This is a genomic window from Arthrobacter sp. D2-10 (genome assembly GCF_054161285.1).
The window spans coordinates 168,737-282,051 of the sequence record NZ_CP096431.1 but is presented as its reverse complement, the minus strand read 5'-3'; the positions used below and the strand labels follow the sequence as shown (position 1 = coordinate 282,051).

The 113,315-nt window shown below is 63.8% G+C and carries 111 protein-coding genes (2 of these 111 running past the window's edge); 48 read left to right on the top strand and 63 right to left on the bottom strand.

Annotated features, from left to right (window positions below):
* The 6 genes from M1D74_RS01460 to M1D74_RS01435 all read right to left on the bottom strand — a co-directional run.
* Positions 1-723: the 5' portion of an FAD-binding protein gene (locus M1D74_RS01460; RefSeq protein ID WP_458116241.1), read on the bottom strand. 537 nt of this gene lie to the left of the window's left edge; only the first 723 of its 1,260 coding nucleotides appear in the window; the start codon lies at positions 721-723; the stop codon falls past the left edge of the window.
* An 89-nt stretch (positions 724-812) separates the two neighbouring features.
* Entirely contained in the window at positions 813-2,051 is a 1,239-nt protein-coding gene (gene mmsB, locus M1D74_RS01455; RefSeq protein WP_458116240.1) for a multiple monosaccharide ABC transporter permease, read from the bottom strand.
* 4 nt (positions 2,052-2,055) lie between these two features.
* Positions 2,056-3,585, bottom strand: a complete 1,530-nt coding sequence (gene mmsA, locus M1D74_RS01450) for a multiple monosaccharide ABC transporter ATP-binding protein (RefSeq protein ID WP_458116239.1) — start codon at positions 3,583-3,585, stop codon at positions 2,056-2,058.
* 77 nt (positions 3,586-3,662) lie between these two features.
* Positions 3,663-4,781, bottom strand: coding sequence for a multiple monosaccharide ABC transporter substrate-binding protein (gene chvE / locus M1D74_RS01445; RefSeq protein ID WP_309124517.1), 1,119 nt, complete (start codon positions 4,779-4,781; stop codon positions 3,663-3,665).
* Between the two features lie 167 nt (positions 4,782-4,948).
* Entirely contained in the window at positions 4,949-6,463 is a 1,515-nt protein-coding gene (araA, locus tag M1D74_RS01440; RefSeq protein ID WP_309071554.1) for an L-arabinose isomerase, read from the bottom strand.
* Positions 6,460-7,191, bottom strand: coding sequence for an L-ribulose-5-phosphate 4-epimerase (locus M1D74_RS01435; RefSeq protein ID WP_309071555.1), 732 nt, complete (start codon positions 7,189-7,191; stop codon positions 6,460-6,462). The genes araA and M1D74_RS01435 overlap by 4 nt, the downstream gene beginning before the upstream one ends.
* 287 nt (positions 7,192-7,478) lie before the next feature.
* Here M1D74_RS01435 and M1D74_RS01430 point away from each other — a divergent pair, with 287 nt between their 5' ends.
* Positions 7,479-9,104, top strand: a complete 1,626-nt coding sequence (locus M1D74_RS01430) for a xylulokinase (RefSeq protein WP_458116238.1) — start codon at positions 7,479-7,481, stop codon at positions 9,102-9,104.
* 37 nt (positions 9,105-9,141) lie between these two features.
* Here the strand turns inward: M1D74_RS01430 and M1D74_RS01425 are convergent, their stop codons facing one another.
* Both M1D74_RS01425 and M1D74_RS01420 read right to left on the bottom strand, forming a co-directional pair.
* Positions 9,142-10,197, bottom strand: a complete 1,056-nt coding sequence (locus M1D74_RS01425) for a LacI family DNA-binding transcriptional regulator (RefSeq protein ID WP_309071557.1) — start codon at positions 10,195-10,197, stop codon at positions 9,142-9,144.
* Between the two features lie 665 nt (positions 10,198-10,862).
* Positions 10,863-11,522: a cyclodeaminase/cyclohydrolase family protein gene (locus tag M1D74_RS01420; protein ID WP_458116237.1), complete on the bottom strand. Its 660-nt coding sequence runs from the start codon at positions 11,520-11,522 to the stop codon at positions 10,863-10,865.
* Between the two features lie 75 nt (positions 11,523-11,597).
* Here M1D74_RS01420 and M1D74_RS01415 point away from each other — a divergent pair, with 75 nt between their 5' ends.
* Complete coding sequence (locus M1D74_RS01415) at positions 11,598-11,996, top strand: hypothetical protein (protein ID WP_458116236.1); 399 nt, start codon at positions 11,598-11,600, stop codon at positions 11,994-11,996.
* Positions 11,997-12,026: 30 nt separating this feature from the next.
* On the top strand, positions 12,027-12,383 hold the full coding sequence (locus M1D74_RS01410; protein WP_309071560.1) for a VOC family protein: 357 nt from the start codon (positions 12,027-12,029) through the stop codon (positions 12,381-12,383).
* A 42-nt stretch (positions 12,384-12,425) separates the two neighbouring features.
* On the opposite strand, the gene M1D74_RS01405 is transcribed toward M1D74_RS01410, so the two are convergent.
* The 6 genes from M1D74_RS01405 to M1D74_RS01380 all read right to left on the bottom strand — a co-directional run bounded on the left by M1D74_RS01405 (position 12,426) and on the right by M1D74_RS01380 (position 19,529).
* A complete protein-coding gene (locus tag M1D74_RS01405) occupies positions 12,426-13,382 on the bottom strand; it encodes an AEC family transporter (RefSeq protein ID WP_309071561.1) in 957 nt (318 codons plus the stop codon).
* A 69-nt stretch (positions 13,383-13,451) separates the two neighbouring features.
* Positions 13,452-14,780, bottom strand: coding sequence for an enolase C-terminal domain-like protein (locus tag M1D74_RS01400; protein WP_309071562.1), 1,329 nt, complete (start codon positions 14,778-14,780; stop codon positions 13,452-13,454).
* A complete protein-coding gene (locus tag M1D74_RS01395) occupies positions 14,777-16,426 on the bottom strand; it encodes an aldehyde dehydrogenase (NADP(+)) (protein ID WP_458116235.1) in 1,650 nt (549 codons plus the stop codon). The genes M1D74_RS01400 and M1D74_RS01395 overlap by 4 nt, the downstream gene beginning before the upstream one ends.
* Before the next feature lie 34 nt (positions 16,427-16,460).
* On the bottom strand, positions 16,461-17,408 hold the full coding sequence (gene kdgD / locus M1D74_RS01390) for a 5-dehydro-4-deoxyglucarate dehydratase (protein WP_309071564.1): 948 nt from the start codon (positions 17,406-17,408) through the stop codon (positions 16,461-16,463).
* A gap of 141 nt (positions 17,409-17,549) precedes the next feature.
* A complete protein-coding gene (locus M1D74_RS01385; protein WP_309071565.1) occupies positions 17,550-18,434 on the bottom strand; it encodes a LysR family transcriptional regulator in 885 nt (294 codons plus the stop codon).
* Between the two features lie 111 nt (positions 18,435-18,545).
* Entirely contained in the window at positions 18,546-19,529 is a 984-nt protein-coding gene (locus tag M1D74_RS01380) for a 2-hydroxyacid dehydrogenase (RefSeq protein WP_309071566.1), read from the bottom strand.
* Between the two features lie 255 nt (positions 19,530-19,784).
* On the opposite strand from M1D74_RS01380, the gene M1D74_RS01375 reads away from it, so the two are divergent.
* Genes M1D74_RS01375 through M1D74_RS01350 form a run of 6 tightly spaced genes read left to right on the top strand, consistent with a single transcriptional unit; the run spans position 19,785 to position 26,269 of the window.
* On the top strand, positions 19,785-21,380 hold the full coding sequence (locus tag M1D74_RS01375; RefSeq protein WP_309071567.1) for an ABC transporter substrate-binding protein: 1,596 nt from the start codon (positions 19,785-19,787) through the stop codon (positions 21,378-21,380).
* 35 nt (positions 21,381-21,415) lie between these two features.
* Entirely contained in the window at positions 21,416-22,414 is a 999-nt protein-coding gene (locus tag M1D74_RS01370; RefSeq protein ID WP_458116234.1) for an ABC transporter permease, read from the top strand.
* A gap of 9 nt (positions 22,415-22,423) precedes the next feature.
* A complete protein-coding gene (locus M1D74_RS01365; protein ID WP_458116233.1) occupies positions 22,424-23,410 on the top strand; it encodes an ABC transporter permease in 987 nt (328 codons plus the stop codon).
* A gap of 2 nt (positions 23,411-23,412) precedes the next feature.
* Positions 23,413-24,456, top strand: a complete 1,044-nt coding sequence (locus M1D74_RS01360; RefSeq protein ID WP_458116232.1) for an ABC transporter ATP-binding protein — start codon at positions 23,413-23,415, stop codon at positions 24,454-24,456.
* Positions 24,453-25,550, top strand: coding sequence for an ABC transporter ATP-binding protein (locus M1D74_RS01355; protein ID WP_309124257.1), 1,098 nt, complete (start codon positions 24,453-24,455; stop codon positions 25,548-25,550). Before M1D74_RS01360 ends, M1D74_RS01355 begins: the two co-directional genes overlap by 4 nt.
* Entirely contained in the window at positions 25,547-26,269 is a 723-nt protein-coding gene (locus M1D74_RS01350) for a sulfite exporter TauE/SafE family protein (RefSeq protein ID WP_458116231.1), read from the top strand. Before M1D74_RS01355 ends, M1D74_RS01350 begins: the two co-directional genes overlap by 4 nt.
* 7 nt (positions 26,270-26,276) lie before the next feature.
* On the opposite strand, the gene M1D74_RS01345 is transcribed toward M1D74_RS01350, so the two are convergent.
* Both M1D74_RS01345 and M1D74_RS01340 read right to left on the bottom strand, forming a co-directional pair.
* The gene (locus M1D74_RS01345) at positions 26,277-27,296 is read right to left on the bottom strand and encodes a 2-hydroxyacid dehydrogenase (protein WP_458116230.1); all 1,020 of its coding nucleotides are present in this window, start codon (positions 27,294-27,296) and stop codon (positions 26,277-26,279) included.
* Positions 27,290-28,606, bottom strand: coding sequence for an enolase C-terminal domain-like protein (locus M1D74_RS01340; protein WP_309124254.1), 1,317 nt, complete (start codon positions 28,604-28,606; stop codon positions 27,290-27,292). Before M1D74_RS01340 ends, M1D74_RS01345 begins: the two co-directional genes overlap by 7 nt.
* Positions 28,607-28,707: 101 nt before the next feature.
* Between M1D74_RS01340 and M1D74_RS01335 the strand changes: the two genes are divergently transcribed.
* The 5 genes from M1D74_RS01335 to M1D74_RS01315 all read left to right on the top strand — a co-directional run bounded on the left by M1D74_RS01335 (position 28,708) and on the right by M1D74_RS01315 (position 33,381).
* Complete coding sequence (locus M1D74_RS01335) at positions 28,708-29,628, top strand: LysR family transcriptional regulator (RefSeq protein ID WP_458116229.1); 921 nt, start codon at positions 28,708-28,710, stop codon at positions 29,626-29,628.
* A 186-nt stretch (positions 29,629-29,814) separates the two neighbouring features.
* On the top strand, positions 29,815-30,819 hold the full coding sequence (locus M1D74_RS01330; protein ID WP_309070729.1) for a tripartite tricarboxylate transporter substrate binding protein: 1,005 nt from the start codon (positions 29,815-29,817) through the stop codon (positions 30,817-30,819).
* Positions 30,820-30,866: 47 nt separating this feature from the next.
* A complete protein-coding gene (locus M1D74_RS01325; protein ID WP_458116228.1) occupies positions 30,867-31,427 on the top strand; it encodes a tripartite tricarboxylate transporter TctB family protein in 561 nt (186 codons plus the stop codon).
* 26 nt (positions 31,428-31,453) lie between these two features.
* Positions 31,454-32,971: a tripartite tricarboxylate transporter permease gene (locus M1D74_RS01320; protein ID WP_458116227.1), complete on the top strand. Its 1,518-nt coding sequence runs from the start codon at positions 31,454-31,456 to the stop codon at positions 32,969-32,971.
* Positions 32,972-32,979: 8 nt separating this feature from the next.
* Positions 32,980-33,381, top strand: coding sequence for a universal stress protein (locus M1D74_RS01315; protein ID WP_309070726.1), 402 nt, complete (start codon positions 32,980-32,982; stop codon positions 33,379-33,381).
* 2 nt (positions 33,382-33,383) lie between these two features.
* On the opposite strand, the gene M1D74_RS01310 is transcribed toward M1D74_RS01315, so the two are convergent.
* The 4 genes from M1D74_RS01310 to M1D74_RS01295 form a co-directional block, all read right to left on the bottom strand.
* Positions 33,384-33,647, bottom strand: a complete 264-nt coding sequence (locus M1D74_RS01310) for a glutaredoxin family protein (RefSeq protein WP_309070725.1) — start codon at positions 33,645-33,647, stop codon at positions 33,384-33,386.
* A gap of 9 nt (positions 33,648-33,656) precedes the next feature.
* Positions 33,657-34,376, bottom strand: a complete 720-nt coding sequence (locus M1D74_RS01305; RefSeq protein ID WP_309070724.1) for a FadR/GntR family transcriptional regulator — start codon at positions 34,374-34,376, stop codon at positions 33,657-33,659.
* Between the two features lie 49 nt (positions 34,377-34,425).
* Positions 34,426-35,559 carry an L-talarate/galactarate dehydratase gene (locus M1D74_RS01300; RefSeq protein ID WP_458116226.1) on the bottom strand — a complete coding sequence of 378 codons (1,134 nt, stop codon included), beginning with the start codon at positions 35,557-35,559 and terminating at the stop codon, positions 34,426-34,428.
* A 64-nt stretch (positions 35,560-35,623) separates the two neighbouring features.
* A complete protein-coding gene (locus M1D74_RS01295) occupies positions 35,624-36,430 on the bottom strand; it encodes a carbon-nitrogen hydrolase family protein (RefSeq protein WP_458116225.1) in 807 nt (268 codons plus the stop codon).
* Positions 36,431-36,494: 64 nt separating this feature from the next.
* On the opposite strand from M1D74_RS01295, the gene M1D74_RS01290 reads away from it, so the two are divergent.
* Positions 36,495-36,995, top strand: coding sequence for a DUF427 domain-containing protein (locus M1D74_RS01290; RefSeq protein ID WP_458116224.1), 501 nt, complete (start codon positions 36,495-36,497; stop codon positions 36,993-36,995).
* A 3-nt stretch (positions 36,996-36,998) separates the two neighbouring features.
* Here M1D74_RS01290 and M1D74_RS01285 read toward each other — a convergent pair whose 3' ends face one another.
* The gene (locus tag M1D74_RS01285) at positions 36,999-38,120 is read right to left on the bottom strand and encodes an alanine racemase (RefSeq protein WP_458116223.1); all 1,122 of its coding nucleotides are present in this window, start codon (positions 38,118-38,120) and stop codon (positions 36,999-37,001) included.
* A 100-nt stretch (positions 38,121-38,220) separates the two neighbouring features.
* Between M1D74_RS01285 and M1D74_RS01280 the strand changes: the two genes are divergently transcribed.
* On the top strand, positions 38,221-38,958 hold the full coding sequence (locus M1D74_RS01280; protein WP_309070719.1) for a SurA N-terminal domain-containing protein: 738 nt from the start codon (positions 38,221-38,223) through the stop codon (positions 38,956-38,958).
* Between the two features lie 67 nt (positions 38,959-39,025).
* Here the strand turns inward: M1D74_RS01280 and M1D74_RS01275 are convergent, their stop codons facing one another.
* Together M1D74_RS01275 and M1D74_RS01270 are read right to left on the bottom strand one after the other, a co-directional pair.
* Positions 39,026-40,315 (bottom strand): adenylosuccinate synthase, encoded by a 1,290-nt coding sequence (locus M1D74_RS01275; protein WP_309124009.1) that lies wholly within the window; start codon positions 40,313-40,315, stop codon positions 39,026-39,028.
* Positions 40,316-40,525: 210 nt separating this feature from the next.
* Complete coding sequence (locus M1D74_RS01270) at positions 40,526-41,095, bottom strand: hypothetical protein (RefSeq protein ID WP_309070717.1); 570 nt, start codon at positions 41,093-41,095, stop codon at positions 40,526-40,528.
* Positions 41,096-41,294: 199 nt separating this feature from the next.
* On the opposite strand from M1D74_RS01270, the gene M1D74_RS01265 reads away from it, so the two are divergent.
* The gene (locus M1D74_RS01265; RefSeq protein WP_458116222.1) at positions 41,295-42,146 is read left to right on the top strand and encodes a DUF72 domain-containing protein; all 852 of its coding nucleotides are present in this window, start codon (positions 41,295-41,297) and stop codon (positions 42,144-42,146) included.
* On the opposite strand, the gene M1D74_RS01260 is transcribed toward M1D74_RS01265, so the two are convergent.
* Positions 42,106-43,011, bottom strand: a complete 906-nt coding sequence (locus tag M1D74_RS01260) for an RNA polymerase sigma-70 factor (protein ID WP_458116221.1) — start codon at positions 43,009-43,011, stop codon at positions 42,106-42,108. The genes M1D74_RS01265 and M1D74_RS01260 overlap by 41 nt on opposite strands.
* Before the next feature lie 4 nt (positions 43,012-43,015).
* Positions 43,016-44,134 carry an NAD(P)/FAD-dependent oxidoreductase gene (locus M1D74_RS01255; RefSeq protein WP_458117214.1) on the bottom strand — a complete coding sequence of 373 codons (1,119 nt, stop codon included), beginning with the start codon at positions 44,132-44,134 and terminating at the stop codon, positions 43,016-43,018.
* A gap of 353 nt (positions 44,135-44,487) precedes the next feature.
* Here M1D74_RS01255 and M1D74_RS01250 point away from each other — a divergent pair, with 353 nt between their 5' ends.
* The 3 genes from M1D74_RS01250 (at position 44,488) to M1D74_RS01240 (ending at position 47,513) form a co-directional block, all read left to right on the top strand.
* Positions 44,488-45,726 carry a calcineurin-like phosphoesterase C-terminal domain-containing protein gene (locus M1D74_RS01250; protein ID WP_458116220.1) on the top strand — a complete coding sequence of 413 codons (1,239 nt, stop codon included), beginning with the start codon at positions 44,488-44,490 and terminating at the stop codon, positions 45,724-45,726.
* A 130-nt stretch (positions 45,727-45,856) separates the two neighbouring features.
* Positions 45,857-46,969, top strand: coding sequence for a spore photoproduct lyase family protein (locus M1D74_RS01245; RefSeq protein ID WP_458116219.1), 1,113 nt, complete (start codon positions 45,857-45,859; stop codon positions 46,967-46,969).
* Between the two features lie 70 nt (positions 46,970-47,039).
* Complete coding sequence (locus tag M1D74_RS01240) at positions 47,040-47,513, top strand: cupin domain-containing protein (protein ID WP_458116218.1); 474 nt, start codon at positions 47,040-47,042, stop codon at positions 47,511-47,513.
* A gap of 78 nt (positions 47,514-47,591) precedes the next feature.
* On the opposite strand, the gene M1D74_RS01235 is transcribed toward M1D74_RS01240, so the two are convergent.
* The 3 genes from M1D74_RS01235 to M1D74_RS01225 all read right to left on the bottom strand — a co-directional run bounded on the left by M1D74_RS01235 (position 47,592) and on the right by M1D74_RS01225 (position 51,671).
* Positions 47,592-48,743 (bottom strand): mannitol-1-phosphate 5-dehydrogenase, encoded by a 1,152-nt coding sequence (locus tag M1D74_RS01235; RefSeq protein ID WP_458116217.1) that lies wholly within the window; start codon positions 48,741-48,743, stop codon positions 47,592-47,594.
* Positions 48,743-50,830: a PTS mannitol transporter subunit IICBA gene (locus M1D74_RS01230; protein ID WP_458116216.1), complete on the bottom strand. Its 2,088-nt coding sequence runs from the start codon at positions 50,828-50,830 to the stop codon at positions 48,743-48,745. The genes M1D74_RS01235 and M1D74_RS01230 overlap by 1 nt, the downstream gene beginning before the upstream one ends.
* Before the next feature lie 115 nt (positions 50,831-50,945).
* A complete protein-coding gene (locus M1D74_RS01225; protein ID WP_309124003.1) occupies positions 50,946-51,671 on the bottom strand; it encodes a TetR/AcrR family transcriptional regulator in 726 nt (241 codons plus the stop codon).
* A gap of 111 nt (positions 51,672-51,782) precedes the next feature.
* Between M1D74_RS01225 and ptsP the strand changes: the two genes are divergently transcribed.
* Positions 51,783-53,468, top strand: a complete 1,686-nt coding sequence (ptsP, locus tag M1D74_RS01220) for a phosphoenolpyruvate--protein phosphotransferase (protein WP_458116215.1) — start codon at positions 51,783-51,785, stop codon at positions 53,466-53,468.
* Between the two features lie 70 nt (positions 53,469-53,538).
* A complete protein-coding gene (locus M1D74_RS01215) occupies positions 53,539-53,751 on the top strand; it encodes a hypothetical protein (protein WP_458116214.1) in 213 nt (70 codons plus the stop codon).
* Here M1D74_RS01215 and M1D74_RS01210 read toward each other — a convergent pair.
* Entirely contained in the window at positions 53,723-54,508 is a 786-nt protein-coding gene (locus M1D74_RS01210; RefSeq protein ID WP_458116213.1) for an amino acid-binding protein, read from the bottom strand. The two genes, M1D74_RS01215 and M1D74_RS01210, sit on opposite strands and share 29 nt — an antisense overlap.
* Before the next feature lie 191 nt (positions 54,509-54,699).
* Here M1D74_RS01210 and M1D74_RS01205 point away from each other — a divergent pair, with 191 nt between their 5' ends.
* Positions 54,700-55,356, top strand: a complete 657-nt coding sequence (locus M1D74_RS01205) for a hypothetical protein (RefSeq protein WP_458116212.1) — start codon at positions 54,700-54,702, stop codon at positions 55,354-55,356.
* A gap of 7 nt (positions 55,357-55,363) precedes the next feature.
* On the opposite strand, the gene M1D74_RS01200 is transcribed toward M1D74_RS01205, so the two are convergent.
* The 5 genes from M1D74_RS01200 to M1D74_RS01180 all read right to left on the bottom strand — a co-directional run bounded on the left by M1D74_RS01200 (position 55,364) and on the right by M1D74_RS01180 (position 59,422).
* On the bottom strand, positions 55,364-56,752 hold the full coding sequence (locus M1D74_RS01200; protein WP_458116211.1) for an MFS transporter: 1,389 nt from the start codon (positions 56,750-56,752) through the stop codon (positions 55,364-55,366).
* Between the two features lie 147 nt (positions 56,753-56,899).
* On the bottom strand, positions 56,900-57,322 hold the full coding sequence (locus M1D74_RS01195; protein ID WP_309070704.1) for a DUF3151 domain-containing protein: 423 nt from the start codon (positions 57,320-57,322) through the stop codon (positions 56,900-56,902).
* Positions 57,322-58,341, bottom strand: a complete 1,020-nt coding sequence (fbaA, locus tag M1D74_RS01190; RefSeq protein ID WP_309070703.1) for a class II fructose-bisphosphate aldolase — start codon at positions 58,339-58,341, stop codon at positions 57,322-57,324. Before fbaA ends, M1D74_RS01195 begins: the two co-directional genes overlap by 1 nt.
* 98 nt (positions 58,342-58,439) lie before the next feature.
* The gene (gene sigK / locus M1D74_RS01185; RefSeq protein ID WP_309070702.1) at positions 58,440-59,039 is read right to left on the bottom strand and encodes an ECF RNA polymerase sigma factor SigK; all 600 of its coding nucleotides are present in this window, start codon (positions 59,037-59,039) and stop codon (positions 58,440-58,442) included.
* Positions 59,036-59,422: a hypothetical protein gene (locus tag M1D74_RS01180; protein ID WP_309124000.1), complete on the bottom strand. Its 387-nt coding sequence runs from the start codon at positions 59,420-59,422 to the stop codon at positions 59,036-59,038. The genes sigK and M1D74_RS01180 overlap by 4 nt, the downstream gene beginning before the upstream one ends.
* Before the next feature lie 122 nt (positions 59,423-59,544).
* Here M1D74_RS01180 and M1D74_RS01175 point away from each other — a divergent pair, with 122 nt between their 5' ends.
* Entirely contained in the window at positions 59,545-60,054 is a 510-nt protein-coding gene (locus tag M1D74_RS01175) for a MarR family winged helix-turn-helix transcriptional regulator (RefSeq protein ID WP_458116210.1), read from the top strand.
* Here M1D74_RS01175 and M1D74_RS01170 read toward each other — a convergent pair.
* Positions 60,051-60,698 (bottom strand): TrmH family RNA methyltransferase, encoded by a 648-nt coding sequence (locus M1D74_RS01170; protein WP_309070699.1) that lies wholly within the window; start codon positions 60,696-60,698, stop codon positions 60,051-60,053. The two genes, M1D74_RS01175 and M1D74_RS01170, sit on opposite strands and share 4 nt — an antisense overlap.
* 67 nt (positions 60,699-60,765) lie before the next feature.
* On the opposite strand from M1D74_RS01170, the gene M1D74_RS01165 reads away from it, so the two are divergent.
* Both M1D74_RS01165 and M1D74_RS01160 read left to right on the top strand, forming a co-directional pair.
* Entirely contained in the window at positions 60,766-61,557 is a 792-nt protein-coding gene (locus tag M1D74_RS01165) for an HAD-IIA family hydrolase (protein WP_309070698.1), read from the top strand.
* Entirely contained in the window at positions 61,557-62,279 is a 723-nt protein-coding gene (locus M1D74_RS01160; protein WP_458116209.1) for a tyrosine-protein phosphatase, read from the top strand. The genes M1D74_RS01165 and M1D74_RS01160 overlap by 1 nt, the downstream gene beginning before the upstream one ends.
* On the opposite strand, the gene M1D74_RS01155 is transcribed toward M1D74_RS01160, so the two are convergent.
* From M1D74_RS01155 to M1D74_RS01135, 5 genes are all read right to left on the bottom strand, one after another.
* Positions 62,276-62,920, bottom strand: coding sequence for a UdgX family uracil-DNA binding protein (locus M1D74_RS01155; RefSeq protein ID WP_458116208.1), 645 nt, complete (start codon positions 62,918-62,920; stop codon positions 62,276-62,278). The genes M1D74_RS01160 and M1D74_RS01155 overlap by 4 nt on opposite strands.
* Positions 62,921-62,994: 74 nt before the next feature.
* Positions 62,995-63,990 (bottom strand): thioesterase domain-containing protein, encoded by a 996-nt coding sequence (locus tag M1D74_RS01150; RefSeq protein WP_458116207.1) that lies wholly within the window; start codon positions 63,988-63,990, stop codon positions 62,995-62,997.
* On the bottom strand, positions 63,990-64,553 hold the full coding sequence (pyrE, locus tag M1D74_RS01145) for an orotate phosphoribosyltransferase (protein ID WP_309070694.1): 564 nt from the start codon (positions 64,551-64,553) through the stop codon (positions 63,990-63,992). The genes M1D74_RS01150 and pyrE overlap by 1 nt, the downstream gene beginning before the upstream one ends.
* A 158-nt stretch (positions 64,554-64,711) precedes the next feature.
* Positions 64,712-65,653 carry a sugar phosphate isomerase/epimerase family protein gene (locus M1D74_RS01140; RefSeq protein WP_458116206.1) on the bottom strand — a complete coding sequence of 314 codons (942 nt, stop codon included), beginning with the start codon at positions 65,651-65,653 and terminating at the stop codon, positions 64,712-64,714.
* A 450-nt stretch (positions 65,654-66,103) separates the two neighbouring features.
* Positions 66,104-67,312, bottom strand: coding sequence for an ROK family protein (locus tag M1D74_RS01135; RefSeq protein ID WP_458116205.1), 1,209 nt, complete (start codon positions 67,310-67,312; stop codon positions 66,104-66,106).
* 384 nt (positions 67,313-67,696) lie between these two features.
* Here M1D74_RS01135 and M1D74_RS01130 point away from each other — a divergent pair, with 384 nt between their 5' ends.
* The 8 genes from M1D74_RS01130 to M1D74_RS01095 all read left to right on the top strand — a co-directional run bounded on the left by M1D74_RS01130 (position 67,697) and on the right by M1D74_RS01095 (position 78,263).
* A complete protein-coding gene (locus tag M1D74_RS01130; RefSeq protein WP_458116204.1) occupies positions 67,697-68,650 on the top strand; it encodes a sugar phosphate isomerase/epimerase family protein in 954 nt (317 codons plus the stop codon).
* A gap of 77 nt (positions 68,651-68,727) precedes the next feature.
* Positions 68,728-69,978: an inositol-3-phosphate synthase gene (locus M1D74_RS01125; RefSeq protein WP_458116203.1), complete on the top strand. Its 1,251-nt coding sequence runs from the start codon at positions 68,728-68,730 to the stop codon at positions 69,976-69,978.
* Positions 69,975-70,868 (top strand): SCO3242 family prenyltransferase, encoded by an 894-nt coding sequence (locus M1D74_RS01120; RefSeq protein WP_309124366.1) that lies wholly within the window; start codon positions 69,975-69,977, stop codon positions 70,866-70,868. The genes M1D74_RS01125 and M1D74_RS01120 overlap by 4 nt, the downstream gene beginning before the upstream one ends.
* Positions 70,865-72,367, top strand: a complete 1,503-nt coding sequence (locus tag M1D74_RS01115; RefSeq protein ID WP_458116202.1) for an EboA domain-containing protein — start codon at positions 70,865-70,867, stop codon at positions 72,365-72,367. The genes M1D74_RS01120 and M1D74_RS01115 overlap by 4 nt, the downstream gene beginning before the upstream one ends.
* 12 nt (positions 72,368-72,379) lie before the next feature.
* Entirely contained in the window at positions 72,380-73,258 is an 879-nt protein-coding gene (locus M1D74_RS01110) for a TatD family hydrolase (RefSeq protein ID WP_309072156.1), read from the top strand.
* A complete protein-coding gene (gene eboE, locus M1D74_RS01105; protein WP_458116201.1) occupies positions 73,258-74,382 on the top strand; it encodes a metabolite traffic protein EboE in 1,125 nt (374 codons plus the stop codon). Before M1D74_RS01110 ends, eboE begins: the two co-directional genes overlap by 1 nt.
* 54 nt (positions 74,383-74,436) lie before the next feature.
* The gene (locus tag M1D74_RS01100; RefSeq protein ID WP_458116200.1) at positions 74,437-75,837 is read left to right on the top strand and encodes an alkaline phosphatase family protein; all 1,401 of its coding nucleotides are present in this window, start codon (positions 74,437-74,439) and stop codon (positions 75,835-75,837) included.
* A 293-nt stretch (positions 75,838-76,130) separates the two neighbouring features.
* Entirely contained in the window at positions 76,131-78,263 is a 2,133-nt protein-coding gene (locus M1D74_RS01095) for a PQQ-dependent sugar dehydrogenase (protein ID WP_458116199.1), read from the top strand.
* 114 nt (positions 78,264-78,377) lie between these two features.
* Here the strand turns inward: M1D74_RS01095 and M1D74_RS01090 are convergent, their stop codons facing one another.
* The 4 genes from M1D74_RS01090 to M1D74_RS01075 all read right to left on the bottom strand — a co-directional run bounded on the left by M1D74_RS01090 (position 78,378) and on the right by M1D74_RS01075 (position 83,588).
* Positions 78,378-79,649 carry an ROK family transcriptional regulator gene (locus M1D74_RS01090; RefSeq protein ID WP_458116198.1) on the bottom strand — a complete coding sequence of 424 codons (1,272 nt, stop codon included), beginning with the start codon at positions 79,647-79,649 and terminating at the stop codon, positions 78,378-78,380.
* Positions 79,650-79,843: 194 nt separating this feature from the next.
* Positions 79,844-80,926, bottom strand: coding sequence for a polyprenyl synthetase family protein (locus M1D74_RS01085; protein ID WP_458116197.1), 1,083 nt, complete (start codon positions 80,924-80,926; stop codon positions 79,844-79,846).
* A gap of 71 nt (positions 80,927-80,997) precedes the next feature.
* On the bottom strand, positions 80,998-82,071 hold the full coding sequence (locus M1D74_RS01080; protein ID WP_375164835.1) for an ABC transporter permease: 1,074 nt from the start codon (positions 82,069-82,071) through the stop codon (positions 80,998-81,000).
* Positions 82,068-83,588 (bottom strand): sugar ABC transporter ATP-binding protein, encoded by a 1,521-nt coding sequence (locus M1D74_RS01075; RefSeq protein WP_458116196.1) that lies wholly within the window; start codon positions 83,586-83,588, stop codon positions 82,068-82,070. Before M1D74_RS01075 ends, M1D74_RS01080 begins: the two co-directional genes overlap by 4 nt.
* Before the next feature lie 152 nt (positions 83,589-83,740).
* Between M1D74_RS01075 and M1D74_RS01070 the strand changes: the two genes are divergently transcribed.
* From M1D74_RS01070 to M1D74_RS01035, 8 genes are all read left to right on the top strand, one after another.
* Positions 83,741-84,784, top strand: coding sequence for a substrate-binding domain-containing protein (locus M1D74_RS01070; protein ID WP_458116195.1), 1,044 nt, complete (start codon positions 83,741-83,743; stop codon positions 84,782-84,784).
* Positions 84,785-84,874: 90 nt separating this feature from the next.
* Positions 84,875-86,047, top strand: coding sequence for a Gfo/Idh/MocA family protein (locus tag M1D74_RS01065; RefSeq protein ID WP_309071372.1), 1,173 nt, complete (start codon positions 84,875-84,877; stop codon positions 86,045-86,047).
* A gap of 45 nt (positions 86,048-86,092) precedes the next feature.
* The gene (locus tag M1D74_RS01060; protein WP_458116194.1) at positions 86,093-86,848 is read left to right on the top strand and encodes a sugar phosphate isomerase/epimerase family protein; all 756 of its coding nucleotides are present in this window, start codon (positions 86,093-86,095) and stop codon (positions 86,846-86,848) included.
* Positions 86,845-87,948 (top strand): Gfo/Idh/MocA family protein, encoded by a 1,104-nt coding sequence (locus M1D74_RS01055; protein WP_458116193.1) that lies wholly within the window; start codon positions 86,845-86,847, stop codon positions 87,946-87,948. The genes M1D74_RS01060 and M1D74_RS01055 overlap by 4 nt, the downstream gene beginning before the upstream one ends.
* 38 nt (positions 87,949-87,986) lie before the next feature.
* Positions 87,987-88,985: a sugar phosphate isomerase/epimerase family protein gene (locus tag M1D74_RS01050; RefSeq protein WP_309071369.1), complete on the top strand. Its 999-nt coding sequence runs from the start codon at positions 87,987-87,989 to the stop codon at positions 88,983-88,985.
* 82 nt (positions 88,986-89,067) lie between these two features.
* Positions 89,068-89,898 carry an ammonia-dependent NAD(+) synthetase gene (nadE, locus tag M1D74_RS01045; RefSeq protein WP_458116192.1) on the top strand — a complete coding sequence of 277 codons (831 nt, stop codon included), beginning with the start codon at positions 89,068-89,070 and terminating at the stop codon, positions 89,896-89,898.
* 87 nt (positions 89,899-89,985) lie between these two features.
* Positions 89,986-90,786 carry an exodeoxyribonuclease III gene (locus M1D74_RS01040; RefSeq protein WP_309124080.1) on the top strand — a complete coding sequence of 267 codons (801 nt, stop codon included), beginning with the start codon at positions 89,986-89,988 and terminating at the stop codon, positions 90,784-90,786.
* Positions 90,787-90,789: 3 nt separating this feature from the next.
* Entirely contained in the window at positions 90,790-91,638 is an 849-nt protein-coding gene (locus M1D74_RS01035) for a hypothetical protein (RefSeq protein WP_309071366.1), read from the top strand.
* 88 nt (positions 91,639-91,726) lie between these two features.
* On the opposite strand, the gene M1D74_RS01030 is transcribed toward M1D74_RS01035, so the two are convergent.
* From M1D74_RS01030 to M1D74_RS01005, 6 genes are all read right to left on the bottom strand, one after another.
* Positions 91,727-92,455, bottom strand: coding sequence for an alanine--tRNA ligase-related protein (locus tag M1D74_RS01030; protein WP_458116191.1), 729 nt, complete (start codon positions 92,453-92,455; stop codon positions 91,727-91,729).
* A gap of 27 nt (positions 92,456-92,482) precedes the next feature.
* Positions 92,483-93,493, bottom strand: coding sequence for a LacI family DNA-binding transcriptional regulator (locus M1D74_RS01025; protein ID WP_458116190.1), 1,011 nt, complete (start codon positions 93,491-93,493; stop codon positions 92,483-92,485).
* 66 nt (positions 93,494-93,559) lie between these two features.
* On the bottom strand, positions 93,560-93,757 hold the full coding sequence (locus M1D74_RS01020; protein WP_309071363.1) for a hypothetical protein: 198 nt from the start codon (positions 93,755-93,757) through the stop codon (positions 93,560-93,562).
* Positions 93,758-93,767: 10 nt separating this feature from the next.
* Positions 93,768-94,667: a carbohydrate ABC transporter permease gene (locus M1D74_RS01015; protein WP_309071362.1), complete on the bottom strand. Its 900-nt coding sequence runs from the start codon at positions 94,665-94,667 to the stop codon at positions 93,768-93,770.
* On the bottom strand, positions 94,664-95,701 hold the full coding sequence (locus M1D74_RS01010) for a carbohydrate ABC transporter permease (protein ID WP_458116189.1): 1,038 nt from the start codon (positions 95,699-95,701) through the stop codon (positions 94,664-94,666). The genes M1D74_RS01015 and M1D74_RS01010 overlap by 4 nt, the downstream gene beginning before the upstream one ends.
* Before the next feature lie 93 nt (positions 95,702-95,794).
* Positions 95,795-97,072 (bottom strand): ABC transporter substrate-binding protein, encoded by a 1,278-nt coding sequence (locus M1D74_RS01005; RefSeq protein WP_458116188.1) that lies wholly within the window; start codon positions 97,070-97,072, stop codon positions 95,795-95,797.
* 136 nt (positions 97,073-97,208) lie between these two features.
* Between M1D74_RS01005 and M1D74_RS01000 the strand changes: the two genes are divergently transcribed.
* Complete coding sequence (locus M1D74_RS01000; RefSeq protein WP_375164834.1) at positions 97,209-98,912, top strand: glycoside hydrolase family 13 protein; 1,704 nt, start codon at positions 97,209-97,211, stop codon at positions 98,910-98,912.
* Positions 98,913-99,059: 147 nt separating this feature from the next.
* The gene (locus M1D74_RS00995; RefSeq protein ID WP_458116187.1) at positions 99,060-99,749 is read left to right on the top strand and encodes a FadR/GntR family transcriptional regulator; all 690 of its coding nucleotides are present in this window, start codon (positions 99,060-99,062) and stop codon (positions 99,747-99,749) included.
* Here M1D74_RS00995 and M1D74_RS00990 read toward each other — a convergent pair.
* The 3 genes from M1D74_RS00990 to M1D74_RS00980 are packed head-to-tail and all read right to left on the bottom strand — an operon-like array spanning position 99,724 to position 102,882.
* The gene (locus M1D74_RS00990; RefSeq protein ID WP_458116186.1) at positions 99,724-100,578 is read right to left on the bottom strand and encodes an amidohydrolase family protein; all 855 of its coding nucleotides are present in this window, start codon (positions 100,576-100,578) and stop codon (positions 99,724-99,726) included. The genes M1D74_RS00995 and M1D74_RS00990 overlap by 26 nt on opposite strands.
* Positions 100,578-101,549, bottom strand: coding sequence for an aldo/keto reductase (locus M1D74_RS00985; RefSeq protein WP_458116185.1), 972 nt, complete (start codon positions 101,547-101,549; stop codon positions 100,578-100,580). Before M1D74_RS00985 ends, M1D74_RS00990 begins: the two co-directional genes overlap by 1 nt.
* Before the next feature lie 13 nt (positions 101,550-101,562).
* Positions 101,563-102,882 (bottom strand): L-fuconate dehydratase, encoded by a 1,320-nt coding sequence (locus M1D74_RS00980; protein WP_458116184.1) that lies wholly within the window; start codon positions 102,880-102,882, stop codon positions 101,563-101,565.
* Positions 102,883-103,044: 162 nt separating this feature from the next.
* On the opposite strand from M1D74_RS00980, the gene M1D74_RS00975 reads away from it, so the two are divergent.
* A complete protein-coding gene (locus M1D74_RS00975) occupies positions 103,045-103,902 on the top strand; it encodes a fumarylacetoacetate hydrolase family protein (protein ID WP_458116183.1) in 858 nt (285 codons plus the stop codon).
* Positions 103,899-104,690 (top strand): SDR family NAD(P)-dependent oxidoreductase, encoded by a 792-nt coding sequence (locus M1D74_RS00970; protein ID WP_458116182.1) that lies wholly within the window; start codon positions 103,899-103,901, stop codon positions 104,688-104,690. Before M1D74_RS00975 ends, M1D74_RS00970 begins: the two co-directional genes overlap by 4 nt.
* Here M1D74_RS00970 and M1D74_RS00965 read toward each other — a convergent pair.
* The 6 genes from M1D74_RS00965 to M1D74_RS00940 form a co-directional block, all read right to left on the bottom strand.
* Entirely contained in the window at positions 104,687-105,295 is a 609-nt protein-coding gene (locus M1D74_RS00965; protein ID WP_458116181.1) for a hypothetical protein, read from the bottom strand. The genes M1D74_RS00970 and M1D74_RS00965 overlap by 4 nt on opposite strands.
* The gene (locus M1D74_RS00960) at positions 105,292-105,879 is read right to left on the bottom strand and encodes a DUF6286 domain-containing protein (protein ID WP_458116180.1); all 588 of its coding nucleotides are present in this window, start codon (positions 105,877-105,879) and stop codon (positions 105,292-105,294) included. The genes M1D74_RS00965 and M1D74_RS00960 overlap by 4 nt, the downstream gene beginning before the upstream one ends.
* Positions 105,876-106,256, bottom strand: coding sequence for a hypothetical protein (locus M1D74_RS00955; RefSeq protein ID WP_375164447.1), 381 nt, complete (start codon positions 106,254-106,256; stop codon positions 105,876-105,878). The genes M1D74_RS00960 and M1D74_RS00955 overlap by 4 nt, the downstream gene beginning before the upstream one ends.
* Complete coding sequence (locus M1D74_RS00950; RefSeq protein ID WP_277359790.1) at positions 106,247-106,438, bottom strand: DUF2273 domain-containing protein; 192 nt, start codon at positions 106,436-106,438, stop codon at positions 106,247-106,249. The genes M1D74_RS00955 and M1D74_RS00950 overlap by 10 nt, the downstream gene beginning before the upstream one ends.
* A gap of 9 nt (positions 106,439-106,447) precedes the next feature.
* Positions 106,448-106,891, bottom strand: a complete 444-nt coding sequence (locus M1D74_RS00945) for an Asp23/Gls24 family envelope stress response protein (protein ID WP_309072303.1) — start codon at positions 106,889-106,891, stop codon at positions 106,448-106,450.
* Positions 106,892-106,958: 67 nt separating this feature from the next.
* A complete protein-coding gene (locus M1D74_RS00940; RefSeq protein WP_309072304.1) occupies positions 106,959-107,438 on the bottom strand; it encodes a hypothetical protein in 480 nt (159 codons plus the stop codon).
* 279 nt (positions 107,439-107,717) lie between these two features.
* On the opposite strand from M1D74_RS00940, the gene M1D74_RS00935 reads away from it, so the two are divergent.
* Entirely contained in the window at positions 107,718-108,953 is a 1,236-nt protein-coding gene (locus tag M1D74_RS00935; RefSeq protein WP_458116179.1) for a sensor histidine kinase, read from the top strand.
* Here M1D74_RS00935 and M1D74_RS00930 read toward each other — a convergent pair.
* The 4 genes from M1D74_RS00930 to M1D74_RS00915 all read right to left on the bottom strand — a co-directional run bounded on the left by M1D74_RS00930 (position 108,948) and on the right by M1D74_RS00915 (position 113,033).
* Positions 108,948-110,393 (bottom strand): glycosyltransferase, encoded by a 1,446-nt coding sequence (locus M1D74_RS00930; RefSeq protein ID WP_458116178.1) that lies wholly within the window; start codon positions 110,391-110,393, stop codon positions 108,948-108,950. The two genes, M1D74_RS00935 and M1D74_RS00930, sit on opposite strands and share 6 nt — an antisense overlap.
* 8 nt (positions 110,394-110,401) lie before the next feature.
* Positions 110,402-111,373 (bottom strand): HEAT repeat domain-containing protein, encoded by a 972-nt coding sequence (locus M1D74_RS00925; RefSeq protein WP_309124461.1) that lies wholly within the window; start codon positions 111,371-111,373, stop codon positions 110,402-110,404.
* Positions 111,374-111,379: 6 nt separating this feature from the next.
* Entirely contained in the window at positions 111,380-111,748 is a 369-nt protein-coding gene (locus M1D74_RS00920) for a response regulator transcription factor (RefSeq protein WP_309072308.1), read from the bottom strand.
* Positions 111,749-111,989: 241 nt separating this feature from the next.
* Entirely contained in the window at positions 111,990-113,033 is a 1,044-nt protein-coding gene (locus M1D74_RS00915) for a phosphatase PAP2 family protein (RefSeq protein WP_458116177.1), read from the bottom strand.
* A 245-nt stretch (positions 113,034-113,278) separates the two neighbouring features.
* Between M1D74_RS00915 and M1D74_RS00910 the strand changes: the two genes are divergently transcribed.
* Positions 113,279-113,315: the start of a hypothetical protein gene (locus M1D74_RS00910; RefSeq protein ID WP_458116176.1), read on the top strand. The gene runs 299 nt beyond the window's last position; only the first 37 of its 336 coding nucleotides appear in the window; its start codon is at positions 113,279-113,281; its stop codon lies off the right edge, out of view.

Here is a 113,315-nt window from a genome sequence, read left to right as displayed (position 1 = left end):
TGCACCGAACAGGGTCTCCCCCAGCGGCGCATCACGGTCAGGGCGCCGCTTCACCCACACCGAGTCGGCGACGTCAGGATCCCGCCACGTGGTAAAGACGCTGACGCTGTAAGCGGCGCCCGTCACGCCGTCGAAATCATGGAGCAGATTCTCAAGCGGCAAACGCTCGTAGACCGTCTGCTCCACCTCGAATGCCGGTTCGATCTCCAGCTCCACGCTCGTGACGATTCCCAGGGCACCCAGATTGATGACGGTACCGGCGAAGTCCGGATCACCCGCTGCAAAGCGCACCAGCTCCCCGCCTCCGCTCACCAGTTCCAGTCCGACGACGGCGGCAGCCAGGCTGCGGTTCCGGTTGCCGGAACCATGGGTCCCTGTGGCAACCGCTCCACCTACCGAGATATGCGGCAGCGAGGCGAGGTTCGCCAGCGCGAAACCTTCCTTCTCCAGCTCCCCCGCCAGCTCGCCGTATCGGATGCCGGCTCCGACGGTCACGGTGGAGCGTTCACGGTTGATGCTGACCGGACCGGTCAGGGCTGCCGTCGACAGGAGCTCCGACGTGCCGTCCGCAATGTCATTGAAGGAATGCCGCGATCCCAGCGCCCGGATGGACGGTGAAGCCGCAACGAGCCGCCGGACCTCATCAACCGTGGACGGGTGGTGCACGGTGGAAGCGCCATAGGCGAGATTTCCCGCCCAGTTGGTGCCGACGTCGTTCGCCATGTGCCTGCTCCTGATTTCGTTGAAATTGCAGGACACGCCCCTTACAGCTGGGTATAAGGGGCGTGTCCTGTGAACTGGTTGGGACGGAGCTACTTCAGCGCGTTGGATGCTTTGCGCTTGTTGAAGACGTCGAAGGCGACGGCGAGCAGGAGCACCATTCCCTTGATGAACTGCTGGTAGTCGGTGCCGACACCCATCAGGGACATACCGTTGTTCAGCACGCCCATGATCAGGCCACCGGTGATGGCCCCGACGACGGTGCCGACTCCACCGGTAACCGCAGCACCGCCGATGAACGCTGCCGCGATGGCGTCGAGTTCGAACAGGTTGCCTGCACCAGGCCCGGCCGAGTTCAGGCGTCCGGTGAAGACCAGTCCGGCGAGGGCCGCGAGCACACCCATGTTCACGAAGAGCATGAAGTCGATGCGCTTGGTGTTCACGCCTGAGAGCTGGGCTGCCTGCAGGTTACCGCCGCGGGCGTAAATGTGGCGGCCGAAGACGGCCCGGTTCATCACCAGGCTGTAGACCACCACGAGGATGCCCAGCAGAACCAGGACGATCGGGGTACCGCTGCGCGAGCTGGCAAGCAGGTAGGTCAGGCCCAGAATGACGATGACGCCGAAGGCCAGCTTGGTCATGAACCAGCCGAAAGGCTCTGTTTCAAGGTTGAGCTTGGCGCGGGTTTGCCGTCCGCGGAGCTGGCTGATGACCAACAGTGCAGCGGCGATGATCCCGAGGCCCACCGTGGTCCAGTCCAGGATGTTGGTCTCGGCCGGGAACAGACCCGGGAAGAGGAAGCCTCCGCCGAGCTGGCGGTACTCCGTGGGGAAGCCGCTGATGCGCTGGTTCTCAAGCGTGATCTGGGTCAGACCACGGAAGATGAGCATGCCGGCGAGCGTCACGATGAACGCCGGTATACCGACGTACGCCACCCAGAAGCCCTGCCAGGCACCGACGAGACCGCCGATCAGCAGGGACACGAGAATGGCTGCCCACCACGGAAAACTCCAGTCCTGGATCATCACACCGGACATCGCGCCGACGAAAGCCGCAACCGATCCGACAGACAGGTCGATATGCCCAGCGATAATGATCATCACCATACCGATGGCCAGGAGCAGGATGTAGCTGTTCTGCACGATGATGTTCGAGACGTTGTCCGGCTGCAGCAGTGCACCCCGGGTGAGGACCTGGAACAGTCCCACGATGACCAACAGTGCTACGAAGATACCGATCTGCCGCAGCCTGCTGGTGAAGAAAGCGAACCCGCCCGCGACGGTCGGAGGCGGCGCCTTCGTCAGTTCGGCGTCCTTGACGGTGGTTGCCATGGAATTAGTCCTTTTCCTTGGTCATGTGTTGCATGAGGTATTCGGGGGTAGCGTCGGCGATGGGAACCTCCGCAGTAATGACGCCTTCGGCGAGCGTGTAGATGCGGTCGCAGATGCCGAGCAGTTCGGGAAGCTCGGAGGAGATCACGATGATTGCCTTACCCTCGGCGGCGAGCCGGTTGATGATCGTGTAGATCTCGTACTTGGCTCCGACATCGATTCCGCGGGTGGGCTCGTCGAGGATGAGAACGTCCGGGTCGGCGAACATCCACTTCGAGAGCACAACCTTCTGCTGGTTGCCTCCGGAAAGTTTGCCCGTCACCGCAGCCACCGAGGGGGCCTTAATGTTCATCGACTTGCGGTAGTCGTTTGCCACGATCGTTTCGCGGGACCCATCGACCCAGCCCCGGGTGGCCAGCTTGTTCAGTGCCGCCCCGGAGATGTTCCGCTTGATGTCATCCAGCAGGTTCAGGCCGTAGCGTTTCCGGTCCTCGGTCGCATAGGCGATGCCATGCTTGATGGCATCCCCCACCGTCTTGGCCTGGATCTGCTTGCCGTTCTTGTACAGCGAGCCGCTGATGTTCGAGCCGTAACTCTGGCCGAAGACGCTCATGGCCAGCTCGGTACGCCCGGCCCCCATGAGGCCGGCGATACCCACGATCTCACCGGCACGTACCGACAGGTGTGCCTTGTCGATCACCACGCGGGAGTGCTCCTGCGGATGGTGGACGGTCCAGTCCTCGACGCGGAAGATCTCGTCGCCGATGGAGGGGGTGCGTTCGGGATAGCGGTGTTCCATGTCGCGGCCCACCATGCCCTTGATGATGCGTTCCTCGGTCACCGACCCGTCGTGCAAACTCAGGGTTTCAATAGTGCGGCCATCGCGGATGATGGTCACGGAATCGGCGATCGCCCGGATCTCGTTGAGCTTGTGGCTGATGATGATGCAGGAGATCCCCTGTTGGCGGAGGTCGCTCACCAGACCCAGCAGGTGCGCCGAATCCTCATCGTTTAGGGCCGCCGTCGGCTCATCGAGGATGAGCAGCTTGACGTCCTTGGAGAGAGCCTTGGCGATCTCCACGAGCTGCTGCTTGCCGACACCGATTTCCCCGGCCCGGACTGTCGGATTGAGGTTCAGTCCGACCCGGCGCAGCAGCTGCGCGCCCATGGTGTTGGTTTCATTCCAGTGCACCAGCCCGTTCTTCGCGCGCTCGTTGCCGAGGAAAATGTTCTCGGCAACGGACAGGAAAGGCGAGAGCGCCAGCTCCTGGTGGATGATCACCACGCCGTGCTGCTCGCTGTCCTTAATGTCCTTGAACTCGACGGTCTTGCCCTCGAGGACAATGTCGCCGTCATAAGTGCCGTGGGGGTACACGCCGGAGAGTACTTTCATCAGCGTGGACTTACCCGCGCCGTTCTCTCCGCAGATTGCGTGGACTTCACCACGGGCCACTTCGAGACTGACTTCCTGAAGCGCCTTGACGCCAGGGAATGTCTTGGTGATGCCGCGCATCTCGAGGATATGTTCTGCCATGATGCTTCCTTACATCGTGCGGGAAACTGCTGTGGCCGGCGGCGGAGGCCACCGGCCACAGCATCGGAGGGAAGGTCCTACTGGACTTCTTCGGCGGTGTAGTAGCCGCTGTCGATGAGGACTTCCTCGTAGTTGTCCACGGTCACGATCTGCGACTCGAGCAGGAAGGAAGGCACAATCTTCTCGCCGTTGTCATAGGTCTCGGTGTCGTTGACCTCAGGCTCTTCACCCTTCATGAGTGCGTCAACCATCGTGACTGCCCGCTCACCGAGTTCGCGAACGTCCTTGAAGATGGTCGAGTACTGCTCACCGGCCACGATGGACTGTACAGAACCAACCTCGGCGTCCTGGCCGGTGACCACGGGAAGGTCATCCGCCGAGTACCCGCCGGAAGTCAGCGCCGAGATGATGCCGATGGAGAGGCCGTCGTACGGAGACAGCACGCCCTCGAGGGTCTCTCCGCCGCCGACGGTCAGGAGGTCTTCCATGCGGTCCTGGGCGGTGTCGGGGAGCCAGCGGAGGATTGCTGCCTGCTCGAAGTCCGTCTGGCCGCTCGGTACGCGCAGGACGCCGCTGTCCAGGTAAGGCTGCAGCGTCTCCATTGCGCCGTCCCAGAAGAACGTGGCGTTGTTGTCGTCGGGGCTACCCGCGAACAGCTCGACGTCGAACGGGCCTTCCTCGCCGGTTTCCTCACCGTTCTCGTCCAGCACGCCGAGGCCGATCAGCAGCGAGGTTGCCTGCTGCACGCCCACCTCGAAGTTGTCGAAGGTGGTGTAGTAGTCGACAGTTTCCGAGCCGTTGATGAGACGGTCGTACGCGATGACCGGGATGTCCTGGCTTTCGGCGGTATCCAGCACGCTGGTCAGCGTGGTTCCGTCGATGGAAGCGATCACGAGCGCCTTGGCGCCGCCGTTGATCATGTTCTCGATCTGCGACACCTGGGTGGGAATGTCGTCGTTGGCGAACTGCAGGTCGACCTCGTAGCCCAGTTCCTCGAGCTTGGTCTTGATGTTCTCGCCGTCGGCGATCCAGCGTTCAGACTGCTGGGTCGGCATGGCAACGCCGATCCGTGCACCCTCGTTGGATCCTTCCTCGGCGGCTTCGCCACCACCGCCGCGGCTGCCGCCGCCGCAGGCCGAGAGGGATAGCGCCAAGGCACTGGCCGCAGCCACTCCCATAAGCATGTTCTTCTTCATGTTGTTCCTTCCCTTGCCGGGCACCGGTGCCCGGAAGATCCTTGCATCCACGGGGACGGACGGTCCCCGCAGTACTGAATGGCTATGTGAGCGGTCACAGCTAGCGCAACAATAGGCCGTCACGGCTGCGCTGGGAATGACCGATCACGATCGTTATCCTGCTGTTACTAGAGCTTCTGAGCCAGGCGGTAGTACGCAGCGTTCCACCGCAGCTCGCGCTGGAACTCACGCAGCGTCGTCGTGCTGTCGATGCGCAGCAGTTCAGTGCCGGCGATTTCTGCGAAGTCCTCGAAGACATCGAGCCCGACGGCAGTGCTCATCACGGTGTGATGAGCAGCTCCCGCGCTCAGCCATGCCGCCGCGGATGTTGCCAGATCCGGCTGGGGCTTCCAGACGGCACGGGCCACCGGCAGGTTCGGCAGGGGCGCATCGGGCAGGACAACCTCGACGGCGTTGGCCGTGAGACGGAAGCGGTCGCGCATGTCGGACATAGCGACGACGACGGCGTCCCCGGGGTCGGTGTCGAACACCAGCCGTACGGGGTCTTCCTTGCCGCCGATCCCCAGAGGGTGAACCTCAAGGGTGGGCTTCGAGGTGGTCAGGGTGGGACAGATCTCCAGCATGTGGGCGCCGAGGATCTTCTCCTCCCCAGGCACTAGATGGTAGGTGTAATCCTCCATCAACGATGCGCCGCCGGGAAGACCCGCGCCCATCACCTTGGCCGCGCGGACCAGCACCGCAGTCTTCCAGTCACCCTCTGCACCGAAGCCGTAACCGGCGGCCATGAGGCGCTGGACCGCGAGTCCCGGGAGCTGGCGCAGGCCGCCGAGGTCTTCGAACGTCGTCGTGAAGGCTCCGAACGAGCCGCCCTCGAGGAACGACTTCAGCGCCAGTTCCTGCCGCGCCCCGTACCGGAGGGATTCGTGACGGTCGCCTCCGCGCCGGAGTTCGGGCACGACGTCGTAGGCCGCCTCATACTCCTCCACCAACGCGTCGATGTCGGAGTCCTGCTGCGCCTCGACGACGTCGACCAGCTCATTGACGCCCCACGTGTTGATGGAGGTCCCGAAGCGCAGTTCCGCCTCAGTCTTGTCGCCCTCGGTGACGGCGACGTTGCGCATGTTGTCACCGAAACGGGCGACCTTGAGCTCGTGCACGGCAGCCCAGCCCGCCGCAGCACGGGACCAGGTAGCGATCTGCGCGGTCACGGCCGGGTTGGAGACGTGTCCGACGACGGTCTTCCGCGCCACGGAGAGCCGTGTCTGGATGTAACCGAACTCGCGGTCGCCGTGGGCGGCCTGGTTCAGGTTCATAAAGTCGAAATCGATGTCGGCCCAGGGCAGTTCGACGTTGATCTGCGTGTGCAGGTGCAGCAGGGGCTTGCGCAGGGTGTCGAGCCCGGCGATCCACATCTTGGCGGGGCTGAAGGTGTGCATCCACGCAATGACGCCGATGGTGTTGTCACTGGCGTTCGCCTCAAGCGCCATCCGCCGGATGGACCCCGAGTCTTTCAGCGTAGGCTTCCACACGACCTTGACCGGGACATCGGAGTCCTCGATCATTTTCACGATCTGCTGCGACTGATCCGCGACCTGGCGGAGTGTCTCGTCGCCGTAGAGGTCCTGGCTGCCGGTCAGGAACCAGATCTCGTATTCATCAAGGGAGGTCTTCAGGGTAGTCACAGTGCGGCTCCGGTTCCTGCGGGCGTCGACTGCCCGTAAACGTTCTGATAGCGGTCAAAAAGGGATTCGATGTGGCGCTGTTCGATGGGCAACGGGTCTCCCAACTGGCGGGAGATGTGAATGGTCCGGGCGACATCCTCGAGCATCACGGCTGCCTTGACGGCGTCACGGGCATCCTTGCCGATGGTGAACGGTCCGTGGTTCTGCATCAGGACCGCCCGGGAGCGGTGGCCGGTGAGAGTCTCGACGATTCCCCGGCCGATCGAGTCATCTCCGATGATCGCGAAGGGTCCCACCGGGATTTCACCGCCGAACTCATCGGCCATGGCCGTGATGACGCATGGGATGGACTCGCCGCGGGCGGCCCACGCGGTGGCATAGGTGGAGTGGGTGTGCACCACTCCGCCTACCCGCGGCATGTTGCGGTAGACGTAGGCATGCGCTGCGGTGTCGCTGGAGGGTGACCGCTCGGAGCCCGGCGATCCCGCGATGACGTTGCCTTCAAGATCGCAGAGGATCTGATTCTCCGGTGTCAGCTCGTCGTAGTCGACGCCGCTGGGCTTGATGACAAAGAGGTCCATTCCCGGCACGCGCCCGGAGACATTGCCACCGGTCCACACAACGAGGTTGTACCGGACCAGTTCGGCGTGCAGCTTGGCCACATCCCGCCGAACGGCGTTGATGGCGTCCAGTTCACGATCAGTGAAGGACTCAGTGGTGCTAGTCATGCGTTAGACCATCGCTTTCGGGTAGGCGGTCCGGTGGAGTTCCTGGGGTACCGCTTCGCGTCTTTGTCGCCACGACGGAAGCTGCCAACCTTCCCAGCACCCTGCATTGGGAACTACCCGATGTGACCGTTCACACTATATGCTGGACCCAGCGTTTGGTGTCAAGCAACCCAGGATCAGACAGTCGGTACCGTTGCGGTTGGTCCTGAACCGATAGGCCCCCACCCAGTTGGTTTCCTGCAGGCATGCGTCTGAGCATGCGTGTTCAATCGAAGGAGATTCTGTTCATGACTGACCCCAAGGACGTAATTGCCGCGGGCCGTGCCTGCCTCGGAATCGAGCTCGGATCGACACGCATCAAGGCGTGCCTGGTCGGCGAGGATCCTTCGACTGTTCTGGCTGTAGGCAGCCACGACTGGGAAAACAAGCTGGTCGACCGCCTCTGGACCTACTCCCTGGAAGACGTGTGGACGGGTATCCAGGCGGCCTACGCGGACCTGCTCGCCGACGTCGAAGGCCGTTACGGCACACGGCTGGAGAACCTGGGCGCCATCGGCGTCTCGGCAATGATGCACGGCTATCTGGCCTTCGACGATGCGGACAAACTCCTCGTCCCCTTCCGCACCTGGCGCAACACCAACACCGGACCGGCCGCAGCCGAACTCACCAAACTCTTCGGGGTCAACATTCCCCTGCGGTGGTCTATTGCACACCTGCATCAGGCAGTGCTGGACGGTGAACCGCACGTGTCGCAGATTCGCTCCATCACGACTCTCGCCGGCTATGTGCACCGCGAGTTGACCGGGCGGAAGGTTCTTGGCGTGGGCGATGCCTCCGGAATGTTCCCCATCGACTCCCGCACCAACAACTACGACGCCGAACTGCTGGCGCGCTATGACAGCCTGGCACCCCAAACAGCCCCCGGTCTGACCCTTTCCGAACTCCTTCCCGACGTACTGGTGGCAGGACAGCCTGCAGGCGAGCTCACAGCTGAAGGAGCCGCACTTCTGGACCCCACGGGCACCCTCCAGCCCGGAGCGCTGCTCTGCCCGCCGGAGGGTGACGCCGGTACCGGAATGGTGGCAACCTGCTCGGTTGCTCCCCGCACCGGGAACGTCAGCGCCGGCACAAGCATCTTCGCGATGGTGGTACTCGAACGTCCACTCCAGCAGGTGCACCACGAACTGGATCTGGTAACAACTCCTTCCGGCGATCCGGTGGCCATGGTGCACTGCAACAACGGTGCCAGCGAGCTCGCCGCATGGGTGGGACTCTTCTCCCGCTTCGCGGCGGCTTCCGGTGCGGTGTCCGCGTCCGGGGCTGCCCTGGAGCCGGATAATGTCTTCAACACACTCTTCCGTGAAGCGCTCGACGGCGCTCCAAACGCCGGCGGCCTGCTCGCCTACAATCACCTCGCCGGGGAGCCGATTGCTGAACTCTCTGAGGGCCGGCCGTTGTTCCTACGCACCCCTGACAGCGATTTCACCCTTGGCAATTTCATGCGTGCCCAGCTCTATGGAGTCTTCGGCACCCTCGCCCTGGGCATGCGCGTCCTGGCGGGCGAAGGCGTCGAGCTGGATCAGATGTTTGCACACGGAGGCATGTTCCGCACGGCAGGCGTGGCGCAGCGCTTCCTCTCCGGCGCTCTCGCCGCACCCGTCTCCGTCGCGGCGACCGCGTCCGAAGGCGGACCCTGGGGCATCGCGGTACTGGCTTCGTACGCCTCGGCCAACGCCGCCGGCAACGAGCTCGACCTGGACGCCTACCTGCGCAAGCACGTATTCGGCAGCGCGGAATTCGAAACAACTGAGCCTGACCCGGCCGACGTCGACGGCTTCGCCACCTACCTCGACCGCTACCACCGAGGCCTCCAGGTCGAACGCGCCGCAATCAGCGCCCTGCCCGTGGAATGAACGCGGACCAGCATCACGGTGGCCGTCGTGAGGCGTTCTACCTGGGTGCGGCCGCTGACCTGCGGACGATGAGTTCGGGCACCACCGTCCGGGAGGGATCCTGGACCGGAACCCCTAACTGGGTGAGCAGGTGCGCGACGCAGCGTCGTCCCAGCTCGGCGAAATCCTGGCGGACGGTGGTGAGGGGCGGCGCATAGTGCGCTGCATCGGGCACGTCATCGAATCCAACCACGCTCACATCCTCCGGGACGCGGAAACCGCTGTCACGGCAGGCGTGGATGAGCCCGAGCGCCATCTGGTCGTTGGAGGAGAAGACGGCTGTCGGCGGGTTCTTGGCGAGGAGGTCCTCACCGATCCGGAAGCCGCTGTCTGACGTCCAGTCCCCCGCGACGATCCGCGATGCATCGAGGCCCCAGTTCGCCATCTCAATACGGAATCCGCGGATTCTTTCCTTTGATTCGACCCAGCCTTCAGGGCCCGCGATGTGAGCGACCCTGCGGTGCCCGAGTTCCAGCAGGTGCCGGGTGGCAAGCCGCGCCCCGGCCACCTGGTCCACGGAAAGCCCGTGGTCGTCGGCGGGCGAGGTCGAATGCACGGTCACCATCGGTAGCCGGACCGGCAGGTGAGCCAGCTGACGCAGCGTGGCCTCCTGCGGCGCGAGGACGATCAGCCCTTCGACCGCATGATCGACCAGGCGCTCCAAGGCCTCCTTGAAGGCGTTCTCGTTGAGAGAGGTCAGCGTCGCGGTATCGATGAGGTAACCAGCACTGGCAGCGGCGGACTCGATCGCCGCCTGGGTTGACGCCGGACCGAAGTAGGCACCGTTCGTCACCAGCACACCGATCATGCCGGAACGGCTGGTCACCAGCGAGCGGGCGGCCCGGTTGGGCCGGAACTGCAGAGCCTCCATGGCGTCCAGCACACGCTGCCGGGTACCCTCCCGCAGACTGGGATGCCCGTTGATGACGCGGGAAACCGTCTGATGAGAGACACCCGCTGCCTTCGCGACGTCCCGAATGTTCGCCGAGCGGGCGCGCACGGCGGGCTTCGGGTGTGGAGATGACGACGGCGTCGACTCCTTGTTAACGGTCACACCGGAAACGGTACTGGATGAGTCAAGTGAACCGCACCTGAGTGCCGGTATATGAAGAAAAGCGCCTACTCTGCCGATTCAATGAAATGCGGAATGGTGCACTGCCGGAAAGAAAAGACGCTCTCATGCGCTGCCCAGTCATAAAAGGAGGCACATTTCCTAAATTCGTCCGAAAATGAACATAGGGAAGCACTATCAATTAAGAGGGTCCCATCTCCGGGCAGCAGTTTCCGGATTACCCGGGTGGCCGGATTATGGCTGAGGCCAGAATCCGGCCCGACCGCCGGCAGGGACGCCCAACATGTCCGTGTCAGGCGCTCCCACGCCGACCTCTGAGAGGAACCGGGCGAGCAGGGACAGCGCTGGGTCCGGACATGTTCGGCTTCCGGTCACCGCTGGTTCTTGCGGAGCTTCACGAACAGCAGCTCGCTGGACTCAGCCTTCGCCTTCTTCTGGGCTCTTTTCTCAAGGACGGTCTTTCCTTGCTTTTTCGCACCTGCGCTCCTGGGAGACTTACCTGACACGTCGATGACCGCCTTTCCTCTTCGATACCCAGACCATACCGACTTTATGTATTTAATCCAGTCCTGGGCGGAATCACGCTCTTGTTCCCGAATTATCGGGTAATTGCAGAAAGATAGAAATGGGTTATGCCCGAGGATTGCTTACAGCGAGTCCGTGGGCGCAGCCCGGTCATCGACTGCGGCCATGGACTTGTCGATTCGCTCAATGGCCGAATCGAGCCTCGCGACGGTGTCCCAGAGGCCGGTGTGCTGGTCTCGGACTTCCTCCAGCGTGAGACCGGACGACCGCAGGGTCGCCAGGTCGAAACTGACGTTCGTGCGGGCTCCGGTCACGGCTGCGCGAAGGGCGCCGAAAGCTACGACGACGTCGGCGATCAAGGCGCGGTTGCCCTCATTGGCGAGCCAGACCAGGTCGTCGATGGCGGTGATGGCACGATCACCGAGCCTCGCCGAGGACCGCGCTGCACCGAGTGACGCCTCGCGAATCGCCCGGTCACGTTCATCCCCAGGATCCAGCCGGAACGCCGCCCCGAAGGCGCGGGAGGCGGCGGCGTCGTCGTCGGCCAGTTGCAGAGCCCGCTGCCTGAGGTCCTGGGCGCGGGTGCGCAACTCCGTGAGGTGGTGCTCCTGATCGGTCTCGGCGTCGGTGTAGCCGGCCACCATGGACGTCAGCGAGGCGGCGATCGCGAGCATCACGCCCGCGCCTGCCCCACCGCCGGGTGAGCCGATGGATTCCGCGAGGGCACGGGTCCATTCCTCGACGGTGGACTTCTGCGTTGTGATCTCATCCGAATCAGCCATGGAGCAAGTCTGTCCTACGCGCGCGTGTCCGGGAAACGCTGGTTCACTGTCGGAGCCGGGTTCTATGCTGGCGCCATGCTCACGCAGAACCCGAGAATCGTTGCTTCGTGGGTGGCGGGGACCGCCATCCGCCACGCCACCCATAGACCGTTCGACCTCACTGCAGCAGTGGAGGAAGTGAAACGTATCGAGGGCGTCACCCCTGCGATTCTCGCGGAGGTCGCAGGCTTCTACCTGGGGTCCATTGAGGGCAAGCCCAGCAGCAGTTGGTCACACCCCCTGGCAGCCCAAATCTGTTTTGAGGCCGGAGCCGACCTCGCCCTCGTACCTGGAGCGATCGAGCGTGCGCGGGCACGGTCAAAGGTCGGCTGGTCCGGGATCACGCTGCCGGATGAGTCGGTGAGGCGCGGTGCAGAGTCAGCGCCTCCCCCGTCAACGCCGGCAGGAAGAAAAAGCTCCGGATCCGGACGCTAATTGTCCGCAACGGGTCGTACGGTGTGGAGCATGGCTATTGCACGGTTTCCCACCACTGTCATCGATTGTCCCGATCCCATCGCCCTCGCACGGTTCTATGGAGCCCTCCTCGACTGGAAGGTGAAGGAGGAGCCCGACTGGGTAGAAATCCAGGCGGAGTACGGCCAGTGCATCTGCTTCCAGAAGGTGGAGGACTACTCTCCGCCGGAATGGCCCGGGCAGCGCTCACCGCAGCAGATGCATCTGGACGTGATCGTCGACGATCTCGACACCGGCGAGGCCGCTGTGCTCGAACTGGGTGCAACCAGGCACGAGCACCAGCCCGGCACAACCTTCCGGGTGTTTCTCGATCCGGCAGGGCATCCGTTCTGCCTCTGTTCGGGCTGACCCTTCGAAAGCCCGTATCCCCCTCTGGCGGCCGGCGTCGGCTCAACCCAGCAGTAACGCCACCAGAAGGGATGCGGGCAGGGCCAGCAGCGAACTCACCAGAATAATGTCGCGAACCAGCGTCACCTTCAGGCCGAACTGGGCAGAGAACAAAAACACGTTCTGCGCTGTAGGCAGGGCCGCCATGGCCACCACACCGAGCAGCGCGGTCCCCTCGATCCGGAAGAGGTAGTAGGCAACCAACCAGGCGATCACCGGCATCAGTGCCAGCTTCACCACACTGCCCAGCACGACGTCGGCGCGCACGCTCCGCTGCGCCAGCGGCTTCTGCCCGCGAAGGCTCATCCCGAAGACCACGAGCAGCAACGGGATGGATGCCTGGCCGAGCATTTCCAGGGGTGTCCAGATGATGGGCGGCAACGTCAGTGAGGTGGCCGCGAACAACGCTCCTGCAGCAGTACCGGTGGTCACCGGATTAGCTACCGATCGCAGCACGGTCCGTCCCAGCGTCGGTGTCACCCCGTCGGGACCGGGGGCCGTCGTCGTACTCTTTCTGCCGCACCAGGCGAAGATGGTGAGAAAAACCGGGGCGATGACCAGCAGTTGCGCCAGCAGCACTGAAACCACCGGGGCTGAGCTACCCACCGCGTAGAGCGCGATCGGGATGCCGATGTTGCCTGCGTTGACGTAACAGGACGCCATGGCGCCGACTGCAGTCTGTGCGGCCTGTCGCTTAAGCGCGAACCGGCTCAGCAACGCATAGATCGCGCTGGTTATGGCGGCCACAACCAGCGCGATCGGCGTATAGACGCTGAGCACTTCGCTGAGTTCAGTCTCGGCAAGCAGGATGAACATCAGCGCCGGGTTGGTGATGTAGTAGATCACCGGGGTGAGTCCCTGCTGCATCGCGGCAGTCCGGGTAGGGAGGAGGATCGAGGCGACAATACCGACGCCGATCAGCAACAGCACAATGCCGAAGCCGAAAAGAACCCCCTCCACATACCCTCCTGACGCTACGAACTCACAACAATCCCCCTATTCGGGAGGACGAGGCCTTCAACGGATCCTCTAACGGACCAGGCAAGGCCGCTTCGGATCGAAGGTCCACTCCGGAATGAGGTACTGCATCGACGTAGCGTCGTCGCGCGCGCCCAGACCGTACTCAAGGTAGAGCGCGTGCGCCTCGTCGAGGCGGGTACGGTCCAACTCGATGCCGAGGCCCGGAGCGTCCGGGACGCGGATCTCCCCGTTCCGGATCTGCAACGGATCCTTGGTGAGCCCCTGGCCGTCCTGCCAGATCCAGTGCGTGTCCAGTGCCGTGATCTCGCCCGGAGCTGCCGCACCCACGTGGGTGAACATTGCCAACGAGATGTCAAAGTGGTTGTTCGAGTGAGATCCCCAGGTGAGGCCGAACTCGTGGCACAGCTGCGCGACGCGAACCGAACCCGCCATGGTCCAGAAATGCGGGTCGGCCAGCGGGATATCGACGGCGTTGGTGCGCACCGCATGGGCCATCTCGCGCCAGTCCGTTGCAATCATGTTCGTTGCCGTCTGCAGCCCGGTGGCACGACGGAACTCGGCGACCACCTCGCGGCCGGAGAACTTGCCCTCCGCACCGCAGGGGTCCTCAGCGTAGGCAACAACACCCTGCATCCGCTTCCCGAGCCGGATGGCGTCCTCAAGCAGCCAACCGCCGTTCGGGTCGAGGGTGATGCGGGCTTCCGGGAAACGCTCCTTGAGCGCTGTGACTGCGTCCACCTCGAGGTCGCCGGCCTGGACGCCGCCCTTGAGCTTGAAGTCGGAAAACCCGTAGCGCGCCTGCGCAGCCTCGGCGAGACGAACCACAGCCTCAGGGGTCATGGCCTCCTCACGGCGGACGCGCTCCCAGTCGTCGGAGCCTTCCGGTTCCCGCAGGTATGGAAGGTCCGTCAGGTCCGGGTTGCCCACATAGAACAGGTAGCCCAGCATCGGCACGGCCATGCGCTGCTGCCCGTCACCGAGCAGCTCGGCCACAGGAACACCGAGGAACTGGCCGTGCAGGTCCAGCAGTGCCGACTCGATCGCGGTGACGGCGTGCACTGTGGTCCGCAGGTCGAAGGTCTGCAACCCGCGACCACCGGCGTCGCGGTCGGCGAACCGTGCCGCGACCTCACGCAGGAGGCTGCGGAACTGAGCCACCGGCTTACCCACGAGAAACTGGCCGGCTTCGTCGATGGTGGAGCGGATGGCCTCGCCGCCGGGCACCTCGCCCAGACCGGTACGTCCGTCGGAATCAGTGAGGATCGCGATATTACGGGTGAAGAAGGGACCGTGCGCTCCTGAAAGATTCAGCAGCATCGAGTCGTGGCCGGCGACCGGGACAACTTCGACGCCGGCGACAGTCGGCTGTGTGGTCACGCGTCCTCCCCCGTCGCTTTCACGGTGCCCTCTGCTTCACTGCCCGCTGTCGCCAGTTCGATGGCGCCGTCGATCCGGCGGTTAAGGTTCCAGGGATTCGCCTCCTGCAGAGGAGCAGGCAGCAGCGCATCCGGGATGTTCTGGTAGGCGACAGGGCGCAGGAAGCGCTCGATTGCCAGCGTGCCGACCGAGGTAGTCCGGGTGTCGGAGGTTGCGGGGAAGGGACCGCCGTGAACCATTGCGTGACCAACCTCGACGCCGGTGGGCCACCCGTTCACGAGAATACGGCCCACCTTCCGCTCCAGCACAGGAAGGACGCCGGCTGCGGTTTCGTGATCAGCCTCAGTGAGGTGCAGTGTGGCCGTCAGCTGGCCCTCCAAGCGCTTGGCCGCAGCCACGAGCTCTTCCGTGGAGGAATAACGCACTACGAGCGACGCGGCACCGAAGATCTCCTCGTGCAGCACGGGGTTGTTCAGGAAGGTCTCCGCCTGGGTACCGAACACAGCCGGCGCGGGAGCGTTCTCGGTGCTGCCCTTTGTGCCCTGTGCAACCAGCTCGACGCCCTCCTGGGAGCCGAGAGCCTCCACACCGGCGTTCCAGGAATCGGCGATTCCGCGGGTCAGCATGGTCTGTCCTGCGGAGGGCGCCAGCGCGGAATTCACTGCGGCGAGGAAGCTGTCACCGGCGTCGCCCGTCGGCACGAAGACCAGGCCGGGCGAGGTGCACAGCTGGCCGCTGGAACCCGTCACGGATGCGATGTAAGCCTTCGCCAGTCCATCGAGGTCGGATGACCGGAGCGCACCTTCGAAGAAGATGACCGGGTTGATCGAGCTCATTTCCGCGTAAACGGGAATGGGCTCGGGACGGGCTGCGGCGGTGGCCATGAGCGCCGTTCCTGCTCCCCGGGATCCAGTGAAACCAACAGCCTTGATGGCCGGGTCGGCGACCAGAGCCTGACCGATGCTCGAACCGGGACCGTAGATCAACGAGAACACGCCCGGGTGAAGTCCGGCGTCCTGCACGGCCTCGGTGATTGCACGACCGACGATCTCGCTGGTTCCGGGGTGCGCGTTGTGGGCTTTGAAGACGACGGGGCAGCCCGCGGCCAGGGCCGAAGCAGTGTCACCGCCGGCGGTGGAGAAGGCAAGCGGGAAGTTGCTCGCACCGAAAACGCCGACGGGGCCGAGGGGGACCTTGCGCTGACGGATGTCGGCACGCGGCATCGGAGTGCGTTCGGGGATCGCCGGATCGATGCGAACACCACGGTGATCGCCCTGACGAACCACTGCAGCGAAGAGGCGCAGCTGGCCGGTGGTACGGGCGAGCTCCCCGCGCAGGCGGGGCTCGGGCAACCCGGTCTCAAGCATCGCGCGGTCGACGATCTCGTCACCGGCAGCTTCGATCCGCTGGGCAATCCCGTCGAGGAAGGCTCCGTGCGTTTCCGGGTCGAGGGTACGGAAGGAATCGAAGGCTTCCTCGGCGGCGGCTGTGGCGGCCTTGAGCTGGGAGGAATCGATCAGGGAGTAGGCGGGCTCCAAAGTTTCATTGGTCGCCGGGTTGAACCCGTTGACGGTTCCCCCGTTCCCGGACAATGTCTCCCCGGCGATGATGGAGTGGCCCTGAAGGGTGGCGTGCTGTGTAGGCATGAGTGCTCCTTGCGGATCGATAACCGTCGTGTTTTCAGGCGTTGGAAAGTGCTGCAGAGGCGGGTCGGATACCCGCAGCGTCGATAAGGGCGCCGAGATCTGCGAGATCTGCCTCGGTCAGGTCCTGCAGCGGCGGGCGCACACCACCGGACGAGCGACCGATGACGGTGAGGCCTCCCTTGACGATGGAGACGCCATAACCGCGTACGCGGTCACGAATGTCCAGGTACGGGAGCACAAAACGCTGCAGCTTCTCGGTCACTGCTGCGTGGTCCTGTCGGCGGACGTCACCGTAGAACTCGAGGGCGAACTCGGGTACGAAGTTGTACAACGCCGACGAGTAGGTGCTCATTCCGAGCTGAAGCAGCGGAAGGGCAAAGGTCTCAGCGGTCGGCAGGCCGCCCAGGTAGAACAGTCGGTCGCCGTTCTTGGCGTACACCTTGGTCAGGTGCTCAATGTCGCCGATGGCGTCCTTGAAGCCGATGAAGTTCGGGTGCCGCTCGGCGAGCCGTGCAACGGTGTCCGCCGAGTAGATGGCATTGGCGCGGTTGTAGACGATCACGCCAATGTTCGTTGCGGCGCATACGGCGCTGACATGTGCGAGGAGACCGTCCTGATCGCATTCGGTCAGGTAGGGAGGAAGGAGCAGAAGGCCCTCGGCCCCGGCGGCCTCAGCATCCTGAGCGTTCTGTACAGCGTTCGCGGTGGAGCCACCGGCCGAGGCAAGGACGGGGACCTTGGCGCCGACTTCATCGACGGCGACCCGGATGACCTGCGCGGCTTCTGCCGGAGTCAGGCTGAAGCCCTCGCCTGTGCCACCGGCAGCGAACAGGCCGGCGACGTCGAAGCTGGTCTGCCACGACAGATGCTTGCGGTAGGTCTCTTCGTCGAAGGCCAGCTCCGGCGTGAACGCGGTCACCGGGAAGGACAGCAATCCGTCCTTGAGCTTCTGGGCAAGTTCTTGTGGTGCGTACTGGGCCACGGTGCATCTTCCTTAGGGCAGTCCGCCGCGGGGCGGGATGGGGTGCTCGATTGGTGGGTGTACTTCCAGAGTAGAAAGCCAATCGATGCGTGTCTAAGCCCACTTTTGTATGGATTGATGCTCGAAAGCTATCACCAGCATCTACTGCCCTTTCATCTGGATAATCTCGAGCAACCTCACGAGGGCGGGGTTACGTATCTCCCTACTCCAGATGGCATAGAGTTCGACGGCGTCCGGCTCGATGTCCGCCAGCCGCAGGTAGGACACGCCGGCGATCCCGAGCATCCTGGCCGACTCCGGCACGAACGCAACTCCCCTGCCCGCGGCAACAAGAGCCACCATGGTCACGATCTGACTCACCGTGTGGACAACGTTCCCATGCTCAACGGGTACGTTCCGCACGACGAGATCGTAGAAGTAACTGGCCTTGGTGGGTGAGTGCATGATCAGCGGGGCGCCCTTGAGGTCTGCCACTCTCAGCGAACGATTGAATCTGTCCAGGGGATGGCCCACAGGCACAGCGAGCTGAAGATCCTCGGTGAACAGCAGGTGGGATTGGAAGATGTCCTCATCGAACGCGGGCCGCGCAAGACCGAGGTCGAGGTCGCCGTCGATGATGGCTGCCACCTGCTCACCTGTGACGAGTTCCTGCAGCTCAACGTCGACGTCCGGTAGTCCCTCGGCAATCTCGGACAGCAGGGAACCCAGAATGCTGAATCCGGAAGCCGCAGTGAAGCCGACCCGAAGCTGGCCGGACATCCCCGATGCAATGCGTTGGGCAGTTTTGGGTGCACGCTCTGCGGCGACGACGATCTTACGGGCCTCGGCCAGGAAGGCGCGGCCCGCGGCTGTGAGGGAAACCTTTCGGTTGTCCCGCTCCAGAAGTTCGACGCCGACGCTCCGTTCCAGCTTCTGGATCTGCCGGCTCAGTGGAGGCTGGGTCATGTTCAGACGCTCCGCTGCCCGCCCGAAGTGCAGTTCCTCGGATACCGCGATGAAGCTACGAGCTTGATCCAGGGTGAACATTGATGCCTCGCAGGTATGACCGAGCCGTTCAGGCTATGACGTGCAACATCGTATCGCTGTGGGTACAGCTCCCCGGGCCGCATACCTGTGGACGGTTATTCCGGACGAGGGCTAGATGGGCGTGACCAGCGTTGAGTCCTGCAGGTAGCTGCGCAGGTTCTGAAGCGTCAGTTCAGCCATGGCCGCACGTGTCTCGCGGGTACCGCTTCCCACATGCGGCAGCAGGACGACATTTTCGAGTTGCCTCAGTTCGGCAGGAACATGCGGTTCGGACTCGAACACATCCAATCCCGCTCCTGCCAGGCGACCTTCGGAAAGCGCGGAGACCAGCGCCCGCTCATCGACAACGGTTCCGCGGGCGATATTGATCAGGAAACCACCCTGCCCCAGCTCAGCCAGGACCTCGGCGTCCACGAGGCCTACGGAGTCTGGTCCGCCCGCCGCAGCAATCACCAGAACCTCTACCGCCCCGGCCAGCTCGCTGGGCGACGGATGGTACGTGTAGTCCAGTCCCTCGACAGGTCGCCGGTTGTGGTAGTGGATTTCGCAGCCGAAGGCTTCGAGTCGCGCCGCGATTGCCTTGCCGATACGACCCAGTCCGAGAATGCCGACCTTCTTGCCGGAGGCTCTCGTCGTCAGTGGGTAGGACGAGCCGGACTCCCAACCGCCGCCTCGCACGAAGCGGTCGGCGGCGCTCGTCTGTCGCAACACGTCCAGGTAGAGGGCCAGGGCGGTGTCTGCCACGCATTCGGTCAGTACGTCCGGAGTATTACTGATGGAGATGCCGCGTTCCTTGGCTTGGGCGACGTCGGTGGCGTCGTAGCCCACGCCGAAGTTCACCACCACTTCGAGGTTCGGAAGTCTGCGCATGAGGTCCGAGTCCACACCATAGCGGCCGGAGCACACTGCAATGCGGATTCCCTCGGCGTAGTCGGCCAGAAAGGCGTCGCGCTGGGGACCATCCGGCAGGCGCAACGCACCAAACTCCTCGGCGAGCGCCGAGGCAACGGTCGGGTTTACCGGCCCTACCTGAAGGATGTGCTCGCCGTTGGCTGCGGGGGGATGCTCAGACTGCTCGGCTGTGTCGGTGGTCATGCAGTGACAGTAGGGAAACCGTTCATTCCGGTCCAACACGCAATTTGGATGGATCGATACCTCTGAGGCATGGATCCCTATTTCCCGCGTACTGGTGCGGTTCTGCGGTCCTGCACCGTCCATTTCCCTTCGTGGAGGGGCTCTTCACATAGGTATCACTGCTTGACGGCCCGTGATGCCAATCACATGCTGAGTCTGCCGGCTACGTTCGAGCACTCGCTCCGGTATTCATCACTCGCTCCTGCGGAGGAAACAATGACGTTTGAACCCACCTTCGGGTCCACTGACAAGACAGGCTCAACCAGGCGCCGTCTGGCCCTCGCCCTGACATCTGCAACAGTAGGCAGCACCATGCTGCTGAGCGGATGTGCGGTGGCCAACTCCGACAACGCCGAAGGAGACGCCAATGCAGCCTCGGATACCCTGCGGGTCGTCCTACAGCAGGAGCCGCCCACGCTGGAGCCCTGCGAATCGAACCTGACGAGCACCGGCGTCGTCGATCGCTCCACCATCACCGAGCCCCTGGTGGAACGCAACCCCAGCTCCGGTGAGCTTGAGCCGAAGCTGGCCACCGAGTGGAGCTCGGAGGATGACACCACCTGGACTTTCAAGCTGCGGGAAGGCGTGACCTTCCACGACGGCAGCGACTTCACCGCCGAGGATGCTGCGCACACCATCGAACGCGCCGTTAACTCAGAGCTCGGCTGCAACGTCGAGGGTTACGTGTTCGGTGATGACGACCTCACCGTCGAGGTTGTCGACGACACCACGCTGACGGTCACCACCGCCGGCGCCGACCCCATCCTGCCCCTGCGAATCTCCTTCCTGGAGGTCGTCCCGAGTGAGACCTCGGATACCGAGAAGGTCCGCGAGCCGATCGGCACCGGCCCATACAAGCTGGACGAGTGGCAGGCCGGCCAGAAGATCACAGTGTCGGCGTATGACGGCTACTGGGGTGAGAAGCCTGCCTTCCCCAAGGCTGAGTACCAGTGGCGTGACGAGGGCACGGTCCGCGCGGCGATGATTACGTCCGGCGAGGCAGATATCGCCATGGGCCTCGCCCCCGAGGACCAGATCGGCGACCTCGGCGTCCCCTACCCCAACAACGAAACAGTCGCGCTGCGCATGCACACCGACAAGCCGCCCTTTGACGACATCCGGGTACGTCAGGCTGTCAACTACGCAATCGACAAGGAAGGCATCGTGGCGAGCCTGTACGCAGGCAGGGAGAAGGTTGCAGCACAGCTGGTGCCCGAAGGCATCGTTGGCCACAACACCGGGCTTGAGGGCTGGCCGTTCGATCTGGAACAGGCGAAGTCCCTGGTCGAGGAAGCGAAGGCCGACGGCGTCGACACCAGTGCACCGATCAGCCTGATCGTCCGCAACGCACAGTTCCCGAAGATCGAGGAACTCGGCCAGGTGCTCCAGGAGCAGCTGACCCAGGCCGGGCTCAATGTCGAGTTGAAGCTGCTGGAAACCAGCCAGCACCTGCAGTACCAGGTCCGTCCGTTCGTCGAGGACGAAGGCGCCATCCTGCACATGACCCAGCACGGCAACCAGGCCGGTGACGCCGCCTTCACCGTGGGCCAGTACATGGAAACCGACGGCGCGCAAAGCGCATTCGGCACCCCTGAGTTGGACGCCATGATCGAAGAGGCGAACGCCGCTACCGGTGACGAACGCCAGAGTGCCTTCGAGGAAATCTTCGCCTACCAGAACGAAGAGATCGTCCAGTTCGCGCACATCATGCATCAGACCGGCATGATCGGGAAGGCCGAGAACATCAACTACGAGCCGAATTCGTCCACCGGCGACGAGCTTCGACTGGCCGAGATCAAGCCTGCTCAGTAGCGCCCAATCCGAAGAGTGGAATAGGAGAGGGAGCCATGCTGACCTATCTCAGGAAACGAATCGTTTCCAGTGCACTGCCGCTGGTGGTCGTCGTCATCGGAGTCTTCGCCCTGGCGAGAATGACCGGCAACCCGGCGAGCCTGTACCTGCCGCTGAATGCAACCGAGCAGATGCGGGAGGACTTCGCTACCCGAAACGGCCTCGACCAACCGCTGTGGGCCCAGATGGTCGATTACTTCGGCGGAGTCCTGCAACTGGACTTCGGCACCTCCCTCCGGACGGGAGAGTCCGCGGCCGCCATGGCGCTGCGGGCTTTCCCGGCCACTCTCCAGCTGGCCTTGACCACAATGATCCTGGCCATCGTCCTGGCCGTCATTGTCGGCAGCTGGGCAGCGCTCAAGCCCAACGGCATAGCGGACCGTATCGCCAGCTTCGTGTCTATGGCCGCGGCGTCGATCCCGGACTTCTGGTTGGCGATCGTCGGCATCTGGATCTTCGCAATCAGCCTCGGTTGGTTGCCCACCTCCGGCGTCGGCAGTTCGGCGTCCTGGATACTGCCCATAGCTACGCTGATGATGCGCCCCTTCGGAGCGCTCGTTCAGGTAGTCCGCGGCGCGATGGTCTCCGCCCTGTCCGAGCCCTACATCAAACTGGCCCGCAGCAAGGGAGCGTCGCAGAAGAGGGTGATCACGCGGCATGCCCTGCGCAACGCGGCCGCCCCGGCCTTGACTGTGGCCGGCGACCTGACGGTCGGTCTGATCAACGGCGCCGTCGTCGTCGAAACCATTTTCGGCTGGCCCGGAATCGGAAAGCTGATGATCGACTCGATCCTGCAGCGCGACTTTGCGGTCCTGCAGGCTGCGGTCCTGCTGACCGCGATCGCCATCTTCGTGCTGAACATCCTGATCGATCTGGCCTATGCGCTGCTTGACCCTCGAGTCCGCCCAGCGAGCGCGAGGTTCCGGCGGAAGAGAACACCCGAGAAGCCGGTCACCCCCGCTGATCCAACACCAACCGCGACCGCCCAGGCCTAGGAGAATCCGATGATCGATACTTCGCACACCGGGCCCGGTCCCGACGGCGGCCGGCAGGCCAAGCGCAGGCCCACGGCCGCCAAGAACAACCACCCGAGCATGCTGCGCATGCTGCTGCGCGACAAATTCGCTTCCGTGGGTGCCGTCATCCTGTTGATCGTGCTGGCTACGGCAGTCTTCGGGCCGATGCTGATGGGGGAACTGGCCACGCGCCAGAACCTGTTGTTCGCCAACAAGGCTCCGTTCGTCCCGGCCAACGGTTGGGAGTACATCCTCGGCTCAGACTCGTTGGGACGTTCCGTTCTGGCCCGGCTGGTTGTCGCGACGAGGACCACCATGCTGGTCGCGATTCCCGCCGTGGCTGTCGCCCTGCTGATCGGTTCGCTGTGGGGTATCTGGGCGGGATATCACCGGGGCTGGCGGGAGAACGTCTCAATGCGCATTGCCGATGTGATCATGAGCTTCCCCTCGCTGCTGCTGGCCGTCGTCGTGCTCTATGTCTTCAACCCCTCCATCGCTAACATCGTCCTGATCCTGGCGCTAACCCGAATCCCGATCTACCTCAGGACCGCCCGGGCGGAATCGGCTGAGCTGCAGAGCCGAACCTTCGTCGACGCGGCACGGACCTTCGGTGCAAAGCCGAACGCGATCATCCGTCGCCACGTCATTCCGGTGGTCACTCCCACCCTGCTCACGCTGGCCACGCTCGAGTTCTGCTACGTGATGCTTGCCGAGTCGTCGTTGTCCTTCCTGGGCATCGGCATCCAACCGCCGGATGTCAGCTGGGGCCTGATGGTGGCCCAGGGCCGGCAGTACCTGCAGACGGCCTGGTGGCTGTCCATCTTCCCGGGCGTTGCCATCGTGATCACCGCGATCGCAGCCAACATGCTCGCCGCCTGGCTGCGCATCGCAACCGATCCGGGACAGCGCTGGCGGCTTGCACTGCCGGGACGTAGAAAATTCGTGACCCGCCTTGCTGCCAAGGAGTCCAAGTGACCATGACTGAAACTACACAAGCAGTCCCCCCATCCGAGAATTCCCATCCCGTAGTGCTGCGGGTGGAAGGACTCGACGTTGACATCCGCACCCCCTTCGGAACTGTGCGGGCCGTCAGTTCGGCCGGATTCGTTGCCCGGGCTGGACAGACCCTGGCACTGCTCGGTGAATCAGGCTGCGGCAAGTCGATGACCGCCAAGGCCATTGCCGGACTTTTGGACCCCGTGGCGCACGTCGCGGGAGGCTCCATGCAGTTGGAAGGCAAGGAACTTGCCGGCATGGGCGCCAAGCAGCGGCGCAAGATCGCCGGTGCTGAGCTGGGCATTGTGTTCCAGGACGCTCTCACGGCATTGAACCCGGTCTACCCGGTGGGAGTGCAGATCGGTGAATCGTTCAGGATTCACCGCGGTCTCTCCGCCGCCGATGCGCGGAAGGAGGCTATCGCGCTGATGGAGCGGGTGGGCATCCCCCGGCCGGAGTCGCGAGTCGATTCTTACCCGCACCAGTTCTCGGGCGGCATGCGCCAGCGCATCCTCATTGCGACGGCGGTAGCGCTCAGTCCTCGCTTGCTCATCGCGGATGAGCCGACGACGGCGCTCGACGTCACCGTGCAGGCACAGATCATGGACCTGCTGCGCCGATTGCGCGAAGAAGAGGACATGGCAGTTGTGCTCATCACCCACGATCTGGCCGTGGTCGCCGAGGAAGCCGACACCGTCTGCGTCATGTACGCGGGCAACGTGGTGGAATCTGGTGCAGTGGAGGAAGTTTTCGCGAACCCTCGTCACCCATACACGAAGGGCTTGCTCGAGTCTGTTCCTACCGACGCGGAACGCGGTGCCACGCTCTCCTCGATCCCGGGAAGTCCGCCCGAACTGAAGAACATCCCACCGGGCTGCGTCTACCAGGATCGTTGCCCGCTGGCCCGGGAGATCTGCCGCGCCGAACGGCCCGCTCTTCGTGAAACCGGCCCCGGCCGCGCCGCAGCGTGCCATTTCTCGGAGCTCCTCGATTCCCGGATACCCCTACAGGAGACCAAGTCATGACCGCACAGCTTGAGCGGACACACGAACACGGCACCACTGCCCTTGAGGTCCGCGACGTCACCAAGATCTTCCACGTTCCCGGCAGCGGTTCAGGCAGCAACGAGCTGAGGGCGCTGGACGGCATCAACCTCTCCGTCGGCCGCGGTGAAACGCTTGGTCTGGTGGGCGAGTCCGGCTGTGGGAAGTCCACCCTGGCGCGGACACTGATGCTGCTCGAAAAGCCCGACGGCGGCACCGTGACTTTCGATGGCAAGGACCCGTTCAGCCTTCGAGGCAAAGAGCTGCTGGCCTGGCGCCGCCGGGTCCAGATGGTGTTCCAGGACCCCTTCGCATCACTGAATGCACGGATGACGGCCGGCGACATCATCGCTGAGCCGTGGGCCACGCACCGCGATCTGTTCCGCTCGCCGCGGGAACGTGAGGCTCGCCTGCATGAGCTGTTGGAACTCGTCGGCCTGCGGGTCTCCGATGCGAAGAAGTCTCCGCAGGAATTCTCCGGCGGGCAGCGTCAGCGGATCGGCATTGCCCGCGCGCTTGCCCTGAATCCTGAGCTGGTCATTCTGGACGAACCGGTATCGGCTTTGGACCTGTCGGTACAGGCGCAGGTCCTGAACCTGCTCAATGAGCTGCAGGACAAACTCGGTGTCAGCTATATCTTCATCTCCCACGATCTGTCAGTGGTACGCCACGTCACCGACCGGGTCGCTGTCATGTATCTGGGCAGGATCATCGAAACGGGCATTACCAGCGATGTCTTCGAACGACCGCTGCATCCGTACACCGCAGCGCTGATGTCGGCGTCGCCCAAGTTGAACCCCGCGGACCGTCCCGCCGAGCGGATCGTCCTCAGGGGAGAGCTCCCGTCCCCGTTGGATCCGCCGTCGGGCTGCCGTTTCCGTACCCGCTGCTGGAAGGCACAGGACATCTGTGCCCGCGAGGCGCCGCCGGCACAGACTGCGGCGGATGCCGGGCGGGTGTCCCTTGGCCTGCCGCAGCGGCGGACAGGCACCGACGCCCTGCACGCTGCCGAGTGCCATTTTCCCCTTGCTGACACAGCCGAAGCTGGACTGACGCCTGCCCCGGCCGGTAAGTGAGTCCTGCGGATTATGTGATCCTGGCGGTGGCGGTCTGTGCCGCCACCGCCATCCAGGGATCCATAGGCTTCGGCGCCGGCCTGATCGCCGCTCCAGTCATCGCCCTCATTGCTCCGGATCTGCTGCCGGCGCTGGTAGTCCTCCTGGCGTGCCTGGCGACCCTGTTGGTGACCATCCGCGACCGGGCTTCGCTCGACCTTCGGGGCGCGGCGTGGGCGCTCGTCGGCAGGATTCCTGGAAGTGTTCTCGGGGCGTGGCTGGCCGTCGCCATGTCCACGGCCGCCCTGTCCTGGCTGGTTGCAGCCAGCGTCCTGATCGGCGTCGGGTCGGCCTACCTGGGCTGGCGCCCGGCTCCCACCCGCCCGGCTCTGATCACCGCAGGCGGCCTCTCCGGCATCATGGGCACTGCAACCGCGATCGGCGGAGCGCCGATGGCCATTGTCTGGCAGGGCCAGCCACCGGCCCGCCTGCGCGCAACCATGAGCGCCTTTTTCCTCGTCGGGTCGATCGTGTCGGTCCTTCTGCTCACTGTGGCCGGCGCCGTGACCACGACAACCCTGACTGCTTTCCTCTGGCTCGCACCGGTCGTGCTCCTGGGCTTTGCAGTTTCACGGCTACTCAACCGGTTTCTGGACGCCAGGCGGCTGCGGCGTGTAGCACTGGCGGCCGCTTCCGGCGGGGCCGTGCTTCTGATCGTCCGTCTCGCGGTCGGCGGCTGATCCTGGGCTAACGGACCCGATTGCTCAAGGCTTGGCCCTGAGCCAGCCGGTTCACGTTCTCGGCGATGTCATCGGCTCGCAGTTCGAATGTGGAGCGCGCGTGCCCCGAGTAGTGCGGCGTGGCCAGGACGTTGGGAAGGTCCGCGAAAGGGAAATCCGCGGGCGGGGTGCGTCCGCTCTCCGGAGCGCCCCACCATACGTCGATTGCGGCGCCTCCGATGCTGCCATCCCTCAGAGCCGCGTACAGCGCGGACTGGTCTACCACCGGGCCGCGCGCGACGTTGATCAGCAGTGCATCCTCCCGCATCGCCGCCAGTTCGGCAGATCCGATCATCCCCTCAGTCGCGGGCGAGAGCGGAACGGTGATGACAACGACGTCGGACTCCGCCAGCAGGCGCGGCAGTTCCGAGATTCCCCCTACCCAGCGCGGGCAGGTGCCGTCCGGCACAGGGACGTCCGGGCGGTTGCGAACCGCCACCACCTCCATTCCCACAGCATGGGCCAGGCTCGCGGTAGCACTGCCGATTCCGCCGAATCCCACGAGGCCAAGCGTCATGGTGTCCAGTGTGCGGTGCAACGGCACATGCCCATCAGTGGCGATGGTCCGCCAGGTCCCGTGCCGCAACTCACCGCTGACACTTGGAAGCCTGCGGGTGAGCGCGAGGATACACATGAGCACGTGCTCCGCGATGGGCCGTTCGTGGTGGAAGGTGTTCGTGACCGCCGTCTCCGCCGGCAGAGCGCCGACAGCAACCCGGTCGAGTCCCGCACCGGTGACCTGAACCAGGCGAGCGCCGCAGGCTGCGGCCTGCCGGGAGTCCAGCCGTGAACAAACAACGACGTCGGCGGTGGTCATTGCGGGAAGGCTTTCCTCCGGAGCCGCATCAGCTACGAAATGCCAGCGGTGATCCGGTGCACCAGTCATCAATCTGTCGGCGAAGCGCGAGATGATCGGGTCAGTGACCACCACGTCCAATACGGGAAGGCGCTGAAGCTGGTTGCACTCCCCCGCTTCGGTCGTCACCACCGCGGGCTCTTGAACTCGTACCCGGGGTGGATCCGCCGCATGTACCCGGTGTCGTCGCGTTCGGTGAGGCCGCTGTCCAGGTACTGCCGGTGCAGCCGTTCCAGGGCATCCGGGTCAAGTTCCACGCCGAGGCCGGGCGCCGTCGGCACAGCAACCGCGCCGTCCTCGAACGAGAGGGATCCGGGAAGGACGACGTCCTCGTCGTCACGTTTCCACGGCCAGTGTGTGTCACACGCATAATCCAGATTCGGAGTAGCCGAAGCGAGGTGCACCATCGCCGCGAGGCTGATGCCGAGATGCGAGTTGGAGTGCATGGAGAGCCCCAGTCCGAAAGTCTCCGCGATTCCAGCCAGGGCCTGTGACCGGCGCAGCCCGCCCCAGAAATGGTGGTCCGACAGCACGACGTCAACGGCTCCGGCCGCAACCGCCGGAGGAACGTCATTAAAGCTGACTACGCACATATTGGTGGCGAGCGGCAGGTCTACACCGCGGCGGACCTCGGCCATGCCTTCGATTCCGGGAGTGGGGTCTTCGAGATACTCAAGGACGCCCTCCAATCTTCGACCTATCCGGACTGACGTCTCCACGGTCCACGCGCCGTTGGGGTCGATGCGCAGCGGCATATCGGGGAATTCAGCGCGGAGTGCCTCGATAGCGGCGGCTTCCTCGTCCGGGGCAAACACTCCGCCTTTGAGCTTGAGTGCACCGAACCGGTAGTCGGCCACCATGCGCTGTGCCTGCGCAACGATGCCGTCGGCATCCAGCGCCGGACCCCAGCCGTCGTCGGACTGTCCTGGATGCCCCGCCCACTTGTAGAACAGGTAGCCGCTGAACGGGACAGTATCGCGGACTGCACCTCCCAGCAGTGCACTGACCGGTAATCCGAGGGCTTTGCCCTGGATATCGAGTGCAGCAACGTCGAACGGGGAAAGCACTCGGTCCGCTGTGGAGGAGCCGGTGACCATACCGCTCATCCCGTGGCCGCCCTGCGTCTTGTCGGTTGCCAGCGCTCGGGTGATCCGGATGCGAAGGTCGTTGATATTGAAAGGATCAGCTCCGGTGACCGCTGCTGCGGCCCTACTGAGACGGGCCAGGTGGCCAGCGTCGCCATAGGTCTCACCAAGACCGGTGATACCGGCGTCGGTATGTACTTGGAGGATCGCCCTCAGCGCGAAGGGTTCGTGGACACCCACCGTATTGAGGAGTGGCGGATCGACGAAGGCAACCGGCGTGACCGTCACACCTGTGATGGTCATCTGACCGGTGTGTGTGGAGATGTGCTGAAGCTGGGTTTCTGGAGAGGCCGACATAGGGGTCCTTTCAGAGCGGCCGTGAATTCCTCTCACGCTAGACGGCAGCATTCATGCTGTCCAAGCTAAAATGTGCACGAAACCATGCAAGGAGTGAATCCATGTTCTCCCTGATTCAGCTGGAGTCGTTCGTTGCAGTTGCTGAGGAGTTGCACTTCGGCGCTGCCGCCGCACGCCTCAATATGACCCAGCCTCCACTTAGCCGGCAGATTCAGCTGCTTGAGCGGGAACTCGACGCGCAGTTGTTCGAGCGCAGCAGCAGGAAAGTTGAGCTGACGGCCGCCGGGAAGGTCCTACTGCCCGCTGCCCGTAGCGTGCTCGACCTCTGCAACAAGACATCTCTCGAAGTTCGGCGCGTGTCCTCGGGCGATGCCGGCACGATTGTGATTGGCTACACCGCAATCGCGGGTCAGGTAGCCCTGCCTGGAATCCTTCGGAAGGCCGGAGCGCACATGGCTGGAGTCTCCTTTGTCCTACGTGAAGCGGTCTCAGTCGACCAGTTGGACTCGATCACGAGGGGATCGATAGATATTGGACTGCTTCGCCCCATCGTCGCCCGTCCCGGCGTGGTTACCCGTCCTTTTCTGGAAGACCGACTGGTGGCGGCGTTGCCGGAGGGCCATGAACTCGCGACGGGTAACGGAGTCTCCCTGAAGCAGCTGGACGGGCTTCCGCTCATGATGTATTCCACCGCCGAAGCCCGTTACTTCTACGACCTGGTGATGCGGCTCTATGAGAGTGCATCGATCCACCCCAAAGTCACTCAGTTTGCCAGTCAGGTGCCCGCCCTACTCGCTTTCGTGGCAGCGGGACTGGGAGTCACTCTGGTGCCGGCATCCTCGAAGGAGTTTGCCCCCTCCGGGGTGCAGTTCGAGGAGCTCCGAGGTCAGGCCGGCCTTGCTGATCTGAACCGGGCAGACTTGCACGTGGCCTGGGGCGAGTCCAGCACCAACCCCGCGGTGCTCCGGCTGCTACGGGTAATTCTTGAGGATTCGGACCAGGAGACCCGGGCGGACGCCTAGGGCATCTCCCATCTCGCCCTCCTGAAGTTGATGCTCTGGGAGCATCACTCCATGCATTAGTGGGCTTGGACATGCATCACTGCCCCTCCGTAAAGTCTTCTCAGGGTCGGGACGTGAGTGCCATCACATCCCGCACAAACCCCACTGAGTCGAACATCGCCGTTCCTGAATGAGGAGTACCAACTCGTGAAAGCATCCTTTACCCGCCGCGTGCTGACCGCAACCACTGCAGCTGTCGGTGTACTTGCCCTGTCGGCCTGCGGTGGAAACGTCGGCGGCGGCAGCGCTGAATCCACCGAAGAATTCCCCAGCGGCCCCGTCACCATCACCGTTGGTCAGGACGCCGGTGGTTCTACTGACCGGATCGCCCGCGCTATGGCCGAAGGCATGGCAGAAGACCTCGGGGTTGCAGTACCGGTGGTCAATAAGGCCGGCGCCAATGGCGCCCTGGCTACACAGGAAGTCGCCGGCATGGAGCCGGACGGACAGAACCTTATTCTCCTGAACGCATCTCTGATCACCATTACGCCGCTCGCCGTCGGCGAAGATGAAGCCGTGAACCTCGACAACCTCGATGTGATCGCGGGGCTTTCCCAGGATGACTACGTACTCGTCGCCAGCAAGGAGTCCGGCTATGAGTCGCTCGAGGACATCAAGGGAGCCAGCGGCAACCTGAACTTCGGCACGACCGGCGTCGGCACCGGCTCCCAGCTCGCGCAGGCAGTACTGTTCGCGCAGGCTGAGATCGAGGGAACCGCTGTACCTTTCGATTCGGGATCACCGGCCCTGACCGCCGTCATGGGCAACCAGGTCGACGTCGCTACCATCCAGCTCGGCGAGGCTCTCCCGCAGATCGAAGCCGGCACCGTTACCCCCATCGTCACGTTCGCCAAGGAGCGCAGCGAGTTCCTGTCTGACGTACCCACCGCTATCGAAGAGGGCTACGAGGTTCCGGTCTCGCAGTACCGCGCCCTCGCCGCACCAAAGGGATTGTCGGAGGACGCAAAGGCCCGTCTGGTGGAGTCCGTCGAGGCAACCCAGGGCACCGAGGCTTACCAGACCTTCAACGAGGAGAACATCCTCGCGCCGTGGGAAGTCTCCGGTGAAGAGGTCGTCGAAGAGTGGAACGCCCTCGCTGAGCAGTACAAGGCGCTGGTAGAGGAATACGACATCTCGCTCGCAGGCGAGTAATAGGTCATCCTGCCCGGTCGAGAACATCAGTCGAAATGAGCACTGCCATGAATCGGAAGCGTGACGATCAGGCCCACACGGCCCCGACGGATTTCGAAAGCGCCATCGATCTGCCGGACCTGACGCCGGAAGAACTAGCCGCCGAATGGGCGGCCGACGCTGCGCCGCCTTCCGGTGCAATCGCCAATCTGGCCGCCTCACTGGTGGCGGCCGGCGTCGGCGTTGCAGGCATGCTGATCGCTCTTGGTCTCGGCCTCGGGACGCCCGGGCAGCCACGCCCCGGCACATGGCCGTTCATCATCAGCCTGATCATCGCCGTCCTCGCCCTCGCGCAGCTGGTTATCGGCCGCCGCGGGGGCCTGGACGGCGAGAAGTTCTCGCCCCTGTCCCGCATGGCAGGCTTTGGCTTCGTGACCCTGCTGGGCATGGTCTGGCTGATGCCGGTCATCGGCTTCGAGATTCCGGCACTGCTCCTGTGCTTCATCTGGATGAAGTTCCTCGGCGGTGAAACCTGGCGGGCGGCAACGCTCTATTCGGTGCTCGTCGTCGTTGCCTTCTACGCCATCTTCATCCTGGGTCTGGGGACATCGATCCCCCACCTGCTCTAAGCGCCACCAGGCACAAAGGATTCGCCATGGAATTTTTGAACCCGGTCCTCGACGGTTTCGGCGTCGTACTGGTCCCGCAAAACCTTCTCTACTGCCTGATGGGCGTGGTCATTGGCATGCTCATCGGCGTGCTGCCGGGCCTCGGGCCCGCAGCCACCATAGCCATACTGCTCCCGCTGACCTATGGCATTGAGCCCGTGACCGCGATCATCATGCTTGCCGGCATCTTCTACGGCGCGCAGTACGGCGGCACGATCACCTCAGTCCTGTTGCGCCTGCCCGGTGAGGCAAGCTCGGTAGTCACCGTGTTCGACGGCTATGTTCTGGCCAAGCAGGGCCGGGCCGGCACCGCTCTGGGCATCGCGGCCATAGGCTCATTCATCGGCGGCACTGTCGCCATCATCGGCCTCACTTTCCTCGCTCCCCTGGTTGCAAGCTTCGCACTCGACTTCGGCCCACCGGAGTACACCGCACTGGCGCTCGTGGGTATCCTGCTGGTCTCAACCATCAGCGGCGGAACCAAGATCAAGGCGCTCATCGCCGCCGCCGTCGGGCTTCTGTTGGCGACTGTGGGCCGCGATGTCTTCACCGGTGCTGAACGGTTCACCTTCGGCAACCTGAGCCTTGCGGACGGCATCGACTTCGTCCCCATCGCGATGGGTCTCTTCGGCGTCGGCGAGATCCTGTACAACCTCGAAGAGCGCCACCGCGCGGCAAGCGCACCAGCCAAGGTCGCGAATGTCTGGCCTTCCCGCAAGGACCTCCGTCAGTCCTCCGGAGCGATCGCCCGCGGTTCTGTCCTCGGGTTCTTCCTCGGCATCCTGCCCGGCGGCGGTGCGACGATCTCCTCGATGGTTTCCTACGCTGTCGAGAAGAAGCGCGCCAAGCGGCCGGGACGGTTCGGAAAGGGTGCGGTGGAAGGCGTCGCCGGCCCCGAAACCGCCAACAACGCCGCGGCCACGAGCTCTTTCATTCCACTGCTGACCCTGGGCATTCCGGCCAACGCCACCATGGCAATCATCTTCGGAGCGCTGCTCATCCAGGGCGTCACCCCCGGTCCGCAGCTGATTTCCGAGGACCCGGAACTGTTCTGGGGCGTCGTGAACTCGATGTACATCGGCAACATCCTGCTGCTGATCATGTCCATTCCGCTCGTCGGCCTGTTCGTTAAAATCCTGCGGGTGCGGGGGGCCATCCTGGCGCCCATTACTGCGCTCATCACCATCCTCGGCGCTTTCACCATCCGCAACTCCATGTTTGACGTCCTGCTCGTGGTGCTCTTCGGCGCACTCGGCTACCTCATGAAGAAGTTTGGCTTCGAGCCCGGTCCCCTGGTGCTGGCGTTTGTACTGGGTGAGCTGCTGGAGTCGAACCTGCGCCGTTCGCTTCTCGTTCTTGAAGGCGACGTCTCCGGATTCTTCACCCGTCCCATTACAGCCGTGCTGCTGGCGATCTTCGTCCTCGTAGCAGTGGGCCCCATGATCCAGTCCGCTCTGGCAAAGCGCCAGCAGCGCCACAACGCCCGCGTCAGCGCCGATTCCTAGGAGAAGTTATGAGCATCATGGTTGGCTACGTTCCCACCCCCGTCGGTGAGGCGGCTGTTGCAGCAGCCATCAGCGAAGCGAAACTCCGCCAGGAGGAGCTCCTGATCGTGAACTCCGTGCGCGAAGGTTCGCGCGTGGACAAGTCCGTGGCGAGCGATGAGGACCTGCAGCGCCTGCAGGCAACCGCCGACGACGCCGGCATCCCCTCACGCGTGCTGCGCCCCTCCCACAGGGACGACCTCGCGGAAGAGATCCTGGAGCTTGCCACAGAGCACAACGTCTCCCTGATCGTCATCGGACTCCGTCAACGGTCACAGGTGGGCAAGTTCATCATGGGCTCACACGCCCAGCGGATCCTCCTGCAGGCCGACCGCCCGGTTCTTGCCGTCAAGCCTTCCGCACAGGACTAGTACTACGCCAGCAGATTCAGCTCGCGGAGCTTTGCCTCAACCTCGGGATTGGTCGGCTCGACCTGGTGGGCGCCGTCGGGGTACACCACCACCGGGATGTTCGTCCGGCCAGAGATCTTCCGGGCGTCCTCCGCCGCATCCGGGGTGTCGACCAGGTTGATGTACTGGTAGTCGATGCCGAGCTCGTCGAGCTGTCGCTTGGTCCGGATGCAGTCGCGGCACCAGTCAGCACCGTACATGCGGATAATCTCTGGGTTCGCAGTCATGCAACAATCCTACGTCCGGCGCTTGAACTGCTCTCGGGAGATTGTGCCCTCCAGCCGGTCACGCGAGTTGGCCAGGTGCAGGCGCATGGCCGCTGCGGCTGTGAACGGATCCTTCGCCGCAATGGCGTTGCGCACGGCAGCATGCTCAAGGGCGACGCGTCGCAGCCGCTCGGGCCGCCCGCCGTCGTCGGCTGGTTCCAAACGCTCCGGAGGCATGGCGATCATCGCCGGGCCCAGGGACAGCAGCGCGTCGACGAAGTAGAAGTTCCCACTGGCCTCCGCCACTGCCCGGTGGAACGCGAAGTCGCAGGAGACCGCCGTGGCCGCGTGGTTTCCGGCCGCGTCGAAGGCGGCAAGGGCATCATCCAGGGCAGCAACAGCTCCCGCCCCGGCGTTGGTCGCGGCAAGCGCGGCGGCCTCGCTCTCGACGCCGGTGCGGAACGCCAGTAGCGCACGCCGCTCCTCGAGAGTACGAGGCCGGCGCATGCCACCGGCTGGTTCCTCATCAGCCGACGGCGGCGTCAGGGCGAAGCTGCCGCTCCCCCGACGCGTGTGCACCAGCCCCTCGGCCTGCAAGCGGGACACCGCCTCGCGGACAACGGTGCGGCTGACGCCGAACTCGCTGATCAGCGCGCTTTCGCTGGGCAGCTTCTCGCCGGAGGGAATGGTGCCGTCGACGATACGACGGCGGAGGCTGTCGACAAGTGAGACGGCCAGCGTTTGTTTCATGCTCTTAATGCTGGCACGGCGATGACAGCGTGAGGCCGGTACGCACGCCTCAGCGCGTGCCGAATTCGACGGTGTCCGTGGTCCACGCCCGTGCCTGGTCACTGAACGTGACGCCGAGGCCGGGGCGGTCCGGAACGATCATGCGGCCCTCGCGGGTCTCAAGGCGTTCGTTGAACAGCGGGTCGAGCCAGTCGAAGTGCTCCACCCAGGGCTCCCTGGGGTAAGCCGCGGCGAGGTGGAGGTGGATTTCCATGGCGAAGTGCGGCGCGAGGTCCAGACCGGCCTGGTCCGCGAGCGTGGCGAGGCGGAGGAACTGGGTGATGCCGCCGACGCGCGGGGCGTCAGGCTGGATGATGTCGCAGGCGCGAGTGGCGATGAGGCGCTCGTGCTCGGCAACCGAGGCGAGCATCTCACCCGTGGCGATGGGCGTATCAAGTGCCAATGCCAGCGCGGCGTGCCCCTCGGCGTCGTACGCGTCGAGGGGTTCCTCAATCCAGACGAGGTCGAACTGCTCAAGCTTGCGGCCCATGCGCAGTGCGGTGGCTCGGTCCCACTGCTGGTTCGCGTCCACCATGAGGGGCACATCCGGGCCGATGTGTTCCCGAACGGCTGCCACACGGCGCAGGTCCTCAGCCGAATCGGGCAGGCCCACCTTGATTTTGATGCCCCCGATGCCCTCGGCCAGGGACTGGGTTGCGCGCTCCTTCACCTCGTCGATCGAGGCGTTGAGGAAGCCGCCGGAGGTGTTGTAGGTGCGCACGGAGTCCCGGTAAGCGCCGAGCAGCTTGGCCAGCGGAAGGTCCGCCCGCTTGGCCTTCAGGTCATACAGCGCGATGTCGAGCGCGGCGAGCGCCTGCGTGGCGACACCGGAGCGGCCCACCGAAGCACCGGCCCACAGCAACTTGTTATACAGCTTCGCAATATCGTTGGGGTCCTCGCCGATCATAGCCTGGGCCACTTCTCGTGCGTGGGCGTACTGCGCCGGACCGCCTGCCCGCTTGGAGTAGGAGAATCCGAGGCCGGAAACTCCCTGCTCCGTCACGATCTCGGCGAAGAGGAACGCCACTTCGGTCATCGGTTTCTGGCGGCCGGTGAAAACCTTCGCATCGGAGATCGGCGTAGCCAGCGGCAGCGTTGCCGTCGAGAGCTTGACGTGGCGGATTGCGTCGGGGGAATAAGTCATCGCGGAACCTTCGGGAGAGCGAACTGGATAACTTATCGTATAACTTGCTTACTTATCATACAAGCTACTCGGCTTCGACGATCTCCTCGTTCGCCGCAAACCGGCGGTTGCGCAGCACCGGCAGGAACTCCCGCACTTCTTCGATGCGCTTCCTGTTGACGTCCGTGGTGACAACGCCCTGCGGCTCGTCATTGAGGAAGACCTGCGGAACCCCCATCGGGTCCAGGATCGCCGAGTGTCCGATGGTGTGCGACGACGACGTTCCCGCAGCCGCAATCCACACGGTGTTCTCGATCGCCCGAGCACGCAGGAGCGTCTCCCAGTGCTCGATCTTGTGGTCCCCCTTGAACCAGGAGGCCGGCACCAGCACGACGTCGGCGCCACGGTCCGCGAGGGCCCTCGCCTGTTCCGGGAAACGGAGGTCGTAACAGGTCATCAGCCCGACCCTCAGGTCCCCCACCGGCACCACGGTGATGCCCCCGTCGCCCGGTTTGATCCGCTGCGACTCCTGATAGCTGAAGGCGTCATACAGGTGCAGTTTCCGGTACGTGTCCACGATTCTGCCGGTGGCGTCGATGAGCACCAGGGAGTTGTACGGCCGCTCCTCGCCGCTGGACTCATAGCCACCGGCGACGACGGCGATGTTGAGTTCTGCAGCCAGAAAGGACAGCTGCTGGACAAAGACGGACCATCCGGCAGCCACCGCTTCGGCGAGGACACCCTCGACCTTCCCGACGGCGAACATCGACTCTTCGGGGAAGACGATCAATTCGGAGCCCTCAGCAGCAGCCTCGCGCGCGAGCTCCCGCATGGTCACAACGTTGGCAGCGACGTCGCCGCCCGGCCTGAACTGTCCAACACTGACCTTCATCACGCGGCCCTTTCGAGTAGGAACTGGGGCTGCTTCAAGGGTACAGAAGAGTAGCGTGGCGCCCATGGGTATCAACAGGGTGAAGCGTGAGCAGCCGGAGCGGGGCCAGGAGTCGGTGTGGGATCACCCGCGCCCACCACGCGTCGAGACGTATCCGGGCGTCGTCATCGAATTCGGTGGGCGCGAGATTGCCCGGTCCAGCGGCGCGCTGCGGGTGTTGGAGACGAGCCACCCACCCGGCTTCTACCTCCCGGCAGCCGATCTCGCGCCGGACAGTCTGCGGCCCGTGGAGGGAACCACCTGGTGTGAATTCAAGGGTGAGGCCACCTATTACGACGTCGTTGCCGGCTCCGCACGCGCCGAACGCGCCGCGTGGACCTACCCCAACCCGACGGCCGGCTACGAACGGCTGGCCGGCACGGTCGCCGTCTATCCCGGCAGGATGGACCGCTGCCTTGTTGACGGCGAGGAGGTTCAGGCGCAGCCCGGCGACTTCTACGGCGGGTGGATCACTTCCAGGGTGGTGGGCCCGTTCAAGGGAGCACCGGGTACCTGGGGCTGGTAGGGCTCAGAACTGCGGGTGCCACACCTCGGTGGCATTACCGTGCACCGCAAGGGCAGTCCGCCACCGGTCGAACACGGAGCACGGGTGCGAAATGCCCAGGTCCACGAGATCCCCGACGCGTAGGTCACCGGCGTCCTCCACCACAGCGTGGTGGTCGAAAAGCCGAACGACGACGCCGGTCGGCTCCCCGAGCGTGATGCCGTCCCGGTGGTGCGCGGTGAGTCTGGGCAGGCCGGCGTCGTACGCCAGCTCCCGTTTACCCGCTCCCAGGATTGCCCGCCCCTCCTCCGGCACCGAAACGACGACGGTGCGCACCACCGCAGCGGCGCGCAGGCCCCGCAGCGGCGAGACTTCCGCATACGTACCCGAGTCATGGATGACATAGCAGCCCGAGTGAAGGACATTCACAGACCCTTCTGGCAAAAACTGCGCCGCGCGGTCCTGGAACGCCGAGCCGCCCACCGAGTAGACGGGTTGTTCGACGTCGAACCCGCCGCGAAGTCCGGCAAAGATTCGCACCGCCGCCTCACAGTGCGCGTCGATCGCTGCAAGATTCTCGGGTGTGCGGAGGTTCGGCGCGATTCCCTCGTAGGCGCTGACACCGGCGAAGAGGAGTCCGGGTGCCTTCCGTATCGCTGCGGCCAGGACCGAAGCATCCGCAGCATTCCGAATGCCGGTGCGGCCGCCGGCCACTCCGACGTCGAGCAGTACATGGAGGGGTCGTTCCGCGTCCTCGAAGCCCCGGCTCAGGGCGGCGACGCCTGCGTGGGAGTCGGCGAGGCAGTACAGGCTGACCGAAGGGTTCCGCTCCAGGAGCCGGCGCAGCTCGGAAACCAGCGGCGGGAAGACCACCTCGTTGGCGATCAGGATTCGCCGTGCTCCCCAGGCGACAGCGTGAGCCGCCTGCGCCGGCGTTGCCACCGTTACTCCCCAGGACCCGGGAAGCTGCCGCTGGACTATCTCACGCGTCATCGTCGTCTTGATGTGGGGTGCGAGCACCATCGAGTGCTCAGCCGCCCACTGCTCCTTGAGGGCAATATTGGCGTCGATGGCATCGACATCGAGCAGCAGTTGCGGGAGGCTTAAGAGAGAAATATCCGCATTGAAGTTCTGCATTGCCGCCATTCCGGCATCCTACCGTCCAGCTTCCGCCCAGCGAGCGTCAAGCCGTCGCACATAGGTCGCTGCTAGAGTCTCAGGTCGGTAATCAACAGTAGGAGTGTCTGTGAAGAAGAAGTGGCTGATGAGTGCGGTTCTGGCGGGTTCGCTGGCGTTCGCCACCGGCTGCGCCGGCAACACCGAGGCTGAGCCTGCCCCGAGTGAGAGCGCGGCAAGCACCCCGGCGGAAGCGCCGACGCCCGATCTTGAGGGAGTGCCCGACGTCGTCGCCACCGTGAATGGCGTGGACATCACCAAGGAGGAGTTCAGCACCTCCTATGAGGGCGCGTTCCAGCAAATGGCCATGCAGTCCCAGATGACGGGGCAGGAGGTCGACCAGGAGCAGCTCAAGACCCAGACCCTCGACAACCTCATCGGCAACAAACTCCTCATTCAGGAAGCCGACAAGCGTGAAATCGAGGCGAGCGAGGAGGATATCACGGCGACAACCGACGAGTTGGTCGCGTCAAACCAGTTCGCCTCGGCTGATGAGCTCTTCGCTGCCCTTGAGGAGCAGGGCATTGCGAAGGAAGAGGCCACGGAGCAGATCAAGCAGCAGGTTCGCCTTGATGCGCTTCTCGCCGAGGAAGGAGCAGACGCCGCTCCCTCCGAAGAGGAATTGAAGGCAGCGTATGAGGAAGCCAAAGCCTCAGGCGCCGCCGCGCAGCAGGGCGGCGAGCTTCCGCCGTATGAGGAGTTGAAGCCGCAGCTTGAACAGCAGGTCAAGCAGCAGAAGAAATCCGACGTGGCAGTCGCCCTGGTGGAAGAGCTTCGGGAAAGCGCCGACGTCGTCAACAATCTGTAGACAGCAAGCTAAACAAGAAACGGCTAGGTTCCTTTGCGGGAACCTAGCCGTTTCTGTTGCAGCGGACCTAGCCGCCGATGAGGTCGTTGATCACGATCGTCTGGTCGCGGTCCGGCCCGACGCCGATCGCGGAGAACCGTGTACCGGACATTTTCTCCAACGCGCGCACGTACGTCTGCGCATTCTCGGGCAGGTCCTCGAGGGTGCGCGCTCCGGTGATGTCCTCGGTCCAGCCTTCGAAGTACTCAAAGATCGGCTTCGCATGGTGGAATTCGGTCTGGGTCATGGGCATCTCATCGTGGCGGACGCCGTCGACGTCGTACGCCACGCACACCGGGATCCGCTCGATACCGGTCAGGACATCCAGCTTGGTCACGAAGTAGTCGGTGAACCCGTTGACGCGGGAAGCATGGCGCGCCAGCACGGCGTCGTACCAGCCACAGCGCCGTGGACGTCCGGTGTTCACACCGAACTCACCGCCGGTTTTCTGCAGGTAGATGCCCATCTCGTCGAACAGTTCGGTGGGAAACGGCCCGGCACCGACGCGGGTGGTGTACGCCTTGATGATGCCCACGGCGCGGTTGATGCGCGTAGGCCCGATGCCGGATCCGACGGACGCCCCACCGGCGGTGGGGTTCGACGACGTCACGAACGGGTAGGTGCCGTGGTCGACGTCGAGGAAGGTCGCCTGCCCGCCCTCCATGAGGACCACCTTGCCGGCGTCGAGCGCTTCGTTCAGCACGTAGGTCGAGTCGATGACCAGCGGCCGGAGCCTTTCGGCGAAGGAGGTGAAGTACTGGACAATCTCCTCGACCTCAACGTCGCGGCGGTTGTAAACCTTGACCAGGAGTTCGTTCTTCTGCTTCAGCGATCCCTCGACCTTCTGGCGGAGAATCGATTCATCGAAGACGTCCTGCACCCGGATGCCCAAGCGTGCGACCTTGTCCATGTACGCCGGGCCGATGCCGCGCCCGGTGGTGCCGATGGCACGCTTGCCGAGGAAGCGTTCGGTGACTTTGTCGAGGACCTGGTGGTAGGGGGCGACCAGGTGCGCGTTCGCAGAGACGCGCAGCTTCGAGGTGTCCGCCCCGCGGGCCTCGAGCCCCTCGATCTCCTGAAAGAGCGCCTCGAGGTTGATGACGCAGCCGTTGCCGATGATCGGTACGGCGTTGGGGCTGAGAATGCCGGCGGGAAGGAGCTTGAGCTCGTACTTCTCACCGCCGACGACGACGGTATGCCCGGCGTTGTTGCCGCCGTTCGGCTTCACGACGTAGTCCACGCGCCCGCCTAGCAGGTCTGTGGCCTTGCCTTTGCCTTCATCGCCCCATTGGGCTCCGACAATCACAATTGCTGGCATGGGATCCTCCCCCATTGTTTGGCGGCAACTTCAGGCGCGCCGCGAGCCGCGCCAAGTGTGCCGCCGTGCATGAGAATGCCCCAAGGCTTCCGCAAGCGTTCTCCGCTTCGAAGTCCGGGGCTCTTACCACGCAAGTTTAGCGGACTTCGGTTTGGGGATGCTGTCGGCACAAAGCAGTTGTTCATACAACGCCGCCGCCGCGACCTGACGTCAGAACAGGTCGGAGCTGTTGATGAATCCGACCACCATGGCCGTCCACCAGCAGGTCTGTGAGATTGCGAGGCAGATGAGCAGGTGAATCCGCATACCGGACGGCACGTCACCGAACCTGGTTCCCGCCGGCATGGAATTCAACCGGCGCATGCACGGAATCAGGAGAATCCCGTTGAGCATCAGCACCAGGACGGCCGAGACCTTGACGATGGTCAGCGGATTCTCCATGGCCGGGTTGACCAGGGCGCCGGTGACCAGCAGGCCGGCCAGCCCACCCCAGATGATCGGCATGGCGGCTGACTCGATTCGGCTGGTTTCTACGAGCTTGCGTCGTGAGATCAGCCAGAGGAATCCCACCCAGTCGACGAGGAGGACGGCACCGAATGCGGCTACCAGGGAGATGGTGTGCGCAATCAAGGCAATCTTCGCCACGCCCGGATCCACACGCAGGGCGGCGCCAATCGATACGGAAAGGATCCAGGCCGCGGTGGCTCCCACGGCCAGAAGGGCGATTCGCGGGGGCGAATACGTTGTACGCAGCGCAACGCGGGGAAGAGCGGAATCCATGATCTTCAGCTTCTGTCGTGAGCGACCTTGTCGCAGTGGAGGTAGAGGAAAGTGTGTCTCCGGCTCCTTGTCTGTTGTCCCCCAACAGCGGCTGAGGACTGCATTTTACGCCCGTGCTGACCCGCCAACAAGGAAAATTACCTTCACCAACTAGGTAGTGCACTGGTGCCGATACTGCTCTGCGCGATAGCGTTCGGCCATGCCAGATTCCCAGCCCCGAGCCCGGATCGGCATCTCCGGCTGGCGCTACGCACCGTGGCGCAAGTCCTTCTACCCGAGCGGCCTTCCGCAGCGGCTCGAGCTTGAGTACGCCGCATCGCAGTTGGACACCATTGAGATCAACGGGACCTTCTACTCGCTGCAGCACCGGGACAGCTTCCTCCGCTGGCGTGACAGCGTGCCCGCCGATTTCAGGTTCTCCGTCAAGGGCCCGCGCTACATCACGCACATGCTCGGGCTGCGAAACGCCGACACGGCGCTGGCCAATTTTTTCGCGTCGGGCTTGCTGGCCCTGGGCCCGCGCCTGGGGCCGGTTCTCTGGCAACTGCCGGCCACCCGCCGCTTCGATCCTGAGCTGCTGGAGAACTTCCTCTCCCTACTGCCAACAACGACGACGGCGGCCGCCAAGCTCGCGCGCGGCCACGACGAGCGGCTCAAGGACCGCGATTGGGTCACCACGGACGCGGAACGGCGCATTCACCACGTACTCGAGCCCCGCCACGAGAGCTTCGGCAGCGAGGAGAGCCTGGAGATCCTGCGCCGCCACGCCGTCGGGCTGGTGGTGGCCGACTCGGCAGGAAAGTGGCCCCAGTTCCGTGAGGTGACCGGCGACGTCGTCTATGTCCGGCTGCATGGCAGCACCGAGCTCTACACGAGCGGTTACACGGATGCGGAACTGGACGAGTGGGCTGCGCTGTGCGGCGGCTGGCTGTCCGGCAAAACCTGCCCGGACGGCCGCGGGCGCGAGGTCTACGTGTATTTCGACAATGACGTGAAGGTGCACGCCCCGTTCAACGCGATCGGCCTCGCGGAGCGGTTTGGGCGTCGGTGAAGCCTGCGGCCGAACTGGCGGCGCCGAGCTTGTCAGGGTTTCTGACCAGGTATACGCCCGTCACGCAGTCATTACTCGACTGAATCAGTGCGACGACGTCAATCCTCGTTCCGCTGAAGACAACGAGGGCGGGCATGCCGTTCAGCAGTGTGGCCTCCACCCGCATCTCCGGAACGGGAGTCTTGGCAATTCCCAGAAGGAAACGAGCGATGTTGTCCGCACCGACCACAGGCTTGCGGGCCGCCGAGACCTTCCCTCCGCCGTCGGAAAGAAGGACCGCTCCCGGGGCGAGAACATCCATCAGGGACTGCATATCGCCGCCCAGAAGGGCCGTAAGGAACCGGTCAGAGACCGCTTTCTGCCTTTGCGCATCCACGTCGAACCGGGGTTGCCGCGCGCGAACGTGGGCCTTCGCCCGGCTCGCGATCTGGCGGACGGCTGCATGCGTCTTTCCGGTGGCCTCAGCGATTTCCGCGTAGGGAAAATCGAAAACCTCACGCAAGACGAACACAGCGCGCTCATCCGGGGACAAGGTCTCCAGCACCACGAGCATCGCGAAGGACAGGGACTCGCTCAGTACAGCGTTATCGGCGACATCAGGAGCGACGACGATGGGCTCAGGAAGCCAGGGGCCTACGTAATCCTCGCGTCTGCGCTGAGCCGTGCGCAGGGAATTCAAAGCTTGCCGCGTCACGGTCTTGGCAAGATAGGCGCGCGGATTCTGGACCGTTGCGGCGTCAACGTCGGTCCACCTGAGGAAACTGTCCTGAAGGACATCCTCGGCATCCGTCGCCGTACCGGTGATCTCGTAGGCAATGGTGAAGAGCAGCGAACGGTGTTCCTCGAAAAGACCAGCGGCGCCCACAGTTCTACCTCGCCTCCGCTGGCTGGGGGCCTTTCGGCCAACTGTACGAACCGCTTCGACGAAGCTCACTCCTGATCCAGGACAACGTCATCCTGCACACCTGCGCCTTCGTCATCCCTGCCAGCCGACCCTTCAGTACGACGCCGCGGGGGCGGTCATCCGCCCGAACGGCCTGAACGAGTCCTGACCGGCGCCCCAAGCTGATGCACGTGAGCATATACCCTGCCGAGAGCGGCACCGGCGTTCGCCCGTCGAGCCGAGCCAGGATGCTGTCGGCCGCGTGGGCACCCAACGGCAGGGCTGTCGCACAACTCATACGCAGGTGACCAGCGACGGCTTCCGGGGCTCGGATCGCGTCGCCCGCGCCGAAGATGTCGGGGTATCGCAGACACCTTAAAGATTCGTCGACCAGGAGACGCTCGCGGGAATCGGTAGGCAGCCCGCTGTCTCGGGCCAGGCTGGGCGCGCTGAGCCCTACAGTCCACACAGTGCAGGCCGATCCCAGGGAGGTGCCGTCCGACCTTTGAATCGAAGAAGTATCGCACCGTTGCACGTCCGTATTCTCCATCATCTCGACGCGGAGAGCTGACAGCCGTTGTGTGATCGCGCGGCGCCCTGGTTCTGACAGATGTTCGGCGATGCGCCCGCGGGAAAGGAGCCGCACGGCCAACCGGGGGTGCTGTTCAGCGATCTCGGCCGCCACCTCGATCCCCGTCAGGCCTGCCCCAACCACGCTGACCACTGAACCCGGATCCAACCGGAAGAGCCGGGCCCGTAACCGATCGGCGTCGTCGTGGCTGGTAAGGGCGAACGCCCCGGTGGGGACGTTCGACTGTTCGTGCGTGCTGCCCACCGCATACAGCAGCAGATCGTATTCGAGCGGCATGGGGTCACCGGTCAGATGCACCCTGCGACGCTCAGGATCGACACGGGAAGCAGTACCTTCAACCATTACCACGCGCTCATGGAGGAGCGAGCGCATCGGCACAGACGCTGACTCCCGGCTTCCTGCTGCGACCTCATGCAGGCGGATCTTCTCCACGAAATCGGCCACCGGATTGAGTACGGTCACGCTGACAGATCCTTGCATCCGCTGATCTCCAGCGATCCTGTTGGCGGCCATCACTCCTGCGTACCCCGCACCGATGATGACCACACGACTGCATGTTGACACTTGGTCCTCCCAGATTGAATTGCTTCTACGCACATGAGACACCGCCGACGTCCCCGATGTGACAGCTACCGTGACGCCCTGCAGACGCCGGTGGCGATGACCGAACAAGTTGCACCCGCGGAAACCGTCAGCTGACGGATTAGACACCCATCCTTTGACTCCCGTTCATTCCGCCGGGAAAGAGTCGATAGTGCTCTCCGCCCAACAGGGCAACCCCCAACAGGAAGTTCAGTTTCGTGCGCCAATCGCCTCTTCCCGAAAGATTCCGCTTATCCCGGCCGTTATGCCTGACCGCCGGCACTATGGTTCTGCTGGCCATCAGCTCCATGGTTGGCCCTGCCGCCACTGCCGCTCCAGCACCGGCCCTGCAGCCCGACCCGACGCTGAAAACAGCACCGCTGCAGATTACGGAGGTCACACCCGACACCTCCAACATGGGCGGCGCCGACGCCTTTGAGTTCATCGAGGTCTACAACGCCTCGTCGGAGTCCGTCGATTTCAGTGACTACACCTTGCGCTACCTCTACCCTCGCGTGGACCTCAGCAACTCCAACGTGGTGGACTGGCCCGCCAAGCAGCGGAATGTTTCCATCGCTCCCGGAGCCACACTGGTCTTCTGGATCAAGAACGGTCGTAACGACTCACTGACTGACGTGGACTTCAATGCCAAATTCGGCACTTCCCTCGTCATGAACGAGAACCTCGTGGAGATCTTCACCGGTGGCATGGCTAACGGCTCGCCGCGCGGTCTGGAAATTTCAACCAACACGGGCTTCGGCCTCAACCGTGCCTATTACAACCTCGACGGCGCCGACAACACCGTCCCTGATCAGGGCATCCACTACGCGGTCAACCCTGATGATCCGACCCGCCAGACGCTGATCACGACAGCTCCAGCTACGCCCGGCGAGGTTACCCCGGATCAGGTTCCTTCCGGGCTCGTGGTGCTTCCGCCGGACTCGATTGCCCCGTCGGTGACCGATACGACCGCTGGAAGCATCGATCCCATGGCTCCTCCCGGCGTGCTGACGCTGGACATCAAGAACACTGAGGTTCGGGAACGTTTCACCGCCACCGGCGACGACGGCACCGACCAGATGGCGCTCGGCATCAACTCCCCGACCTACCGCGCCTGGTTCGACCAGTACAAGGGTCTGCCTGGTCGGGCCCCAGCTCCAGAGAATCCACACGCCGTGACCGTAGCGGAGCTCGGTGAAACCTGGTTGACCACCAACTTCTGGATGGGTGCCACCGGCTCTACTGTGCAGGTGTCCATTGATGGCGGGAAATCTGCGGACGCTACACGCACCCAGTCAATGACGGCAGGCGATGTACCGCTGATCGGAGCAGAGTACACCGATCCAGTAGCCACTCTGGAACAGCTGGTGCACGGCGGCGGCGTCCACGACCGCACGTCTCATCTGTGGCGCCTCAAGCTACCCAGCGACTTGGCCATCGGCAAGCACACCGCCACGGTGACCGCGACCGACGTTCACGGCCGGGAGTTCACTGAGATGATCACCTTCGAGGTCACCGAGTAATCTCTCGCTCGATACGACATCGGGTGGTTGTCTCCGCGGCAACCACCCGATGTGCGTCTCGGCACCGGCGGCTCCCATCTACGGTCCAGAAGACGGAACACACGGGGCCTCCGCGTTGTTGTACAGAGTGATGACAACGGCATACCAGGACCTGGATCTGACCGCTATTTCCCCTACCCGCCTGTGGGTTCCCAAGCACGTGATGATCACGCGGGCCGCAGCCGATCTACCCCACACAGCCGAGATCATTCGCCGATGCGAAGGTGCCGGCGTCGACGACATTCGATTCATGCCCGGGAATGCCCTGACCGGCCTTCGCGGTGAGAGTGACCGCGAGACCTACGCATCGGCGAAGAACACCCTCGCCGTAGTGGTTGCCCCTCCCAGCACCCTCAAGCCGCAGCCCATCCCGCCGAGCGCCGACTGGCGGATTGATCTTGCCAAAGGTTGCCCTGCGCACTGCCAGTACTGTTATCTCGCCGGCTCCCTACAGGGCCCGCCCATCACCCGGGTGTACGCCAACATCGACGATGTGCTGAACGGGATCTCCACCCACGCCGGCAGAGGCTCAGTCACGCGGGGAACCCCTGAGCGCGGCGTCGAGGGTACGACTTTCGAGCTGTCCTGCTACACCGATCCACTGGGAATCGAGAGCGTGACCGGCTCGCTTGCCGCCGCAATCTCCCGCGTCGGGTCGGGTGAGTTTGGAAGCGACGTGTCGTTGCGCTTCACGACGAAGTTCGACGACGTCGGTGAGTTGGTGGCGCTCGACCACGCCCGTAGGACGCGGGTCCGGTTCTCGGTGAACGCTGCAGAGGTAGCGAACCGTTTCGAAGGTGGGACCGCACGCATGCCCGCGCGGCTCGCGGCGCTGCGCACCATGGCGAGTGCGGGTTACCGGGTTGGCCTCACAATCGCGCCCATCATGCCGATACCTGGTTGGCAGGAGCAGTATGGCGCCCTGTTGGATGACGTTTCCGACGCAGTCGCCGGCATCGCCGACCTCGATCTCACGGCTGAAATCATCACGCACCGCTTCACCCCCGCAAGCAAGGAGGTGCTGCTGGGGTGGTATCCCCGGACCAAACTGGAGATGGATGAAGATCTCCGCAGTCAGAAGCGTTCCAAGTTCGGCGGAATCAAATACGTGTATCCGAAACAGACCATGACGGAAATGCGCGAGTGGTTCACCGACGAGCTGCAGCGGCGCCTGCCGGCTGCGCGGCTTCTTTACTGGACTTGAGCTGAGCTTTCACATAAGCAGTTGATTCTTCGCTGTGGCGATCCTCGGCGAGATGGTCAAGGATGAAGTTATGGACATCACTGACAACGGACCGAAGCCGAATTCTTTCAACATCGAGAGCGCCACGACGGAAAACTCTGCCTACCGCCGCGTCGCCTGGACGGGCAAGCATCTGCAGGTGACGCTCATGTCGATCGAGCCGGGCGGTGCGATCGGCCTGGAAGTGCATCACGGCACGGACCAGTTCCTGCGCATCGACGCCGGAAAGGGTCGCGTGAAGATGGGACCCTCGAAAGACGACCTCTCCTACCAGCAGGAAGTCGAGGACGGCTGGAGCATCCAGGTGCCCGCCGGAACCTGGCATGACGTCGAGAACACCGGGGATGAGGCACTCCGTCTCTACACCATCTACGCGCCCACGCACCATGCGCAGGGCATTGTGCAGGACACCCCCGAAGACGCCGAGAAGGACGAGGACGAGGGCCGCGACGAGCCGCCGAGCTGGGTAGAAGAAGTCGACGACAAGGGTGAAGAGTCTGCTTAAGTATCCGCAGTCATAACAAACGACGACGGCGCCGCACCCCTGATGGGGCACGGCGCCGTTTCGTTGGATCGGCAGAACCTAGACCAACGCTGTCTGACGTTCTTCCACGAGCTTGCGCACGTCCGAGAACAGCGGATGCTCAGACGTAAGACCGGTGATCCGCTCGGTTGCTTCCGTTGCCTCCGACGACTTCAGCATCTGCTGCAACTCGACCGCTTCAGCGTCCGCGGGATCGTCGAAACGCAGTGCGGAAGAGATCGCTCTCAGCAGCGCCTCCGGGGTGGTGCCCCGTTCGGCGAGCTCCGCAGCCGGACCGATGAACCTTTCGTGGCGACTGAGTTTGCGCAGCGGCGCCCTGCCCACCCGGTTCACCGTGTCCGGCAGGTGCGGATTGGTGAAGCGGCCCAGAATCTTCTGGACGTAGGCTTCCTGCTCACCCGCGTCGAAACCGTGTTTGGCAACCAGCAGCTGCTTGGTCTCATCGAGTACAGCGCGAACGTCGGCGGCAACCTGCGGATCAGCCATGGCATCGGAGATCTTTTCCAACCCAGCCTGATAGCCGAAGTAGGCCGTCGTCGCGTGGCCGGTGTTGACCGTGAACAGTTTTCGCTCAATGTATGGGCCGAGCTTGTCAACGAACAGTGCACCCGGAATCACCGGCGCACTGTCGCCGAACGGAGTCCGGTCGATGACCCATTCGTAGAACGTTTCCACCGTGACATCGAGGCCCTGCCCCGCCTCCTGGTTCGGGACGATCCGGTCCACCGCCGTGTTGGCGAAGACCGCGCGGTCAGCGAGCTGGCCGGTGCCGGAGTCCCACGAGCCCTCGATCGCCTCGCGCAGGATGTCCGTTGCATTGATTGCGTTTTCACACGCCATCACCTGCAGCGGAGCGGAGGCTGCGGCCCGGGCGGCCAACCCTCTGGCGATCACCGGAGCAACGAACTTCAGGATGTGCGGCCCCACCGCCGTGGTGACGATGTCAGCGGTGCTGATCTCCTCAATCAGTCGGCTCTCCTCGGTGTTTGAGTTCACCGCCCTGAAGTTGTCGACCGAGTGCACTGCGGGCTGGTCCCCCACCTCGTGGACACGGTAGCTGTCCGCGCCGGCCAGGTCATTGATCAGCGCGTCCGCCACATCTGCGAACACCACCTCATAGCCCGCCTGGTGGAGGAGCAGCCCGACAAAGCCGCGCCCGATATTGCCTGCTCCGAAGTGGACTGCCTTCACTATGCGTTGACCTTCCTGAAGATTTCGAGGATCTCCTCTGCCGAAGTTGCGGCCTCCAACTGCGCCACCTGCGCCTTGTCTGTGAATACCTTCGCGATGGAGGACAGGATGTGCAGGTGCTCGTTGTTCACGCCTGCGACGCCGACCACGAACTTGACCTCCTTGCCGTTCCAGCTCAGGCCCTCAGGGTAACGAACCACGGAAACTGCCGACTTGCGGATGTGGTCCTTTGCCGCGTTGGTGCCGTGCGGGATAGCCAGGAAGCTTCCCATGTACGTCGAGACGGATTCCTCGCGCTCATGCATCGCGCGGATGTAGTCCTCATCCACAGCACCGCGGGCCAGCAGCAGCTGCCCCGCCTCATCGATGGCCGCGTCACGGGAGGTAGCGGAACCGCTGAGCACAACGCTCTCTGCCACCAGGATGTCCGACGGCGACTCCTCGCTCTGCGCCGAAGCTCCGGCGGCATGCCGGGCAGACGTAGCGGCGGCATCCTCATCGGCGACGGCGCCGGCCGGATGGGCTTCGGACGCGTGCGCTCCACCGAAGGAACCGGCATCCGCATCAGGGCCGGCTGACGCAGCGGCGCCAGTTGCAGCCTTCTCGCTGCGGCTCTCCTTGACCAACTCCACGATTTCTTCGTACCGGGGGCTGTTCATGAAGTTGTCCACCGAGACATGGACGGCGCTCGACGTCGCGGGCTTGGCCCGGTCGGTCAGGTCCTGGTGTGTGACCACGACGTCGTAATCGTCGCGAAGGTTGGCGATCGATGCGTTGGTGACCTTCACGTCCGGGTAACCGGCAGCCTTGATCTTGTTCCGGAGTACCGAGGCGCCCATGGCGCTCGAGCCCATGCCGGCGTCGCAGGCGAAAACAATGTTCTGGATCGGTCCGGCCATCACCGCGACGTTGCCGGCGCCGGTCAGGGACGAGGCAACCGAGCTCTTCTTGCCTTTCATCGATTCCATCCGGGAAGTGGCGGCGGCGAGGTCGTCGTCGTCGCCCTCCTTGCGCTTCGCGGTCTTCAGGATGACAGAGGCCACCAGGAAGGACACTGCCGCTGCGAGGACGACCGAGAGGACCACTCCGAAGTAGCTGTCGCGGGCGGTCTGTGCGAGGACAGCGATGATGGACCCCGGAGCAGCCGGGGCCACCAGGCCGGAGTTGGTGACGGCGAGCGTGGCGATTCCGGTCATGCCGCCGGCAATGGCGGCAAGGATCAGCAGCGGACGCATCAGGACGTACGGGAAGTAGATTTCGTGGATGCCGCCGAGGAAGTGGATGATCGCCGCACCGGGAGCCGAGGCTTTGGCAGCACCACGGCCGAAGAACATGTAGGCCAGGAGGATGCCGAGGCCCGGGCCGGGATTGGCCTCGAGCAGGAAGAGGATCGACTTGCCCTCTTCCAGCGACTGCTGGACGCCCAACGGGGTGAGCACGCCGTGGTTGATGGCGTTGTTCAGGAACAGCACCTTCGCGGGTTCAATGAAGATGCTGGTGAGCGGCAGAAGGCCGTTGTTGACCAGGAACTGAACAACGTTTCCGGCGGCCGTGCTGAACGCCTCGACCAGGGGCGAGATCGCATAGAAGCCGAGCAGGGCGAGCAGCGCTCCCCAGATACCGGCCGAAAAGTTGTTGACCAGCATCTCGAAGCCGGGCTTGATCTTGCCGTCCCAGATCTTATCGATTTTCTTCATGGTCCAGCCGCCGAGCGGGCCCATGATCATGGCGCCGATGAACATCGGGATGCCGGCACCCACGATGACGCCCATGGTGCCGATGGCGCCGACGACGCCGCCACGGACGTCGTAAACCATTCGGCCGCCGGTGTAGGCAATCAGGAGCGGCAACAGGTAGGTGATCATGGGACCGACGAGGCCGGTGTTCGGATCACCTTCCGCGTTGGTGCCGAAGCCGCCGAGCTCGGGTACCGGTAGCCAGCCCTTCTCGATGAAGAGCGCGGTGATGATGCCCCACGCAATGAACGCACCGATATTGGGCATGATCATGCCGGACAGGAACGTCCCGAATTTCTGGACGCCAACCCTCATACCGCCGCGGGGCTTTGCAACTGTTTCTGTTGCCATGTGATTTCCTAACCGTGATTCCTGCGCCTGCGCAGGATGGTCCGATAGATGTGGAACTAGCGCTTCGCGGCTCCCCCGAACTCCGCTCGTTCGTCCGGTGACCCGCTGTGGTTGCTTAAGTGGGACTGGTGGAGATCCGGTGGAGCCACTCAAGGAAGAGCTTGAGTTCGGAACTGGACAATTGATCGGAGTGCGAAGCCTGCAACGCAGCATTCAACGCGATCGCGGCCACCACAACCGACGATCTTCCGGAATCCCCGCCCCCATTCTGCTCTGCCTGGTCCGAGGACACCGCGTAGATCATGGCGTCCCTGGTCATTGTGGAGAGGTCGAGGTTCCGGTCAACAACAGGCTCTGCGATCAGCATGAGTGTTACTCCCACGTTCGCGGCCAGGATGCTCCTGGCCGCCTCCCGCGGTTGAACGCTCAACTGGCCGGCAGCAGCAGCCTTGTTCAGCATCTCCTCCATGAGCGCCTCAGCATCCGCGACGATCGCAGGGCGGCTTTCCGGACGGATATTGCCGAACATCACCAGGTAGAGCTCAGGCTGGTTGAGCCCGAACTGCACGTGGTTATCCCACATCCGCCGGATGTCCTCCAGCGGCTGACCGGACGGGGCGAAGTCCCGCTCGCCCGCAACGTACTCTTCGAACCCTGCCGAAACCACCGCATCGAACAGCCCCTCCTTGTCACCGAAATGGTGATAAAGGGTGGGCGCACTGACTCCCGCCAGCTGAGTTATCTGGCGGGTTGACACGGGAGCTCCGGCGGAATTAGCCAGCAGTTCTGCGGCTGCCCGGAGCAGTCTCATCTTCGCCGGTGGCTGGCCTTCGAAACTCATGGCCGCTAGCCTAGCACCTATAGCAACGCTATATGAACTGCGTCACAGGCTGATTTCGTTAGAGTAAATTCTTGCGGGGCGACACATATCGGTAGGAAACGAGGACCTTCAGTGCAGAACTTTCAAGGAGTAGGCGTCAGCCCGGGCCGAGTGATCGGACCGGTTCGCCAGATGCCCAAACCCGTCAGCGAGCCTCCCTCGGGTGAGCAGTTGAGCTCCGGTACAACGGCCGAGGAGGCGACGGCGGAACTCAAACAAGCCGCGTCCGCGGTCCATGATGAGCTCAAGGCACGCGCTGAGCGCGCCTCCGGGGACGGAAAGGCCGTCCTTGAGGCGACGGCGCTGATGGCCAAGGACACCATGCTGCTGAAGGGCGCTGCAAAGCTGATCGCCAAGGGGACCTCCAATCAGCGGGCGGTCTGGGAATCCGCTGCCTCCGTGGCCGAGATGCTGCACAACCTCGGCGGGTACATGGCCGAGCGCGCTACCGACGTGCTCGACGTCCGGTCCCGCATCGTCGCGCAGCTGCGCGGGCAGGCGGCTCCCGGCATACCCGCCTCTTCGACGCCGTTCGTGCTTGTTGCCGAGGACCTTGCCCCTGCTGATACAGCGACGCTCGATCCGGGACTCGTCCTTGCCCTCGTGACCTCCGGCGGCGGACCCCAATCCCACACCGCCATCATCGCCCGCTCCCTCGGCCTTCCCGCCGTGGTGGCGGCGCGCGGGGTGGACGACCTGCCGGACGGCGCCGAGGTCTACGTTGATGGCGCGGCGGGCGCCGTCGTCGTCGAACCCGGCGAGACCGAACGGGCCGCTGCAGTCGCGTGGACAGAAACGGCGTCGCTGCTGGCAGACTTCGACGGCCAGGGCACGACGGCGGACGGCCACCTGGTCCCGCTCCTTGCCAATGTGGGCGGCGCCAAGGACGCAGTTGCGGCCGCAGGGCTCGGCGCCGAGGGCATTGGGCTGTTCCGTACGGAATTCTGCTTCCTGGAGCGGGACAGCGAACCCAGCGTGGACGAGCAGGCGGACGCTTACCTGGGCGTCTTCGCAGCGTTCCCGGGCAAGAAGGTGGTCCTTCGCACGCTGGACGCCGGCGCTGACAAGCCGCTCCCCTTCCTGACCGACGCAACCGAGCCCAATCCCGCCCTCGGCGTCCGCGGTTACCGGACCGACCTCACGTCTCCTGGAGTACTCAAGCGGCAGCTTGTTGCGATCGCGCGTGCCGAACAGCAGTCAGAGGCCGATGTCTGGGTCATGGCGCCGATGATCTCCACGGCTGACGAAGCTGCGGACTTCAGCTCCATGTGCGCTGAAGCCGGGCTGAAGACACCGGGTGTCATGGTTGAGGTACCGTCCGCGGCACTTACGGCGGATACCATCCTGAGCGAGGTGTCCTTTGCGAGCCTCGGAACCAACGACCTCACCCAGTACGCCATGGCAGCGGACCGCCAGCTCGGCCCGCTTGCCGCGCTCAACACTCCGTGGCAGCCGGCCGTGCTGCGGCTGGTACGACTCTCGGTGGAAGGTGCCGCCGCGGAAGGCAACTCAAAGCCGGTGGGCGTCTGCGGTGAGGCAGCTGCTGATCCGGCTCTCGCCGTCGTTCTGGTGGGTCTGGGGGTCAGCACACTGTCGATGACGGCGCGTTCACTGGCCGCAGTCGCAGCGGTGCTCAAGACCGTGACCCTGGAGCAGGCGCAGGAGCTCGCGCAGCTGGCGCTGGCCGCGCGAACCGCGGACGAGGCCCGGAGCCGGGTGCGCGAAAAGCTGCCGGTGCTTGAGGAACTGGGGCTCTGAGCTTGACGCGCCCTGCCCGCCGGGCATGGAATCGGGTATCGAGTACGCCAGCACCTATGTGAGGAGACCCATGAGCGAGAGCACCTCGGACGAACCCCAGAAGGTTCAGGAAGACCTTCCCGGGAAGCCGTCGGTCGAACCGGATGTTCAGTCAGATCCCGCGAACGATGCCAGTAACCAGGGCGACTGGACCGGCGAGGGCGGCGCCACGCCGTCGGGCGCTGCAACCGACCCGGCCGACGGCGACAGGCCGGTCAACGAGGAAGACGAGCAGCGCGGGTAGGGCTAGGGCACTTCGGCGCCTGCACTTGCCTGTTCCGGTCGACAATCTCCGCCAGCTCGGCCAGCCGGTGTGCCCGGGCCGATTCGACAGGCGTGAACGGGTTCCCCTCGCGGTGAATGACGAGGGGTCCCGTCCATGCGGTCGGCACCTTCAGGACATCCGGCCCGGACGGTAGAGCGCCTTGCTGGTGCGGAACGATGCTTCCCCCCAGCATTTCGGCCAGGGATTCGGGGAGCGCATCGGGATCCCTGGCGATACACGTGGCAAGGCTGAGAGCCCGTGTCTGCCCGTCAACCAGGGCGAGAGGCGTGGTGGGCCATACTCCCACCACCGCGTTCCCGGGTGCGGAGAGGGCATCGACGATGTCGCGTTCTGCGAGCCCGCCGGGGGCGGCAAGCACCAGTTCATCGAGGCTGCCGGTGGACACCGTGTGCACGTGAATAGCAAGGATATTCACATTCAACCCGGCCAGCCGGTGCGTGATTTTCTCCAACGCACCGGGCCTGTCCGCAAGGATCACCCGTGCCCTCCACAGTGCCGGCGCCTCGACAAGTCTGTTGCGATGACGGAGGGCCGACGCGTGAAGCCACGAACGGAGAAGGTGCATCACTGACGGCTCTGCAACCCAGATGACAAGGGCTGTTGCAGTAACAGCGAGCACAACTACTTTGAGGAAATAGGAGAGCTCGGTACCGATGACGAGCGCGTGCACCACCAGTTCGATCGGGAGCATCACCGCCACGTTCGCCAGAGTCAACCGTCCTCTCCCTGGATGGGGGAAGGCACCGCAGGAGTCACATCGAAGGTCAGCTGCGGCCGAGTTATGCGTTCTGCGCCTCATGGAACGACTATGGTCGACCCCGGTTGCCGGTACGTTACGGCCGGGTCAACTATTGTCACTTCGCCGGCCCGGTGGCGCGCGTCAGCCCACCGTACATAATGGAAACCATGAGCGCCGACACTGAACAGTTCGTAGGACATATCGCCAGCCTCGGCACCACCTCGGGGGTCCGCATAGTCATCGGTATGTGGGAAACATCCCGCTTCGGAGCCTTCACCGATGTCATGGTCGAAAGCCTGGAGGGAACGCGGACTCTCCTCGCGCCGTCGGCCGCGGTGGCCGACTATGTGTCCGGCGCATATTCATTCGATATTGTCCGGACAGTCCCGCTCACGGTGAGCATGGACGAAGAACGGTTGTCCCTCAATGCCGGTCCGCTCACTGTGCGCGCGGAACTCGGCGAATCAACTGGACTGGGCAGGCTGCTCGGTCTCATTCCGCCGGCAATCGGCACCCATCCCCGCTGGCTTTCGGCCATCAATCCCGCCGCGAAAATCCTCATGCCGGGCGTCCGTACCGCCGGAACGATCAAGGACGGCAGAAGGCAGTACTACGGAGTCACGGGAGCGCGATCCATTACAGCCGCGACGGCTTCCTGGGCGGGCGAATCGCTCGGCTCGCTGTCGAACGTCCGGCCGCGGGTCCGCTTCGGCTTCAGCTCTGCCCCGAAGAAACCACAGCTCGTGAACGTTACGACGACGCTGCTTCCGGCCGCGGAAACCGAATCGTCCTCCCAACAAACTACTGCGGACGACCGGCTTTAGCCGGGGCCTATTTCTTCTGCGCGACCCGGCTTTTTCGGCCTGGTGCTTCGCGGCCGCGCAGGGACAGCCCCGCAGTTTCCGGTATACCCCGCATTGCCACCATGCCGACGGCACAGGCGGCCATCATGTACATGGCCGGAATTAACGAGTTGCCGGTGGCTCCGATAATTGCCTCGTTGACTGCGGGGGCGGTGCCCCCGAACAGAGCCGTTGACGTGTTGTAGGTGATGGCGAATCCCGCGTACCGGACGTGCGTAGGGAAGAGCGACGGGAAAGTCGCTGAAATGGTGGCCAGCTGCGGAATGTAGAGCAGACCGAGAATAGCGAATGCAAGCATGGCCAGCCAGAAATTGACGGACATCAGCATGTAGAGGGGCAACGCCAGGATGAACAAGCCCACCAACGAAGTCCACCAGAGGGGCTTTCGTCCCACGCGGTCAGAGAGCCTGCCGAAGAACGGAATGAGCACCATCATCACGAGCTGACCGATCAGGACCACCGTCAGGGTCGCATCGGCATCCATGTCGATGGTGTCCTGCAGATAAGTGGGCATGTAGGCAAGGAGCGTGTAGTTCACGACGTTGAGAGCTACGACGAGACCTGCCATGGCAAGCATCGGACGCCAAAACTTGGTCAGTAGGTCCTTTAGCGCCAGCCCGGCGCTGGGCTCGGTTTCGCCCTTTTCCTCCGCTTCGCGGAAGACCGGCGTGTCTTCGAGCTTTGTTCGGAGATACCAGCCGATAATGCCGAGTGGACCGGCAATAAGGAACGGGATCCGCCAGCCCCAGTCAGCCATAGTCTCTGCGCCCAGAGTGAGTTGGCAGATGAGCGCAATCAACGTTCCGAGAGCAAAGCCCGCGAGGGTGCCGAATTCAAGGAAGCTGCCGTAGAAACCTCGCTTGCGGTCCGGCGCGTATTCGGCCATGAAAGTGGCGGCCCCGCCGTACTCGCCACCGGTCGAGAATCCCTGGATAAGCCGGAGAAGGATGAGCAGCGCCGGGGCGAACCAGCCGATCGCGTCGTAGGAGGGAAGCAGTCCAATCACGAAGGTCGCTGCGGCCATGAGCAGGATGGTGATCGCGAGGACGGCCTTCCGACCGATCCGGTCCCCAAGCGGCCCCCAGAAAAGTCCGCCAAGCGGCCGGACCAGGAAGGAGACTGCGAAAGTTCCCAGCGCCCAGACGGTGGCCTGGTCACCGGGGAAGAACACCGAGCTGATGTAGACCACCATGACGCCATAGACGCCGTAATCGAACCACTCGACGGCGTTCCCCATTGCTGAGGCGCCGATGGCCCTCCGGAGCGTCCGTTTCCCTTGCGGCGTTTCCGAATCCGGGGTGGCGAACTCCCCTTCCCTCGGAGTAGGCGGTCCGGTTGTTCTCTCCTGCTCAGTCATACGTCTCCTTCGCGTGGAGGCGCGCTTCCGCGCCCAGGACATTCATACGAAGCTATGAGCTGCAACGAAGGAGTGTCAAAACTGAACGGTCGGCAAACGGCTGAGGGCCGCCCTGGGAAGGACGGCCCTCAACTCCGTTCGGCCGAATCAGGATCCCGAGAGCTTCTCGCTAGCCTCAGGATCGGATTCCCGCAGGAACTTGGCGATGCGTTCCGCCTCGTCGATCTCGCCGATTGATGCCGCCGCACGGCCGAGTGCGTTCAGCGCCCGCAGGAAGCCACGGTTCGGTTCATGGGAGTAGGGCACCGGTCCGGCGCCGCGCCACCCGTTGCGCCGGAGCGCGTCGAGCCCGCGGTGGTAGCCGGTGCGCGCGTAGGCGTAGGACTCGATGGTCCGGCCTTCGCGGTACGCCTCGTCGGCGAGGATGGCCCACACCAACGACGACGTCGGGTGCTTGGCTGCCAGGTCGACAGCCTCCTCCCCTGCTTCCAACCGCGAAACGACATCCGGCTCCTCGGGGAGCAGCGTGGGCTCCGGACCGAGCAGGTTCTTGCGGAATTCGTCAGACATTAGAGCTTCTTACCGGCTGATCCGAGTGACTGGGCAGCCTCGACAACGCGGGCAGCCAGGCCGGCCTCGGCAGAAGCACCCCACACGCGGGGATCGTAGGTCTTCTTGTTTCCGACCTCGCCGTCGACCTTCAGCACACCGTCGTAGTTCTTGAACATGTGATCTGCAACCGGGCGGGTGAACGCGTACTGGGTGTCAGTGTCGATGTTCATTTTGATCACTCCGTAGGAGACCGCGTCGGCAATTTCCTGGTCCGAGGAGCCGGAGCCGCCGTGGAACACGAGATCAAACGGCTTGTCCTTGCCGATCTTGGCGCCCACCTGCGCCTGGATGTCCTTGAGGATCTCAGGGCGCAGTTTCACGCCGCCGGGCTTGTAGACGCCGTGCACGTTGCCGAAGGTCAGCGCGGTGATGTAGCGGCCGTTCTCACCTGCACCGAGGGCATCAACGGTGGCGAGGGCATCTTCCACCGTGGTGTAGAGCTTGTCATTGATGGCGTTCTCGACGCCGTCTTCCTCGCCGCCGACGGTGCCGATCTCAACTTCGAGGATGATCTTGGCAGCAGCAGCGCGGGGCAGGATTTCCTGGGCGATCCGCAGGTTCTCTTCGAGGGTCTCAGCGGAACCGTCCCACATGTGGGACTGGAACAGCGGGTCCTCACCACGCTTGACGGCCTCCTCGGATGCGGCCAACAGCGGCAACACAAACCCGTCGAGCTTGTCCTTGGGGCAGTGGTCCGTGTGGAGGGCGATGTTCACGTCATAGCTCTTGGCAACCTCGCGCGCGAAGGCGGCGAATCCGAGGGAACCGGCCACCATGTCCTTCACCGAGGCGCCGGACCAGTACGCTGCACCACCGGTGGAGACCTGCACGATGCCGTCAGAACCGGCCTCAGCGAAGCCGCGGATGGCTGCGTTGAGCGTCTGCGAGGACGTCACGTTGACCGCGGGGTAGGCAAAGCCGCCTGCCTTCGCGCGATCGATCATTTCAGCGTAAATGTCCGGTGTGGCGATGGGCATGACAACTCCTCGTGTGGGTTCTGGACGACCGAAGGCTCGTGTGGCAGGACGCCGCACTCCCGTCCCATCCTAACGACGGCTCTAATCGCGCGGAAACCTTATGACATCAGGGGTGATTCCAGTTCGAGGACGCTCCTCAACCGTCCAAGCCCGTCACGGATGCGGCCCTTGACCGTGCCCAGCGGGGCCTCCAGGACCTCCGCCACCTGCGCGTAGGTGAGACCCCTGTAGTAGGCCATCTCGATGGCCTGCCGCTGCTTGTCGCTTAACGCGGCGAATGCTGCCCGAACCGCCATGGTCTCAGCCCGCGCAAGAACCGTTTCCATCACCTCGTCGAACGGTGTCTGGACTTCCGATGCGGACCAGCGGGCAAGCCTGTTCCGGGAAGCCTGCTCCGACCGGATCCGGTCCACCGCCCGACGGTGCGCGAGGGTCATGATCCATGCCATCGGCGAGCCGAGTTCCGGCGTAAAGTCCGCGGCTCGGTCCCAAATCTGCAGGAATACCTCTTGCGTCACTTCCTCGGAAATTGTCGAATCCACGACGATTCTGCGCACCAGGCCGAAAACGCGTGCGCTGGTATGGCGATAGAGCGTGGCGAAGGATTGCTCGTCACCGTTTCCTGCCCGCATGAGCAGACCTGCGAGGTCCGGTTCCGCAGCTGGAGCGACGGGGGCGGAATCCTCAAGGACACTCATCGGGAGACCAGCGACTGCACCTCATCAGGGCCTAGATCAATAGCGGAAGCGATGTCAGCCGGCGATGCTCCCCGCTGTATTGCGTCCTCCACGGCTATGCGAAGGTCGAAGGTCGCGATGTCGAGTTCCCACCGCAGCCGTTCCACCTGGGACAGTGCTGCAACCAGTCTGGTCTCATCTATGCGCGGTTCCGCAACTGCTCGCAGCTTCCCTGCTGCGCTCAGCACGGGAGCGTCCTGCTGAAAGCCGCAGGAGCAACGCCAGGTCGTGTATCCCGCAATAGGTCCGAAGGGGTTGCGTGCCGGCGGTGTCTCGAACATGCTTTCACCGCAATGGAAAGGGGTGTCATGATTCGTGCTGATCGGGTGGGCGGCGATCGTCATTGCGGGTTCTTCCGTTCCTGATGACTAGACAAACTAGTAATTCAAACGCTGTTTCACTAGGTAACCTATCTACAAGGAGACCGTCCTGCAAGGGCGACTAGGAAAAATGCTAGAATCGCATCATGAGCACCAGTCCGCAGGCCCTTCCCACTCCCCCGGGCTACTGGTATGGGCAGACAGCAGAAGGAATGAACGTGCTCAACGCCCTTCGGGACTATCGGGCCGCAGAGACTGCAATGCGCCGTCGCACCCGCTCATCAATGGGCATAAACGAAACCGATCTACAGGCGCTGCGCTATCTCTTTGAGGCGCAAAAGGACGGACACGAGGTCAGTCCCAAGGAGCTGGCGGCCAAGCTCGGCATCTCCTCGGCGTCGACGACGACCCTGGTCGACCGCCTCGCCCGGACCGGGCACGTCCGTCGAAAGCCCCACCCACGGGACCGCCGGGCACTGGTGCTGGAGGCGACCACGGAATCCGACTGCGAAGTGCGCCAGACCATGGGCGACATGCACAGAAGGATGATGGAAGTGGCCACGACCCTTTCCCCCGAAGATGCCGCCGTCGTCGTCGATTTCCTCAGGCGCATGCGCGAGGCCCTCGACACGATCGATGCCGGACACCGGGGCTAGCTCCCAGGGACCACCGACTGTCCGAACACATGACGGCGTACCCAGCCGTGCATGGCGATAGCTGCGGCAGCGGACGCATTGATTGACCGCGTGGAGCCGAACTGTGCGATGGACAGTGTGGCATCTGCGGCGGCATGCACTTCGGGCGTGAGCCCCGGCCCCTCCTGACCGAAGACGAGGACACAGTTACGGGGCAACTCGTACGTCTCCAGCGGAACCGAGTCGGGGAAGTTGTCGATACCGATCACCCTGAGGCCGGCCGACTCGGCCCACTCGACGAATTCCTCGACTGTGGGATGGTGGCGGACGTGCTGGTAGCGGTCGGTGACCATCGCGCCGCGCCGGTTCCACCGGCGTCGTCCGATGATGTGGACCTCACGGGCGAGGAAGGCGTTGGCCGTCCGGACAACAGAGCCGATATTGAGGTCGTGCTGCCAGTTCTCGATGGCGACATGGAATTCGTGCCTCTTGGAATCGAGGTCGGCCACAATTGCGTCGTGCCGCCAGTACCGGTACTCGTCAACGACGTTGCGGGCATCCCCGTGGGCCAGCAGTTCCGGGTCCCACTGGGGACCCGACGGCCAGACACCTTCCCAGGGCCCAACGCCCACCGGTGCCGACGGGTTATCCACGGTTTCTTTCACCCCTCAAGACTAAGGTGAAAGACTGACCCGAGATTTATGCCCTGTCCTGCCGTCACGGAAGAAGCGAATGCGCGAAAACGAACACATTGAGTGCTGGCTGACTGACATGGATGGTGTCCTTGTTCATGAAAACCAGGCCATCCCCGGAGCCGCCGAGCTGATCGACCGCTGGGTAGCGACCTCCCGCAGGTTCCTGGTCCTCACAAACAACTCCATCTACACCCCGCGTGACCTCGCCGCCCGGCTGAAGGCCTCCGGGCTTGAGGTTCCGGAGGAAAACCTATGGACCTCGGCCCTAGCCACTGCGCAGTTCCTGCGGGACCAACTGCGGTCTTCTCCTAACGCGGGCCGCGCCTACGTCATCGGCGAGGCCGGACTGACGACGGCGTTACACGAGGCGGGCTTTGTCCTCACCGACCAGAATCCGGACTACGTGGTGCTCGGCGAGACGCGCACGTACTCGTTCGAAGCGATCACCAAGGCCATCCGCCTCATTATCGACGGGGCACGGTTCATCGCCACGAACCCGGACACAACCGGCCCGTCGAAGGAGGGACCGCTGCCCGCCACCGGCGCAATAGCGGCTCTCATCACAGCGGCAACCAACCGCGAGCCCTACATCGTTGGCAAGCCGAACCCCATGATGTTCCGTTCGGCCATGAACCAGATCGACGCGCATTCGGAAACCACGGCGATGGTCGGCGACCGCATGGACACCGACATCATCGCGGGAATGGAGGCTGGGCTGCATACCGTTCTGGTGCTGACGGGAATCACCCAACGGGCCGATATCGATGCCTATCCGTTCCGCCCGGCCCAGATTGTGGACTCCGTACAGGACCTCATCGAGCAGATCTGATGACCGGCATCCTCAACCTGCGGGACATCGCCGAGCTCACGGCGGCCAGTCCCCACGCGCCGGTGCAGGGCAGGGTGTTCCGTTCCAGCCAGCCCTTCGGATGGGACGCCGAGGCCACGATGGACTTCCTCCACCGCCAGGGCATTGAGACCATCGTTGACCTGCGCAGTGAACGCGAGGCCGGCCGGGTCCCCTGGCAGGTTGCACATGACGCCGGCATCGATGTGGTGGCCGCGCCCCTTGACCCGTCCGAGGCGGACCCCACCGCCACCCTGCGCCTGAAGACGCCGGAGGACCTTGGTAACTACTACCTCAGCTGGCTGACCGCGCGGCCGGGCGCGGTACTCGCTGCGCTGCGGCCCATCATTGATGGCCGCACCACACTGGTGCACTGCGCGGCAGGCAAGGACCGCACCGGGGTGGTCACCGCCGTCGTACTTCTGGTTGCAGGGGTGGAGGACGAGCTGATCATCGAGGACTACGCCCACACCACTGGAGCGCTTCCGCAGATTCTGCCCGCGCTCGCAGAATTGTGGGCGGGTCAGCTGCCCGCGCATGACGTCCCGAAGGACCTGCCGGTCATCCTTACCGCGCCGGCGGAAGCGATGGCGACCTTCCTGAGAGGGCTGCGCCGCGACCACGGTTCCGTGGACGACTACCTGCTCGGCGCGGGAATGAGTGCTTCTGACCTGCGGTCGCTGAGGAAATCCCTGCGGAGCTAGGACCGTACTGCGTCCCGCGCCGTCTGGAGGTCGTCGACGAGCTGGGCGAATGCGGGCGCGCGGTCCTTGGAGCTACGCAGTCGAAGCAGCGCGGAGGGATGCGTGGTGAGCAGCACCTGCGCCGGTGCCAGCTTCTCCGGCCCCGGCAGCAGCGTGCCGCGTTCGGCGCCCACCCGCACGGGCCTGCCCAGCACGGCCCGCCCGGCGGTAGCACCCAGACAGACGACTACGGCTGGACGGACCGTCTTCAGTTCAGCTTCCAGCCACGGCATGCAGGCGGTGATGTGGCCGACGTCGGGCGTCTTGTGGATGCGGGCCTTGCCGCGGCGTTCGAAACGGAAGTGCTTGACGGCGTTAGTGAGGTAGACCGATGTCGTCTCGATCGATGCGGCGGTGAGCGCTTCCGCAAGCAATCGGCCTGCCGGACCAACGAAGGGGCGTCCGCGCTGGTCCTCCTGGTCTCCCGGCTGCTCCCCCACCAGCATCAGTCCGGAGCTGCTCGGACCAGCCGAAAAAACAACCTGCGTGGCGTCCCGGTAGAGCTCACATCCCCGGCAGTGGGCGGCAGCGCCGGCAAGCTCGGCTATGTCGGCCTTGTCCGGCACCCACTGCTGAGCACCGGGACGTTCCTCATCGACCACGTCAGCCTCCTCGGCAAAGTGAACCTGAGGGAACTATAGGCAGGCGGCCGTTCAGAATGCACGGGCCTGTTCCGTCAGCGGACGCTCTTCGTCTTGCCGCCGCGCGGAAGTGGAAGGAAGTCCTGCTGCACGTCGCGCACCACGGCCTGGTAGATCAGCGGGTTCCACTGCGGGCTGGCATGCGCCGGCAGCGCCCCTTCCGTCACCGAGTCAGCGGAGACCATATTGTCGGGGAAGGCCGAAGCCCAGCCTGGTCTCGCCGTCGCGTAATTGACCGTGCCGTCATTGGGGTTGCCGATGAACGCCATCTCCGTGTCACCGAGACTGAACCGCGTGACGTTGAAGTGGAAGATGTACGACGCCTGGGACTGGATCAGCACGCTCGATGGAGCCAGCGGCGAGACCTGCTCTAAAGTCTGGTCGAGGATCTGTGACCAGGAGCGCTCGTTCTTGTGCACGATGCGCTCAGCGAGCTCGTAGCCGCCCCGAAGTACCGTCGGAACCCGGTACCCGGCCTCATAGAGGTAGACAACGCCGTCGAACATTGCCTTGTCGATGACGTCGAACCGGTCGTGGGGGCTGGAATCGAGCATGATGAAACGTACGTTGACACCGACCTCGCGCAGCCGGGACGCGACTTCAACCGCCACCATTCCGCCGAAGCTGTGGCCGTAGAAGTACAGCGTCTCGATCTGCTGCGTACGGACGTACCGTCGCAAGGCGCTCACGATGGTGGACACGTCGAGACCGCGGTTGGAGTAGCCCATCACGGCAAGCCGCGCCCTCCGGCTCAATACGGGGCGCAGGGAGTTCATGATCCAGACCCCCTCCTCCCAGCTGGTCTTGTAACCGGGAAAGAGGATCCAGCGGGCGTTGGGGAAAGCGGAGTCGGCGTACTCGTCCGCCACCGGAAGTATGGTGAACTCCTCGCGGGCTTCCTGGATCTGCCGTGTGACGAAGAGGTCAGCGGCCAGCGCCAGTCCAAGCGCGGAACCGGTGAGGAACCGCCGGCGCGACATGCCCTTCAGGCCATGCGCGTATTCCAGTAGCCGCTCTGGATCGTTCGCCATTACTCCAGACCGAGTTCGTCCTTGCTGTACGCGAAGAGGTAGGGAACGCCCGCCTCGGCCTCGATCCGTTCCTTGGAACCGGTGTCGCGATCCACGATCACCGCTACGGCGACGACGTTTCCTCCGGCCTTTCGGACACCCTCCACCGCCGTCAGGGCGGACCCACCGGTTGTTGAGGTGTCTTCCAGAACGACGACGTCGCGGCCGGCTACATCCGGACCCTCCACCTGGCGGCCCATGCCGTAGGTCTTTTGGGCCTTGCGGACTACGAAGGCGTCGATGGCGCGTGCGTCGCGTGCCGCGGCGTGCATGAGGGCGGTTCCGACCGGGTCAGCGCCCATCGTCAGGCCGCCGGCGCTCTGGAAGGTGATGCCGGCGTCGTCGAGCATTTTCAGCATGACCTCGCCAACCAGGCCTGAAGCCTCGTGGTGCAGGGTGACTCTGCGTAGGTCGATGTAGTAGTCGGCTTCCTTGCCGCTGGAAAGGGTTACTCTTCCCCTTACCACCGCCAATTCCAGGATGAGATCGCGGAGTCGGTCACGGGCGGAGGGGATATCGGTCATGAGCAACAGTTTAGTAGGGGCGAAGCGGTGACCCGATTCGCAAAGCACGCGCCCGCCGCGTCGGTCCCACGCAGGCCGACGACGGCGAAAGCCGGGTGGGCGCCTTCTGATGGAAGGTGCCAACCCGGCTTTCGCTTCGGTAGTGCGGGGAACGGCTCTTAGAAGCGGAGCGTCCGCAGGTAGTTGTAGCCGACCTCGGCCGTCTGCAGCGGCGTGACGTCCGGCTGGTCGTTCTCGACGATGAATTCCTTCGGCGTGTGCGCACGGAAGATGCGCGCGAAGTCGATGGTGCCGGTACCCAGGTCGGCGAAGCCGCCCGAAGTATCACGGTCCTTCACGTGGTACTGCAGCACCTTCTGGGGAGCCTGCTGGATGGTGTCGATGGCGAACTGGATGGGGTCTGCTGCGCCCACTCCGACGCCGCCGGTCACTGCCCAGTAGAGATCAACCTCGAGGTGAACCAGCTTCGGGTCGAGGCGGGTGGTGAAGATGTCCCACGGCGTGACGCCGCCGCCGAGATCGGTGGTGAACTCGTGCGCATGGTTGTGGTAGCCGTACTTAAGGCCTGCCTCGCGGGCAACGGCAGCCTCGGCGTTCATCTGGTCGGCCCAGCGGCGCCAGTCGTCCGCCGAGTTGGAAACAAGGAACGGCACATTGATGTGGGTCTGGCCCAACGTCACAGCATTGGCGATCTTGGTCTCCAGCGCCGCGGGAGTGGCGCTGATTCCGTCGTGGCTCGAGGAGGGTGTGATTCCCAGGGAATCCAGAGTCGACCGCATCGCTTCGGCAGTGCGTCCGTACAGCCCAGCCAGCTCCACCTTGGTGTAACCGAAGTCGGCGAGGGTCGCGAGCGTAGCATCGACCCCTTCACCCCGCATGATCGAACGCAGCGTGTACAGCTGGATGCTGATGAGTCCCGGAGGAACCGGGCGGCCTGCACCCTTCGCCGCGGGAGCTGCGATGGCAGCCGTCCCGCCGAGCCCGGCGAGACCGACACCCACACCCGCCGCCATTGCTCCCCTCAGGAAGCTGCGCCGGTCGACGCCCTTCTCTTCCAGTGAACGACGAAGGGCGCCTGGGGCATTGAATCCGAAGCACATATTGTTTGCCTTTCTGGCAGGAAATGACGCACGCCGCCGGCTTTGGTGGAAGCGCGTCTGCTGCTGCATTGCAGCGGGTTGGTAACTTGGGGGACTCACGGCAGACGCCGTTGACGGCCGGACGACGGCGTCGCCCACGATTGGTTGCTTGACGCGCAGCGTCTTCGCCGCGCGCTCGGCACTCCACCGTTGCCGTCAACATGCGCAGACGCGATGGTGGCAGGAAGTCACGGCGCCGACGTTTGTGCACGGCGGAACGGTCATGAATTCCCTGATTTCACGTGTTGCTCCCACGTGAAATCCAAGCTGAAAGTAGTAGCTCTCGTGCTTGGCCGGATACCGGTGCGCGTACTCAGGGGCAGCGTCGCCGTCGTCCGGGCTGTGTGATCTGAGACTAATTTGGGGTTTTGTTGTCTGTCAAGCAAAAGTCGCCGACAGCTGTAGAACCTTCTAGCCCGCCATGGATCCGGACAGGCCCATCACCATTGCGTCAATGCGCTGCGGCGACATGGCGTGGTGAATGGCGAGCATGCTGGCGCCGAGGACGCCCGCGTCGAGTCCGGAACTGGACTGGACGATCTGCAGGTGCTGCGTGGCAAGCGGGATCGTGCGCGAGTAGACGACCTCACGGATCCCCGCGATGAAGTGTTCGCCCGTGAGGGCCATCGAGCCACCGATGACGATTACCGAGGGGTTGATCAGGCTCACGCAGGCGGAGAGCACCTCGCCCACATCCCTACCGGCCTGACGCACAGCATGCACAGCTTCCGTGGTGCCTGATCCGACAAGCCGGACCACATCTTCACTCGAGTTCGCCTCCAGGCCCAGTGCACGCAGCTTTGTGGCGACCGCCGGCCCTGACGCCACCGCTTCCAGGCAGTCCTTGTTCCCGCAGTGGCAGGGAACGCCGCCGCCGTTATGGACCCGGATGTGGCCAATATCGCCGGCGACGCCGTCGGCGCCTCTCTGCAGCATGCCGCTCGAGACGATGCCCGAACCGATGCCGGTCGCAACTTTCACGAAGATGAGGTTGTCCACATTGGGCCAGGCGACGTTGCGCTCACCCAAAGCCATGATGTTCACATCGTTGTCGACGAGAACGGGCACGTGGAAGTGCGCCTGCAGGTAACCCGGGACATCGAATCCGTTCCACCCGGGCATGATCGGGGGATTGATCGGCCTGCCGGTCCTGTGCTCAACCGGCCCTGGAACTCCGATGCCGATGGCCAGGAGGTCCGTCATCGCCCGCCCAGAATCTTCCAGCAGTTCGGTTGCCAACTCGACGACGGCATGCAGCACGACGTCGGGCCCCTGCGTCACCTCGATCGTCTGGGTAGCCTCTCGCAGGCGATGGCCGGTCAGGTCCGTGACCGCAACGCGAAGGTGTGATGCTCCAATGTCAACGCCAAGCACAATCTTGCTGCCCGCTTTGAGGGCGATACGGGATGAGGGGCGGCCACCGGTGGACACAGCATCGTCGACGAAACCGACGAGCCCAAGCTCCATGAGCGCCTCTATGCGCAGCGTAATGGTCGAGCGCGCCAGCCCCATCTGCTCCGCGAGCTCTGTGCGGGTGCGGGGACGACCGTCTCGCAGGATCTGGAAGAGCTCGCTCGCTCCAGAAGAACCGAGGCCGTTGAAGCTACTTATGTCACTCATCGACCAATTACAGCACACCTTTCGACGAAACGGGGGTGCCCTGGTGGTCACCGCCAGCGCCCCGGCTTCGGGATCACGGGCGGGCAGAAATACCAGCCGGGAGGACAGGCGTTTAGCGCTTTTGTCGAGATCAAATACTGAAGGACTAGCGCTTCTGGCCTGATCGATCTAACACTTGCATACGGTTACGTCAATATATCGACAGGAGCGATACATTCGTTGTTCGTCGTCATTAGTCGTGTTAGGTTCATTGTGATCGAGGTCTCTTCTGCTCTCTGACTAGGCCGCCCGGGGCAGGAGAGTCAGATTTGCTCGGACTGAATCTCGGAACAGATCACGGATTGAACTCGGCATCAGATGCAGCATCACTTCAAGGAGGAAGCTTTGATCAAGGACATCCATTCCGGCGGCACCCGCTCACGTCGGGGATCAACCCGCAGACTGGCAGCAGCGGCATCACTTGCCATCGCAACAACAGCTGTCTTGACCGGCCCCGCAGTCGCCGCCCCAGCATCATCGAACGCCAACTCAGCCTCCGAATGCTCGGGCAGAAGCATCCCTGCGAGCAAGATCTCCATCCAGATGTTCAGCTATGCAGGCTGGACCCGTTCAGTTGGCACAGAGGCTGTACTCGCAGAGCTCAGCGACATCGGATACAAGAACGTCGAGCCTTTCGGTGGGACCTATGAGGGCCGCACTGCCGAGCAGTTCGCCGAACTGCTCGGTGAATACGGATTGAAGGCTCCCACGTCGCACGGCAGCACGAACGAGGCACAGTTCGATGCGACGATCGCCTATGCAAAGACCATCGGACAGAAGTACATGGGCTCCGGTGGATCTGCATCGCCTGGGATCAGCACGCTCGAGAACACGCTGGCCACGGCAGATGCTCTCAACCGGCTGGGCGAGCGCTCGAAGAAGGCCGGCACCGGCAAGATCTTCGTTCACAACCATCAGGGCGAATTCACCACGCGGTTCGCTGACCCGGAGACCGGTGAGATCAAGAGCGCTTGGGAAATCCTCGTCGAGAACACCGACCCGCGCTATGTGACCTTCCAGCTGGATGTCCTCTGGGCTGCTGACGCAGGAATCGACGTCGTTCAGCTGATCGAAGAGCACGGCGACCGGATCGAGCTCCTGCATGTGAAGGACGGCCTGCTCAACGGTGACGCGCGGGCCATCCCCACCGACGTGGGAGAAGGCGAAATCGACTGGGCACCTATCCTCGATGCCGCACAGGGATCGGTGAAGTACTACGTGGTGGAGCGCGACGGCGCCCCGGCAACCCGAGAATTTGCCGAGGACAGCTTCAACTTCCTTACCTGCTACTCCTTCTGACGCGTAGTTTTCTCCGGGCGGCTCCGTGGAGCCGCCCGGAGAAACTTCGCGCTACTGCACTTTGAAAGGACCTCGACTTGGGTACATCACCGGAAGGGACGCCGGGCGTCACTACACGCACGGAACAAACGTCCTACCCCTATGGGAAGACCGGCATCTGGCTCATTGGTGCCCGCGGCTCCGTGGCAACGACCGCCGCAGTTGGCCTGGCTGCCATCTCCGCCGGACTTACTCCGGCCACGGGCTGCGTAACCGAACAGGAGCCCTTCAGAGGTGTAGCCCTTCCTGACTTCAGCGACCTCGTGGTGGGTGGCCATGACATCAGTGGTGTCGGCATGGCGAAGCGCGCCGAGGCACTCGTTGAATCGGGGATGCTCCCGTTGCACCTGTTCGAGTCCGTCCGCGCACAGCTTGTGGAGGCCGACCAGCGGGTGCGGCCGGGTTACGATCCAGCACAACAATCGGAGTCACAGGCCGACGTCGCTCGCCGGCTGGCCCACGACATCTCGGAGTTCCGGCAAGCCAACGCGCTGGCCCGCGTGATTGTCCTGGATGTCGCGTCCACCGAGGCGCCGGTTGAGCCGATCGCGGAACATTCTGACGTAGACCTGTTGCTGGCTGCTCTTGAGGATCCGACCCGTGCCGTGCTGCCGCCAAGTTCGGTCGCCGCCTACGCCGCCATTCTGGCAGGCTCCCCCTACATCTGTTTCACGCCCTCCACCGCGCTGAACGTGCCCGCTCTGCGTGAGCTTGCCACGCACCATCGCGTTCCGACCGCCGGGCAGGACGGCAAGACCGGCCAGACCTGGCTTCGCTCGGTCCTTGCTCCCGCGCTCGCCGCCCGAGGGCTCCGTGTCCTTTCCTGGGCAGGGACCAACCTGCTCGGCGGCGGTGACGGAGCGACCCTCGCCGACCCGCAGGCGGTCTCGGGAAAGCTTCAGTCCAAGAACCGCGGGCTCCAGGAGTTGACCGGAGGCGCTGTCACTCCGCTGCACATCGATAACGTCCAGGATCTGGGTGAAACAAAGGTGGCGTGGGATCACATCAATATTGAGGGATTCCTCGGCTCCCGTCTCACCCTGCAGACCACCTGGAGCGCATATGACTCCATGCTGGCTGCGCCGATGGTGCTGGATCTCTCACGTCTGATGGCCCTTGCCCACGCAGCCGGAGAGTACGGTCACGTTGAAGCACTGGGGTTCTTCTTCAAGGATCCCTGGGGCAGTGATGAGCACGCGTTCGCATACCAGACCCGCAACCTCGTCGAGTGGACAACAGCGGCCACCACTAAGCTCACCGCCGGCGCAGGGAGCTCCGATCAACTGTGAGCACGATCCACAACTACCTTGAACTGGTGCGTGCACCGGCCATCCTGACCGTCCTTGGCGACACCCTTGCAGGCGGGTCTGCCGCAGGGCACCCGCTCAGCGGCCGGCGATTTGCCCTTCCACTCGCAAGCGCCTGCCTCTACGCCGGCGGCATGGCGCTCAACGACTATGCCGACCGGGAGATCGACTCCCGCGAGCGGCCGGAGCGACCCATTCCGTCCGGGAGGATCCGCGCGCGCAATGCACTTGCTGCTGCGGCAACTCTCACTGTTGCCGGGCTGGGTTTGAGCGCTGTCGGCGGAGGCAGGCGCGCCCTGGCAGTGGGAGCGCCCCTCGCCGTCTCGATCTGGACCTATGATCTGCTGGCGAAAAACCACCCCGTGTTCGGCTCACTCACCATGGGCTCCTGCCGTGCGCTCGACGTCCTCATGGGCGCCGGGTCCGCCCATCTTCGCCCTGCCCTTGGCGCTGCGGGCATCATGGGTGGCCACACGGTGGCTGTCACCCTCCTTTCGCGCGGCGAAGTCAACGGAACAACGACGACGACGGCCTCCGGGGTCGCTGCCGGCACCGCCCTGTTAGCCGGCTCGGTAGCCACCGGTGCCCTGAAAGCCGGCGCCGGTCGCCCTACTTGGGTCCTTTCCGTGCTTGCTGCGGTGGCAGCGTACGCCGCCCGGTGTGCACCCGCACAGCTCCGGGCAGCCGGCAATCCGGACGCGATGAACGCGCTTGTCGCCACCAAGGCCGGCATTCGCGCGATGATCCCGCTGCAGGCGGCACTCACGCTGCGCCACGGGAACTCTGCTGCTGCCGCGGTCCTGGCGGCGGTGGATCTGGGCGGGAAGATCCTGCGTTCGGGTCCCCGAAGCCGGAGGATCAGCGAGTCATGACAGCAGCGCCACCGCTGCCCCCGATGCCTTTCAGCCTGGGGTACGGAACCAACGGCTTCACAGACCATCCCCTCCCCATCGCGCTCGAGCTGCTCGCCGAGCAGGGTTACGGCGCCGTAGCGCTGACCCTGGGACATCCACACCTTGATCCGTTCGCCGAGGACCTTGACGGGCAACTGCAGGCGCTGCGGGAGACGCTTAGGGAGCTAGGGCTGCGCGTCGTCATCGAAACAGGCACGCGCTTCCTGCTTGATCCCCGCCACAAGCACAAGCCGGCTCTCGTCGACGAAGAGGCGGCCACCAGAGTCTCGTTCCTCTGCCGCGCGGTCGACATCGCGGCCGCTCTGGATGCAGAGTGCGTCTCCTTCTTCTCCGGCGTACTTCCGGACGGAGCTTCCCCGGAAACCGGGTGGCAGCGGCTCATTCCCAGGGTCGCTGAGATCGTGGAATATGCACGCGGCCGAAACGTGCTGGTGGCCGTCGAGCCCGAACCGGGAATGCTCGTTGAAACGGTGTCCGACGCGCTGCGCCTCCGTGCCGAGCTCGATGAGCCGGACAATCTGCGCGTCACCGTGGACATTGGCCACTGTGTTGTGGTGGAGCCGGACGGCGTCCGCGGAGCCCTCCTTCAGGCGGGCCCGCTGCTGGCCAACATCCAGCTCGACGACATGCGCCCTCACGCCCACGAACACCTGCCCTTCGGAGAGGGCACAGTGGACCTCACTTCGGCGCTCGCCACCCTGGCCGAGCTCGACTACCGGGGAGTTGCCGCCGTCGAGCTGCCGCGGCATTCCTACGACGGTCCAGGCCTCGCGGTGCGAAGCATGGGAGCACTGCGTTCCGCCTGGGAGGAAGTACACGCCATGAAGGAAAGAGAACGGTGGCTGGAAGAAAGCACGACGGCGGTCGCCGCCGATCCTGCCAGCCTTCCGCGGATCTTCGCCCTTGCGGCCCGCCGTGTGGGTCGGAAGCCGCTTCATCCGGACACAGATCCCACCGGTGTCCTGTTCGGTGCTGTAAGTGACCACGCCCGGGGAGAGCTGATCGGCAGACTCGGCGGGCTCCTGCCGCCGGACCAACTCGCCGAAACCCTGCTCGGGCTCTACAACCGCGGCGACTCGTCCGAGCGCCGCGGCGTATTGAGGGGACTGTCTGCCCTGGCAACCGCATCGCCGGCCCCTCCCGGCGTCGTCGTCGGCGTGGGGTTGCGTCTGACGGAGGAGGCACTCCGAACGAATGAAACCAGCCTGGTCGCGGCAGCCGTAGGACCCTTCGCGGCAGCCCATCTGGATCAGCACAGCTGGCGCCATGCGGTGCTGAAGCTGGTGTTCATGGGGATCAGCCTCCGGGCGGTCACAGACCTGGACGAGCGTGCAGACACCGAACTTGCCCGAATGGCAAGCGACTACGCGGCCGAACGCACTGCCGCGGGACGCTCCATTCCGGATGATGTCCACCTGCTCCTGCGGTCCTCCTCCAGCTACTCCACCTCTTCTTAAGGGAAGCCAGCCATGCGCATCTTCGACCCGCACATCCACATGACCAGCCGCACCACGAACGACTACGAGGCCCTGTACGCGAGCGGAGTACGCGCGCTGGTGGAACCGGCGTTCTGGCTGGGGCAGCCCCGCACGAACGTGGGTTCGTTCATCGACTATTTCGACTCCCTGCTGGGTTGGGAGCGGTTTCGCGCAGCGCAATTCGGTATCCGGCACCACGCCACCATTGCGCTCAACCCCAAGGAGGCGAATGATCCCCGCTGCGTGCCCGTTCTGGAGGAGCTCCCCCGCTACCTGGTGAAGGAGGGGGTGGTGGCCGTCGGTGAGATCGGCTATGACTCCATGACTCCCGCCGAAGATGAGGCCTTCAGCCGGCAGCTGGAACTGGCGCGTGAGTACTCCCTGCCGGTGATGGTACATACCCCGCATCGGGAAAAGCTCGCGGGCACTCACCGGACACTCGATGTTGTCCGGGAATCCGGCGTCGCACCCGGCATGGTGGTGGTCGACCACCTCAACGAGACCAACGTGGAGCTCGTCAAGGAAGCAGGCGCCTGGATGGGTTTCTCAATCTATCCGGATACCAAGATGGACGAACAGCGGATGGTAGCCATCCTCAGCCGCTACGGAACCGAGCGCGTTCTGGTCAACTCTGCGGCTGACTGGGGACGGTCGGATCCCCTGAAGACCCGCCGCACCGGAGAGGCGATGCTCGCGGCTGGCTTCACAGCGGACGACGTCGACCAGGTCCTCTGGCGCAACCCCGTCGAATTCTACGGACAGAGCGGCCAGCTGATCCTCGACCCCATCCCGGGCTTCGACGCGGCGGAGCTGCCAGACGCCGCTGCGGGGTTCGAGGGGAATTCCGTTCTAAGGGGAGCGCGCGTCTGATGCTCCTTTCCTATTGCACGAACGTCCATCCTGCCGAAGATCTCGACGGCGTCATCCGGCAGCTGCGCGGATACTCCGGGCCCATCCGCCGCAGTGCGGGACGTGATGTACTTGGCGTCGGCCTCTGGATTCCCGCGGAGCTGGCGCGCCGGCTGGCCGGCAGCCCCGATGATCTCGCTGCACTTGGTGAGGTGTTGACGGCGGAGGGGCTGCAGCTGCATACGATCAATGCATTTCCCTACGGCGGCTTCCATAACGACGTCGTCAAGCATGATGTCTATAAGCCCACCTGGGCGGAGGCCGCAAGGCTCGAGTACACCATGGACTGCGCCGAGATTCTTGCGGCGCTGCTGCCCGAGGGCGTGGCCGGATCAATTTCGACCTTGCCGCTCGCCTGGCGGGAACCCTGGACGCAGCACGACGACGACGCCGCCTCCACCGCACTCGCCGAGGCTAGTACCCGCCTGCGAAAGCTGCGGGACCGCACGGGGAGAACGGTCCGTATCGCGGTGGAACCGGAGCCCGGGTGTGTGCTTGACACAGTGTCCGACGTGGTCGGTTGGCTAAGCGCACGCGTGGTTTCAGGCATCGACCCGGAATTCATTGGCCTGTGCGTGGACACCTGCCATCTCGCGGTGTCCTTCGCGGACCCGGCGGAAGCCATCGACCAGATCGATGCAGCCGGCCTGCGGGTCGTGAAGGTCCAGGCGTCATCTGCCCTGCACGTCAGCGACCCTTCCAGCCCTGCCGCGCGTGCAGCGCTGTCCACCTTCGCGGAACCGCGCTATCTCCATCAGGTACGGGAATCCGGAACATCCGGTGTACTCACCGCCGACGACCTGACAGAAGCGCTGATCTACCTGCCCGGCGAGAGCCCCTGGCGCGTGCACTTTCACATTCCGCTCCACCACATTCCGTCAGCTCCGCTGGAGACAACCGCCGACGTTCTGCGGGAAACGGTCGCCGAAGTCGGACGACTGCCCTATAACGAACAGATCCATCTCGACATCGAGACCTACACCTGGAACGTCCTGCCCGAACCACCCGCCGGGATCGTGGAGGGAATCGCTGCCGAGATCGCGTGGGCACAGACCCACCTCCTCCGGGCAACGTCCCTTACCTGACCCTGCAGGAGTTCCCCATTCAGCGCCCGATCAAAGTGAGTTAGGAAACACATAGTGAAACCGGTTCTGCTGCTAGACGTGGTCGGGCTGACAGCCAAGGCTTTGCGGGACATGCCGCGCCTGTCGAATCTTGCTGCGCAGGGATGGTCGTCCGAATTGGCGACCGTCCTTCCGGCAGTAACCTGCACAGTGCAGTCGACCATGTTGACCGGTCTGATGCCTTCCCAGCATGGCGTCGTCGGGAACGGCTGGTATTTCCGGGAGCTCGGGGACGTGTACCTGTGGCGCCAGCACAACAAGCTCGTGACCGGAGAGAAGCTCTGGGAAGCCGCCCGACGGCAGGATGCTTCGTATCGGTCGGCAAATATCTGCTGGTGGTACGCCATGGGAATGTCTACGGACATCACCGTCACTCCGCGGCCGATCTACCATGCCGACGGGCGAAAGTCTCCGGATGCGTATGTTCGCCCAGCCGAACTGCACGATGAACTGGTGGCACATTACGGAGACTTCCCGTTGTTCCAGTACTGGGGTCCAACCGCTGCCATCAAGTCAACCCAGTGGCTCGTGGATTCCACCCGGCACGTCATGCGCAACCAGTCACCGAATCTTCTGACGACGTACCTGCCTCACCTCGACTACGATCTGCAACGGTTCGGCCCCGATTCGCCCCAGGCAGCACGAGCCGCTGCGGAACTCGATGCAGTCATTGCCCCGCTGCTGGACGAGGCGGAATCCCGGGGGTACGCAGTGATCGTGGTCTCCGAGTATGGCATCGAAGAGGCACATACTCCGGTGGACATCAACCGGGTCCTCCGGCGCGAAGGCCTGCTCGAGGTTTACGTCCAGGACGGCAGGGAACAACTTGACCCATGGACGTCGCGGGCTTTCGCAGTCGCCGACCATCAGGTGGCGCACGTCTATGTCGCCGACCCCGCGGACGTGCAGCGCGTAGCCGCACTTCTTCAGGAGGTTCAAGGCGTGGATGAGGTGCTCGATCGTGAGGCTCAGGGCCGTTATGGACTGGATCATGACAGGTCTGGCGAGTTGGTAGTCACTGCAGAACCAGGTGCGTGGTTCACGTACTACTTCTGGCTGGACGACGACCGGGCACCGGAGTACGCCCGCGGCGTCGACATTCACCGAAAGCCCGGGTACGACCCCGCGGAGCTCTTTTTCGATCCTGCGGACAAATTCGCCAAGGCGAAGGCGGGGCTCAACCTTCTGAAGAAGAAACTGGGCCTGCGGTACGCCATGAGTACTGTCCCCCTGGACCCCACTCACGTACGCGGCACCCATGGCAGGCTGCCCGACTCGTCAGCCGGCACACCGCTGATCATCGCTTCACAGGCCGAGATCCCAGCCTCCGTCAACAACCTGGTCGCCACGGGCCGACAGGTGCCGGCAGCTGCCGTGAAGGGCTTGGTTCTCGAGACCCAGGGGATGCTGAACTAGCACTAGTGCCGACTTAAGCAACTACTCCAACAAAATAGAACCCTTGCCGCTTTGCCTTTACTGCCCCGGCAAAGCGGGATTCGACATGCCAAACGGATGCTCCGGCCCAAAAGAAATATGTACTTTGTTTATTCAAACCACTAGCTAAACTCGCACCCCTCTACTAGCGTTTTAGGTGACCTGACTCCGGCTGGTCCGGGTCCTCAAAGGCGAGAAGAAAGTGAACGATGACAGTCAATCGACACGGGATAGCGCAAGCTTCCGGGCGTCCAGGAGATGCCACCAGATTTTCCATGAAGCGTGCTGCACGAGCAGGTGCCGGTCTGGCGATGGTGGCCCTGATGGCTACTTCCTTCGCGGTTGTGCCGGCGCAGGCCAAGAACGCTCCCGCCGCTCCTGCAGTCGCTCCGGCCGACTCCAGCTTCCAGAAGGTAACACTCAACGACACGCCGGGTGAGCCGGTGGACCTTGCAGTCCTTCCCAACAACGATGTCCTGCACACCACCCGCGACGGTCAGGTCTGGCTCAACAGTGCCGAAACCGGACTGAACACGCTGGCAGCCGCTCTCGACGTCTATGAGCATGATGAGGAGGGCCTGCAGAGCGTCGCACTCGATCCGAAGTTCGGCACGAAGGGGAACAACTGGGTTTACCTCTACTACTCACCGCCGCAGAACACTCCGGTTGACGATCCGGCAACGCCGGGGATCAACGAGGGCGATGCCCCCAGCACCGGAACCGCCGCCGACTTCGAGCCGTTCAAGGGATCCCTCGTTCTTTCACGCTTCCAGTTCGACGGCTCCTCGATCGACCTGGCCAGCGAACAGCAGATTATTGAGGTTCCGGTCGATCGTGGCATCTGCTGCCACGTCGGCGGCGACATCGTCTTCGACGCCGAGGGCAACCTCTACCTGTCTACGGGTGACGACACAAACCCGTTCGCGTCAGGCGGTTACACTCCGATCGATGAGCGCCCGAACAGCAACCCTGCCTTCGACGCACAGCGAACCTCGAGCAACACGAATGACCTGCGCGGCAAGATCCTGCGCATCACCCCCACCGAGGGTGGCGGCTACACCATTCCTGAGGGCAACCTCTTCGAGCCTGGAACCGCTCAGACCCGGCCCGAAATCTACGCGATGGGCCTGCGCAACCCCTTCCGGATTGAGCTCAACCAGAACACGGGCGAACTGTTCGTAGCTGATTACTCCCCTGACGCACGCTCCGCCAATCCCCTGCGCGGGCCTGCGGGAACGGGCAAGTGGGCCGTCATCACCGAGCCCTCGAATTACGGGTGGCCTTACTGCGCTACTGCTGAGCTGCCCTACGTGGATTACGACTTCGCCACCGGCGTGTCCGGGGAACCGTTCAACTGCTCCGCACCAGTCAACGAGTCCCCCAACAACACAGGTCTCCGCGAACTGCCGCCGGTAGCCCAGCCGGAGGTTTGGTACTCCTACGGCGTTTCCTCTGAGTTCCCCGAACTTGAACGGGGCGGCATCGGTCCCATGGCCGGGCCTGCCTACAACTTCGATGAGAAGGCAACCAAGGGCCGTGCACCGGTTGCCTGGCCCGAGCACTACGACGGCAAGTCCTTCTTCTACGAGTGGACCCGCGATTACATCAAGGCCATGACCATGGAGAACGGCGAACTCGCCTCTATCGAGAACGTCGTTGACTCGATCGTCACCGACAACCCGATTGACATGGAGTTCGGCCCCAATGGCGCCCTCTACGTGCTCGAGTACGGCGACGGCTACTTCGGCGAGAACCCGGACGCACAGCTGTCCCGGATCGATTACATCGGCGAGAACGGCAACCACAGCCCTACCGCCGTGGCATCCGGAACGCCCACCGTCGGTGCTTCACCGCTGACAGTCCAGTTCTCCAGTGAAGGAACCAACGACGCCGACGGCGACAAGCTCCGCTACGCCTGGGACTTCAACTCGGATGGCGTAGTCGACTCAGAGGAAGCGAACCCCACCTTCACCTACGAAGAGATCGGCACCTACACAGCAACCCTCACGGTCACCGACCAGGGCGGCAAGCACCGCGGCAAGCACACCTCCGCTGAGGTGAGCATCGAGGTCGGCAACCAGGCACCCGTGGTCGAGTTCATCAGCCCTGTTGCAGGACAGGACTTCCAGTTCGGTGACACCGTTTCCTTCGAGGTCCGCGTGACCGATGATCAGCCCGTCGACTGTGCCCGAGTCCAGGTCTCCTACATTCTCGGCCACCATACCCACGGCCACCCGCAGACCACCACAACGGGCTGCACGGGCACCATCACGACCACCGTCCCTGAGGGGCATGACCCGGCCGTGGATGATCTCTCGGCAGTGTTCAACGCCTCCTACACGGACGCCGGCGATGAGGCATCCGCGCCGCTGACCAGCACGGCGGAGGTCGTCATCATTCCTAACTGATACCGGCTAACACCGGTTACCGGTTAGGGAAGCAGAACCTGTTGAACCAAGCGGACCCGGTACCAGCACTTGCTGGTACCGGGTCCGCTTTTTCTGTGGTGAGAAGTATGCGCCTTACACGGAATCGACCGGAGTCGCGGCGTCGTCGTGCTGTGGGCGCAGGAAACCGGCAGGGTCCCGGATCAGGGGCTCGAAGGCCAGCTCCGCGGCGCCAATCAGGATGGAGTCCTCGCCGAGGGGGGCCAGCTCGATGGTCACCCTCTCCCGGGGACCGCGCGTCCCAGGCGTGATCAGAGCTTCGCTGAGAGCGTCGGGCGCAGCACGAACCAGGATCCTCAGGAATCCGCCCAGCACAATCATCGATGGATTAAGCAGGTTCACCACGCTCTTCAGCCCGATTGCCAGCAGTTGAGCCTGCCGCTCGATCAACTTCCGGAGCTCCGGTGAACCCGATTCGTCCTGAAGGTTCTCCAGTACGGCGTCTTCGAGATTCTCCGTTTCGCCCGCGGGGAGGCCGACCGCTGCGATCAGTGCTTCCCGGGTAATCTCCGCTTCGAGGCAACCGCGGGACCCGCAGGTGCATTCAGCGCCGCCTGAAAGCACGTGGGTGTGCCCCAGCTGACCGGCGAATCCGGTGGCGCCGCGAACCAGGCGCCCGCCACTGATGACACCGCCGCCGATACCACTGGCGCCGCCGTACAGGTAGATGAGGTCGGACATGTCCCGTCCTGCTCCGAAAGTGGCCTGGGCGCGCGCTCCGACGACGGCGTCATTGGCAGCAATCACCGGAAGTTTCAGAGTGTCGCTGAGGAGGGCAGCGAGCGGCTGGTCGCGCCAGCCGAGGTGCGGAGCTTCGATCACGGTGCCGTCTCCGGGATCCACCAGACCCGGAATGGCGAGCCCCACCCCCATGATCCGGTGGCCCACCGGCAGAGAGGTGCGCATGCCGGAATAGATCGCGCTGACGATATTCACGACCTCGGGAACGGACGGTGCTCTGACGGTATGGAATCGGACCGGATTGACGATGTGGCCGCCGAGGGAGACAAGCGCGACGCTCACGACGTCGATGTCAGGATTGACGGCCAGGGCCAGCGCTGAGGGACTCGGCTCGATCATGATGCTTGGACGACCGTGCTGCTGGGCCTGGTCCAGATCGCTTTCGACGACGAGGCCGAGCTGGACGAGCTCACCGACCAGAGCGCCGATGGTGGACCTGTTCAGCCCGGTGGCTCGGGTGAGTTGTGCGCGGGAGACACCAGCCATGGAATGCACAAGCCGCAGCACCGTGGACAGGTTATGCTGCCGGGTCGAGTCGCGGTTGTTGCCTAGGTTGGTGCCCGCGACGGAGCGCCGGATTCGTTCGTCCTGCGGTGGTGCGGTCATGTTCGGGCAACTTGTCCGGCTGCAATCGCGCCTGGAACTGAACGGCTGAGGGAGAGCACCATGGCAGGCGCCGACGTCTTCCCTTCCACCCCGGTTCAGGTCCTTCCTGGCAGCTTGCCTTGGTGCCGGATTTGTACCCTCATGATAACGGCAGAAAGCGCACGATCCGTGAAAGAAGACCGGTGCCGACGCGGCTAATGCGAAGTGACGTCCGAAATGACCGAGAAGAGGAGGCGTTCGAGGCTGTTGCGCAGGGACGGCGGCACCCCGTCGGATTCAAGCTGCGCCACAGCGCGGTGTGCGTTTTCGGTGGCCAGGTTGACGGCATAGTCCTTGGCACCGCAGGTCACGAGCACAGACCGGACGTACTGCGCTTTCGCCGCTGTCATGTCGCGGGACCCGATGAGGGAAGCGATGCTATTCCATTCCGGCCTGGTGGCGGCATAAGACAGCAGGGCAGTCCGCTTGCCCTCCCGGAGGTCGCCCCAGGTCGTCTTTCCCGTGCGACTTTCGGTGCCGAAGACGCCGAGAACGTCGTCGGCGACCTGGTAGGCGATTCCCGCATAACGCCCGAAAGAGGTAAGGGCCGCCACCACTGACTCGGCGGCACCCGCGAGCACGGCGCCTGCGTGCAGCGGTGCCTCGAATGAGTACACCGACGTTTTTTGATGGGCCGTCTTGGTGATGTCCTCGAGCGGCGGCATCTCGGGCGTCCGGCTGAACTCGATGTCCAAGACCTCCCCGCCCACGGAGGAGAAGATTGCGTCGTCGAGAATCTCGTTGAGGCGCCGGCGCTTCGCGTCCGGCACTTCCAGGGACCTCAACAAACGGAAGGCGCCGGAAAGGGCGAGGTCTCCGGCGAGCACCCCGGCCGACACCCCCGCATGCTCGGCGGCGGAAGCGCAAGAGCCTGCCCGCAGCGCCCGGTTCCGATAGTGCCCGGACACATTGGGGCTGCCCCGCCGCACGAAATCGCGGTCGATGACGTCGTCGTGAATGATGAGAGCGCTGTGCAGGAGCTCATAGGATGCGGCGAGCCGGGCAGCACTGGCGGCATCGGTTCCGCCGAGCTGCCGGTAGGCGAGCAGAACCAGCCGTGGGCGGGAACGCTTGCCGCCCGCGGCTGCCCGCTCCAGGGCCTCCCAGAGGCCGAGGTAGGTCACGTTGACCGAAACGGCGCGCAGTTTGGCCTCCGCGAAGAAGTCCTGCAGCACGTCCTCGACCAGGTCGAGGTCCTCGTCGCCGTGCAGCGCATGATCCACATTTACAGAATTCACTGCCTGCCCTCCGGTGCTGTTCCCCCGGCTCCCGGAGTCCGGGAACCGGGGGGTACTGTGCCTTGGTTCGGCTAGACCTTCGCCGGCTTGAGTTTCGCCTTTCGTGTCCGGCCGCCACGGGTCGCGAAACGCTGCTGCAGGAGAACAGCAACCACGAGGATCAGGCCCCTGGCGAGCGCCTGAACGGAGGTGTCCAGGTTGTTCTGGGTGAAGACGTTGACCAAAGTACTGAAGATCAGCACACCCAGGACCGTTCCCATGATGGTTCCGCGTCCGCCGATGAGCAGGGTTCCACCGACAACGACGGCGGCGATCACATCGAGTTCGAGGAGCAGGCCGTGGGTGGACGTACCGGCAGTAGTTCGCCCGAGGAACATGACACCGCCGATGCCGGCCGTCACGCCCGCAAGAACGTAAAGGGAAACCATGTGGCGCTTGACCTTGATGCCAGCCAGCCGTGCGGCTTCGAGGTTTCCACCGATGGCCACGGTGCGGCGGCCGAAGGTGGTGCGGTTCAGGAGGAACCAGCCCGCCACTGCCACGATCACGAAGATCCAGATCAGGACTGAAACACCAAGGAAATCAGCACGCAGGACCTGCAGGAAGTCGCGGTTGTTCACGATCTGCGTGCTGCGGCCGGAGATCAATTCGGCGAGTCCACGGGCTCCGACGAGCATGGCCAGGGTGGCAATGAAGGAGACGACGTTGCCGTAGGCGACCACCAACCCGTTGATAAGCCCCGCAAGGGCGCCGACTCCAAGGGCCACGACCACCATGAGGATCCAGGAAGACTGGGTTGCTGCCAACTGCACGCTGGTAAGGCTGGCCACCACGGTCGTAAGGCCCAGGACGGAACCGACAGAGAGGTCGATACCGCCGGCGGTGATGACAAACGTGACGCCGATGCTCACGACGCCGATGATCGAGGCGTACCGCAGGATGGTGAGCATGTTCTCGAGGTTCAGGAACCGGTCACCACTGGTGACCGCGCCCACCACGAGGAGCAGCACAAGCGCGATGACCAGGCCCAGGTTGCGTCCCGCGGATCCCTTGAGGAAGTTCTGGAAGGGGTTGGTTGCGGGGGTACTGTGGTCAGCCGGCGCATCCACGCGCGGTTCAGCCACCTTGGTTTTCTGCTCGCTCACGCGGCACTTCCCTTCATGACGAGGTCGAGCACGCCGTGCTCGTCTATGTCGCTTGCTTTGATGTTGGTGAGTACTGTGCCGTCATCGATCACGAGGACGTTGTCAGCGAGGCCGAGCACTTCCTCGATTTCACTGGAGACGACGATGATTGCAGTCCCGGCTGCCGCCAGTCTGCGGATGAGGGCGTAAATCTCAGCGCGCGCTCCGACGTCGACGCCGCGGGTTGGTTCATCCAGCAGCAGGACCGGAGTTCCGTGCACCAGCCAGCGGGCCAGAAGAATCTTTTGTTGATTTCCGCCGGATAGGGTCCGGGCCGGACGGTCCGGATCGGCCGGACGCAGCTCGAGCGCAGCAATCTGCTCGCGGGCTGCCTCCCGTTCGGAGCGTTCGTTGAGGTGCCCTCCGCGGGCGAACCGCTCGAAGGTCGAGAGCGTTACGTTCTTGAAGATCGGCTCATCGAGGATCAGGCCCTGGCTCTTCCGTTCCTCGGGTGAAAGCCCGATTCCGGCGTTCACTGCGGCAGGAACGGATCCGGGACGCAGCACCTTGCCTTTTACGGACACCTTGCCTGAGGACGCCTTGCGGGCACCGTAGATCGTCTCGAGGATTTCGGACCGCTTCGATCCCACCAGGCCGGCGAACCCGAGGATCTCCCCGGCCCGCACTGTGAAACTGACCGGATCGAAGTGCCCGGCGAGCTCGAGGTTGTCCACTTCCAGGACCACCGGGGCGTCCGGGGCTATGGGTGTGGGCTCAGGGAAGACGTTTGCGACGTCGCGACCGGTCATCAGGCGAATGAGTTCCGCCTTCGACGTATCGGTGACGCTCAGCCCGTTGGCTGTGCTGCGTCCGTCCTTGATGACCGAGATGCGGTCACCGATCTGGCGGATCTCCTCGAGGCGATGAGAGATGTACACGACGGCGATGCCCTGGGCGGTGAGCTCCCTGACCACGCGGAACAGGTTCGCGACCTCACCCGAGTCCAGGATGGCACTGGGCTCGTCCATGATGATCATCTTCGTGTCCCGGGACAGCGCCCGGGCCATGCTCACGATCTGCTTGTTCGCGGCGGAGAGAGTGCCGACCTCGGTGGACGGCGAAAGACTGCCGTGGCCGAGACGCTTCAGCAGCGTACGGGCAACCGCATTGGTCTTCTTGACGTGCAGCACGCCTCCACTGGCACGTTCGTGCCCGAGGAAGATGTTCTCCGCGACGGACAGCCCGTCCACGACGTCGAGTTCCTGATACATGGTTGCGATGCCGAGGTCGAGGGCGGCGGTGGGACCCGGAAGGGAAATAGGCTCACCCTCCCACCGGATTTCTCCGCTGTCGGGCTGATGCACTCCGGAGAGCGTCTTGATGAGCGTGGATTTGCCGGCCCCGTTCTGGCCCATAACGCAGTGCACTTCTCCCGGAAGTACCTGCAGGTCGACGCCCTTGAGCGCCTGAACACCAGCAAATTGCTTGGTGATTCCCCGAACTTCGAGCAACGGCTGGAGGTGATCTTCTTCGAACATGAGACGAAGCTAACACATTATGTCGGTGATCGGTATAAAGTCGTCGATTTCTTTCAAACTTCTGTTATTGTGATTGCAGTCACGCAAAGAGGCTGGCATCAGAGGCATCCGCACTCTTGCGAAGACGCACCTAACTCACTGAGGAGATACACATGCTTGCTGTTCGTACGGGCCGGAAGATGCTCGTCACCACCGGTGCCTTTCTTGCAGTCGGTGCCCTTGTTACCGGGTGTACAGCGGGGGCCGAGGGAACCAACACCCAGCCCACCAACGCATCCGTTGAAGGCAACCAGGCTGAAGGCGACACCGTAGTAATCGGCTTCTCGGGCCCCGCGGCCGACCACGGCTGGCTCGGAGCCATCAACTCTGCCGCTACGGCTGAGGCGGAGAAGTACGGTGACATCGACCTTCGCGTCGCCGAGGGAACCAATGATGCGAACCTGCAGATCAGCCAGGTCGAGCAGTTCATCAACGACGGCGTGGATGCCATCGTCCTGCTGCCGACCGACGGCGCAGCGCTGACCGAGGTCGCCATCCAGGCCATGGAAGCCGGTATTCCCGTCATCAACGTCGACCGCGAATTCTCCAGCCCGTTCGCCGCACGCACCACGATCCTCGGCGACAACTACGGCATGGGTGTGAGCGCCGGCACCTACATCTGCGAGCAGCTTGACGGCAACGAAGACGCAGTCGTCGCCGAGGTTGCGGGAATCGATTCCCTGCCGCTGACGCAGGACCGCAGCCGTGGTTTCGCGGACGCACTGGAATCATGCGGCCTCGACGTGGACAACCGCGTTGCAGCTGACTTCACCGTCCAGGGCGGTGAGGCAGCAACCTCCCAGCTGCTCTCCGCCGCACCGCAGATCGACGCCCTCTGGAACCATGACGACGATCAGGGCATCGGCGTTCTCGCCGCCATCGACAATGCGGGCCGCGATGAATTCATCATGGTCGGCGGCGCCGGTTCGGCCAACGCCATGCGCGAAATCGAGGCCGGGGAAAGCGTCCTCGAAGCTACGGTCATCTACCCCTCCACCCAGGCAGCTGACGGCATCCGCCTCGCCCGCCTCATCGCCCAGAACAAGGCCATGAGCGATCTCGTTGAGGTTGAAGTTCCCAAGCGCATCGTTCTGAACGCGCCGGTTGTCACCAGCGAGAACGTTGAGCAGTACCTGCCGACGGCCTTCGAGTCGTAGAACCGTGAGAGGTGGGGTGCTCTGTCGCTGGCAAGAGCACCCCACCTCGATCCACCTGTTTTTACATCTGCCGCCGGATAAAGAGGAAACATGCTGAACGACGTACCACCCCTGAAGGTCGCCCTGATCGGACACGGATTCATGGGGGCTGCCCATTCACAGGGATGGCGGGTTGCACCGCGGTTCTACGACCTGCCGTCCCAGCCGGAGATGACTCTCCTCGTGGGGCGCAACGCTCAGGGAGTGGAGGCATCGGCTCGAAAATGGGGTTGGGAATCCACCGACACCGATTGGCGTGCGGCCATCGCCCGCGACGACATCGACGTCATCGACATTGTCACTCCCGGCGGCTCGCACGCCGAGATCGCCATCGCAGCCCTCGAAGCAGGCAAGCATGTCCTGTGTGAGAAGCCGCTCGCGAACACCCTAGAAGAGGCTGAGGCAATGGCTGCCGCTGCCGATCGTGCCGGCAAGGACGTTTTCGCCATGGTCGGCTTCACCTACCGGCGGGTGCCCGCGGCGGCCTTCGCACGGGACCTGGTGCAGTCCGGCGCGATCGGCGAAGTGCGCCAGGTCCGTGCCAACTACCTGCAGGACTGGCTGGTTGACGATCAGGCGCCGTTGACCTGGCGCCTGCAGAAGGATTCCGCCGGTTCGGGAGCTCTGGGCGATCTCGGCGCCCACGCCGTCGACCTCGCACAGTTCATCACCGGCCAGAAGATCACCGGCGTCAGCGGCATCCTGAACACCTTTGTGCACGAGCGGCCCCTGCTCGGAGAGGCCTCGGGGTTGGCCGGCACCGCCACCGACGGCCGCGGCAAGGTCACCGTGGACGACCTCGCGCTGTTCAGCGGCCGCTTCGACGGCGGAGCAGTCGGCTCGTTCGAGGCGACCCGCATGTCCACCGGCCGGAAGAACGCGTTGCGCATTGAAGTGGCCGGCTCCACCGGCGCCGTCTCCTTCGACCTTGAGAACCTCAACTCCCTCGGTTTCTACGATGCAACGGCCCCGGACACCCGACAGGGCTTCACCAACATCATGGTCACTGAACCTGCGCACCCCTACCTGTCCGCGTGGTGGCCCACCGGCCACGCCCTGGGCTACGAGCACGGCTTCACCCACCAGGCAAAGGACTTCGTTGAAGCCATCGCCGAGAAGCGCCAGCCTGAACCGTCCTTCGCTGACGGCCTGCAGGTGCAGAAAGTGCTCAACGGTGTCGAGCGCAGCGCCGAAGCGGACAGCATCTGGACTAAAACTATCTAGTACAGGCGTTCATCCGGCCTGCGTCAGCCAGCGAAAGGATCCGATATGCCCGTTCCTCCCCTGTCAGTACAGCTGTATACAGTCCGCGAAGCCCTGGAAACCGACCTGGACGGCACCATCGGCCGGCTCGCGTCAATGGGGTTCGAACGGGTCGAGCCATACAATTTCGCAGCCAACACCGACGCACTGCAGACGGCTTTGTCTCGCCACGGGGTAAGCGCGCCAACGGGCCACGCTCCCCTGCTCGACGGCGATCGCGACCTCATTTTCGAGGCCGCCCGCACGCTGGGCATCGGAACCGTCATCGAACCCATGGTGGACCCGGTTCGCTGGACCACGGAGGAGTCGGTCGTCCGGACCGCGGAGGCACTCAACGAAACGGCGGGCCTGGGTGCCGAATACGGCATCTCGGTGGGCTATCACAACCACTGGTGGGAGTTGGAAACCGACTTCGGCGGGCGCACCGGACTGGAGGTCCTCGCGGAGGCACTGGATCCCGCCGTCGTACTCGAAGTGGACACCTACTGGGTGGCTGTCGGCGGACAGGACCCTGCTGAGCTGCTCTCAAAACTGGGCGACCGGGTTCGGTTCATCCATATCAAGGACGGCCAAGTGGACAGGGATAACAAGTCCCAGGTGGCGGTTGGTTCCGGCCGGATGAACATCCCCGCTGTCCTGGAGGCAGCCGGGTCGGTGGAGGTCGGCGTCGTCGAACTGGATGACTCTGCCGGTGACCTCTTCCGTGCCCTCGAGGACAGTCTGCGCTTCCTGCAGCACGACTTCGGGAAGGGTGGAGCATGAGCGGCCCGGTAGGCGTCGGTATCATCGGTGCCGGTGTGATCAGCAAGGAGTACCTCACCAACCTCACTGCGTTCCCTGACGTGCAGGTCCACATTGTGGCGGACCTCTTCCCCGAGGCGGCAAGCGCCCGCGCGGACGAGTTCGGCGTCGCAGCCTTCGGGACGGTCGAGGATGCGCTGCAGCACCCCGATGTCGAGATCATCGTCAACCTCACGACGCCGGCCGCCCATGTTCCGGTTGCCCTCGACGCGGTCGCAGCCGGCAAGCATGTCTGGAGTGAAAAGCCGTTTTCCCTTGACCGTGAGTCGGGGCAGTCCCTCCTGGACGCCGCGTCCGACGCCGGCCTCCACCTGGGGTGCGCGCCTGACACTTTCCTGGGTGCTGGTCTGCAGACCGGCCTGCGCATGATTCAGCGCGGCGACATCGGCGTGCCGCTGACGGCGCTGACCCTGATGCAGTCGCCCGGCCCCGAAGCCTGGCATCCCAACCCGGCATTCCTGTTCCAGGAAGGCGCCGGTCCCCTGTTCGACATGGGCCCCTATTACCTGACCACCCTGATTCAGACTTTCGGTGCGGCGCAAACCGTCGCGGCGCTCGGATCCCGCTCGCGTGAGACGCGGGTGATCGGTTCCGGTCCGCGCGCGGGCGAGGAGTTTGAGGTCACCGTCCCGACCCACGTCAGCGCCCTCGTCCAGTTCGAGAACGGCGCCTCCTCCACCAGCAACTTCAGTTTCGATTCGCCGCTTCCCCGGCACGGTTTTGTGGAGATCACGGGATCGGAAGCCACCATCGCCTTCCCGGACCCGAACAGATTCGACGGTGAGATCCGGCTTCACCGCCACGGCGCCGAGGAGTGGGAGACCTTCCCGGCGGCGGGTTCCACCTTCGGGCGGGGCGTCGGCGTGCTGGACATGGCACGTTCCATCCGCGCCGGCGCGCCGCACCGAGCACAGGGCGCCACCGCGTTCCACGTGCTGGACGTCATGGCCTCGATCGCCGAGTCAGTCGAGACCCGCTCCTTCGTTGACATCGCCAGCTCCGCGGCGGCAGCAGAGCCGCTGCCCGAGGGCTGGGACCCCACTGCCCGGACCCTTTCCTGACCACGCGCTTTTCGACCCCTCAATCAAAGGAGATATCTATGGCACGCAATTACACTCTGTTCACCGGCCAGTGGGCGGATCTGCCGTTCGAAAAGGTCGCCGAGCTCGCCGGCCAGTGGGGCTATGACGGCCTGGAAATCGCGGTTTCCGGTGATCACCTCGATGCCTGGCGCTGGGATGATGACGATTACATCCAGGAGCGGCTCGACATCCTCAAGCGCAACAACCTGAAGGTGTGGACCATCTCCAACCACCTCAAGGGTCAGGCTGTCTGCGACAACCCGATCGACTTCCGCCACGAGGCGATCGTCGGCCCCAAAGTCTGGGGTGACGGTGATCCCGAGGGCGTCCGGCAGCGCGCCGCGGAGGAGATGAAGCTTACGGCGAAGCTCGCCCAGAAGCTCGGCGTGAAGACCGTTGTCGGCTTCACCGGCTCGTCCATCTGGCAGTATGTAGCGATGTTCCCGCCGGTCAGCCAAGACGTGATCGACGCCGGTTACCAGGACTTCGCTGACCGCTGGAACCCTATCCTCGACGTCTTCGACGAGTGCGGCGTGCGCTTCGCCCACGAGGTGCATCCGTCGGAGATCGCCTACGACTACTGGTCCACCCGCCGCACGCTCGAAGCGGTCGGCAACCGGCCCGCTTTCGGCCTCAACTGGGACCCCAGCCACTTCATGTGGCAGCAAATCGACCCCGTGGCCTTCATCTCCGACTTCGCTGACCGGATCTACCACGTGGACTGCAAGGACACGAAGATGCGCATGGGCGGTGGCCGTAACGGCATCCTCTCCTCGCACCTGCCGTGGGGTGATCCGCGCCGCGGCTGGGACTTTGTCTCGACCGGCCGGGGTGATGTGCCCTGGGAAGACAGCTTCCGTGCGCTCAACGCGATCGGCTATGACGGTCCCGTCTCCGTTGAGTGGGAAGACGCCGGTATGGATCGCCTCGACGGGGCACCCGAGGCGTTGGCGTTTCTGAAGAAGTTCGACTTCGCGCCGTCGTCGTTGTCTTTCGACGCTGCGTTCAAGCAGTAGTCCGAGCAGACTTTGGTGCCTATCTGCTGCCTGATGCGATTCGGGCAACAGATAGGCAACAAAAGCTTAGTAACCTGTCCCCATGCGTGAACTCCAGGCGAAAATCATTGACGAAATGGGCGTACGCCCCTCCATCGACCCTGCAGAGGAGATCCGCCGCAGGGTGGACTTCCTGAAGGACTATGTGCGTGCCACGGGGACCAAGGGCTTCGTGCTCGGAATCAGCGGTGGGCTGGACTCCACGCTTGCGGGCAAACTGGCGCAGCTGGCCACGGATGAGTTGCGGGCCGACGGCGTTGACGCCACCTTCGTCGCTGCGCGCCTGCCCTACAACGTGCAGCATGACGAGGAAGACGCGCAGGCCGCTCTGGCCTTCATCTCGCCTGACCGTTCCGTCGTCTACAACGTCGCTCCCGCCGTCGACGGTTTCCAGGCGGGCTTCGCCGGTGCTGCCGGCAACGAAATGTCCGACTTCAACAAAGGCAACGTGAAGGCGCGCGTCCGGATGGTGGCGCAGTACGCCCTGGCCGGAGATGACAACCTGCTGGTCATCGGCACGGATCACGGCGCCGAGTCAGTCACCGGTTTCTTCACCAAGTACGGCGACGGCGGTGCGGACATCCTGCCCCTGTTCGGCCTGAACAAGCGGCAGAACCGCCAGCTCCTCAAGGAGCTCGGCGCGGAGGAACGCCTCTGCAACAAGATCCCTACCGCGGATCTCCTCGACGAGAACCCGGGTCAGACCGATGAGCATGAGCTCGGTCTCACCTACGAGCAGATCGACGACTACCTTGAAGGCCGCGACGTCGCAGATGAGGCAGCGCAGTCCATCGAGCGCCGCTACCTGCTGACCCGGCACAAGCGCACCGTTCCCGTGTCCATCCATGATTCGTGGTGGCGCGCTAAGCCGTAGTCGTTATGGGCGGACGCCCGCCGCGAGTGGGCGCAACTCAAGGACCGGGTACCAAGCAACACCGGCCGATTGGGTAACGTAGCCACTGTGAAGATTGCGACCTGGAACGTCAATTCCCTGCGAGCCCGTGCCGACCGTGTGGAAGCTTGGCTCGACCGATCCGATGTGGACGTCCTTGCCATCCAGGAAACCAAGTGCAAGGACGACAACTTCCCGTGGGACATGTTCGAGAAGAGCGGCTACGAGGTGGCCCACTTCGGTCTGAGCCAGTGGAACGGCGTTGCCATCGCGTCCCGCGTTGGGCTCTCCGATGTTGAGCGCACTTTCCCGGGACAGCCCGTGTTCGGGAAAGACGCCGATCCCATCCAGGAAGCCCGCGCGATCGGCGCCACGTGCGGGGGCGTTCGGGTGTGGAGCCTCTACGTCCCGAACGGCCGCGCGTTGGGAGATCCGCACATGGCCTACAAGATCGAGTGGCTCGAACTGTTGCGAAAACACGCTGTTGGTTTACTGGAACAGGACCCCACGGCCCAGGTGGCGCTGACGGGTGACTGGAACATCGCGCCGCAGGATGAGGATGTCTGGGATATCGACCTGTTCCTGAATAACGGCTACACCCACGTCAGCCCTCCCGAGCGTGCTGCGTTCCATGCCTTCGAGGACTCCGGCTTCACCGACGTCGTTCGTCCCCACACCCCCGGACCGGGCGTGTACACCTACTGGGACTACAAGCAGCTAAGTTTCCCGAAGCGTATGGGCATGCGCATCGACTTTGTCCTGGCATCGCCCGCTCTCGCCCAGCGTGTCAGCGGGGCATCGATTGACCGTGAGGAACGCAAGGGCAAAGGCGCGTCGGATCATGCGCCCGTCATCGTGGAGCTGACCTGACCCATGGCTCATGTGCCGGGCACGGGGCGAAGCTTCCCCTACGTATCCTTCCTGCGGATCTATGAACCGCTTGATGCCTTCAGCGATGCCCAGCAGCTTGCCATCCTCGAACAGCGGACCCGCGAGCGCCGGACCACCGAGGCCATGGACCGCCTCGACGCGATGCGGCGCATCACCCGGGTGGTCTCCGACCCCTTCCCGCACCATACCCAGGACCTCGTAAGGGTTCTCCACTTCCCCCGCAGCAACGGGACTACGGCGCCGTTCTACTGCCCGAATCAGTTGGCCGTGCGCACCTACCTTGCCGCGGAGTCCCTTGAGCAGACCATTCGGGGGCCCCTGATGGACGTGCTTCTTCCCGAAGTAGCGCGCGAGGCCCACCAAGCCAGGCTGGATCCGGAGACCCTGGCCGCGTCCACGGCCAAGCTGCATACCCGATCCGCAACGTGGGGCGTGCCCTTCGCCTGGTTTGTCCTCATTCACGAGGACGACCTCACCGAGGTCGTTGACGACGACGGCGAGGTCCACACAGTCCGGGTATCCGTGACCATCAGCGAGTGCATCGACCGTGCCCGGCGGGCGGTAGCCAACCTTGCCATTGCCGCACCGGAACTCGACCTCCTCGAGGAGTTGACCGAGATCACCGAGTGGCTGGAGACCTTCCGCCGTGACGCCGTCGTCGAATTGGACTACGGCCCGGTAGCGGATCTCGTGTTCCCCGACGAGTCGCCCATGGACGTTCGGATGGGCATCGAGTGCCTCGCCGAGGCGGATATGACGGGGGCGGCCGCGGCGTACCGGCGTCTGGCCTCACGGTGGGTTCCCATCCGGCAGCTCGCCCGCGCCTCCTGACCGGGTCTCGAATTTCCTGACCAGGTAGGGCCCGGCCGGGCAGGGGCCTCCGCCGGGACCGCGACTCTGCGCCCTCCGGGCCAACTGCCTAATTCACGCCGTCAACCGCGTACGACACCTTCGTGACGCCCTTTTTCGACTTGATCTTGGTGATGCTCAACGTCCCGACGTCGGCAACGTCCCGCACGTGAGTGCCGCCGCAGGGCACTCCGAAGGTCCGGTTGTAGAGTACGATCCGCGCTGGCTTGTTGGTCGGGATATTCTCCGGCACGTGCCGGCAGTATTCCGCCATTTCCGCCACAGGCATGAAGCGGATCTCGTTGGTGCTGCCCTCGCCGATGACCTGTGCGACCTCGGCTTCGATCTGCCGGCGTGTTTGCTCCGCGTCCCCCGGCACCTCCCCGTTGTACTCGACGAAGGACATGTGCGGATAATGCGCGCCTCTCCCAGGAACCCAGGGCAAACCCAGCCGCTCCACGGCGAGGTCGACGATGTGGCCAGCCGAGTGAAGCCGCGTGTTCACTGCCCTGCGGTGGGCATCCACCTCAAGCACGACGCCGGCGCCCTCCGGCACGGTACCCCGCCCGAGGTGGTGGACCACCCCGTGCTCGTCCAGGCGCACTTCCTCCACCGTAAACACGGAGTCTCCGGCGCGGATGATTCCGGTGTCCCAATCCTGTCCGCCGCCTCGCGGATAAAAGCAGGTACGGTCGAGTTCGACGTCCGTTCGGCCGTCGTCGAGCGCGGTCACCGCCGTCACTGCGGCGGGAGCGGTCAACACGTCGAAATCGTCAAGGTAGAGGAGTTCGGTAGCCATGCGTACCAGCGTAGCGACCGGGTGAGGCTACCGGGGCACGGGGCCTGTTGAGGAGCGTTCCACCAGCTCGTGCGGCTGCACAGGAGGCGTGCGGAGCGGCGTCTCCCCCTCCAATTCACCCAGCAGGAGGTCCACGGCAAACGCACCCTGCTCCTCGGGCATCTGACGAACGGTCGTCAGGCCCATGGGCTCAGCGAACTCATGGTCGTCAATCCCCACGATGGACAGCTCATGCGGTACGCGGATGCCGAGCTCCGAGGCGGCAAGCAACGCACCGAACGCCATCTCATCCGAGGAGCAAAAGAGCGCGGTGGGCCGCTCCTTCACCGTGGACAGCATGTGCTTGACTGCCAGCTTCGCTTCGCTGAAGCGGAAGTCGCCGAAGACAGACCACTCGTCCCGCACCGGCAGGTCATGGGCAACCATGGTGGCGACATAGGACTCCTCGCGGATGCGCGGCACCTCGAAGTAGAGCCCGTAGGAGCCCCCGCCCCGGACGTGACCAATGCGGGTGTGGCCGAGCGAGACAAGGTGCTCGACGGCGTCGCGCACCGCGGCGGCGTCGTCGATACTGACGTGCCGGACCCCCTGCACGGACCCGCCTACGACGATCGTTGGAGACTCAAGCTCCTTCAGGGAGCGGTGTTCATCTTCGGTGAGCTCCATGCACATCACCAGCAGGGCATCGATCCGCTTCCGCAGGATCGAGCGGTGAAAGACCCTCTCCCGGTTGGTCCCGGTGCCGCCCAGGCTGAACACGATGAGGTCATAACCGGCTGCGCGGAGCTGCCGGTCGACTCCCTCGAGGACCGCCGAAAAGTACCAGCGTTCAATGAGCGGCAGCAGTACTCCCATGGCCATTGTGCGGCCGGAAGCCAACCCGGAAGCAGCCGACGACGGCACGTACCCCAGATCCTTCGCAGCCCTGAGGACGCGGGCACGTGTTCCGGCCGACACACCCGTCAGGCCGCGTAGGGCGCGGGAAACCGTGGCCGTGGAAACGCCCGTGGCTACGGCAACATCCTCGATGATGACCACGGGGTGCAACCTCTTTCTCTAGTGCCTTGATCTAAGGCGACGGCGACCGCGCTGTCCGGGCGGCAGCTACTCGCGCTGCCGGACCTTGTACAGGCCCCACATCCCAAGAACGATTGCCAGCAACAGGACCGACCACATGGCGGCGTTGTCTCCCCGGAGCTGGATGGCGATGATGACAACCACCAGCACGACGGCGAAGAACCCCAGAAACCCAATCAGGATATCGAGGTTCTCCGCCAATCGCTCTTTGCGTCTATTGGTCATGATCGACGCGTTACTTCACCGCGCCGGCGGTCAGGCCGGCAACAATGCGCTTCTGCAGGATCAGGACCAGCAGGACCAAGGGGATGGTGACAATGGTGCCCGCGGCCATCACCGCGGTGTACGGTTCCTGCTGCGGCTGGCTGCCCGCGAAGGACGCGATGGCAACCGTCACCGGTGCCGTCGCATCACTGGACAGCTGGCTCGCGATCAGGAATTCGTTCCAGGCGGAGATGAAGGCAAGGATCGCCGTCGTGAATACCGCCGGTGCCGCAAGCGGCATGATCACCTTCCGGAAGGCCTGACCCGGTGTGCAGCCATCGATCCTGGCGGCTTCCTCCAGTTCCCACGGCATCTCACGGAAGAACGCCGTCAACGTGTAGACCGTGAGCGGCAGGACGAACGAGATGTTGGGGATGATCAGCGCCTGGTAGGAGCCGATCCACCCGATGTCCGTGAACAGCTGGAACAGCGGAGTAATCAGAGCGACGCCCGGGAACATTGACGCGCCCAGGATGACTCCAAGGATGACGAACTTGAACTTGAAGTCGATCCTGGCCAGGGCATAGGCGGCAAACACTCCGACCACAAGCGCGATCAGGGTGGTGGTTGCTCCAATGAAGAAGCTGTTGAACAACGCCAACGTGAAGTTGTTGCCCGCATCCGTTGCGAATGCGGTGCGGAAGTTGTCCAACGTGACGTGGGTCGGATAGAACGCCGTGTCGTAGGTGAAGGCCACATCACGGAACGCAGTGATGATCATCCAGTAGAACGGAAGCAGACACCAGGTAACGATGATCGCTGCACTGATGTACGTCCGGATGGACGCCCACCGCTCGCGCGAAGCAGCTGCGCGGCGGCCCGGCGTCGACTCGGTCGGGCGGCCGGAGGAGGTTGCTACTGCCTGTGTCATTTGATGACCTTCGCCTTCTTGATCACTCCGGAGCCCTCGGAGACATTGGCTCCGAGGAATCTGACGAAGATGAACGCCACGATGAAGATGATGATGAACGTCAACGTCGATAGAGCCGCCGCGCTGTTGAAGCCTTGCCGGATCTGGTTCACCACCAGGATGGAAAGGGTGGTGGTGCCGTTCGCGCCGCCGGTGAGGATCGCCGGCAGGTCGTACATGCGCAGGGCGTCGAGAACACGGAACAGGACAGCCACCATCAGCGCCGGCTTCACCAGCGGCAGCGTGATGTAGCGGAAGCGCTGCCAAGTGCTGGCACCGTCAACCTTGGCAGCTTCGTAGACATCCCCCGGGATCATCTGCAGGCCGGCGAGGATGAGGAGGGCCATGAACGGAGTGGTCTTCCAGACGTCCGCAATGATGATGGCCCACTTGGCGGGCCACTCGGACCCCGTCCAGAGAATCGACGTATTGAACAGTTCATTCGCGATGCCCTGGAAGGCAAAGATGAAGAACCAGAGCTTCGCGGTGACCGCGGTCGGGATTGCCCACGGCACCAGCACAGCTGCGCGAACCAACCCGCGACCCCTGAACGTGCGTGCCATGATCAGTGCCATCCAGAAGCCGATGATGGTCTCGAGGGTGACTGTGACGGCGGCGAAGAAGAACGTGATGCCGGTTGCGTTCCAGAACTGCGATTCGAGGGTCCCGGGCGGGCAGGCGACGGTGCCCCCGCCGGGTGCCGGACACTGCTGGAGGATCCAACCGGTGTAGTTGCCGAAGCCTGCGAATCCGCCATCAGTGAAAAGCCCGGTGTCCGGGTCCAGCCCCGAATCATTCTGGAACGACATGACGATGCCGCTGATAATGGGATAAACGATCACAATCCCCAGCAGGATCAGAGTCGGCGCAATCAGAATGGACGCCCATTTATTCTTCGCAGCCGCCCGACGGTCGGCGCTCTCCGCCGCCTGGTGGTGAAGCTTTGAATTGGGGTCCTTTTTACCCTTGGGTGGCACTGCCAGACGTGTGGCCATGACCCGTCCTTTCGATACCGGCAACGACGCCGGTGAGAGCAAGCAGGTGCCGGTGGTGGGAACGCCGCGCGCTCCCACCACCGAATGGTGTGGTTAGGACCCGGCCTGGCTGATCGACGCAGCCATGTCGGTCAACGCCTGATCAACGGTCTTCTGGCCTTGCAGTGCCGCGTAGGCATTCTCCTGGATCGCGGTGGTGACCGCGGGGTAGAACGGCGTCACGGGACGGGGAACAGCAGTCTCGATGGATTCCCTCAGGACGGGCAGGTACGGCAGCTGTTCGACGAGCTCGGGATCTTCGTACAGGCTCTCCAGAACCGGGGCGAGCGAGCCCTGAGTCACGTAGAAACGCTGCTGCTCTTCCTGGGTGATGAACTCGAGGAAGTCACGTGCGGTTGCCTTGTTGTCCGAGTAGACGCTGATGGCGAGGCTGTGACCGCCCAGCGAGGATGCACCCGAGCCGTCGGCGCCCGGAAGGGGAGCCATGCCGAGTGAGTCCTTGACCTGGGACGATTCCTCAGTGGTGGCGAGGTTGTATACGTAAGGCCAGTTGCGGTGGAAGAGCAGGTTCCCTTCCTGGAACGCAATGCGTCCTTCTTCCTCGGTATACGTAATCGCCTCCTGCGGGATGTTGCCGGATTCGAAGGCGGATACGAGGTTCTCCAGGCCGGCCTTTGCCTCCGGGGTGTCCAGTGTGGGCTCGCCTGCCTCGTTGATCACGGTGCCGCCGGCGCCGTTGATGGCTTCGGAAGCGTTGACGGTGAGGCCCTCGTACTGCGCGAACTGGCCCGCATAGCAGCCCATGTCGTTCTCTTCAGCGATGGAGCACATCTCCATCATCTCGTCCCACGTGGTGGGGGGTTCCTCGATGAGGTCCGAACGGTAGTAAAGGATGCCGCCGTCGGAGTGCTGGGGAGCTGCGTAAAGCGTGTCCTGGTACGTCGCGGACGCTACGGTCGCCGGCAGCATTCCCTCGGTGTCGATCGCCATCTCGTCCTCGAGCGGCTGGATCCAGCCCTGTGCCGCGAACTCAGCGGTCCAGACGACATCGACAGACACGACGTCGTAGTCTGCGTTCTGTGCCTGGAAGTTCTGGACCAGGTCATCGTGCTGCTGGTCGGCCTCGTCGGTCTGTTCCTTGAAAGTCACTTCCTCGTCGGGATGCTCCTCGTTCCACTTCTCGATCAGGGGACGAACCACGCCGCTGTTGTCCTTGCCCTGTACGTACGTGATGGGGCCGCGGTCTTCGAGGCCTTCATCGGCCGCACCGCCGCCGCCACCTTCAGACGAGCCACCGCCACCGCAGGCCGAGAGCAGAAGAGTGAGAGTTGCCACCGATGCTGCGGCGGCCAGTGATTTCTTGTTCTTCATGTGCGTCTTCTCTCCAATGAGAAATAAGGCGGAGATTCAACCGCCCCATTGAGTGATGCCTGTCACTCTAGTAAGGTCGATTCTGTTACGCAAGCGCTTACGTCTTGCGCCCAGTGAGTTTATCGAAAGGTTATACGTGTCCCTCCAAGCCGCTCCTGCGCCGGGCAAAGAAGCAACTGCCTGGTGGGCTGACGCCGTCATCTACCAGATTTATCCGCGTTCCTTCGCCGACGGAAACGGCGACGGCATGGGTGACCTGCACGGCATCACCAGCAAACTCCCGTACCTGCAGAATCTTGGCGTCAATGCCGTCTGGCTGTCGCCGTTCTATGTCTCGCCGCAGGCCGACGCCGGTTACGACGTCGCGGATTACCGCGACGTCGACCCCCGCTTCGGCACTCTGGCCGATTTTGACGCGATGCTTGCAGAAGCGCACGAGCGCGGGCTCAAGGTGATCGTCGACCTCGTGCCCAACCACACCTCCGATGAGCACGAGTGGTTCCAGGAAGCTTTGCGATCACCGAAGGGGTCGCCCGAACGCGAGCGTTATATGTTCCGCGACGGCCGGGGCCAGGACGGCGAACTGCCGCCGAACAACTGGCAGTCCATCTTCGGCGGGAATGCCTGGACCAGGGTCGAGGACGGCCAGTGGTATCTGCATCTGTTCGACACCAAGCAGCCGGACCTGAACTGGGAGAACCCCGAAGTTCACGAGGAAATGATCTCCGTCCTGCGATTCTGGCTGGATCGAGGCGTAGACGGCTTCCGCATCGACGTCGCGCACGGCCTGGTCAAGGCCGAGGGACTCCCGGACTGGGCAGGCCGCGAAAGCATGGTCGGGGATGTGCACAATCCCGACGCCGCCGAGGAAGCAGCGGCAACCGAACCGACACCTCCGTACTTCGACCAGCCAGGCGTCCATGCAATCTACCGGGACTGGAACCGGGTCCTCGCAGAGTACCCGGGCAACCGCATGCTCGTGGCTGAGGCATGGGTTGAACCGGCCGAACGGCTCTTCCACTACGTCCGTCCCGATGAAATGCAGCAGGCGTTCAATTTCGACTTCCTGCGCGCAGGCTGGGACGCCAAGCGCCTGAGCGCGAGCATTACGGAATCCCTTGCCCAGGCGGGGAACGTCGGAGCACCCAGCACCTGGGTGCTGTCCAACCATGACACCGTCCGGCACACCACGCGCTTCGGGCTGGCGGACCCGACGCAGCTACCCAAGGGCGTCGGCGCCAAGGACGAACAGCCGAATGAGGCGCTCGGCCTGCGCCGCGGCCGGGCGGGAATCCTCACCATGCTCGCACTGCCCGGGTCGGCCTACCTCTACCAGGGAGACGAGCTCGGCCTGCCTGAGCACACCCTCCTTGACGACGCCGTACGTCAGGACCCCGCCTTCTTCCGGACAGAGGGGGTGGAGCGCGGCCGGGACGGCTGCCGGGTCCCTCTGCCCTGGAAAGCTGAGGCACCGGGCTTCGGTTTCACCACCACCGAGGGCAGCAGCGCTGCGCCCTGGTTGCCCCAGCCTGCGGGCTTCGCCGGGTACGCCGCGGATCAGCAGGTAGGCCGGTCGGGTTCGGTATACGAACTCGTGCGTAAGGCCTTGTCCGAACGCTCGTCGCGGCAGCTTGGCCGCGGTTCTCTGGAGTGGGCAGCGGAACATCGTCCTGAGGACGGAGTGGTCGCCTTCACCAACGGCTCCGTGCTGCTGGTGGCGAACATGGGCGAGGAGCCGATCGAACTGCCTGCCGGCGTCGTCGTGGTAGCAAGCGCGGAGGACGCAGTGGCTGACAACGCTCTGCAGCCCAACAGTGCAGTCTGGATCGAACGCGACTGACAGCACCTGCCTGCTGAGGTGGACAGCGTCGGAAGGAGCCCGAAGCAATTCGGGCTCCTTCGTTCCGTTCAGGACACGTGGCTGAAAGATGGCGATGACTTCAAACATCCGCGGTGGGCGCAGACATCCGACCAATAGGATGGGCTCATGGCCGTAACAGACGAAGCAATCATCCGGATCAAGGAGATGCTCCTTGCGGGAGAGTTGAAGGCGGGCGACCGGCTTCCCCCGGAGAAAGAATTGAGCGAACGTCTGGGCCTCTCCCGCAGTTCATTGCGTGAAGCGGTCAAAGCGCTGGATCTCATCCGGGTGCTTGACGTGCGGAGAGGTGATGGAACCTATGTCACCAGCCTCGAGCCGAACCTTCTGACCGAGGCGATTGCGTTCGTCGTCGATCTTCATCAGGACAGTTCCGTGCTCGAATTGTTCGAAGTCCGACGGATTCTCGAGCCTGCTTCCGCCGGACTGGCAGCTGCCCGCATGAGTCCCGACCAGCTGGAAGCACTACGGCAGTCCATTGCTTCGGCGCACGACGAAACGTCGGTGGAAGACCTGGTTGCGCACGATCTGGAGTTTCACGGACTGATTGCCGCTGCGGCAGGCAATACTTATCTCTGCAGCTTGCTGGAGGGGCTCTCCAGCAGCACAGTACGCGCCCGAGTCTGGCGGGGCATCACCCAGGATCGTGCCGTGTCCCGCACGTTGTCAGAGCATCACGCCATCGCCGACGCGCTTGCTCGCGGAGACGCAGAGCTGGCCAGGGCACTCATGACTGTGCACATCAGCGGTGTTGAGCAGTGGTTGCGCGAGGCTACCGGCACCCGGGACGCAGGCTGAGCGAATAAACCGCGGACGCCGTTCCGCCCATGAACGCTTCCCGCTCTTCAGCGGAGAGCTGGGATGCCAACTCCTGAAGCGCACCGCTTGTTTCGGCGTAGGTCGCGCCGAGCAACGAAACCGGCCAATCTCCGCCGTACATCAACCGGTGCGGCCCGAATACTTCCAGTGCAAGGTCCCACACCGGTTGAAGCCCGTCTGCTGTCAGTGGTTGACCGGTAACCGCCAGACCCGACACCTTCGCCGTGACGTTGGGCAGGTCCGTGAATCGCCTGAGTTGCCGGCTCCACAACTCGTACGTTTCGGCCTCTCCCCGCGGTGGTTTGCCGAGATGGTCGATGACCACGTGGAGTTCGGGGAGGCATCTCGCAAGGTCCAGCGCCGCTTCGAGGTGGCGCGGAAACGCATTCGGCACATCAAACGGCAGGTTCGAGGAGGCAAGGAGTTTCAGTGACGTCCGTACATTCGGCATAGACAGGAAATCGTCACGCGGGTCGTCATGCACGAGGTGCCGTACACCAACGAAGGTTGGCTCTTCTGAGTAGCCGGCGAGCGCTTGCTCGGCGGCTGCGGGATTCTCCAGCTCAATCCAACCTACGACGCCGGTTATCCAGGCGTGTTCGGAAGCTTGACTGAGCATGAACTGCGTATCGGCGACCGAATCCTCCGCCTGAATCAGTATCGCGTCATCGATACCTGCCCCATCCAATTCCCCCCGCGCTTCCTTGGCGGTGTAGGTCCTGTAGATTTCCCCCGCCGCAGGGGTGAGCCACGAGTAGCGGCCTGCCGCCAGGTCCCACAGGTGCAGGTGCGAATCAACAGTGCGCATTACGCCGGCACCAGACCTTCACTCATCAGCGCTTCCCAGAGCTGATCAGGAATTTCCGTAGCCATATGTGCCATGTTCTGTCGGATCTGGTCACGCGTTCGCGCGCCGACGACGACCGTCCTTACGGCCGGGTGCCGCAGACTGAACTGGATCGCAGCAGACGGTAGTTCGACGTCGTACTCCCTGCACACGTCAGCGAGGCGACGTGCACGATCAATGACAGGCCGTGGTGCCGGCCGGTAGTTGTAGTGTGCGTCATCACGGACGGAGTGCGAGGCAAGCAGGCCCGAGTTGAAGACGCCCACATTGACCACACCCACACCTCGGCGCGTGCAGACTGGCAGCAACCCGTTCAGGGCCGGTTGTTCAAGCAGGGTGTAGCGGCCGGCAAGCATGATGAGGTCGAGATCAGCATTCTCGACGCAGGCGAGTAATGCGTCGGCGGAGTTTGCACCCACCCCGATGGCTCTCGCCATACCCTCCCGGCGCAACTTCTCGAGCGCGGGAAGTGCTGTGCGGATTCCTTCATCCAGATCATAGACATCGGGATCATGCAGGTAGAGGATGTCGACGCTGTCGAGTCCCATGCGATCGAGGGACTCCTCGACGCTGGCCCTTACCCCCACTTCATCAGGCGCCCACCTCCGCGTGGTGCGGGCGGGAACTGCAAACCCCTCGTCGTCGCTCTGGCCGATGAAGCGGTTGTTGGGCCGGAGCAGCCTGCCGACCTTGGTGGAGACAAGAAACTCTTCCCGTGGTTTAGTCCTCAGGAACTCGCCGAGTCTGCGTTCGGAGAGCCCCAGTCCGTAGTGCGGGGCAGTGTCGAAATAGCGGATTCCCCCATCCCATGCCGCCTCCAGCGTCTCCCACGCGACCTCGTCGGGCACCTCGCGATACAGGTTTCCTATCCCGGCTGCGCCGAAGCCCAATGGGCCGGGGAACATGTTCGTACCCCGCTTTACCTGTTCCACTGCGACCCCCGCCTTATCTCGCCATATCCGATGTTTCGGGCAGCCATGCCGGACCGCCTGGGTAGGAGTATTCCCGAAGTGACGCCATGCACATCTCCTCTCCCGCGCCCGGCGCCAGCGGAGGCCAGTAACGCCCCTGACGTACGTCGATCGGCGTAACGAAATGGTCGTGCAGGTGGTCGACAAACTCAATGACGCGGCCTCTCCGCGAACCGGACACCGCGACGAAGTCCACCATGGAAAGGTGCTGGACCACTTCGCACAGACCGACCCCTCCGGCATGCGGACAGACGGGCACGCCGAATTTGGCCGCAAGCAGGAGAATGACGAGGTTCTCATTCACTCCGGCCACGCGGGCGGCGTCAATCTGCAGCACCTGCAGCGCTCCGGCCTGCAGCATCTGCTTGAACACCACCCGGTTCTGCACGTGCTCGCCCGTGGCCACGGGGATGGGTGCAATAGCCCGGGAGATGGCGGCATGGCCCAGTATGTCGTCCGGGCTGGTGGGCTCTTCTATCCACGCGATATCGAACTCGGCCAGCTCCGCCATCCATCGGACCGCCTCGGCCACGTCCCAGCGCTGGTTCGCATCTACGGCGATGAGAATATCCGGACCCACTGTCCCGCGTGCAATTTTCAGACGACGACGGTCATCCGCCAGGTCGCCTCCGACTTTGAGCTTGATCTGGAGGAAGCCGTCCTCCACCGCTTCCCGGCACAGCCTGGCGAGTTTCTCGTCCGAATACCCGAGCCAACCCGGGGTCGTTGTATAGGCCGGATAACCCTCGGCGACAAGTTCCTGTTCGCGTTGCTTGCGTCCCGGTTCTGCGCTGCGCAGTATCTCGCGCGCCTCGTCACGAGTGAGGGCATCCGTCAGATACCGGAAGTCCAGCAGGTCGACCAGTTCTTCCGGAGACATGCGGCTCAGTAGCTGCCAGAGAGGGAGCCCCGCCCTCTTTGCTTTGAGGTCCCACAGCGCGTTGATCACGGCACCGATGGCCATGTGCATGACCCCCTTCTCGGGCCCCAGCCAACGCAGTTGTGAATCATGAACCAGTTCGCGCCAGGTGGCCCCCATGTCATCGAGCAGCTCCTCGGCGCTGCGCCCAATGAACCTGTCCTTCAGCGCTTCGATTGCGGCAGCCTCAACATCATTTCCCCGGCCGATGGTGAAGACGAATCCGTGGCCCTCATGGCCGTCCCCGGCATCCGTGAGGATCTTGAGGTACGCGGCGGAATAGTCCGGATCAGTGTTCATGGCGTCCGAGCCATCGAGCTGCTTTGATGTGGGGAAACGGACGTCGAAGATCTCGACAGCTGTAATCGTGCTCAATGCCTGGCTCCTGTTGTCTCGGCCTGTGGCGACCGCACCGAGTCGATCGGGGGTCGGACTAAGCTGACCATAGACATCCGATGTCTGGGTGTCAACGACGGCGCTTTTGGGCTACGCTGGGTCACCAACCACTGCATAGTCCAGATGTAAGCGAGGATCCACATGCATTTCCTTCGACTGGGCGAGTTCCGCCGGGAAATACCTGCAGTCTTCAGTGCCGGCATCACCTACGATCTCCGAGGGCTGACAAAGGACATCGACGGTACCTTCCTGACCAACGACGGGATTGCACGGACGCGAGAGGCGCTTGCCGCCGGTTCCCTGCCGGCATTGCCCGGTGCCGAATCGCTCAGAGTCGGCGCGCCTATAGCCCGTCCAGCCGCCGTCGTCTGCGTCGGTATGAACTATGCAGCCCACGCCGTCGAATCCGGGGCGGCCCCGCCCAGCCGACCGGTCATTTTCCTCAAGCCTTCCAATACAGTTGCCGGCCCGTTCGACGCCGCTCCTATCCCACCAGACTCGAGTAAATACGACTGGGAGGTGGAACTCGGAATCATCATCGGCAGGGAAGCCAGCTACCTGCCCGGCGTCGAGGAGGCCACAGCAGCGATTGCCGGGTATGTGGTCGTCAATGACCTGTCGGAGCGGGAGTATCAGATTCCGGGCGATGCAGGCCAGTGGACGAAGGGCAAATCCCTCCCCGCTTCGACACCGCTGGGGCCCTGGCTGATTCCGGCGGATGAGGTTGATGCAGGTTCTTTGCGCTTACGTAGCTGGGTGAACGGTGAGATCCGCCAGGATTCGAAGACATCGGACCTTATCTTCGACTGCGCCACCGTCGTACACCACATCAGTCAGTACATGGCCCTCGAGCCGGGGGACGTGATCCTTACCGGTACGCCTGAGGGCGTCGCGTTGTCCGGCCGTTTCCCCTACATCCAACCGGGTGACGTCGTAGAGCTTGAGATTGAAGGGCTGGGCCGGCAACGGCAGGAATTCTTCCGCCAGGAACGCGCATGAGCACTCGCACCGGGCAGGGCGATCTCGACGGACTCGTCGCGGTGGTCACCGGCGGGGCATCCGGAATCGGAGCAGCAGTCGCCAGGCGGCTGAGCGCAGCGGGAGCATTCGTGGTTGCCCTCGACCTTGAGCCGGATGCCGCGCCGTCCGGCATCACCGGCCTGCTGTGTGATGTCTGCGACGACAGCTCGGTCCGAGCAGCCATCGAGGATGTCATCACTACTTACGGCCGGATCGACATCGTGGTCAACAACGCCGGCATCGGCGCGCAGGGCACGGTGGAAACCAACGACGACGACGAATGGCACCGCGTCTGGGACATCAACGTTGTGGGTTTGGTACGCGTGACCCGCGCCGCGCTCCCCTATCTCCGCCGGTCACCGGCGGCCGCGATCGTGAACACCTGCTCCATCGCCGCAACAGCCGGACTACCGCAGCGCGCGCTTTACAGCGCCACCAAGGGGGCAGTACTGTCGCTGACCCGCGCAATGGCGGCGGACCATCTGGGCGAAGGAATCCGCGTCAACGCCGTCAACCCAGGCACCGCTGACACCCCATGGATATCCCGTCTACTGGAGTCGGCGCCAGACCCCGCAGCCGAGAGGTCAGCGCTGGAAGGGCGCCAGCCCCACGGTCGCTTGGTGACCGCCGACGAGGTGGCGGGTGCTGTCCACTACCTTGCATCCGCGTCCTCGGGCTCCACCACCGGAACGTCCATCGCCGTGGACGGCGGTATGCAGGAACTGCGCCTGCGTCCGCAGGTCCAGGCACCGGCTGCGATCCGCTAGCGCACCCTCTCCGCGCGCGTGAACCGCGAACGGGCGCCTGAGCTGACGCTGATCAGCACCGGCGTCTGGACGCCGAGTACCTCATCGAGCGCTGCCACCAGCGTCGATACTTCCTCCGCCACCACGTAGGGAGCGACGCCCTGCCGCGGGAAAACCCTCACTTTCAGCGCGGGCTTTCCCCGGAACTCGTAGGTGGATACCGCCGAGTTCACGAGGTCCACGCGCTCACTCAGTGCCGCCTTGAGCGCTTGCTCCGCCACTGCGGCGTTGATGGTGACGCTGCCCGGTACCGGATCGGCGTCATCGTCATAGGCCAGCGTTCCGGAGCGGCCCTTCCCCTGGTTCGCCACCCAGGCGAGCATGAGGATCACCAGCAGCACCATCAGGAGCGCCACAACAATCCAGAGCCAGCTGTCTCGCTGCCCGGCAAGGGTGGTCGCGTCGAGGACGCCGTCGATCGCCTCACCGGCCTGCGCCGCCGTCGTCTGCCACCAGCGGGCAACTGCTGGTACGCCCAGCGCCATCGACAGTCCACCGGCCAGCATCAGGATGAGTCCGAACAGCCCGAGCAGTATGCGGTTGACGGTGCGGGGAGTCTGGTTCACTGCCCGATCACCCCTGACTTCGCCACGATCACGTGCACCTCCGGTACCGGTTCGACGGCGGTACGGCGGAGTTCATCCTCCACCGCCGCCCGTACAGCCCCGTCATTGACCGGAATGCCCGACGTCGGCCGTACCTGCACGTCGACCAGTCGCCGCCCGATGGTCACCAGGACCTGCTCCGGCGCCACACCCGCGGCGATCCGCGCACGGCGCGCCAGTGAGGAGGCCAGAACTTCCGCGTCCACAACGACGGCGGCGCGCTCGTTGGGAATGCTCAGCCGCGCCCTCCTGCCGGGCAGGACGGCGGCGAGAAAGAAAAAGAGACCGACAAGGAAAAGCAGGGCACCGGCTGCGGCAAGCACAGTGGGCGACACTCCCTCCGGGAGGGATCCAACCCAACCGGCGGCGGTCTCCGGGCCAAGCAGCCACGGCTCCTGGCCGAGCGCCTTCAGCGCCGCCTCGAGCATCACATACAGGCAGACCAGGATGACCAGCACTGCGGCGATGGTGGCGGGAACAGCCCGTGATGAGTGCATCTCGCGTCGGATGACCTCCGAGGTCAGGCGCGTGGTGTCGTCCGTCACCTGGTCCTCCCGCCATCGGTGACGCGGGCACCCGTTACCCGGATGTCCACACGGCTCAACCGTGATCCCGTCAGCTCGGTCACCCGCGTCAGGATTTCTCCCTTGGCCCGGTGCACCCGATCCTCAACCGAGCCGCCGAACACCGCAACGGTCGAGGGGTCCGACGCTACCCTGTGCAGCGAAGGCACCGCGATAGGCAGGGCGAGGTTGAGGGCAAGCAAACCGGCGTCGTCGAACCAGCTGGCACGCACGTCCCTGACGGGGACGTGGAGCACCTCGGCAGCAACGGCGCAGGCCGTGCTGGTGAGCGCCTGCGTGCTGATCCGGTTGTGGCCGGAGAGCCGCTCATCAGCGGCAGGTGCGGCGGTCACGAGGATGAACGGCGTCCGGCCAGGGCGTCACGCACGCTGCGCAGGTCGAGTTTGCCCTCGGCGACCCTCCCGACGAACGCGCCGATGGCCATGAAGAGCGCTACGAGGAGAAAGCCCCAGAAGTGAAAGATCAGCGCAGCGAAAGCCAGAATGGTACCCACCAGGATCCCGACGACAGTGAGGTTCATGGTGTCTCCTTAGCTCGCCGCGGGGCGTGGCTTGTCGGGGCTCTTCGGATCGTTCAGGCCGGGCACGTGCACATCGTTGATCTCAACGTTGACTTCGATGACGTGCAGGCCCACCAACTCGCCGACGGAGGCGAACACTGCCGCCCTCACCTGATCGGCTACTGCGGTCAGCGGATATCCGTATTCGGCAACAAGATTGAGGTCCACTGCCGCCTGGATTTCCCCGACTTCAACGTGCACTCCCTGCGCCAGATCGCTGGCCCCGACGACGTCGCGAAGCGCTCCGAGTGCACGGCCGGTTCCACTACCCAGCGCATAGACGCCCGGAACCTTCCGGGCTGCGATCGCGGCGACCTTGGCTACAGCGGTCTCCGAGATGGTTGTCCGTCCGGACGCGGCCGGAGCAGCAACTGCCGAGGAACCTGAGGGACGCACTTCCTGCTCGTTCTCCATGCTGAGACCCTTTCTCTCCAGCCCAGCCTAACCCTTCCGCTGAACCTTTGACACGCGCTCGAAAGGCTCAGCCTGCGGGTTCATTGCAGTGGTCCCTGAGCCACTGCTGCACGGGCTTGAGAGCCTCCCGGAAGGCGGGTTCATCGAAGTCGCCGGCGCCGTCGTGGCCGCGCTCTGCAGCGTCTGCCACCTCGACGAAGTGGGGCTTGAGCTCCACGGGTACCTTCCCGTGCAGGTGATGCAGTTGGTCTTCCAGCTTGGCCATGGTCTCAGCGTCTTCATCGCCCATGAAGCTCAGCGGCGCGAGCAGTACGGATGAAACACCTGCAGCTACGACGAGGCAATCCTCCATGGCGGCAGCGGTTCCCGGTTCTTCCCCGGCGTAGCGCGGGGAGGGAGGCTCAATCGGAGAAGGAGAGGGCTGTGGCGTTAGTGGTTCCTGTGCCGGCATGCTCAGGCTGCTCGTCGCTTCGGGAACGGTGCCGGCGCACCCGGACAGGACCAGCGCGAAGGCGCCGATGAAGGCCCCGGGTAGCAAGGATTTCACGCCTGAGGATCCTTCCGTGTGTGTGGGTGCCGGATGAGCTGACGTGCCTGACGGCGACGCTTCACGATATTAACGGACAACCCGGTGACTCTTCTCCCGGGCACAATCAAGAGCCCCAAACGTTAGACTTCCACAGAAGCTGGTCCGGATAGTGATCCTGACGCTGGGCCATCACGCCACTATCTTGGCCGGCGCGACAGGGGAATAGCAGGGGGAAGTGGTGCAACAGGCATCGGTCATGAAGGAGCAAGAGTACTTTCTACGGGGAGGCGCTGCACTGTGTCGATAGATGTAACCCGCGGAACCGAGGAGCAGCGGCTCGCCGCACTACAGGAGTACTCCCTTACCCAAGGCCTGACGGACAGGGAAGGCACCTACTATGAGAATCTCGACAATCTCGTGGCTCTGGCCGCCGAGGTGTGTGGAGTTCCCTACGGTGTCATTAACATCATCACGGCTGATGAGCAGCACCAGATAGCCGCGCGGGGCATTTCAGCCAGCGCGTGCTCCCGCGAGGATTCGATGTGCGCAGTGGTCTTCCGTTATGGCCAGACGATCACTGTTGAGGATTGCCTCGAGGACCCTCGGTTCCGCGACAATCCCTTCGTCACCGGGGAGATCGCGAACGTTCGGTTCTACGCTTCCACCCCTCTGGTCACCGGTGAAGGGCATCCGCTGGGAACCCTGTGCGTGTTCGACGAGGTGCCCCGGTCCATCTCGGAGCAACAGACGCGCAGCCTCGAAACCCTGGCGCACCAGATCATGGACATCCTGAATCTGCAGCTGCGCACGCGGCAGTTGAGCACGGCGCTGCAGGAGCTGAATCGCAGCAACGAACTGCTGGCAGAGTTCGCCGGCCGCGTGAGTCACGACCTCCAGGGACCGCTGACCAGCATCCAGGGATTCGCCGAGCTCGTTCAAGGTGAACCGGCCATACCGCCGGAGAGCGAAACCCGGATTTATTTGGAGCGTATTGGCGCAAGTGCGCGCAGAATGGCCTCGATGATTGGTGATCTACTTGATTTTGCCCGTTCCAACGGAGCGCTGCGGGTTCAACCGGTCAGCCTCGCGCGGGCGGTGAGTGCGGTACAGGAGGACCTCGCTCCGGCGATCGCTGCGGCCGGGGCGCACGTAGAGGTTCAGGACTTCGTCGGTGAAGCCGATCCCTCACAACTGCACGCGCTGCTGCAGAATTTCCTACAGAACTCCCTCAACTACCGGCACCCGGACAGGTCTCCATCGATACGGATCAGTGGCACCCGCCCTGCCGGTTCCTGGTGCCTGGAGTTCGCCGACAACGGCATCGGGATCGCGCCCGAGAACCGCCAGCGAGCGCTTGAACCGCTTGTACGGCTGGAGAGCGACGTTGCCGGCACCGGCCTTGGCCTTGCAACGTGCAACCGGATCGCGCAGGCGCACGGCGGCCACCTCGAGCTCGACGAGACCGACGGCGGTGGCCTCACCGTGCGCGTCTGGTTCGGCGGCGACGGGGTGGACCAGGCCGAGCTACTATGAGGCGTTCTCGAAGCCTGTCCGGGTCATGGTGCCCCACACCTGCTTCTTACCGCGAAGCGCTGCCCACCAGCCCTGGATGCGCCACACGGCGGTGAGCTGCCGGTATCCGATGTTCTCCTGCACTGAAACCCACAGCGCTGTTCCGAGGTCGCGCCACCGGCTGTAGCGGTGGAAGGAAGCTTCCTCGACCAGCAGCGCCATCAGGGACACGAAGATCGCGTAGAGATAGGCAACCGCGATGAAGGCGAGCGCATACGGGACATTCACCACGCCGAGCAGGAGTCCCAACGGGACAATGATGATTCCGAAGAGTTCGATGGCGGGGGCAATGAGCTCGAAGATCCAGTAATAGGGCAAGGCGACCATGCCCACTGATCCATATCGGGGGTTGAAGGTCATGCTCCGGTACTTGGTGAGCACTTCCCACAGACCGCGGTGCCACCGCCGTCGTTGTCGGGCCAGGACCGCCGCGGTGGATGGAACCTCCGTCCAGCACACAGGTTCGGCGATGAAGATGACGCGGTATTTTCGCTTTTCGTCACGCATCATCTTGTGGAGCCGCATGACCAATTCGAAGTCTTCACCGATGCTGTCAGCATCCAGCCCGCCCGCCCGGATGATCAGGTCCCGGCGGAACATCCCGAAAGCGCCCGAGATCAGGATGAGCGAGTTGAGTTGTGACCACCCTGCCCTGCCCAGGAGGAAGGAGCGGAGATACTCGACGATCTGGATCCGGGCGTAGTAGTTCTTGGGCATGTTCACGTCGACGACCCGGCCGGCAACAACGTTGCAGCCGTTCGCCACGCGCACCACACCGCCGGTGGCGATGACGTGCTCGGGATCGTCGGTGAAGGGCTTGGACACCACAAGCAGGGAATCGGGGTCCAGCAGGCTGTCGGCGTCGACCATCACCACCAGGTCCTTCGATGCCACGTTCAAACCCATGTTCAGTGAGTCGGACCGCCCGGAATTCTCCTTGTCGATCACAACAATGGGCAGTGCCGTATCCCGTGCCCTGTAGATCGCTCGGATCTTACCGCGCACGGGCACCTTGATGGCGACGTCCCGCCGATCCTCAACGAGGTCGTACACGTCGATCAGCGTCTGCAGGGTTTCGTCGGAACTGCCGTCGTTGATAACCACGACCTCATGGTCGGGATAACGGAGGTCAAGCACCGCACGGACTGAAGCGGCAATGACTGCGCCCTCGTTGAAGGCGGGCATCAGGACCGAGATCCCCGGGCTCAACGGAGATGCGGCAGTGATCCGGGCACCTGCGAACGACTGCCTCCGCAGGTGCGCCGTGAAGTTGACGCTGGCGAGGATGATCAGGAGCAGGAGCGACGTGTTGATCACGATGAAATAGGCGAGCACGGGATAAGCCGTCAGTTCAAACAGCCATTGGATTCCAGACCTCAACGACTCCAGTACCTGGTTCATCCCTCCCCCTATGCGTCCACGAGGATGCGGCGGACGTCCGCATCAGCCTGTTCGATGACCCGGCGGCGGACTTCACGCGCCTCGGAGCCCGGCATCGCCTTCAGAGCTTCACCGGCTGCCTGCCTCACTGACGACGGCGCTTCAGCGGAGCACGAGAGCTCCGCGAGCGCGTCGGTAGCGGGCTTGTAGCCCAGTCTTCCGAGGGATCGGGCGCACGTCGAAATAACGACGTCGGACGGGTCCTGGCGGCCGCCTTCCGTGACCATGCACTGGAAGAGGGCCTCGGCTGCTTCGGACATGAGGAGCAGTCCGACGACGGCTGCGGACCCATAGCGGATACCCGGGTCCCGGTCCAGGAGTCCCTCGATGTACACGGCCGGATCCTGTTCGGGAAGGTTCAGCAGGGCGGTCGCCGCGACGGAATGCGGAATACCGCTGCTGAGTGAGAGCGCGTCGACGAGATGCCCCCCGGCTTCTGGTCTGGCGGCGACACCCAACGCGCGGGCAGCTACCAGCCGGACTTCCAGGCTCTTGTCGTGCAGGGCTGCAGTCAGTGGATCAACCACCTCGCGTCCGCCCAGAATGCCAAGGAGCTCAGCGGCGGCTGCGCGTTGGATGGGGCTGCGGGAAGTGATTCGGTCGAGGGACCGGCGCAGCAGTCCGCGCCCGGCAAGGACGCGGATCATCGCCTCGCGGACGTCACCGCGTACCTCCGGGATCATCCTGAGGAGGGTCTGCTCCACGTGGTCGCCGACCGCGCCGGGTACTGACGAGAGCTCGTCGATCAACGCGTCCAGTTCGGCGTCCTCGGCCACCGCCAGCGCCATGATCCGACGGCGGATGGCCGCGTCGTGCACCGTCCTGCTGCGTTCGCGGGCGTGGCGTGAGCCCTTCACGACCACCACGGCGGCGAGCGCGAGAAGGCACGCAATACTCAGTACGACGACGGCAGCCGCCAGTACATCCCAGGAGACCAGCACCCTCGGTCAGCGGGCGAGGATGCCGGCAACGCGGGCTGCGAGCTCGCGTGGGCTGAAGGGCTTGACGACGTAATCGGTAATGCCGGCCGCGAAGCCGTTCTCGATGTCGCGCTCCTGGTTCTTCGCCGTCAGGAGGATGACAGGGACCGTGACCGGAGGTTCAGCCGCACGCATCATCCGCACCATGTCTACACCGGACATCCCGGGCATCATGACGTCAGAGATCACGAGGCTGTAGCTGTTGTTCGTTGCGAGTTCCAACCCGGTGACGCCGTCACCGGCCGTCTCTACGTCGTAGCCACTGGACTCGAGCTTGGTTGCGACCAGGTCGCGAATATCTGCGTCGTCGTCGACCACCAGAATCTTGTGCTGCATTACGCCCCTCCCAGCATTTACTTGCACCTTGCCCGTTCCCGAGTCAAGCCTAATCGACAGGGCGCGGGCACCTTGATTCTTCGGTGCAGAAGGTCTTGCGGATGGGTGGAAACCTGACCGGTTCACAAAAGCACAAGCCTTGATTTTGTGCGTACACGCTTTGCAATCTGTCCGGTGAGGGATCGGCGGTCGTACTGTCCTCATGTTCGAGGGAATGCGGCGACAGGACGCGTGAATTTGGTTAGGTGGGCAGCATTGAAAGTCGCGACTTATCTGAGGTTTTTCGCCCCACGGCCAGTGCTGCCAACCAAACGGCTAATGCGCCGATGACGAATCCGGCAGGGACGTCGACTATGTAGTGCCATCCGAAATAGACGGTAGCTACGGACGTGAGCGCGGTGAATGTCCATAAGGACCAGCGCAGGAGCTTGGGCAGGCGCGCTAGATGTGCGATCAAAGCTGCTGTAAAGACTACGGAAGCGTGAAGGGAAGCGAACGCCGCAATCCCATGAACGTCAGCCGTCCCGTGAGGGTCGGCGAGCACTTCGAGGCGATTGCGCCACAGTCCCCCCTGCAGCCCGTCGACGGGGGTGTCGGGCAGATCAGCAAACGTCGTGGGGTGTATGTAAATCGGTCCCAGGGAGGGGAGCGCATAGTAGCTCAGAGCGCCAAGGAGCCAGTTGAAGCTCAGAGCAGTGACATACCAGGCTCCCATTGAGACGTTGTCGAACCAGATAAGGGCTGCGGCCAGTGAGAGTGGTACGAAAAGCATGTAGAACATGTAGACGGCAGACAGGACTGTGGCGCTGGCACCTGTTCCGAGAATTTCCTGGATGATGTCCGCCGGGTACTGTCCTCCGCCGAGCCAGCGGTCGGTATTGAGCAGCAACTCATCCTCCCGACGTTCCTGCATGAAGGGGAGAAAGCTTTTAAAATTTCGGTACGTGATGTAAGACAAATAGAAAACTGCAAGTCCCGCAGCGGTCACCGCCAGACGGGGTCCGCTCCAACGCTCTCGGAGAACACGAACCAGCGTCCCGTAGAGTTGCCGCCGTGCCGGCCGTAGGATGATCACCCGCGGGAGGACGTCTGCGGCCAGGAACACGAGAGCAATCAGCGGCAGGCGCACGTAGGTCGGCCCGAGAAATCCTTCAGGGTCCCGTATTGGCAGTCCTGCGAGGCTGGCCATCACTACCATGAGCAGCGCGCAAGAAACGACAACGATGAGCGGAGCGCCATACAGGCGGCGCCACAGAGAAGGTTCATATGCCGTTTCGCTGGTCATCAGTCATTATTACCGTTTCTCGGCTGGTCTTGCGCATAGCTCGATGGTCTAGGCCCATGGGCCACACCACACTCGACCATTCATTCGAGCAGTGAACACGCTGCAGGGGCAATCGCCCTGGACGCAGCGGCGGCGCGGGGGAGCCTGATGCAGCGTCTCTCAGTATTGATCAGCTAGCTGATCATTGCTAAGATCAGAGCCAGCTTAAGCAATGGGCCAGTTCCTCCTGATTGAGGGAGACTCCCATGGATCACAAGCTTCGTATTCTGGTTCGACTGGACA

Excerpts from the sequence above, each read along its gene's own strand:
- mmsB (WP_458116240.1), bottom strand. The coding sequence starts at position 2,051 with ATGGCAACCACCGTCAAGGACGCCGAACTGACGAAGGCGCCGCCTCCG.
- mmsA (WP_458116239.1), bottom strand. The coding sequence starts at position 3,585 with ATGGCAGAACATATCCTCGAGATGCGCGGCATCACCAAGACATTCCCT.
- chvE (WP_309124517.1), bottom strand. The coding sequence starts at position 4,781 with ATGAAGAAGAACATGCTTATGGGAGTGGCTGCGGCCAGTGCCTTGGCG.
- M1D74_RS01435 (WP_309071555.1), bottom strand. The coding sequence starts at position 7,191 with ATGACTAGCACCACTGAGTCCTTCACTGATCGTGAACTGGACGCCATC.
- M1D74_RS01430 (WP_458116238.1), top strand. The coding sequence starts at position 7,479 with ATGACTGACCCCAAGGACGTAATTGCCGCGGGCCGTGCCTGCCTCGGA.
- M1D74_RS01420 (WP_458116237.1), bottom strand. The coding sequence starts at position 11,522 with ATGGCTGATTCGGATGAGATCACAACGCAGAAGTCCACCGTCGAGGAA.
- M1D74_RS01415 (WP_458116236.1), top strand. The coding sequence starts at position 11,598 with ATGCTCACGCAGAACCCGAGAATCGTTGCTTCGTGGGTGGCGGGGACC.
- M1D74_RS01410 (WP_309071560.1), top strand. The coding sequence starts at position 12,027 with ATGGCTATTGCACGGTTTCCCACCACTGTCATCGATTGTCCCGATCCC.
- M1D74_RS01395 (WP_458116235.1), bottom strand. The coding sequence starts at position 16,426 with ATGCCTACACAGCACGCCACCCTTCAGGGCCACTCCATCATCGCCGGG.
- M1D74_RS01385 (WP_309071565.1), bottom strand. The coding sequence starts at position 18,434 with ATGTTCACCCTGGATCAAGCTCGTAGCTTCATCGCGGTATCCGAGGAA.
- M1D74_RS01380 (WP_309071566.1), bottom strand. The coding sequence starts at position 19,529 with ATGACCACCGACACAGCCGAGCAGTCTGAGCATCCCCCCGCAGCCAAC.
- M1D74_RS01375 (WP_309071567.1), top strand. The coding sequence starts at position 19,785 with ATGACGTTTGAACCCACCTTCGGGTCCACTGACAAGACAGGCTCAACC.
- M1D74_RS01370 (WP_458116234.1), top strand. The coding sequence starts at position 21,416 with ATGCTGACCTATCTCAGGAAACGAATCGTTTCCAGTGCACTGCCGCTG.
- M1D74_RS01365 (WP_458116233.1), top strand. The coding sequence starts at position 22,424 with ATGATCGATACTTCGCACACCGGGCCCGGTCCCGACGGCGGCCGGCAG.
- M1D74_RS01360 (WP_458116232.1), top strand. The coding sequence starts at position 23,413 with ATGACTGAAACTACACAAGCAGTCCCCCCATCCGAGAATTCCCATCCC.
- M1D74_RS01355 (WP_309124257.1), top strand. The coding sequence starts at position 24,453 with ATGACCGCACAGCTTGAGCGGACACACGAACACGGCACCACTGCCCTT.
- M1D74_RS01340 (WP_309124254.1), bottom strand. The coding sequence starts at position 28,606 with ATGTCGGCCTCTCCAGAAACCCAGCTTCAGCACATCTCCACACACACC.
- M1D74_RS01335 (WP_458116229.1), top strand. The coding sequence starts at position 28,708 with ATGTTCTCCCTGATTCAGCTGGAGTCGTTCGTTGCAGTTGCTGAGGAG.
- M1D74_RS01325 (WP_458116228.1), top strand. The coding sequence starts at position 30,867 with ATGAATCGGAAGCGTGACGATCAGGCCCACACGGCCCCGACGGATTTC.
- M1D74_RS01320 (WP_458116227.1), top strand. The coding sequence starts at position 31,454 with ATGGAATTTTTGAACCCGGTCCTCGACGGTTTCGGCGTCGTACTGGTC.
- M1D74_RS01315 (WP_309070726.1), top strand. The coding sequence starts at position 32,980 with ATGAGCATCATGGTTGGCTACGTTCCCACCCCCGTCGGTGAGGCGGCT.
- M1D74_RS01310 (WP_309070725.1), bottom strand. The coding sequence starts at position 33,647 with ATGACTGCGAACCCAGAGATTATCCGCATGTACGGTGCTGACTGGTGC.
- M1D74_RS01305 (WP_309070724.1), bottom strand. The coding sequence starts at position 34,376 with ATGAAACAAACGCTGGCCGTCTCACTTGTCGACAGCCTCCGCCGTCGT.
- M1D74_RS01300 (WP_458116226.1), bottom strand. The coding sequence starts at position 35,559 with ATGACTTATTCCCCCGACGCAATCCGCCACGTCAAGCTCTCGACGGCA.
- M1D74_RS01295 (WP_458116225.1), bottom strand. The coding sequence starts at position 36,430 with ATGAAGGTCAGTGTTGGACAGTTCAGGCCGGGCGGCGACGTCGCTGCC.
- M1D74_RS01290 (WP_458116224.1), top strand. The coding sequence starts at position 36,495 with ATGGGTATCAACAGGGTGAAGCGTGAGCAGCCGGAGCGGGGCCAGGAG.
- M1D74_RS01285 (WP_458116223.1), bottom strand. The coding sequence starts at position 38,120 with ATGGCGGCAATGCAGAACTTCAATGCGGATATTTCTCTCTTAAGCCTC.
- M1D74_RS01275 (WP_309124009.1), bottom strand. The coding sequence starts at position 40,315 with ATGCCAGCAATTGTGATTGTCGGAGCCCAATGGGGCGATGAAGGCAAA.
- M1D74_RS01270 (WP_309070717.1), bottom strand. The coding sequence starts at position 41,095 with ATGGATTCCGCTCTTCCCCGCGTTGCGCTGCGTACAACGTATTCGCCC.
- M1D74_RS01265 (WP_458116222.1), top strand. The coding sequence starts at position 41,295 with ATGCCAGATTCCCAGCCCCGAGCCCGGATCGGCATCTCCGGCTGGCGC.
- M1D74_RS01255 (WP_458117214.1), bottom strand. The coding sequence starts at position 44,134 with ATGGCCGCCAACAGGATCGCTGGAGATCAGCGGATGCAAGGATCTGTC.
- M1D74_RS01250 (WP_458116220.1), top strand. The coding sequence starts at position 44,488 with ATGGTTCTGCTGGCCATCAGCTCCATGGTTGGCCCTGCCGCCACTGCC.
- M1D74_RS01245 (WP_458116219.1), top strand. The coding sequence starts at position 45,857 with ATGACAACGGCATACCAGGACCTGGATCTGACCGCTATTTCCCCTACC.
- M1D74_RS01240 (WP_458116218.1), top strand. The coding sequence starts at position 47,040 with ATGGACATCACTGACAACGGACCGAAGCCGAATTCTTTCAACATCGAG.
- M1D74_RS01230 (WP_458116216.1), bottom strand. The coding sequence starts at position 50,830 with ATGGCAACAGAAACAGTTGCAAAGCCCCGCGGCGGTATGAGGGTTGGC.
- M1D74_RS01225 (WP_309124003.1), bottom strand. The coding sequence starts at position 51,671 with ATGAGTTTCGAAGGCCAGCCACCGGCGAAGATGAGACTGCTCCGGGCA.
- M1D74_RS01215 (WP_458116214.1), top strand. The coding sequence starts at position 53,539 with ATGAGCGAGAGCACCTCGGACGAACCCCAGAAGGTTCAGGAAGACCTT.
- M1D74_RS01205 (WP_458116212.1), top strand. The coding sequence starts at position 54,700 with ATGAGCGCCGACACTGAACAGTTCGTAGGACATATCGCCAGCCTCGGC.
- M1D74_RS01200 (WP_458116211.1), bottom strand. The coding sequence starts at position 56,752 with ATGACTGAGCAGGAGAGAACAACCGGACCGCCTACTCCGAGGGAAGGG.
- M1D74_RS01195 (WP_309070704.1), bottom strand. The coding sequence starts at position 57,322 with ATGTCTGACGAATTCCGCAAGAACCTGCTCGGTCCGGAGCCCACGCTG.
- fbaA (WP_309070703.1), bottom strand. The coding sequence starts at position 58,341 with ATGCCCATCGCCACACCGGACATTTACGCTGAAATGATCGATCGCGCG.
- sigK (WP_309070702.1), bottom strand. The coding sequence starts at position 59,039 with ATGAGTGTCCTTGAGGATTCCGCCCCCGTCGCTCCAGCTGCGGAACCG.
- M1D74_RS01180 (WP_309124000.1), bottom strand. The coding sequence starts at position 59,422 with ATGACGATCGCCGCCCACCCGATCAGCACGAATCATGACACCCCTTTC.
- M1D74_RS01175 (WP_458116210.1), top strand. The coding sequence starts at position 59,545 with ATGAGCACCAGTCCGCAGGCCCTTCCCACTCCCCCGGGCTACTGGTAT.
- M1D74_RS01165 (WP_309070698.1), top strand. The coding sequence starts at position 60,766 with ATGCGCGAAAACGAACACATTGAGTGCTGGCTGACTGACATGGATGGT.
- M1D74_RS01160 (WP_458116209.1), top strand. The coding sequence starts at position 61,557 with ATGACCGGCATCCTCAACCTGCGGGACATCGCCGAGCTCACGGCGGCC.
- M1D74_RS01150 (WP_458116207.1), bottom strand. The coding sequence starts at position 63,990 with ATGGCGAACGATCCAGAGCGGCTACTGGAATACGCGCATGGCCTGAAG.
- pyrE (WP_309070694.1), bottom strand. The coding sequence starts at position 64,553 with ATGACCGATATCCCCTCCGCCCGTGACCGACTCCGCGATCTCATCCTG.
- M1D74_RS01140 (WP_458116206.1), bottom strand. The coding sequence starts at position 65,653 with ATGTGCTTCGGATTCAATGCCCCAGGCGCCCTTCGTCGTTCACTGGAA.
- M1D74_RS01135 (WP_458116205.1), bottom strand. The coding sequence starts at position 67,312 with ATGAGTGACATAAGTAGCTTCAACGGCCTCGGTTCTTCTGGAGCGAGC.
- M1D74_RS01115 (WP_458116202.1), top strand. The coding sequence starts at position 70,865 with ATGACAGCAGCGCCACCGCTGCCCCCGATGCCTTTCAGCCTGGGGTAC.
- M1D74_RS01110 (WP_309072156.1), top strand. The coding sequence starts at position 72,380 with ATGCGCATCTTCGACCCGCACATCCACATGACCAGCCGCACCACGAAC.
- eboE (WP_458116201.1), top strand. The coding sequence starts at position 73,258 with ATGCTCCTTTCCTATTGCACGAACGTCCATCCTGCCGAAGATCTCGAC.
- M1D74_RS01095 (WP_458116199.1), top strand. The coding sequence starts at position 76,131 with ATGAAGCGTGCTGCACGAGCAGGTGCCGGTCTGGCGATGGTGGCCCTG.
- M1D74_RS01090 (WP_458116198.1), bottom strand. The coding sequence starts at position 79,649 with ATGACCGCACCACCGCAGGACGAACGAATCCGGCGCTCCGTCGCGGGC.
- M1D74_RS01075 (WP_458116196.1), bottom strand. The coding sequence starts at position 83,588 with ATGTTCGAAGAAGATCACCTCCAGCCGTTGCTCGAAGTTCGGGGAATC.
- M1D74_RS01070 (WP_458116195.1), top strand. The coding sequence starts at position 83,741 with ATGCTTGCTGTTCGTACGGGCCGGAAGATGCTCGTCACCACCGGTGCC.
- M1D74_RS01065 (WP_309071372.1), top strand. The coding sequence starts at position 84,875 with ATGCTGAACGACGTACCACCCCTGAAGGTCGCCCTGATCGGACACGGA.
- M1D74_RS01060 (WP_458116194.1), top strand. The coding sequence starts at position 86,093 with ATGCCCGTTCCTCCCCTGTCAGTACAGCTGTATACAGTCCGCGAAGCC.
- M1D74_RS01055 (WP_458116193.1), top strand. The coding sequence starts at position 86,845 with ATGAGCGGCCCGGTAGGCGTCGGTATCATCGGTGCCGGTGTGATCAGC.
- M1D74_RS01050 (WP_309071369.1), top strand. The coding sequence starts at position 87,987 with ATGGCACGCAATTACACTCTGTTCACCGGCCAGTGGGCGGATCTGCCG.
- nadE (WP_458116192.1), top strand. The coding sequence starts at position 89,068 with ATGCGTGAACTCCAGGCGAAAATCATTGACGAAATGGGCGTACGCCCC.
- M1D74_RS01035 (WP_309071366.1), top strand. The coding sequence starts at position 90,790 with ATGGCTCATGTGCCGGGCACGGGGCGAAGCTTCCCCTACGTATCCTTC.
- M1D74_RS01030 (WP_458116191.1), bottom strand. The coding sequence starts at position 92,455 with ATGGCTACCGAACTCCTCTACCTTGACGATTTCGACGTGTTGACCGCT.
- M1D74_RS01020 (WP_309071363.1), bottom strand. The coding sequence starts at position 93,757 with ATGACCAATAGACGCAAAGAGCGATTGGCGGAGAACCTCGATATCCTG.
- M1D74_RS01015 (WP_309071362.1), bottom strand. The coding sequence starts at position 94,667 with ATGACACAGGCAGTAGCAACCTCCTCCGGCCGCCCGACCGAGTCGACG.
- M1D74_RS01010 (WP_458116189.1), bottom strand. The coding sequence starts at position 95,701 with ATGGCCACACGTCTGGCAGTGCCACCCAAGGGTAAAAAGGACCCCAAT.
- M1D74_RS01005 (WP_458116188.1), bottom strand. The coding sequence starts at position 97,072 with ATGAAGAACAAGAAATCACTGGCCGCCGCAGCATCGGTGGCAACTCTC.
- M1D74_RS00995 (WP_458116187.1), top strand. The coding sequence starts at position 99,060 with ATGGCCGTAACAGACGAAGCAATCATCCGGATCAAGGAGATGCTCCTT.
- M1D74_RS00990 (WP_458116186.1), bottom strand. The coding sequence starts at position 100,578 with ATGCGCACTGTTGATTCGCACCTGCACCTGTGGGACCTGGCGGCAGGC.
- M1D74_RS00975 (WP_458116183.1), top strand. The coding sequence starts at position 103,045 with ATGCATTTCCTTCGACTGGGCGAGTTCCGCCGGGAAATACCTGCAGTC.
- M1D74_RS00970 (WP_458116182.1), top strand. The coding sequence starts at position 103,899 with ATGAGCACTCGCACCGGGCAGGGCGATCTCGACGGACTCGTCGCGGTG.
- M1D74_RS00950 (WP_277359790.1), bottom strand. The coding sequence starts at position 106,438 with ATGAACCTCACTGTCGTCGGGATCCTGGTGGGTACCATTCTGGCTTTC.
- M1D74_RS00945 (WP_309072303.1), bottom strand. The coding sequence starts at position 106,891 with ATGGAGAACGAGCAGGAAGTGCGTCCCTCAGGTTCCTCGGCAGTTGCT.
- M1D74_RS00930 (WP_458116178.1), bottom strand. The coding sequence starts at position 110,393 with ATGAACCAGGTACTGGAGTCGTTGAGGTCTGGAATCCAATGGCTGTTT.
- M1D74_RS00920 (WP_309072308.1), bottom strand. The coding sequence starts at position 111,748 with ATGCAGCACAAGATTCTGGTGGTCGACGACGACGCAGATATTCGCGAC.
- M1D74_RS00915 (WP_458116177.1), bottom strand. The coding sequence starts at position 113,033 with ATGACCAGCGAAACGGCATATGAACCTTCTCTGTGGCGCCGCCTGTAT.